This window comes from Cellulomonas sp. JH27-2, from assembly GCF_014837175.1.
Taxonomy (GTDB): domain Bacteria; phylum Actinomycetota; class Actinomycetes; order Actinomycetales; family Cellulomonadaceae; genus Cellulomonas.
In genome coordinates, this window is the sequence record NZ_JACYFR010000001.1 from 228,901 (window position 1) to 342,407 (window position 113,507).

The following is a 113,507-nucleotide window of genomic DNA, read 5'->3' on the forward strand; positions in this document are numbered from 1 at the left end:
CGCCTGTGGGCCACGGTCGCGATCGTCGGGATGGCCGCGATCGGTGTCACGTCGCTGACTACGTCGGCGCTGTTCTCCGACCGCGAGCGGACGGGCGGCACCATCACGACGGGCACGCTCGACCTCGGGGTCGACCAGAGCCTCACGTTCAACATGCCGGTGGGCAACATGCTGCCTGGCGCACGCGTCTACGCTCCCGTGACGATCACGAACGACGGAAGCCTCGCGTTCGAGTACTCCGCGAAGGTGACGGCCGACCCGGTGGCGAGCGGGAACCCCGACCCCGACCTGGGCAACGGGGACACGCCGGGCACGGGTGACCTGACCAGCCAGCTGCACCTGGACCTGTACAAGGTGAGCTCGGCGGCGTGCAACGACACCCGGGTGAGCGCCGGCACGCTCCTCGGCAGCTCGCCGGGTGCGTGGGGCATCGGCACCAACCAGCAGCTGTTCGGCAGCACGACGCCGGGTGACGCCACGAACCTCACCGTCAGCGCCAAGGCGAAGAGCTACCTCTGCGTCCGGGTCGGCTTCAGCGAGGACGCCGGCAACACGTTCCAGAACACCGCCGCGAAGATCACCCTGACGTTCGACGCGGTGCAGCAGACCGGGTTCACGGACGGTTCGAACCCCGCGAACGGCTGACCAGATGCCGAGACCGGATCTCCACCCGGTCGCCGCGACGATCGAACGACGAGCGCCGCGGCCCGCAGCGGCGACCCCGGCAGGGCCGCCGAAGGTGCGACGCGGCAAGCGGCGACGCCTCCTGTCGGCCGCGCTGTGGACCGTGATCGCGACGTGCGCCCTGGCGTACGCGACCTCGCTGGCGGTGCCGCTGTGGTACCAGCTCCACGACCAGAAGCTGCTGATCGTGACCTCCGGCTCGATGGTCCCGACGTTCGACCCCGGTGACGCCGTGGTCACCCGCAACGTGGGTGACAGCTACGAGCTGCTCAAGCCAGGGCTCATGGTGTCGTTCTGGCCGCTCGGATCGACCCAGCTGGTCACGCACCGCATCGTGTCCGTCACGAACATCGCGAGCACGACGGGCGAGGTGGACGGCGAGGGGCGAGCCATCAAGTCGATGCGGGACGGGAAGCCGGTCGAGGTCCCGTACATCATCACCAAGGGCGATGCGAACGAGGAGAACGACGCGAACGCGACGCCCGCCGCCAACGTGCAGGGGATCGTGCTCTCGGTGCATCCGCACTGGGGTTGGGTGCTGCAGTGGGCCGAGTCGCCCGCCGGGCGGGCAGCGATGCTCGTCCCGCCGCTCGTGGCACTGGCGACCCTCGAGGTCCTGGCCGTGGCCGACGGGCGTCGGCGCGGCCCGAGGCCCGAGCGCCGACCCGAGGAGAGGCACATCGATGCCGTTCTCCACGGGTGAGGACGAACGCGGCGCTCGGCTGATCGGCGCCGACCGCGCGACGTGGCTGCGCCTCGGCGCCGCGGTCGCGCTCGGCGTGGCGGCGTTCGGTGCCCCCCGCATCCCGGGGACTGCCGCCGCGTACACCGATTCCGTCCCCAGCACGGGATCGGTCAGCACGTCGGCCGACTTCGAGCGACAGCAGACCCCCGCCCTCGACGCACCCCGGCCGATCTCCACCCCGACGCCCGACACCGAGCCGTCCGTGGCACCGACGACCGGTGCCACGGACGGCTGACCGTCAGCTCCGCACGCCCCGCGCGGCCAGCAGCACGCCGGCAGGGTCGTAGCTCCGCGACAGCTCGCCCAGTCGGGCAGCCACCGGCGCCGTGAAGACGCGCTCGGCCCAGGCAGGGCCCGCGGTGTCGGTGAAGTTGGGCAGACCGCCGGCCCGCGACCAGGGCCGCAGCCCGTCGACGACGCGGTTCGAGTCGGCGACGACCGTCTGGGCGATCTCGGGGATCATCAGGCCGATCGTGAACACCTGGTAGGCCGCGGTGCGGTGCGCGAACGCGCAGTCGGGGCCGCGACGCACGCGCCCACCGAGCTGACGCACCTCGACCATCACCTGAGCGGTCCGAGCCTCCGGCCCGACCAGCTCGACGAGGGCGTCGGCCGTGTCGGGCCCGAACTCGTCCAGGAGCAGCGACTGCTCGTGCAGAGGCATCGGGTCGTCGGGGTCCGAGTGGATCTGCGCCAGCGCCGCGTACGGCATGACCCCCACCGCGTCGATCAGCGGGGTCGCCACCGATCGCATGGCGCGGATCATCTCCTCGCCGACACCGGGGTCACCGGTCCAGGCGAACCGCAGCGCGATCGTCGTGCGGCCGCGCAGCGGCTCGGGGAAGAGCTCCAGGTCGGGCAGCCGCATGACGGCGACCGAGGTGGTGCCCTCGTCGGGCAGCAGGTCCGTCCACACGCTCCACGTCCGCAGGACGGCCGTCGCGTCGACGCCGTCGAACCAGATCGCGCCACCGTAGAGGGTCGGCTGGTCGATCAGGTCGATCTCTACTGCGGTGACGATGCCCAGCGATCCCTTGCCGCCACGCAGCCCCCAGAACAGGTCGGGGTTCTCGGTCGCGGTGGCGCGCCGCTGGACCCCGTCGCCAGTGACCACGTCGAACGCGCGGACGGTGTCCGACGACAGACCGTGCGTCCGGGCAACGGGCCCGAGCCCGCCCCCGGTGAGGAAGCCGACGACGCCGACGTCGGGCGACGAGCCGCACAGGCCCGCGAGACCGTGCGGTGCACAGGCCTCGAGGACCGCGGCCCAGCGGACGCCGGCGCCGATGCGCGCCCAGCGCTCGTCGGCGTGGACCTCGAGCTCGTCGAGGGCAGCGGTGTGCACCAGGACGGCGCCGCTCATGGACTCGGTCGCGCCGTGGCCCGTCCCGGCGACGGCGACGGGGACGCCGAACGCCGCCGCGAGGCGCAGGGTCGTGCTGACGTCGTCCGCGCTCGTGGCCTCGACGACCGCCAGCGGGCGGACCGCGTGCGTGATGTTGCTGGTGACCGTGAGCCGGCGGTAGCCGTCGCTGTCCGGCAGGTGCACGGCGGGGACGGCGTCGACCAGCGCCCGGACGGCCGGGACCGCCGCGGGCTCGAAGCCGGTCGCGGTGGCGCGGTCGGTCGGTGTGTTGATGCTCATGGTTCGCCTCTCGGGCTCGGCGCGGGTGTGCCCGGCCGGGAATCGTCCGGCGCCGTTGTCGACGCACGGACGATCAAGGGCACGGCCGCCGATGCCTGATACGTGCCGGTTCGCCGAGGTGGGTGCTACGACCCAGGCAGCGTGAACGTGAAGGTCGTGCCCTCGCCCACCGTGCTCGTCACCGTGAGCTCCCCGCCGTGGGCCGCGACCACCGCCTTCGCGATGGACAGACCGAGGCCCACCCCGGGGATCGCCTGCCTCGTCGCCGTCGTCGCCCGGAAGAACCGCGTCGCCAGCCGGTCGAGCTCGTCGGGCGGGATGCCGATCCCCGTGTCGGAGACGTCCACACGCGCACCCCCACCCTCTCCCGGCGCGACACGGACCTCGATCCGGCCACCGCGCGGCGTGAACTTCACCGCGTTGGAGATGAGGTTGGTGAACACCTGCTCGAGCCGCTGCGGGTCCCCCACCACCGGGACGGTCGGCCCGTCGACGGTGACGGTGACACCCGCCGCCTCGGCGACGGGGGCGACGTCGACGAGCACCGAGCGGGCCGTCGCGGTCACGTCCATGGGTTGCCGGGCGATGGCGAACGTCCCCGCGTCCACCTGCGCGGTGAGCAGCAGGTCGCTCACGAGCCGCAGCTGGCGGCGCGCGTTGCGCTGCACGACGGCCAGGAACTCGCGCTGCTCGTCGGTCAGCGGGTCGGGGCCGTCCAGGACCAGCTCCAGGTAGCCCAGCACCGACGTCAGCGGTGTGCGCAGCTCGTGACTGACGAGGCTCACGAACTCGTCCTTGAGGCGGGACGCCTCGCGCTCCGCGGTGACGTCGGTGGCGACGAACACGTACCCGATCGTCGAGCCGTGCCCGTCCACCCGCCGCGTGACGCTCAGATTGACCGTGACCCGCGTGCCGTCGCGGCGCACGATCGTCCAGTCGTCGGCCCGCGCCTCCGGCAGGATCGACGGTGCCGCCACGGCGGCGAACAGGTCGGGCTGGTCGGCCTCCGACGCCTCGTCCGCACCCACCCCGAACACCTCGCTGTACCGCCGGCGCAGCTCGCTCGTGTCCAGCAGGTCCGCGACCCGGCTCTCCCCGACGAACTCGTCGCGCCGGTAGCCCAGCAGTCGCTCGGCCCCGGGGTTGAACACCTCGACGCGCCCCTCGGGGTCCGTCGCGATGATGGCCTGCTCCGTGACGGCGTCGATCACCGAGACGAGGTGCGCGTACGCGGCCTCGCGACCCTGCACCAGCTCCGCGAGCATGTCCGCGTCGCGGCGCAGGTGCTCGTTCAGCCGCAGCGCCTCGCGCTCCAGATCGGCCAGCGTCGCGTTACGGACGCGCAGGCGGGAGGTCGCCTCGTGCACGATGACGGCGATCGTGGCGGCGACGAAGGCGACGAACAGGCTGCGGGCCAGCAGCGTGGCCGTCACGGCCATCTGCGGGTCCAGGACCACGGGCGCCAGTACCGCGAACCCGACGGCGACCGGCCCGATGACCATCCCGATCCGTCCGGGGCGCCCGGCCAGCGTGACGACGGGGATGAACACGAGCGCCCCGATGATCGACAGACCGCCGCCGGTCGCGAACCGCAGCAGAGCGACCGCGACCAGCTGGATCAGGGGCAGCACGTCCTCGGCCCACGGCGGCCCGTCCCGCCACGGCACGACGCGCGCGAGCAGAGGAACCGTCAGGGCGACGAGGATGCTCGTGGCCGCCCAGCCCGGGTGGGTGATGCTGCCCGGGATGCACGCGACGACGACCACCGCGACCGCGAACGAGACGACGAACGGAAGCTGCCGCTCGAACACGTCCGCGTCGGGCCCGACCACCCGTGACAGGACGCGCACGGCACCCGTCGCCTCGCCGCCCGGTCCACCCCGCGAGGCCAGCCGGACACGACGGATGAGCCCGGGTCCGCCGATCACGTCGGTGCCGGCCTCGTCCCTGCGCGGGTCGCTCATGCCACCAGGCTCCGCAGCACCAGCACGACGGCGGTGACCGCACCGGCGATGACGGCGGCGACCAGCACGCGCCACTCGTCGCGCCGGTTCGCGCGGATCTCGTCGCGCAGCGCCTCGTCCGAGCAGGGGTCGTCGACCATCAGCCCATCACCTTGCCCGTCTTCTCGGTCTTGTCCCACACCTGGCTGGCTCCGCGCCACTGCTTGACGTACGCGTCCAGCGTGATCGCACAGAGCAGTGGTCCGAAGCCCACGACGTACAGCAGCACGCGCGACAGCCAGCGGCCGCCCGGGAGCAGCTCCGCACGCCGCACCAGCCGCGCGGCGAGCATCGCGATCACCGTCCACGAGTAGAAGACGAGCGTGAGCACCTCGATGCCACCGGCGCTCATCTCCATCCCCAGCGCGTGCGGGACGCGCTCCTCCCACAGGCCCGGGATCCACGCCGCGAGCATCACGACGATGGCCCCGAGGCCGGGGAACAGCAGCCCCTGCAGCCAGGACCGGCGGGCCGTGTCGCGGTCCAGCAGCAGCGTCGTCGCCGTGATGAAGACGTACCCCACCACCGCCACCCACCACGCGGTCTGGAACGTCTGGCGGGCCGCGTCCGGGTCGACGAAGTACAGCCCGACGAGCCCCACCGCGGCGGCCGTCATCGCCACCGGCAGCAGGTAGACCGAGAACCAGATGCCGCCGAAGGACAGCGACGACAGCCGGTGGCCCGCGCCGCGGCTCGTGAACGGCCGCCGGAACCAGACCGTCGAGAACCGGCGCGTGATCTGCACGTTGCCCCGCGCCCACCGCACCCGCTGCTTCCACAGCGCGGTCACCGAGTCGGGCTCCTCGGCCAGCACCACGGCCGCGGGCTCGAAGACGACCCGACGCCTGCCCAGCTGGGTCAGGAACGTGGTGAAGGTGTCCTCGGCGAGCGTCGTCGTGTCGATGCTGCCCCCCACCGCCTCGAGGTTCTCGCGCGAGTGCAGCTGCGCACCGCCGGCCAGGCAGGCCATCGCACCCAGCACGTTCTGCGCGCGGCGCGCCGCGGCCTGGGCCGTCACGTACTCGTACCCGATGAAGCGCGACACCGTGCCCGGGTGCGCCGAACCCTCGCGGATGAACGCGGTCACCGCACCGACCTCCGGGTCCGCCAGGTGACGCGTCATGCGGCGCAGCGAGTCGGGCCGGTAGATGACGTCGGCGTCCATGATGAGCAGCGCCTGCATCCAGTCGTCCGCGAGCGCGCGAGCGATGCCGTGGTTGAGCGTGTGCGCCTTGCCCTGCCCGCCCTGGTCGCGACGCAGGTGGACGATCCGTCCCGGGTGCTCCGCCGCCTTCGCGAGCACCACCTGCGGGGTGTCGTCGGTGCTCGCGTCGTCGACGACGTAGACGCGCAGCCGGTCCGGTGGGTACTCGAGCCGCATGAGCCGCTCGAGCGAGGCGGCGAGCACCGCACCCTCGTTCCACGCGGGGACGACGACCACCACGCGCGGCAGGTACGGGCCGGCCCTCCCCAGGTGGTTGCGGAACGCGTGCACCGGGACCAGGACGTACTGGAAGACCCCGGCCAGCACCGGGACGACGCCGGCGAGGACCAGCACCAGCAGGACGACGACGAGCACGTCGTGCCACGTCATGTGCCGACGACCCCCGCCAGCCACGGGTAGGAGCCGACGTCCGTCGCGACGTGCGCGTCGGAGGCGGCGACGAGCGCGACGCCGGCCGCCGACCACCGCGCCCGCACCCGCGGGCCCGGGCAGCGCCACTTCTCGTTGACCTCGACGAACGTGCCGGTCTCGACCGCCGCCCGGGCGAACGCGTCGAGGAGCTCGTCGCTGACGTCGTCGTCGGACAGGCCGATCTTGGGCAGCAAGGAGAACGGGTGCGCGACCTGCGCGCGGCCGACGGCCCGCATGGCGCGCGCGGTGGCGGTGACCAGCATCTCGACCGCGTCGGCCGACGACAGCCCCGCGGCCAGGTGCTCCTGGGTGACGCGCGGGCTCCACGGGCCGTCCGGGCCGGGGAACTGGTGGTCGGCCAGCAGGACGCGGTCCACGCCGGTGGACGAGCCCACCGCGGCGAGCACCTCGGGCGGCGCGTCGACCGCACCGGAGGCGTCCCAGATCTTGGCCTCCACCCCCGTCACGACGGTCAGCCCGTCGACGCGGGGCAACGCCGCGACGGCGGCCAGGAAGTCCGGCACGTACGTGGTCGAGGCGCGCACGTGGTCGACCATGCGCACGGTCATCAGACCGGCGGCGTGCGCCGCCTCGAGATTCTCCCGCGGTGTGCTGACCGCGTCGTCGGAGAACGTGGAGTGGACGTGATGGTCGCCGCGCAGGTCGGGCCGCGGGGCCGCCGGCTGGTCCGGGCCCGTCATGGCGCCGGCAGCACCTGGTCGACGGGCATGAACACGTCCTCGAGGTAGCGGACGTTGGCGATCTCGACGAAGTCCATGACCTGCGGGACCGGCCGGGACAGGACGGCGTCGAGGGTGATCGACGGCATGTCGACACCCGCCGCGATCGTCAGGGGCATCGCCCCCGGGAAGCGCGGGTTGACCTCCAGCAGGGCGGGGACCCCGTCCTTGTCGCGCTTGAGCTGCACGTTCGCGACGGTCGTCAGGCCGATGGCCTTCGCGACTGCCGTCGCGGTCGCGATCAGCTCGTCGTCGTGCACGGTGACACCGGCCACGGCCACGCCCGAGTCGACGCGCAGCCGCGCCCGCGGCACGGCGGCGATGATCCGACCGTCGAGGCCTGCGAGCACGTCCACCGAGTACTCGTCACCGGGCAGCAGCTCCTGGACCAGCAGGTCCTCGTCCGCGTGCACGGCGTCGAGCTCGGCCTGCGACTCGACCACCCGGACGCCGCGGGACCCGGCACCACGGCGCGGCTTGACGATCACGGGGAAGTCCCAGCCGCTGACGGCCTGCGGCGTGCCGAGCAGCTCGGTGCGCGGGACGCGGCACGTGCGGGCGCACGCCCGGGCCAGGGCAAGCTTGTCGAGGCAGGTCTCGAGCGTCCGCAGGGACGGCGACGCCAGCAGGGTCCCGCCGTCGTGCAGGCGGTCGCGCTCGGCCGCGATCCGCGGCAGCTCGACGTCGACCGTCGGGAACAGGACGTCCACCCGGTCGGCGGCGCACATGGCCAGGACCACGTCGACGAAGTCGTCGGCCAGGCCGGCCGGCACCAGGCGGCGGTGCTCCGCGTCCACCAGGTAGAGCCCGCTGGCCCAACGGTCCATGTCCGCGGCGATCACCTCCACGTCGCCGCGCCGCAGCAGCGAGCGGATGATCGCGATGCCCGCGGGTCCGCCAGCGCCGGTGACGAGCACCCTCATCGATGACCTCCGTGCTGGTCGTCGGCCCGCTCGGCGTCCGCCGCGCGCAGGCCTGCGTTGTTCCCTGACCGGGTGATCATCGCAGCCGCGCGGACCATCTCCAGCGGCTCGACGGCGCCACCTGTCCCGAATCGTCCCCAGTACAGGGCGGTCGCGCGCACCAGCTCGGGAGCCATGTAGTCGCGGTGGGCCTGGGACGCGTACGCCGCGAGCATCTCGAGCTTCTTCTCGACGAAGCCGTCGACGGGCACGAAGCGCGAGGGACGGAAGTCGATGGTCGACGACGGGCTCTGGAACGCGCCGACGAACGGGATCCTGCGGGCCGCCACCTGCACGGCCTCGTGCACCGCCCGGTGGTCCTGGTGCCGGTCGTGCGACGAGTGCGTGTAGACGATCGTGGGCTGGACCAGCGCGATCGTCTCCTCGATCGCGGTGATGACACCGCCCGCGGGATCGATCCGTGTGTCGGGAAAGTCGTGCAGGAACAGCCGCGCGCCGATCACACCCGCCGAGGCGAGGGCCTCGTGCCGACGCACGTCGGCCTCGCCGCCGACGGCCCCGCCTGACAACGTCAGCACGACGACCGTGTCCCCCGAAGCGGCGTGGGCCGCGAGCGTGGCACCGACGCCGATCTCGACGTCGTCGGGATGCGCACCGACGGCCAGCACGGTCTCGCCCTGCGACTGCGCCGCTCGGTTCGCGCGCCCCTGCAGCGCCAGCGCGGTGACGCGCTCGACGAGGGTCGCCGCGGGGACGGGCTTCACCAGGAACTCGTCGGCGTCCCGCCGCAGCGCCTCGACCGCGTAGTCGACGCTGGCGAAGGCGGTGGAGACGATCACGGGGACGCCGGGGGCCCGCGACCGCAGCTCGACGAGCAGGTCGAGCCCGCTCATGCCGGGCATCTGGATGTCGGTGAGGACGGCGTCGAACTGCGTCCGGTCCACCTCCGCGAGCGCGGACATGGCCTCGTGCACGACCGTGACGTCCATGCCGCCGCGGCGCTCGAGAACCGTGCGCACGAACTGCGCGGTGTCCACGTCGTCCTCGACGACGAGGACCGTGATCTGCTCGTCGGTCACTGCCACCTCACTTCCCTCCCCCAACGTATCGGCGCACGCGGGCGCGCGCCCAAGGAGGGGTCGAGGGTGATCGGTCACACAGGAATACCCACCGGCCCCTCCCTGTTGAGCGGGGCAGTACATGCAAACGCATGAACTTCTGAGATGAGGCGCGACATGCAGTTCGGGATCTTCTCCGTCGGTGACGTGACCACCGACCCCACCACCGGTCGCACGCCGGACGACACCGAACGCGTGCGCAGCATGCTGACGATCGCGAAGCACGCCGACGAGGCGGGCCTCGACGTCTTCGCCACCGGCGAGCACCACAACCCGCCGTTCGTCCCCTCCTCGCCCACGACGATGCTCGGCTACCTGGCCGGTGTCACCAAGAACATCACCCTGTCGACGTCCACGACCCTCATCACCACCAACGACCCGGTGCGGCTGGCCGAGGAGTACGCGATGCTCCAGGTGATCGCCGACGGGCGGATGGACCTCATGATGGGCCGCGGCAACACCGGCCCCGTGTACCCGTGGTTCGGGCAGGACATCCGCCAGGGCATCCCGCTGGCGATCGAGAACTACGCCCTCCTGCGCCGCCTGTGGACCGAGGACGTCGTCGACTGGTCCGGCAAGTTCCGCACCCCGCTGCAGGGCTTCACCTCCACGCCACGCCCGCTCGACGGTGTGCCGCCGTTCGTCTGGCACGGCTCGATCCGCTCCCCCGAGATCGCCGAGCAGGCGGCCTACTACGGCGACGGCTTCTTCCACAACGCGATCTTCTGGCCCATGGAGCACACCGCGCAGATGGTGAACTTCTACCGCCAGCGCTTCGAGCACTACGGGCACGGCTCCGCCGACCAGGCGATCGTCGGGCTGGGCGGCCAGGTGTTCATGGATCGCGACAGCCAGCGCGCCGTGGACCGGTTCCGCCCGTACTTCGACGTCGCGCCGGTCTACGGGCACGGCCCGTCGCTCGAGGACTTCGCCGCGCAGACCCCGCTGACCGTCGGCTCGCCGCAGCAGGTCATCGACCGGTACGGGGCGTTCTACCAGCAGGTGGGCCACTACCAGCGCCAGCTGTTCCTCATGGACCACGCGGGCCTGCCGCTCAAGACCGTGCTGGAGCAGATCGACCTGCTGGCCGAGGAGGTCGTGCCCGTCCTTCGTCGGGAGGCCGAGGCCGTCCGCCCGGCCCACGTGCCGGCCGCACCGCCGTCGCACGCCGAGCGCGTGGCCGCAGCGCGCACCGCTGGCGAGGTGCACGAGCAGTCCGTCGCGGCGGCCGACCACTGGACCGGTCGCACGGCCGAGGACGACGTGGAAGCGGCGGACGCCGTCACGCGTTGAGCAGTTCCGTGGTGGGTGCAGACTTCTAGGCATGAAGGAAGAAGGAGCGATGAGCGAACGCTCGATCGTCGTCATCTCGTCGGGGCTGTCCCAGCCCTCGTCGACGCGTCTGCTGGCCGACCGGCTGGCCGACGCGACCGTCGCGGAGCTCGCGGCCCGCGGCATCACCGCGAACGTGCGGACCGTGGAGCTGCGCGACCTGGCGCACGAGGTGGTCAACGCGATGCTGACCGGATTCGCGGCCGGTGACCTGGCCGCGGCCGTCGAGGCCGTCAAGGGGGCCGACGGCGTCATCGCCGTCACCCCGATCTTCTCCGCGTCCTATGCGGGGCTGTTCAAGTCGTTCGTCGACATCCTCGAGCCGGACGCGCTGGCCGGGGTGCCCGTGCTGCTGGGCGCGACCGGCGGCTCCGCCCGCCACTCGCTGGCCATCGACTACGCGCTGCGGCCGCTGTTCGGGTACCTGCGGGCCGACGTCCAGCCCACGGCCGTCTTCGCAGCGACCGACGACTGGGCCACGGCCGGCGGCGACCAGAGCCACCCGCTGCCCGCCCGCATCCGGCGCGCGGGCCGCGAGCTGGCCGAGACGGTCGCCGACCGAGAGCCGGCGGCTCCGACGGGCCTGTACGACGCGGTCCCGAGCTTCACGGACCTCCTCGGCGGCTGAGCCCCCATCCCGACGAATCAGTCGGTCCCACCCGCATCAGCCGGGTGCGACCGACCGATTCACGTCTGAGCCGACTGATTCACGCAGGCCGGACCGTACGATCGGGGCAGCGGCACGACGAGGGGAGCACGGGTGACCGGTGCCGAACGTCTGCGCCGCGCACTGCGCGCCCTGACGCACTCCCCCGACCCCGGCGAGGCGGCCGAGGAGCCCGCGCTGCCCGAGGTGCCGCGGGACCTGCCGCCGCTCATGCGCGAGCTGGGCGCGGCGCTGCTCTCGTCGGGCCAGTCGGTCGTCGACATCGAGGCACAGCTCGCCGCGGTCGCGGGCGCGTACGGCGCACACCAGGTGCGCGTCTTCGTCCTGCCCACGGGTGTGTTCCTGCAGGTGGACAGCACCGAGGGGACCGTCACCGACGTCACCGGGCCGCGCTCGGCGACCGACCTGCCCATGCACCAGGTGGGTGCGGTCGAGTCGCTGGTCCGACGGCTGTCGTCGGGCACCGCGGACCTGGCCCAGGCGCGCGTCGAGCTCCGCCGGGTCCTGGCCTCGCCCCCGCGGTTCGGGCCGATCTTCGTCGTGCTCGGCCACGCCCTGCTGACCCTCGGGTTCGGGCTCATCCTCTACCCGACGGTCGACGCGTTCCCGGTCTACATCGGCCTCGGCGCGCTCGTCGGCGTCCTGCGCCTGCTCGCGTCCCGCTGGCCGACGTTGGACAGCGTGCTGCCCGTCTTCGCGGCGTTCCTGGTCTCGATCGTGACGATCGAGTTCATCGCGCCGCACGTCGGCGGCAACGCGTTGCGTCTGCTCACACCGGCGCTGATCGCGTTCCTGCCGGGCATGATGCTGGCGGTCGCGGCCATCGAGCTGACCAGCAACCAAGTGGTCGCGGGAGCGAGCCGCATGGTCTACGGCATCGCCCAGCTGCTGCTGCTCGCGTTCGGCGTGGTGATCGCCATCAGCGTGACCGGCGCGTTCGAGACGTCCGACAAGACGACGCTCGCGCCGTGGTGGGCCGGGCTCGCCGGGGTGGTGATCGCCGCGATCGGGTACCGGTACTTCGCCTCCACCCCGCCGGGTGCGTTCTGGTGGGTGCTGGGCGCCATGGTGGTCGCGTACTGCGCGCAGGCGGCCGGGAGCGCGCTGCTGACCACCGAGCTCGGCGGCTTCGTCGGTGCACTGTTCGTCGCACCGGTCGCCCAGGCGATCTCGCGCACGCGCAACGGCCCGCCCGCGGTCGTCGTGACCCAGCCCGCCTTCTGGATGCTGGTGCCCGGCGCCCTCGGCTTCCGCAGCGTCTCCGAGCTGGCCACCGGCCAGTCGCTGGGTGTGACCGACATGATCAGCACCGGTATCGCGCTGTTCTCGATCGCGCTCGGCGTGCTGGTGGGCAGCGCGCTCACCGGTGACGCCCGGCGCATGCGGCAACGCATGGTCCGCGGGTCGGTCCGGCGGGGCGTGGCCGGTGATGCGCTCGACGGAGCAGCCGGAGGTGCGGCCGACGGAGTCGACATGGTCGACGACGCGGCCGGCGAGATCGGCGACTCCGAGTCGCAAGCCTGAGGGAGCGTTCTCTCAGTTCAGCCCTTCCCGCTTGACAGCGGGTTTGTCCGGGTTCAGGGTATCCCCTCAGAGAGCGCTCCCTCGCGCCCTCCGGCTCCACCTGATGCACAACCCACCCTGTCAATGACGACCCCTGGGGGAAGCATGGCTCCCGTTCCACATCCCGCACCCGCCTCGTTCCCGGCCGGTGCAACCGGCGCCCCGTCCGGGCGCGCCGCGCGCGCCGCCGTCGCCGCCCTGGCGGCACTCGCGATGGTCCTGACGTTCGTCGCCGTCCGCGCCGACACCGCGCACGCCGCGGCGGCGGTCGTGCTCTCGAAGGGCAAGCCCACCACCGCGTCGTCGGTGGAGAACGGCGGCACCGTCGCCGCCAACGCGACCGACGGCGACGTCGGCACCCGCTGGTCCAGCGCCGCCGCCGACCCGCAGTGGCTGCAGGTGGACCTCGGTTCAACGCAGTCGATCAGCGAGGTCGACCTCACGTGGGAGACGGCGTACGCGTCGAAGTACACGATCCAGGTCTCCGGCGACGGGTCCACCTGGACCACCGTGTACACCGGTGCCCCGACGTCGGCGGCCAAGCAGGCGCTCGCCGTCAGCGCGTCCGGCCGCTACGTCCGCCTGAACGCCACGGCCCGCGCCACGCAGTACGGCGTCTCGCTGTGGGAGTTCGAGGTGCTCGGCACCTCGGCCCCCGCGGGTTCGTCCCTGCTGTCCAAGGGCCGGCCGACGACGGCCTCGTCGGCCGAGTCCGCCGCGACGCCCGCGTCGGCCGCGACCGACGGTGACCTGGGCACCCGCTGGTCCAGCCAGTTCTCCGTGCCGCAGTGGATCGCCGTCGACCTCGGCTCAGCGAAGCCGCTCAGCCGCGTCGACCTGACATGGGAGGCCGCCTACGCGACGAGCTACCAGGTGCAGACGTCGAACGACGGGAGCACGTGGACCACCCAGTCGACGCAGACGGCGTCGTCGGCCACCAAGCAGTCCGTCGCGCTCAACGCCACGGCCCGCTGGGTCCGCATCAACGCGACCGGGCGCGCCACCGGCTACGGCATCTCGCTGTGGGAGCTCGAGGTCTTCGGGACGGACAGCACGACGACGCCGACGCCCACCACGACCCCGACCCCGACCCCGACGTCCACCCCGACCACCCCCGGCGGCGCCGTGCTCCTCAGCTACGGCAAGCCCGGCACGGCGTCGTCGAGCCAGGACGACGGCACCTGCTACCAGTGCACGCCGGACAAGGCGCTCGACGCCGATCCGGCCAGCCGCTGGGCCACCGCCAACCCCGGCGGCTGGACGGACGCCGGCTGGCTCCAGGTGGACCTGGGCGCCACGGCGCACGTGTCGCAGGTGGTGCTGCAGTGGGACCCGGCGTACGCGACCGGCTACCAGGTCCAGGTCTCGGCCAACGGCTCGTCGTGGACCACCATCTACTCGACGACGACGGGCAAGGGCCTCAAGGAGACCTTGAACGTCTCGGGTGACGGCCGTTACGTGCGGCTCAACCTCACCAAGCGGTCCGGGCCGTACGGGTACTCGCTGTACGCGTTCGACGTCTACGGCACGGGCGGCAACCCGGTCCAGCCGCCGAGCACCAACCACCCGGCCCCCAACTTCACGCACCTGGCGTGGAGCGACGAGTTCAACGGCGCCGCCGGCTCCGGCCCGGACACGTCGAAGTGGACGGTCGATGCGGGGACCGGCCAGAACGGCGAGCAGCAGTACTACACGCCGTCGGGCAACCTGAACATGGACGGCCAGGGGCACCTGGTGATCGAGGCCCGCAAGCAGACGGCGGGCGGGCGCGACTACACGTCGGGCCGCATGAACACGTCGAACAAGTACATGTTCACGTACGGCCGCGTCGAGGCCCGGATCAAGGTGCCGACGGGTCAGGGCTACTGGCCGGCGTTCTGGATGATGGGCGCCGACTTCCTGACCGGGCGGCCGTGGCCCTACAACGGCGAGGTCGACATCATGGAGGTGCTCGGCAAGGACACCACCACGTCGTACTCCACGCTGCACGCGCCGGCCTACAACGGTGCGGGCGGCTACGGCGGGTCCTACAAGCTGCCGAACGGTGCGCCGCTGTCCGACGACTTCCACACCTGGGCCGCCGAGTGGGACGCCAGCGGGATCCGGTACTACCTGGACGACCGCCTGGTGTTCACGGCCGACAAGGCGACCGTCGAGTCGACGCGGGGGCCGTGGATCTACGACCACGACTTCTACGTGATCCTGAACCTGGCGGTGGGTGGTGACTGGCCTGGTCCCGTGGACGCGACCACGCCGTTCCCGGCCAAGATGCTGGTGGACTACGTGCGCGTCTACCGCTGACGGACGATCACGCACAGCAACCAGCCGCACCTGCGACGGAAGTCGCCTCGTGGGACCAGAACCGGTCCCACCAGGACGCACCCGTCACAGGTGCGGCTGGTTCGTGCGGTGCTATAAGGGGGACCATGACCAGCACGCCCACCGGACCCGCCGCGACGATCGAGGAGGTCGCCCGGCGCGCCGGCGTGTCCCGGTCGACGGTGTCGCGCGTGCTCAACGGTGTCGCGACCGTGGACCCGAGGATGCGGCGCGCGGTCGACGAGGCCGTCCGGGCCACCGGGTACGTGCCCAACCTGGCCGCGCGATCACTCGTCACCCGCCGCACGAACTCGGTCGCACTCGTCATCTCCGAGCCCGCGTCCGGCGCCGCCGGGGCCGAGTTCCTGCAGCGGATCTTCTCCGACCCGTACTTCGGCCGGGTCACCGCCGGCGCGCAGGCCGTGCTGCGGACGACGGGCGTGCACCTGGTCGTCGTCCCGGCCGACCGCGACGACCACGACTTCGTCCTGACCTACCTGCGCCAGGGCCACGTCGACGGCGTCCTGTTCCTGTCCGGCGGCGACGAGAGCGGGCTGCCGCGCGCGCTGCACGAGATGAACGTGCCGCTCGTCCTGTCCCACCAGCCCACCACGTCGCTCCCGGTGAGCTGGGTGGACGCCGACCAGGCCATCGGCGGGCGGCTGGCGGCCGAGCACCTCGCCGGCTTGGGCCGACGCCACGCCGTCGTGCTCGCCGGACCGCCCGACGTCGCCGCGGCGAGAGACCGCGTCCGCGGGTTCCAGGCCGCGGCCGACGAGCGAGGCATCGCCGTCGTCGTCGCGCACGGCGACTTCAGCGCCCGCTCCGGCACCGCGGGGGCGCGGACGATCCTCGCGGAGCACCCGGGAACGGACGCCGTGTTCGCCGCCAACGACCTGGTCGCGGAGGCCGCGTCGCGCGTGCTGCAGGACGCCGGTCGCCGGGTCCCCCAGGACATCGCCGTCGTCGGCTTCGACGACAGCCTGGCGGCGGCCGACGCGACCCCGGCACTGACCACCGTCCGCCAGCCGGTCGAGGACATGGCCGGTGAGATGGCCCGCCTGCTGCTCGACCGGATCGCCTCGCCCGACCAGCCGCCCCGCGGGGTGATGTTCACCCCGACGCTCGTCACCCGCGCCACGACCTGAGACCACCAAACCCCCGCAACGTCCGAGCAACTGGTCGCTATAGCAACCAGTTGCTCGGACGTTGCGGGGTGGGGCTGTGTCGGGGACGCCCGCGCGCGGTTCGCACCATCGCCGCGCGCGGGCGTCGTTCAGGCGATCACCAGGGCGACGGCGCGGGCGGGCTCACCACGTCCGGGCGGTCGTTGCAGGTGATCGTGTTGGGCACGAACGGCGTGAGCCAGTTGCGGCCGGCCTCCCACGGGTTGCCGTCGGTGCCGTCGTTGCCGCCCAGGTCGACGAGCGAGAACTCCGACCCGGTCGACGCGAAGTGGAACGAGCCGCAGTTGTTCACGCCGGCCCAGCCGATGTTGCGCACGTCGACGTTCTTGAACGACGCCGACCCGAACGCCCGGGCGCTGACCACCGACGTCCCGGCGCCGTCCACCTGCACGTCGGTGAAGTGGACGTCCTTGACGCCCCACGTGTCCTTCACGCCGTAGTCGGACACCGCCATGATCGCGTTGTAGCCGCTGTCGAGGTAGTGGTCGCCGATGACGTCGATGCCGGTGACGTCGCCCTCGAGCGCGTACAGCCAGATGGACCCGAGACCGATCTTCCAGTTCAGGTCCAGCGTGCTGCCGCGGACGGTGGTGTTGTCGCGGAACGTGGTGCGGCCGGAGAACGGCGTCGAGCCGAAGCGAGCGCCGGCGTGCAGCGTGCTGCCCTCGCGGACCGGGTCGGCGACGACGTTGGACGCGACCGTGTTGTCGTGGCCGCCGTAGATCGCGATGTTGTTGGCCAGGGCCGGGGCGATCACGGTGTTGTGGGAGAACACGTTGTCGTGGTCGGCGTCGGCGACCGGGTCGGTGACCTGGTCGGACCACATCGCCAGGCCGTCGTCGCCCGTGCCACGCACGAAGTTGTTCGTCACCGTGGCGTGGGTGATGCCGCGGCGCAGGTTCAGGCCGTCGGCGATCTGGTCGACGATGACGTTGTCCTTGACGGTCAGCCCGTCGAAGGGCCCGTCGAACCACATGCCGACCTTCGTGTGCTGGATGAACAGCCGCTCGACGGTCGAGCCCCCGCCCAGTGCGCCGCCGACACCGTTGACCTGGTCGTCGTCGACGCGGTCGCGGACGTTCCCGACGATCGCGAAGTCGGCCAGGTGCACGTCGGTGGACCCGCCGTCCTCGACGTACTTGCCATAGACGCCGACGCCGTCACCTGTGAGCGTCGTCCACCAGCTCCCCGCGCCGAGCAGCGTCACCTTGTCCACGACCAGGTGACGGTCGACCTTGTACGTGCCCGGTGGGACGTAGACGGGCAGGTGCTTCTTGGCGCCCGCCGCGATCGCCTTGTCGAGCGCGTCGGCGGAGCTGCGACGCCCCGTCGGATCGGCGCCGTAGAGCCACGCGTTGACGAACGCGCCCTTCGGGACCTTGGGCAGGCCCACCTGCTCGAAGTCGGCCACGTCGAGCGCGATCCAGTCGAGCTTGTTGCCCGCCGGGACCGTGAAGCGGACGGTGTCGCCCTTCTTCAGCGGGACGACGAGCGGGATGCGCTTCTCCGCGAACACGTGGAACGGACGGAACGGCTTGTCGAAGACGGGCGCCGGGGTGGTCGCCGACGGGACGCAGCCGCACTCGGTGAGCCACCAGTCCTTGTTGGGCTCGGCCTGCGGGTCGTTGGAGAACGGGTACGTGCCGTACAGCCACGAGTACTGCGACGTCAGCGTCGCGCTGGTGAGCTTGCGGCCGTTGACGGCCACGTCGATCGGTCCGGTCAGACCGCCGCCGGTGGCCGAGTCGGGGATCGAGTAGCGCAGTGTGACCGCGTTGGCGGGCTTGGTGAGCGTGAACTGGACGTACTCGCCTGCCTTGTCGAGCTTGACGACGGACCGGCCCGACGCCTCGCTCGCCACGGTGTAGGCGGTGCGGTCGGGGCCGACGACCTCGCCGGTCGTCGTCGCGTTCTCGGCTTCCTGCTCCACGAACGGGACGGTCGCGCCGCGGTCGGCGGTGAGCGACGGGTCGAGCGCGGCGACGGTCTCGACGCCGGGCGTGGGCTTGCTGGCGGCGAGGCCGGGGGTGGCCGCGGCCAGCGTGGCGACGAGCGCGACGGCCGTCGTCGCCGCGACGCGTGCCGCGCGCCGGCGATGGGTACGAACGGGGTTCCTCACGGAGACGCCTCCTTGCGTGCACCGGGCGACGGCAGCGGGGGTGCCCCGTCGCGGAATGGTCACACCGTACGGAACGTACAAACCATGAGACAAGACTCAAACAGAAACTGGAAGAACTTGCGTATTGCGCCGCAAATGACTGACGTCGCCCTACCCCTGACCTGCCCCATCTCTGACAGCAGGCGCTGCGGTGGTTCCCTTGACGAACGGACCGGCGTCAGCCCAGGACCGACACCACACCCTGGGCGTCCGACCCCACCAGGTGCCGGCCGACCTGCCGCAGCGAGAGCAACCCGACGGGCGTCCCGACCTGGGTCACGCCCTGCCCGGCGGCGGCGTCGATGCCGATGAGCCGGGCGGGGTCGGACGGCGCCCCGAGCACGATCGTGAAGAAGCGGGGCCCGTCGGTCATGGGCGTCATGGCGAGCGCGTCGCGCTGCACGGCGGCGCGGTGGTGGACCTTCCCGGAGCGCGCGTCGATCTCCACGACCAGGTCCTGCGACGACGAGCTGACGATCCGCCCGTCGCGCACCAGGTACCCGCCGGACAAGGCGAGCGGCACGCGCCACAGCAGACGCCCGGTCGCCGCGTCGTAGCCACGGGACTCACGGTCGGCGGTCACGACGACACCCGCCGCAGACCCGTCGTCGACCCGCGGCACCATCACGGTGCCGGCGACCGCGACGGGCGCACGCCCCGCTGCGAAGACCTGGCTCCGGACCTTGCCGCCCACGCTGGTCGACGTCACCAGCAGGTCCCCGACGGCTGTCGTCGCCGTGGTCCCGTCCATCCCTGCGAGCACGCTCCCGTCCGACGCGAGCACCGAGGTCCAGCCGCCGTCGGACGTCCCGGCCGCGACCTGCCCGCCGGCCGCGACCAGCTCGGCGCCCTGGCCGCACCGCGCGGCGGTCGCCCACCGTGTCGTGTTGCCGACGACCGCCCGCACCACGCACGTCCCGTTGGCGGTGCGGGTCGCGAGGTAGGTGGTCCCGCGGTCGGCGGCGAGCACGTCGGCGCGCGGCACGTCGACGGCCGCCAGCACCGACCCGTCGCGTGCGTCGACGGTCACCAGCCGGGATGCTTCCGGGGACGCCGGCACCAGGCAGAGCAGCGCCTCGCCCGCGGCGACGACGTCCGTGGCCGATCGCGTCGCGGACGCCGCCCCGGTCGACGAGCTCGCGCGCGTCCCCACGCAGGTGGGCGATACCGTGGACGCCCGCGCGTCCGACGGCGCCTGCAACGGTGTCGCCCACCGCACCTGTCCGGTGCCCGTGTCGAGCGCCAGGGCGTCGAAGCTCCCGTCGGCCATGCGACGAGCGCCGACGAACGCGCCGCCAACCTCGAAGCCCGCCGCGACCACCGGCTGCTCGGTCGTCGGCACCTCCCAGCGCACGGCCAACCGCTCCGGCAGTGGCGCCAGCGTCCCAGGCAGCCCCGCCAGGTACGCGTCGTGATGGCGGGCCCGGGCGTCGAGCGTCGCCTGCGCACCCAGCGCCAGCCCGACGACGAGCACCGGCACGGGCCACCACCGCCGCCAGCGCCGAGCGCCTCGACGAGGGGCAGCGTCACGCGGCTCGTCAGGCGCGCCCCCGTCGGGCCACTCCTCGACGAGCTCGACCTGCCGCACCGCGCCGTGCACCACCCACCGACCGTATCCCCGCACGCGGACGGGGGCCGGTCCAGGACGGACCGACCCCCGCTCGCGGTGGGGTGAATCAGCGACTCAGCCCAGGCCGCCCTTCATGGCCGAGATGAGCTCACCGTTCGACGTGTCGCCGGACAGCTCCCAGAAGAAGGCGCCGCCGAGGCCCTTGGCGTTGGCCCACGCCATCTTGCTGCCGATGGTGGCCGGCGTGTCGTAGCTCCACCACTCACTGCCGCACTTGGCGTAGGCCGTGCCGCCGACGGTCCCCGTGGCGGGGCACTTGGTCTTGAGGACCTTGTAGTCCTCGATGCCCTGCTCGTAGGTGCCCGGGGCCGGGCCGGTGGCGGTGCCGCCGGGGGCCGACTGCGTGACGCCCGTCCAGCCGCGGCCGTAGAACCCGACGCCCAGCAGGATCTTGTTGGCCGGCACGCCCTTGGCGATGAACTTGTTGATCGCGTCCTCGGCGTTGAAACCCTGCTGCGGGATGCCCGGGTAGGACGTGAGCGGCGCGTTCGGGGCCGTCGGGCCCTGCGGGTTCCACGCACCGAAGTAGTCGTACGTCATGGGCATCAGCCAGCTCAGCTTCTGCGTGGCCGTGGCGTAGTCGGTGGCGTCGATCTTGCCGCCGTTGCTGCCGTCGGCCGTGACGGCGGCGGTGACCAGGAAGCTCGAGCCGAACTTGTTCCGCAGCGCCGTGATGACGTTGTTGAACGCGTTCGGGCCGCTCGAGTCGCACTGCAGGCCGCAGGCGTTCGGGTACTCCCAGTCGATGTCGATCCCGTCCCACAGGCCCGCCCAGCGCGGGTCGTTGAGCAGGTCGTAGCAGGACTGCGCGAAGGCCGTCGGGTTGGCTGCGGCCTGCGTGAAGCCGGCCGACCAGGTCCAGCCGCCGAACGACCAGATCACCTTGAGGTTCGGGTTGGCCTTCTTGAGCTTCTTGAGCTGGTTGAAGTTGCCGCGTAGCGGCTGGTCCCAGGTGTCGGCGACGCCGTCGACGCTCTGGTCGGCGGTGTACGCCTTGTCGTAGTCCGCGTAGGAGTCACCGATCGAGCACTTGCCGCCCGTGGTGTTGCCGAACGCGTACAGGATGTGCGTCAGCTTCGACGCACTGCCGGAGGTCTTGATGTTGTTGACCTGGTAGTTGCGCCCGTAGACGCCCCACTCGGCGAAGTAGCCGACGAGCTTCTTGCCGCCCACGGGCGGGGTGGTCGGGGAGACCGTGGGCGTGGGGGTCGGCGTCGGCGTGGTGGTCGGCGACGAGGTGGGCGTCGGAGTCGTCGTCGGGGTCGGTGTCGTCGGGGACGTCGTCGGCGTGCCGCCCGCGCACGTGGCGCCGTTGATCGTGCAGCCGGTGGGCTGCGCGAACGGCCCCGAGCCCACGTAGCCCCAGCTCTGCGACGAGCCGGGTGCGAACGGGCCGGCCCAGGACTTGGACGTGACCTTGTAGTGGTTGCCGGTCTTCACGACGTCGGCGTCCCAGCTGCTGGTGATCGCGGTGCCGGTCGGGAGGTCGAACTCGAGGGTCCAGCTGGCTGCGGTCGTCGTCGACCCGTTGGTCACCTTGACCGAGGCCTGGTGGCCCGTGCCCCAGTCGCCGGTCGAGGTGAACGTGGCCGTGAAGGAGCCGGCCGCGTTGGCGGTGGCGGGGACGACGGCGGCCAGCACGGCCACCAGTCCCGCGGCGGCGAGCGACGCGACCGCGGCGTTGCGGCGACGTCCTCGCGTCGGGGTGTTCGGGGTGTCTCCAGCCGCTCGTGCGGCTCGTCTCGCGAAGTGCATCCGTGCCTCCGTGGTGACGCTATTTGTGAGGGGTGTTTTGTAAGGATCGATTACTAATCCTTGACTTGTGACACTAGCCAGACCGGGTGAAATCGGTCAACAGTTCGGGTGAAATTCGGGCAGAACGGGTAGCGGCGTCCACCCGCCCGACGACGGCCACGCGGCGACGCTCGCCGCGCGCCGTCGCCGACCGCCGCGTACGCTCGCACCAGGGCGCTCGCGGACCGCGAGAAGAGAGCCGCCAACGCGTTGACCAGTGCAGACATGGCGGCTGGGGGCTTCTGGGAGGACGAGATGACAGGCGACGACGACACCACCAGGGCGGCAACCGACGCGCCGCTCATCACTCCCGACGACGTCCCCGGCACGCCTGAGCCCGCAGTCGAGCCGAGAGCCGACCCCCTCCCCGGCGAGACACCCGCGGACAAGACGCCCGCCGACGACACGACTCCGCCGAAGTCCGGCAAGGGAGAGCCGGCACCGGTCGCGGTCAAGCCCGCCCGCAGCCGGACGGGTGCGGTCTGGGTCGGGATCGTCGTCGGGACGCTCGTGCTGATCGCGCTCATCATCTTCATGCTCCAGAACACCGACGAGGTCGAGGTCCACTTCCTCGGCTGGACGGGCACGGCGCCGCTCGCGATCGCGCTGCTCATCGCGGGTGTGGGCGTCGGGTTGATCGCGCTCGTCGTCGGGACCCTGCGCATCGCCCAGCTCAAGCGGCGCCTGGGCGCGGCCCGCAAGGCCGCGGCACCGCTGGCCTGACCCGGGTGACCAGCGAATACGTCGTCGTCGACGGCGCGCCGGACGCCGACGACTACGCCCGCCTGCGCTGCGAGGCCGGCCTGTCCCCCGTCTCGCCCGAGCAGGCCGCGCGAGCCGTCGTCGGCGGGTGGTTCGCGTGCCACGTCGTGCGTGCAGCGCACGACGACGAGCCCGACGAGGTCGTCGCGATGGGCCGCGTCATCGGCGACGGCGCCTGGTACTTCCACGTCATCGACATGGCCGTGCTGCCCGGGCACCAGCGCCGCGGCCTGGGCGACGCGGTCCTGACCCGGCTGCTCCGCGAGATCCGCACCCAGGCCCCTCCGCACGCGTGGGTCAACCTGCTGGCCGACGCCCCGGGCCGCGGGCTGTACGCACGGCACGGCTTCACGCAGACGGCCCCGGATTCCCTCGGCATGGGCATGCGCCTGCTCTGAACCCTCGCGTGCTGCCTTTCTCCCGCTATGCGGGCGAAAGGCAACACGCCGGCGCCGCCCCGGCGGTCGCACAGGGCGCGCACAGGATTTCACCCGCTCGCCATGCCGTCGCCGGTGCCACGTCACCCTGTCGCCCGACGAGCGCCGTTCGCTCGTCGGCGTGAGAACACGCCGCGCCATCGCGCTCGCAGTCGTCACCGCCACCATCACCGCAGCCCTGGCCACGTCGGCCGGGGCCGCCACCTCGAGCCCCGGCCACGCGGCCGCGGCCGTCTCCACGAAGGGCACGACGAAGACCCCGACGACGGGTCCGCAGCTCCTCGCCCGGGCGTCGCTGTCCGCCGACTACCTGGCGGCAGGCCCGCCGTCCGGCGCGCTGGCCACCCCCGCCAACGGCCGCACCGGCCCGTTCGCCGGCCAGGTCATCCCGGGATTCTCGGCCGCGGTCGACAACCACGACGGGACCTTCTGGGCCATGCCGGACAACGGCTTCGGCACCAAGGCCAACTCCGCGGACTTCCTGCTGCGCATCTACCGCGTCACGCCCTCGTGGAAGACTGCCCAGGGCGGCGCGGGCACGCTCAAGGCGGGCTCGTTCGTCCAGCTCCGCGACCCGAACAAGAAGATCACGTTCCCCCTCACGCGCGCGGACCGCCTGCTCACCGGCGCGGACTTCGACATCGAGTCGCTGGTCCGGCAGCCCGACGGCACGTTCTGGATCGGCGAGGAGTTCGGGCCGTTCCTGCTGCACTTCGACGCGAAGGGCGTGCTGCTGCAGGCACCGGTGCCGTTCGTCGGCGGCAAGTCCCCGGACAACCCGACGCTCGGCAGCGAGACGCCGCGGATCCCGCGCAGCCGCGGGTTCGAGGCTCTGGCCGCGTCGACGAACGGGCGCTGGCTGTACCCGGTCGTCGAGGGCGCGTTCACCGACGACCCGGTGCTGCGCCGCCGCTGGATCTACGAGTTCGACACCAAGAAGAACGAATACACGGGCAAGCGCTGGGCGTACCAGACCGACCAGGACGCGAACGACGTCGGCGACGCCCAGCTGGTTGGCAAGGACCGGCTCTGGCTCATCGAGCGCGACGACTTCGACGGACCCGCGTCGGTGACCAAGCGCGTCTACGAGGTCGACCTGTCCCAGCGCGACGCGGACGGGTTCGTGCCGAAGACGCTGGTGCTCGACGCGCTGCGCATCGCGAACCCGCGGAAGATCGGTGCCGGGACCGGCTACGGCACGGGCGACCCGTTCTCCTTCCCGGTGCAGTCGTTCGAGACGATCGTGCCGCTGGGCGGTGACCGGCTGCTGCTGGCGAACGACAACAACTACCCCGGCAACAGCGCGCGCAACCCGGGCACGCCCGACGACACGGAGATGGCGATCGTGGACCTGCACAAGGCCAGGCTCCTCGCGGCCGGCGACGCGACGGTCATCGGCCACCGCGGCGCGTCGGGCTACCGCCCCGAGCACACGCTCGCGTCCTACGAGACGGCCATCGCGATGTGCGCGGACTACATCGAGCCGGACCTGGTCAGCACCAAGGACCACGTGCTCGTCGCGCGGCACGAGAACGAGATCGGTGGCACGACGAACGTCGCCGAGCACCCGGAGTTCGCGTCCCGCAAGGCGACCAAGACGATCGACGGGCGCGCGGTGACCGGCTGGTTCACCGAGGACTTCACTCTCGCCGAGCTCAAAACGCTGCGCGCCAAGGAGCGCCTGCCGCAGGTGCGTCCCGCCAACACGGCATTCGACGGGAAGTACCAGATCCCGACGTTCGACGAGGTCCTGGACCTGGCCCGCCACTCGCGCACCTGCAGCGGCAAGCCCGTGGGCGTCTACCCGGAGACCAAGCACCCGACGTACTTCGACTCGATCGGGCTGTCGCTCGAGGAACCGCTGCTGGCGCAGCTGAAGGTGAACGGGTTCACCGGCAAGAATGCGCCGGTGTTCATCCAGAGCTTCGAGACGAGCAACCTGCGCGAGCTCGCGACGAGGACGAACCTGCCGCTCGTGCAGCTCGTCGACTGCTCCGGGGCTCCCTACGACCTCGTCGCGGCCGGGGACACCCGGACCTACGCCGACCTGGTGACGAAGGCCGGCCTGAAGGACATCGCGACGTACGCCGACGGGCTCGGTGCCTGCAAGGACGTGCTCATCCCCCGCGACTCGCTCGGCAACCTGCTGTCCCCCACGCCCGTGATCAAGCAGGCCCACAAGGCCGGGCTGATCGTGCACGCGTGGACGTTCCGCCGCGAGAACCAGTTCCTGCCGGCCCAGTTCCGGCTGAGCTCGGACCCCAACGGGATCGGTGACCTGGAGGGCGAGATCCGCACCTTCGTCGCCGCCGGTCTGGACGGGCTGTTCACGGACAACGCCGACATCGGGGTGGCTGCGACGCGCTGACGCCACGACGGGTCCGTGGGTAGCGTTCCCCCGTACAGCGGGCGGAACGCTACCCACGACCGCATCGGGCGCCGGTAGCCCTATGCTGCGCTGGCAGACGCTCGCCCGCGCTGCACCCCCGCTAGCGCCCAGGAGTCGCCGTGCCCGGCCTCTTCGTCTTCTCCCTCGTCCTGCTGGTCGTCGCCGCCGTCGCCGGGGCGGTGTGGTTCGTCGGCCGACGACGCGTCGCGGCGCGAGTCGCCGCGGGTGCGGCCGCGGATGTCGGCGCGCCCGTCGTCGAGCCGTCCGACGAACCCGACGACGAGCCGGCGAGCGGCCGGCGCACCAAGTCCAAGCGCCCCAGCGCTGTCCGGACGCCGGATCCGCAGGCCGGTCCGCGCACCGCGGGCTGGGTGGCCGTGGGCGCCGCGACCTTCGCGGTCGTCTTCGCGTTCTTCAGTGCTGCCACCATCGTGTCGACCAAGAACGTCGGCATCGAGACGTCGTTCGGGCGGCCCGTCGGCAGCCTGTCCAACGGCTTCCACCTCGTGCCACCGTGGAACAAGGTGACCGAGATGGACGCCGCCATCCAGACGGACAACCACGTCAAGGGCGGTTCGCACGTCGGCTGCATCACCGTCCGCATCGCGCACCAGGCCACGGCCTGCGTGGACACGTCGATCCGATGGCGCATCGAGGAGCCGGCCGCCGACGCGCTGTTCCGGGACTACCGCGACTTCGACAACGTCCGCGACAGCCTGGTCACCCGCGACCTCAACGCCGCGCTGAACGCCGCGTTCGAGGACTACGACCCGCTGGCGATCGACAAGGACGGCAATTCCACCTCACCGGGCCTTGAGTCGCAGTCGGAGGCCGTGCTGAACACCATCCGCGGCCAGATCGGCGACGAGATCAACGTGCTGTCGGTGATCATCCCGGTGGTGCACTACGACGACAACACGCAGAGCAAGGTCAACGCGCTGCTGGCGCAGGTGGCGCAGACGCGGATCGCGGAGCAGTCGGTCATCACCGCGCAGCAGCAGGCGTTGGCCAACCAGACCCTCGCGCAGTCGGTGTCCAAGGACCCCAACGTGCTGGTCTCCAAGTGCATCGACCTGCTGGGAGAGATGGTCTCCAAGGGCCAGTCCATCCCGATCGGGTTCAGCTGCTGGCCGGGCGGTGCGTCGTCGGTCGTGGTCCCGGGGGTCTCGACGCCGACGAAGTAGCGTCGCCCCCCGAGGACGGTCCCGTCGGTCCTGCACCTGACGGCCGTCGCGCGTACCGCCTGACCAGGCATAACACGAGCCTAGGAACGTGCGGGTGACGTCTCATCCGATTTTCCGCGCATCGTCGCGCCGATCCCGTACGGTCGTCGCGTGCAGCGCTCGCGCCCGGTCCTGTCCCTCGTCGCGGTGGTCGTCGTGGCCATGGGGCTGTCCGTCGCGCACTGGGGTGCCGCGCCCTGGGCCGACCCGCTCGGCGACGCCCTGTACGCCGTCCTCGTGTACGTGCTGGTGCTCCTCGTCGCGCCCCGCCTCAACCCTGCGTACGCGGGCACGCTCACGGCCGGCATCTGCGCCGCGGTCGAGTTCTTCCAGCTCACCGGCCTGGCCGACGACGCCGTCGACCGCTTCTCCCCGTTGCGGTACGTCCTCGGGACCACGTTCTCGACCCTCGACCTGTTCGTGTACGTCGGCGCCGCCGCGCTCGCCGCGCTGGTCGACCACACGGTGACGCGCGAGCGGACACCGGCTCCGGACCTGCGCCGCTGACGTCTGCCGCCCCGGCTCCAGGCACCTCCGGGTGGCGCGCCTCGGCCGCACACTCGTGGATCCGACGTGCCGGGATCTGGAACAGGGGTCGACACGCCATGGCGAACAGTCGTACACTTGTTCGAGTCCAAATGTCATGGTTTGAGGGGTGTCTCGTGGCGGTGCCAGGGTTCGTGCAGTCCAGTCGTCAGATCGCTTCGGCGTGCCGGGACGAGCACCTGTTCTCGCGGCTCGCATCCGCCGCCGCACCCGCCGCCGCAGCCACGGACGCACCCCCTGCGGACATCGCAACCGCAGGCTCTCCCACAGACACTGCCGCCACAAGCGCATCCGCCCCGGTCGCTCCCACGAACACCGCGGCCACAGGAGCTTCCGCCGCAGACGCAGCCGCCTTGTCGTCGGAGCACCCCGATCGTCTCCTGCCGATGTTCCCCGTGCCCGCGTCGATCCCCGCGATCGTCGCGCGCCTGCAGGAGCTCGATCCGGCATCGCTGTCCCCCATCGACCTGGTCGAGTGGGTGGCGGGCTGGCAGCAGGTCATCGCAGCCGCCCAGGCTGAGCAGGCGCGCGGGTTCCGGCAGGCCGTCGTCAAGCCGGGTCCGATGGGCGACTACGTGGACGACGAGCTCGCCGCGGCGCTGGTCGTCACGCGGCAGTCGATCGAACGATGCACGGCGCGAGGCATGTCGCTGCACGCCTACCCGGTGCTCGCAGACGCGCTGCGGGCGGGCCGCGTCGACCTGCGCAAGGTCGACGTGATCCTCGACGAGTCGTTCGTGCTCTCGTTCGACTCGGTCCGTGCCGAGGTCGTCGCGCAGGCAACCGAGGCTGCCACGGGCCTGACCGCGCCTCAGCTGGCCCGCTTCGTGCGTCGGCTGATCCTGGCGGCGGACCCGGAGATCGGCGAGAAGCGCGCCAAGGAGGCCCGCACCGAGCGTGGGGTCGATCTGCGCTGGGGGCCGGACTCGATGGCATGGGTGTCGGCGTACCTGCCCGCCGCGGCCGCGGTGGGCGCGTTCACGGTGCTGGACGCGTTGGCGGGGACGTGCGACCAGGGTGACGGGCGCACCGTCGACCAGCGCCGTGCGGACGCCTTCTCCGACCTCTTCGACACCATCCTCGACAGCGGCCAGACGCCCGACGGCACAGCGCTGCCGCTCCGTCACGGGCAGCGTGCTGCCGTCCACGTCACGCTCGCCGCCAGCACGCTGCACGGCCTCGACGACCAGCCCGGCGACCTCGGCGGCTACGGTCCCATCCCCGCCTCGATGGCCCGCGAGCTGGCCCATCGCGGCTCGTGGACCACGGTCCTCACCGACGAGCACGGAGCCCTGCGTACGGACGCTGGGGACCGGGCTGACGGTCAGCGTGATCGCTACCGCCCCGGAGCGGAGCTGACTCGCACCGTCCTGGCCAGGGACGTCACGTGCACCTGGCCCGGCTGCCGGCAACCCGCGCAGCGCTGCGACCTCGACCACATCGAGCCGTTCGACCACAGCGACCCCGCCCGCGGCGGCCCGACCACCGCCGAGAATCTCCACGCTCTGTGTCGCCACCACCACCAGGCCAAGACCGCCAAGGTCTGGAACGTGCGGCGCGACAAGGCCACGGGCAACACCATCTGGACGAGCCCGCTCGGGATCACGTACGCGCGGTCACCCATCCCCGTGTACTGCGCACCGTCCGTCTACGACGGCACGCACCGCCCACCCGTCGCGGACGGCCCACCACCGTTCTGACCCGCCTGACCGCTGCCGTCGCGTCGCGCTCGATCGCGGGCGACAAGCGATCTCGCGCGTCCGGTCATTCGTCGGCGGCTCCGTCAGCACGAGGTCTGGGCCGACAGGCGACGGAATATCTCATCCCACCGCGGCGTCCTACGAACATGAACTCAGTTTCCGCAAGCACCCCGTCCGCAGCCGCCTCCGGCACGTTCCGCCTCGGCGGAGACCTCGAGATCAACCGGCTCGGGTACGGCACGATGCAGCTCCCGGGCGAGGGGGTCTGGGGGCCGCCGAAGGATCGTGACGCCGCGCACGCGGTCCTGCGACGGGCCGTCGAGCTGGGCGTGAACTTCTTCGACACCGCCGACAGCTACGGCCCCGAGGTCGCCGAGGACCTGCTCCGGGAGGCGCTGCACCCGTACTCCGACGACGTCGTGATTGCCACGAAGGCCGGCCTGACCCGTCAGGGACCCGGCGTGTGGACGCCCGTCGGCCGGCCCGCATACCTGCGTCAGCAGGCCGAGCTCAGCCTGCGCCGCCTCGGCGTGGAGCGCATCGACCTGTTCCAGCTGCACCGCATCGACCCCGAGGTGCCGCTCGAGGACCAGGTGGGCGAGCTGAAGGCGCTGCAGGACGAGGGCAAGATCCGCCACATCGGGCTGAGCGAGGTCAGCGTCGCGGACGTGGAGGCGGCGCAGCAGGTCGCGACGATCGTCTCGGTGCAGAACCTGTTCAACCTCACCGACCGTTCCGCGGAGGAGCTGCTCGACTGGGCCACCGAGCGCGAGATCGCGTTCATCCCCTGGTTCCCGCTGGCCACGGGCAAGCTCTCGGGCGAGGGCAGCCCGCTGGCGGAGCTTGCGAAGCAGCACGACGCGTCGCCGTCCCAGCTGGCGCTGGCGTGGCTGCTGCGCCGCTCCCCCGCGATGCTGCCCATCCCCGGCACGTCGAGCATCGCGCACCTCGAGGACAACGTCGCCGGTGCGGGGATCACGCTGAGCGACGACGAGTTCGCGGCGCTCTCGGCGGTCAGCTAGCCCGTACCGCCGCACGGGGTGACGTCGCCCGTTCGACGGAACCCGTGCGTGTCGGCGGCGGTTGCTGGCGGGCGGGTGCACCCTGGGAGAGGACACCGGCCCATCGGCGAAGGAGCCTCTCGGATGACCGTCAGCGACCACGACGTGGACCCGGCCCTGGCGGCCCGCGTGCGGCAGGAGTTCGCCCACGCCACCTGGTTCACCCTCGCCGCCGCGACCGCCCGTGCCCATCACGCCGTCGACGCGCTGCCGTCGCCGTACTCGCCGAGGTGCGACGCGGCGGAGCGCCGCGCGGCCGAGGACAGGCAGGTCGTGCTGGAGGAGCTGCTCGCCGAGGAGACCGCACGCTCCCGCCACGGCACGGCGTGACGCGCCCGACGCCCCGCGGTCGAATCCCTCTCCCACCGATCGGCCTGCCCCCAGCAAGGGGCCCGAGGCGGCACCGTCGACACCGGTGTGAAACGTTTTACACCCTGGCAGCCGCGTGGTGGTGAGACAAATGTGAGCGCTCACACAGGAGTGAGGGTTCGACCCCCGGTACCTGCGATGTGCCGCTCCCACGATGCCGTCGGAGCCACACCCGCAGCGGCCTGGCGGCTCGCGAGCAGATGCGAGGGATGCATCGGCGCTGCCGTCCCGGACGACGGATCGCGCCTTCGGACAGCCCTGTGCGACCCATCAGGTTCTCCGGAGAGAGGCGCACGATGACCATCAGACCACCACGGGGGCGCCACGCCCTCGTCGCCGCGACGGTCGCGGCAGCGACGACCCTCGCCGGCGTCGCCGCTGCGATTCCCGCCCAGGCGGCAGCGAGCACTCTGGGCGCAGCGGCCGCGCAGACCGGCCGGTACTTCGGCACCGCTCTGGCCGCGGGCCGGCTCAGCGACTCGGCGTACACGACGATCGCCAACCGCGAGTTCTCGATGATCACCCCCGAGAACGAGATGAAGTGGGACGCGACGGAGCCGTCGCAGAACCAGTTCAACTACTCGGGCGGCGATCGCATCCTGAACTGGGCGGTCAGCAACGGCAAGCGGGTGCGTGGTCATGCGTTGCTGTGGCACGCCCAGCAGCCGGGGTGGGCGCAGAACCTGTCCGGCTCGGCCCTGCGCAACGCAGCGATCAATCACGTCACGCAGGTCGCCACGCACTACAAGGGCAAGATCTACGCCTGGGACGTGGTCAACGAGGCGTTCGCCGACGGCGGCTCGGGCGGGCGGCGGGACTCGAACCTGCAGCGCACGGGCAACGACTGGATCGAGGCGGCGTTCCGTGCCGCTCGGGCCGCGGACCCCGGCGCCAAGCTCTGCTACAACGACTACAACACCGACGGCGTCAACGCGAAGTCCACCGGCGTCTACAACATGGTCAAGGACTTCAAGTCCCGCGGTGTGCCGATCGACTGCGTCGGGTTCCAGTCACACCTGGGCGGCTCGGTGCCCGGCGACTACCAGGCCAACCTGCAGCGGTTCGCCGACCTGGGCGTCGACGTGCAGATCACCGAGCTCGACGTCGCGCAGGGCTCCAACCAGGCCACCATCTACGCCACCGTCACCAAGGCCTGCCTGGCCGTCACGCGCTGCACCGGCATCACCGTGTGGGGCGTACGCGACTCCGACTCCTGGCGCACCGGCGAGAACCCCCTGCTCTTCGACAACAGCGGCAACAAGAAGGCCGCCTACACCTCAGTCCTCAACGCCCTCAACGCGGGCGGCACGACGACGCCGACACCCAGCTCGTCACCCACCAACCCGACGACACCCGGGAGCGGCTGCTCGGTCACCTACTCGGCACCGAGCCAGTGGCCGGGCGGCTTCACGGCCAACGTGAAGCTCACCAACCTGGGCTCGGTGGTCAACGGCTGGACGCTGACCTGGTCCTTCCCCGGCAACCAGACCGTCACCCAGGCCTGGAGCGCCGACGCGTCACAGAGCGGCAACCGCGTGACGGCCAGGAACGTCAGCTACAACGGCTCGATCCCGGCCGGCGGCTCGGTCGAGTTCGGCTTCAACGGGGCGTTCAGCGGTTCCAACCCGAGCCCGACGAGCTTCAGCCTCAACGACACGGTGTGCAACGGGTCCGTCAGCCCCACCACGAGCCCGAGCCCGACGAGCAGCCCCACCAGCAGCCCGACCGCCAGCCCGACACAGTCACCGACCTGCTCGCTGCCCTCGTCGTACAGCTGGACCTCCACGGGTCCGCTCGCGACACCGAAGTCCGGTTGGGCAGCCCTGAAGGACTTCACGACGGTCGAGATCAACGGCAAGCACCTCGTCTACGCGAGCACGCACGACAACGGCACGTCGTACGGGTCGATGGCCTTCAGCCCGTTCTCGAGCTGGTCGGACATGGGCAGCGCGACCCAGACCGCCATGTCGCAGGGCACGGTCGCACCCACGCTGTTCTACTTCGCGCCCAAGAACATCTGGATCCTGGCGTACCAGTGGGGCTCGGCCGCGTTCATGTACCGGACGTCCAGCGACCCGACCGACCCGAACGGCTGGTCCTCGCCGAGCGCCCTGTTCTCGGGCTCGATCTCGGGCTCGAACACCGGTCCCATCGACCAGACGCTCATCGGCGACGGCACGAACATGTACCTGTTCTTCGCCGGCGACAACGGCAAGATCTACCGGACGTCGATGCCGTACGGCAGCTTCCCCGGGAACTTCGGCACGTCGTCGACGGTCGTCATGAGCGACTCGCAGTACAGCCTGTTCGAGGCTCCGCAGGTGTACAAGGTCGCGGGTCAGAACCAGTACCTGATGATCGTCGAGGCGATCGGCGCGAACGGCCGCTACTTCCGGTCGTTCACCGCGACGAGCCTGTCGGGCTCCTGGACGCCGCAGGCCGCGAGCGAGGCCAACCCGTTCGCGGGCAAGGCCAACAGCGGGGCGACGTGGACGAACGACATCAGCCACGGCGACCTGGTCCGGTCCACCAACGACCAGACCATGACGATCGACCCCTGCAACCTGCAGCTGCTCTACCAGGGCATGGCCGCAGGCTCGGGCGGCAGCTACGACCTGCTGCCGTGGCGGCCGGCCCTGCTCACGCTGCGCCGGTGACGCACAGCTGAACCGGTCCATCTGCTGGGCGGGCGTGGTGCGCAGCGACACCACGCCCGCCCGGTGCAGCTCCTCCCGGGCCCAGCACGACGGCCCGCCACCGGCCGTTCCCGCGCGGCGGTACACGCCCCCGGATGCCAGATCACTCCGGCGGGGTGAGACTCGGTCAGGCCCGCTCGCCCGGGCTGTGCCAAGTCAAGGAGCAGTCTGTGAAGCGTGCCGGTCAGGTGGCCGCGGGAGTGGCTGCGAGCGTCGCAGCCCTCGCCGCGAGGGACCTCATCCAGAAGAAGCACTCCGTCCTGCGGACGTACCCGGTGATCGGGCACCTGCGCTACCTCATGGAGGACCTGCGGCCCGAGCTGCAGCAGTACTTCGTCGAGCGGAACTGGGACGGGCGGCCGTTCGACCGTGACATCCGGACGCTGATCTACGAGCGCGCCAAGGGCACCAACGAGGAGCAACCGTTCGGCACGGAGCGGGACGTCAACGAGATCGGGTACGAGTACCTGGTCCACTCGACGCTGCCGGTCGAGGCGCCGGCGCAGCCGCACCGGGTGGTCGTCGGCGGCCCGGACTGCAGCAAGCCGTATTCGATGGCGCTGGTCAACGTGTCGGCGATGAGCTTCGGCGCCCTGTCGTCGAACTCGATCATGGCCCTGAACAAGGGCGCCGCGATGGGCGGCTTCGCGCACGACACCGGGGAGGGCGGCCTGTCCCCGTATCACCTGGAGCACGGCGGTGACCTGGTCTGGGAGCTCGGTTCGGGCTACTTCGGGGCCCGCACCAAGGAAGGCGACTTCGACCCGGACCTCTTCGCGGACAAGGCCGCCCACGAGAGCGTGAAGTGCGTGTCGCTCAAGCTGAGCCAGGGTGCCAAGCCCGGGATCGGTGGGGTGCTGCCAGCGGCCAAGGTGACGAAGGAGATCGCCGAGATCCGCGGGGTGCCGCAGGGCGAGAAGTGCGTCAGCCCGCCCACGCACAAAGTGTTCAGCACGCCCGTGGAGCTGATCGAGTTCCTGGCCCGGATGCGTGAGCTGGCCGGCGGCAAGCCGGTCGGGTTCAAGCTGTGCGTCGGCTCGCGGATGGACGTGCTCGCCATCTGCAAGGCGATCCTCGCCGTCGGCACGGCGCCGGACTTCATCATCGTCGACGGTTCCGAGGGTGGGACCGGCGCGGCGCCGCTGGAGTTCGAGGACCACGTCGGCATGCCGCTGACGCACGGGCTCATGACGGTGCACAACGCCCTGGTCGGCACGGGTCTGCGCGACCGCATCCGTGTGGGCGCGTCCGGCAAGGTCGCGGCCGGCAACGACGTGGTCAAGCGCATCATCCAGGGCGCGGACTACACCAACTCGGCGCGCGCCATGATGATGGCGGCCGGCTGCATCCAGGCGCAGAAGTGCCACACGGACAAGTGCCCGACGGGTGTCGCGACGCAGAGCCACGTCCGGGGCCGGGTGCTCGACGTGGGTGACAAGAGCCAACGCGTGCAGCGGTACCAGAAGGCGACGGTCGACGAGGCCGTGAAGATCATGGCCGCGATGGGCGCCCGCACCCCGCGCGACCTGTCGCCGCACCAGCTCCGCATCAACGTCTCGGCCACCCGGGCCGAGTCGTACGCGTCGCTGTTCGACTGGCTGCGCCCGGGCGAGCTGCTGGATCAGGCCCCGGAGTCGTGGGCCTTCGACTGGGCCACGGCCAGCGCCGACACCTTCCACCCCCGCATCCAGGACGACCACAGCCGGAGGACCACCGCATGACGACCGTCGCCGAGTCCATCATCGAGTCGCTGATCGCGGGCGGCGTCCGGCAGGTGTGGGGCGTCGTCGGCGACGCCCTCAACCCGCTGACGGACGCGATCCGCCGCGACGAACGCATCGAGTGGATCGGCGTGCGCCACGAGGAGGCGGCCGCCTTCGCGGTCAGTGCGCAGGCGCAGCTCACCGGCACGATCGGCGTCTGCATGGGCACGGTCGGCCCGGGCTCGATCCACCTGCTCAACGGCCTGTACGACGCGAAGAAGTCGCACGCGCCCGTGCTCGCGATCTGCGGCCAGGTGCCCAGCGAGGAGATCGGCACCGACTTCTTCCAGGAGGTCGACAACGACGTCCTGTTCTCGGACGTGTCCGTCTTCGCGCGCACCCTCACAGCCCCCGCGCAGCTCCCGCACCTGCTGGAGCAGGCCGTGAACGCCGCCTACGCGCAGCAGGGCGTGGCCGTCCTGACCATCCCCGGCGACATCGGCGAGCTCGACGTCCCGAAGGGCACCGTGGCTCGGTTCGCACCGCGCGGGACGGCGGGTGCGGCGCCCGACGAGCAGGTGGCGGCGGCCGTCGCCGCGCTGGCCGAGGGCAGCGTCACGCTGCTCGTCGGCTGCGGGGCGCGGGAGGCGCGCGACGAGGTGCTCGCGCTGGCGGAGACCCTGCAGGCGCCCATGGTGCTGACCCTCAAGGCCAAGGAGGGTCTCGAGCGAGACAACAGGTTCCAGGTGGGCCAGTCGGGCCTGATCGGCAACCCTGCCGCCGCGAAGGCCATGGACGCCTGCGACGTGCTTTTCCTGGTCGGCACCGACTTCCCGTACCGGGACTGGTACCCGACCGGCAAGACGGTCATCCAGCTCGACGCGCGCGGCGAGCACATCGGCCGCCGCACGTCGGTCGACCACGCGCTCGTCGGCGACGCGGGGGCGACGCTGCGCGCCCTGCTCCCCCGGCTGGCCGCCCGCGACGACAGCAAGCACCTCGACGACGCGGTCGCGGCCTTCCGCAGCTGGCACGAGCGCCAGGACTCGCTCCTCGATCCCGGGCACGACGACTCGCTCGTCGGCCGCGTGCGTGCCGTGTTCGACAACCCTGACGACCGCATCCGCCCCGAGGCCGTCGCGGCGGCCGTGGACCGGATCGCGCGCGACGACGCGATCTTCACCAGCGACACCGGCATGTCGACGGCCTGGCTGGCGCGCTTCGTCACCATGCGGGGCACGCGTCGCCTGATCGGCTCCTACAACCTGGGCTCGATGGCCAACGCGATGCCGCAGGCCCTGGGCGCGCAGGCGCTGGACCGCACTCGGCCCGTGGTCGCGTTCAGCGGCGACGGCGGCCTGATGATGCTGCTCGGTGACCTGCGCACCGCGGTCACGTACCGCCTGCCGGTCCGCGTGGTCGTCTTCAACAACGGTCGTCTGGGCATGGTCAAGCTCGAGCAGGAGCAGGGCGGCCTGCCCGAGTTCGGCACCGAGCTCGACAACCCCGACATCGCCGCGGTCGCTGCAGCGATGGGCCTGGCGTCGCGCCGCGTCACCGATCCCGATGAGCTCGACGACGCCGTCGCCTGGGCGTGCGGTGTCGACGGGCCGGTGCTGCTCGACGTCGTGACGAACCCCGACGAGATCGCCCTGCCGCCGAAGGCCAAGCTCAGCCAGGGCTGGGGCTTCGCCATCGCCAAGTCGAAGGAGATCCTGGAGAGCCGCTGACCCGCCGGTCAGTCGGCCGGTCAGTCGCGCTCGTAGTAGTCGTGCATGAGCAGGGTGCTCCACCCCGGCTCCTCGACGCGGTCGGGCAGGAGCCGGGGCATGACGGGCTTGAGGTCGAGCACGGGGGTGCCGTCGACGGCATCGAGCCCGCGCACCGTGATCCACGTGTCGCCGACGTCCTCGATCCGGCAGATGCTGACGCCGACCGGGTTGGGTCGGTTCGGGCCCCGCGCGGCGAAGACGCCGATGAGCGGCATGTCGGCGCGGCCCCGAGCCCGGCTCGTCCCCGTGTGGTCGGACCGGCGCACCACGCGGTCGAACCAGAACAGCACCTCGACGTGGGAGAAGTCGGCGAGCCCGACGAGGCTCTCCGTGCCCAGCGCGGCGACCAGGTCGATCCGGGCCACGACGTCCCCCCAACCCGTCGTGTCGTCGGGATCGGTGCGCGGCGACGACACGGAGCCGACGGCGAGCAGCTGCATGCTCACGGAGGTTGTGTCCATCGCCCGAGGCTATCGATGTCTTCGCCCCTCAGGCTCCGCGTGCACCCGGCTGCGCCGCGACGGCCGGGTGGGCGCACTCCAGGCGCAGCAGCGCACCCGCCCAGCCGCCGGCCAGCACGTCGACGGGCTCGTCGGGCGATGGGACGCCCATCCGGTCCGCGACGGCACGCGCACGCCGCAGCGCGGCCGGCCCGCCTGTGCTCGCGTGGGTGGCCAGGGCGTGGTGGGCGCGAGCGACCGGGGTGCCCGGTCGCGGGGCCGGCGGTGACGCGTGGCTGCAGCGGGCCGACCAGAGGAGCGCGAGGTCGTGGGCCAGTGCGTCGCCGGTGAGGGTCGCGACGCGTTCGAGGAGCCAAGCGACGTGCGCGGCGCGGTCGCCGTCCGCCGTGGCCCAGGTGTCGCCGTCGGTGTCGAGGCAGCCGAGCACCGCGGTCAGGTCGGGCGTGGGCGGGATCGGCACGGGCGGCGCGTGGAACGCGCGGGTCAGCGCGTCGCGGAACGTGCGCACCGACCGGTAGCGGCGGCTCGGGTCGACGGCCAGGGCGCGGCGCAGCGCGCGTTCGACGGCCGGACGTGGCGGGGCTCCGACGCCGACGAACGGTCGCGGGCGACCGGTCGCGATGCGGCGCAGCGCCTCGGTCCGCTCGCACTCGAGGTCGAGCGGCGGGGCACCGGCCAGCAGCGTGAAGACGAGGACCGCGACCGAGTACTGCTCGGCCGTGGCGTCGAGCGGCGGCGACGGCTCGTCGCGGAGCAGGGCGTCGGCGGCCTGCGGGTCCAGGTACTCACCGCCGGCCGTGCGGGGTGCGGCGGACCCGTCGACGCGGGCCAGCCCGAAGTCGATGAGCGCCACGTGCCCGTCGGCCTCGACCAGCACGTTGCCCGGGTGGACGTCGCCGTGCAGCACGCCGAGGGCGTGCGCGTCGGCGTAGGCGTCGAGGACGCGCGCCGCGAGCAGGTCCCGGCCCGCGTCGTCAGCCGCGAGCGCGGCCAGGTCGGCCGGGTCACCGTCGACCTCCTCGAGCACGAGCGTCCCGCCCGCAGGGGTCCGCTCGGTCCACACCAGTCGCGGCGCGACCAGGCCCGACAGCCGCTCGAGGGCAGCCAGCTCACGCGTGACGAGACCGGCCCCGTGCCCTTCGTCGGCTACGACCTTGACCACAGCCCGACCCCCGCCGGGCAGCGCCGCCCGCCACACCTCGCTGTCCGTCAGGACGCGCACGGGTTCCGTCAGGCGCGCGGGCCCGACGAGGTCGCCGACCTGGTGCCGCGCGTGCAGCGCGTTGCTCGACGCGGCGTCGGCGACCACCAGGACGTCGGAGCGGGTGAGCGCGACGAGCACGCCGAACGCCTCGTCGAGGGTGGCCAGGGGGTCGACGCCGGCGCTGCGGCTGTAGGCGAGGACCGCCTCGACGAGGGTCGCCGGCTCGCGGAAGCACGCGAGCAGCGCCATCGCGTCGCCGGAGAGCAGCTGCGGGGGCACGCGGCTCCCGCGCCGGGCGACGAGCACCTCGCCCGGTGAGTCCATCGGCACCTGCTCCACGTCGGGGTGCAGGACGTAGCGGAGCTGGTCGACGCTCATGCCGCCACCCGCGCCCCGGGGTACCAGGTGACGACGTCGAGGTCGGCGGCCAGCGACGCCAGCGCGTCGGTCGCGACCTGCTGCGACGTCGCCGTCGGGTCCGCCGCACGGGCGTCCGCCAGGGCCAGCGCGACCGCCCGGCAGACCACGGCCCGCCAGCTCTGGCCACCGACGTCCTCGCCTCGCGAGACGATGCCGCTCGCTCCCACCTGCCCGCTGAACAGGACCCCCTGCGCAGGCAGGTCGGCGAGCTCGTCGGCCAGGGCCTGCGCGACCACGTCCGCGCGCTGCGCCGCGGGCAGGTAGAGCACCATCTTGTCGGCGCGGTGCAGGCCGGCGGCGTCGGCCCCGACCTTCCACGACGGGACGCCGAGGCGGGCGGCGACGGCGACGACGCGCTCCAGCGCGACCGGGACCGCGGGCGTCGTCGGGCTGACGTAGACCTTGTGGACGAGGACCGCGGGGTCGGCGTCGTCGGCCGTCCACCCGTCCCAGTGCTCGGTACGAGACCGTCGGTACGCGGCGAGCGCGGTGCGGTGGGGCCTCGCGGCACGGTCGACGAGCACGCGCGCCCAGCGGGGGTCGGTCCGCGGGTGCGCGGCGGTGGCGCCCGCTCGGTAGCAGAACGCCGCGAGCGCGTCGGGCCCGGCGTACGCGGTCAGGGCTGCGGCCCGGCCGACCGCGCGCGCGGTCAGCCGGGCCAGTCGTCCGTCGGTCTCGACGGGCACGGCTCAGCCCTTGACGGCCGACGCCACGTATGCGACGTCCTCGGCCGAGGCCTGCAGACCCTCGATCTCCCGCTCGACGACCTTCAGCGTCACGGCGAGCGACTCCCGCACCTGCTGCAGGTCGGCCTCGTCGAGCCTGCCGACGGGGAACACGATCGGCGTGATCGGCGTCGGGATGGTGTACAGCGTGGTGTCGTCGGCGGGCAGGAAGACCCCGCCACCGCCGCCGCCGGCCGCCCGCGTCTGCAGGCGTGCGATCTGCGGCGACAGTGCCGCCACGCGGATGATCGGCGACGTCTCGGGGACCGTCGGCGGGTTGGTCAGCGGGTCGTGCCAGGTGAACTTCGGCAGCCTGCGGACGTACAGATCCTTGATGTAGAAGCCCATGTCTCCCCCTGGAGTGGTGCTCACCCGGTCGCTCCGGGCCGCGACCCGACGGGCCGCTCGATGGTCAGGGGCGCGCGCGCAGGCACCGAGATACCGCGGCCCGAGAACTCCACCCTGGGTGGCACGTGAGCAGACGTGAATGCCGCGGTCGAGAACAGAGAGAAGCAGACCCGCGCGGGCGTGCGCGGCGATACGGTTGCGCGATCGCGTGCGGAACGGCCCGCACGCCGCCGACCAGGGGGAACACCATGAGATCACGTCCGGTCGTGCTGACCATGCTCGTCGCTGGGCTCGTGGCGGTCCCCCTGGGCGCGTCGTCCGCGTCGGCCGTCGGTTCGACCGAATCCATCTCCGGCCACGTCACGTTCGCGGGACAGCCCGTGGCCGGCGCGATCGTCGAGGTCAACGAGTGGAACAACGAGGACGACGTGTGGGAGCCCGTCTTCCACGGCACGACCGACGCCTCGGGCGCCTACTCGATCGAGGTGCAGGCCGGCTACTACGAGGTCTCGGCCGAGACCGCGTCCCCGAGCCCGTACCTGCGTACCGACGCCGGTGGCACGGTCCGCGACCCGATCGCGACGGTCTTCGCGGTCAAGGCCAGCTCGCAGCTCACCGCCGACATCTCGATGCGCGCCGGTGCGCTCGCCACCGGGAAGGTCGTCGACAGCGCCGGCAAGCCGGCCACGGGGATGACCGTGCTGGTGGCGAGCACCAACCGGTTCGGCCAGGCGTATGCGACGACGGATGCCGCAGGCGCGTACACGATCGAAGGCCTGGCAACCGGGCCTGCGACACTCGAGCTCGCCGGCACCCGCGGCGTCGCCGCGCGGCGCACGATCTCGCTCACGGCGGGGACGACGACGAAGGTCCCGACGATCCACCTCGCCAACGCCGCGACCATCACCGGCCACATCAAGGCCAAGAGCCCCCGCAACCAGGACCTCACCCTCCTGGACGCGCACCACGACGTCGTCTGGAACGCCAATTCCGACTCGCACGGGAACGTGAAGATCACCGGCCTGCCGGCAGGCGCGTACCGGCTGGTCCTGGACGGCACCAACCTCAGCAAGCGGGTGGTCGTCAAGACAGGCAAGACGGCGTCCTTCGGCACGATCACGCGCGCCAACCGCACGTACCTCAGTGGCACGGTCACCACGCCGTCCGGGAAGGCCGCGGCCCACGCGTACGTCCAGCTCACGGACACGTGGGGGACCTACGCCGGATCCGCGACCACAGACGCGCAGGGCCAGTTCAAGGCGTTCGGAGTCCTGTCCGGCGCCTACCGCGTCCACGCCTCGAACAGGGCGAAGGGCTACGCGGACACCAGCGTCAGGACCACGGTCACGAAGGGCAAGGACAAGACCGGCGTCCGCATCAAGCTCACGCCGGGCGGGACCCTCACGGGCGTCGTGAAGAACTCCGCCGGCGCGGTGGTCCCTGGCGTCGTCGTCGTCGACCCCGGCGCGGCCCTGGCCGGTGAGGTCGTGACGGACAGCCACGGGCGGTGGACGCTGCGCGGGGTCACCCCGGGCAAGCGCACGGTCGACGTCTACGACCCGTACCCGGGCGGCTATCGCGACGTCACGCGGACGACGACGGCCGTGGCGGGCAAGATCACAACGGTGTCCAGCACGCTCCGCTGAAGCGCTGGTCGGGGACCGGCGCGTCGCCGATCCGCACGGTGAACCCCGCGCCTCCCTCGGGCGCCACGCCCACCTCGATCGAGCCACCCAGGCGCGCGACCAGGCCGTGCACCAGCGACAGGCCGATGCCCGGGTGATGCTGACGGGACGACGATGCGGCCCGCAGGTCCGACGCACGTCAGGCACGTGTTCGAGATGTGCAAAGGTCAGCGGGCGGCTGCCAGGAGGGTGCGCTCGAGCTCCTCGGGAAGACCGTGCACCGGCCGGTCGTCCCGAGGAGGTACGGGGCCCTGCTCCCGCAGCCAGGCCCACGTGTCGGCCACCGTCTGCTCCACCGGCCGGCAGACGAGCCCCGCGGCCTGCACCTTCGTCGTGCCCGACTCGAGGAAGCCCGCGAACTCGCCGCCCTCTGGCACCCACGCCGGGAGCTGGGTCCACGGCTCGGCACCGGCCTCGAGGAGCTGGTCCTGGCCGACCCACACGAGCCGCGCGTCGGACCCGGTCGCAGCGATGCACGCGGTCAGCAGCCCCTCGGTGGTGGTCGCACCCGACGGTCCGACGACGTCGTAGGGGCCGGACCGGCCGGCTGCGAGCGCGTCGAGCAGCCAGGACGCCAGGTCGCGGACGTCGATGTACTGCAGCGGACGCCCCGGCCGTCCGGGGGCGACGACGTCCCCTCCGCGCGCGATGCGGGACAGCCACCAGGGCAGACGCCCGATGTCCTCGTGCGGTCCCAGGATCAGACCGGGCCGCGCGATCAGCGCGCCCGGGAAGCTGCGCAGGACGCCCAGCTCGGCGCCGCGCTTCACGGCGTCGTACGGCCCGTCCTCCGCGTCCGGCCCGCCTTCGACGAGCGGCGACCCCTCGTCGACGTGGGCGCCCCAGGCGTACACCGACACCGACGACACGTACGCGAAGCGGTCGACGTGCCCGACGAGCGCGGCCGCCGTCTGCGTGGCGACCCGTGGCGCACCCGACCACGTGTCGACGACGAGGTCCCACGTGTCGTCGCCGATCGCGGCCCGGACCGCGGCCGCATCCGTCCGGTCCGCGGCCAGGGTGCGCACCCCGTCCGAGGCCGCGCGACCGCCCCTGTTCAGCGTCGTGACCTCCCAGCCCCGGCCGAGCGCGTCGGCGACGACGGCCCTCCCGACGAATCGGGTCCCACCCAGCACGAGCAGCCTCATACCCCCATGCTGACGGCCCGCCGCCGGCACTGACCAGGTGATCTGCCGTCAGCAGAACGTCGGCTGGTCACGGGTGCCCGGGGCCGAAGATCTGCTTCAGCCAGTCGATGAGGTCACCGACGACGCCGCGGAGCCAGTCGCCGAGCGTCCGTGCGGTGACGGGTGCCGACGTCGCGACCACCGGGTCGGAGCCGGTGGCGCTCGCCGTGACCGCGACGGACAGTCGGTGCCCGGCGTCGGCGGTCCTGACGACATACGTCCTGCCCACCGCCTTCGCGATCGGCTTGCCGTCGCGCAGCCACTGGTAGGTGCAGTGGACGGCGGCGGACCACGTCCCCGAGTTCGCGGCCAGGGTCGCGCCGACGACGGGCGCACCCCTGATCGTCGGCGCCGTGACGTTGGCCAGCGGCGCGGTGACGGGAGGCAGCACCTCGATCGTCGTCCGGGTGCCGTCGCCCGTCAGGCGCGCACCGGTGTCGCCCGGCGCGACGTCCGTCAGCTCGAACAGGCCGTGCAGGTCGACCGACCCGTCGGCGGCGATCGTCGGCGCGACGCCCGTGTCCGTCGAGACGAACCAGGCGTCGCTGACGGTCGCCGGGCGGCCGTCGGAGGCGTCCTTCGTGGCGCCGTCGAAGTAGTTCGACGGATCCGTCAGCAGCGACGTGTCGGGCTGCTTGAGGCTCAGCAGGTCGGCGTTCGGGGACCGGTACGACAGCATCCCCGCCACACGGAAGTCCGTGGTGGCTGCGTTGGTCTCGAGCCGGATGCCGCGGTCGTTGCCCACCGACGTCACCTGCTGCACCCGCACGTTCGGGCCCGAGTTCGACGTGACGCCCGTACCGAGGTTGCCGAAGGTGACGGAGTTGCGCAGCAGGTGGTCGCCGGGGATCGACTCGCCGCCCAGCTTGAACCCGTTGCCCTCGCCGGTCCGGGCGTCGGCGGCGTCGGACAGGCGGCCGTTGTCGTAGGCGACGCTGTCCTCGATGACGACGGTACCGATGGGCCCGGTGGTCGACTTGGCGTACAGGTCCCAGCCGTCGTCGATGTTGTGGTGGGAGATGTCGTGGCGGAACACGTTGCCCGCGCCGACGGTCAGCTTGGCGGCGAAGCCGTCGGCGTCGTTGCCGCCCGGGTCGGCGTTGTCGTGCGAGACCGACGACACCACCAGGTTGTCCGACGGCCACATCGACGGCGGCTCGGTGGAGGAGCCCGAGATCTGGATGCCCGTGTCCTGGTTGTGGTGGGACTCGACGCGCTCGACGACGTTGTGGTTGCCCCCGATCAGCATCGGCTTCTCCTTGTCGCCGGAGCCGGTGATCTCGAGGTCGTACACGTGCCACCAGTCGGCGCGCAGGTCGATGCCGCCGCTGGAGGACTGCGTCAGGTCGAGCACCGCCCGCTTGCCGGGCTCCGACATCAGCGTGATGGGTGCGTCCTTCGTCCCGTCGTGGCCGCGGTCGGCGACGACCGCCGTCGTCGGGCGGTACGTCCCGCCGGCCAGGACGATCTGCTGCCCGGCCTGGGCGTACGCGACCGCGGTGTGCAGGTCGAGCGGCTTCGCGGCGGTGCCGTCACCGTCGGCGCGACCGTCCGGCGTCACCCGGATCGACTGCCCGGGCTTGCCGTAGCGGTGGACCGTGAACGTCAGCGGCACGTCGACCGGGTCGGTGGACTCGACGGCCTCGTGGTCGCCGAGCTGCGGCTGCTCCGCGTCGGGCAGGAGCCTCGCGGTGAACGTGTTCTTCCCGTCCTCGAGCGTCAGCGGCACCAGCACCCGCTCGCCCGGCGCGAGCGCGACGTCGTCGACCACCACGGTCCCGTCCGCGGCCAGGATCTGACCCGTGCCGTGCATGTTCGCGACGAGCGGGACCTCGATCTCGTTCCGCGGGGTCGTCGCCGTGACGTCCACGTCGAGGGTCGCCGGCACGTACGTCGTCGGCTGCTCCTGCGCGGGGTCGTCGTCGCCCGGCGCGACGGTCGTGAAGTCCCAGTCGGTGACGGTCACGACGATCTTGCGGGCCACCGCGAGCCCGACGTAGAAGGTGTCGGGGTCCTGCTTCAGGAGCAGGTCCGGGTCGTAGTCGATGACCTCGACGTCGCCGCCGTCGGCCGCGTCGCGGTGCCAGATCGCGTGGAACCCCGTGTTCGAGCGCCGCAGCGACAGCTTGTACACGTCACCCGTGGCGAACTTCAGCGGCGCGGCGTCCGGCCGGTAGTTCGGGTCGAAGACCCGCGAGCCGCTCGCGTCGCGCGCCCCGGCCGTCGCGTCGTTCGGTGCGCCCGTGTAGCCGCTGACGAACCGCGCGCCCGGCGTGCCGTTGGTGATCGTCGCCGTGCCCTCGCCGTACCGCGTGACGAGTGCGCCGGCCGAGTTGAGGTACCGACTCGTGCCGTCGCCGGGCACCATGTCGTCGACCGCGAGGACGCCGAAGCCGGACTGGTTGTCGGCCGTCGAGGCGTCGTCGACCCGGAAGGTCGCGTCGAGCGTGAAGTTCTCCGTGGCCGGGTCCACCTGCGTGTAGAAGTACTGGAACCCGTCCTCGGACGTCGCGAGCTTGGTCGAGCTCGCCTTGGCGTCGAACGTGATCGTGCCGTCGTCGTTGACCTTCACCGAGCCGCCGCTGTTGGCGTTGGACCCGACCTCGGTGGTCTTCCAACGCTCGACCGCGGCGGCGACGGCAACCTCGTACGGCGGGCTCGTCGCCGCGTCGTCCCCGCGGTGCGCGACGACGCGGACCTGGTACGTCGCACCCGGCGTCAGGCCGGTGACCTGGGCAGACGTGGCCGTCACACCGTCGACGGCCGTCGTGTAGTCGCCGCCCGTGCCCGTCTGAACCTCGTACGTCTGCGCCTCGGCGACGGCGGTCCAGTCGACCGTGACCGTCGCCTTGCCGCCCGTGACCGCGGTGGTCAGCGCGCCCGTGACCTGGGGTGCGCCCAGGGGGAGGTCGAAGCGGCCGGCCTCCGCACGGCCCGACGAGAGCGCGTCCGTCTCCCCGGACCGCGTGAGCTGCACCTCGACCTGGTAGGTCCCGGACGCCGGCGGCGTCAGCGCGATGCTCCCGCTGGTGCCGTCGGTGGCGGTGAAGGCGCGGTCGACGACCGTGCCGTCGGCGTCGTAGAGCAGGGCGTGCGCGATGTCGGCACCGTCGGCGCCCAGAAGGCCGGTGTAGCGCACGACGAGCTTCGTCGGGTCGTCCTCGTCGACCCCGACCCCGTCCACGACGGGTGCCGCGACGTCCGCCCACGGCGCGCGCTCGGGCGCGCTGCCATCGGTGATCTCGGCGTAGTAGACGTTGACGCCGGAGGCCGGCGACGCGATCCGGTACGCGCCGGCCGACGGGACGTCGAGGACCTGCGTCGCGACGGGCTGGTCCGGGTCGTCGGCAGCCGCGGGGACGGTGTCCACGACGGCGCCCGTCGCGTCGTACAGCGCCAACGACCGGTCGGCCGTCGCGCTGCCGCTGCGGGCGTGGATCAGCACGTGCGCGGCGTCGTCAACGGTGAAGGCCAACGACCGCGCCGTCGCATCACCCGTGCCGTTGAGCTTGATCCGCTGCGAGTAGACGTCGCCGCGGTCGGAGGTGAGCGCGCTCGCGTCGACGCTCACGTTCTTGGTGCTCGACGCCGTGATCGTGAAGTCGCCGACGACGGTGCTCGTCGTGATGCTGCCGACCGCGAGACCGTCGGCCGCCAGCGCCGTGCCGGGTCCCACGGCCTGGGCGGCGACCGCCCCGGACACGGTGAGTGCCGCCGCCGTCAGGACGGCCAGGGGCGTGCGGAATCGAGCACTGAGCGGTGCCATGGGTCTCCCCGTCGAGATGGGTCGCGTGCGTCGTCGCACGTGCCGGAAACCGGTTTCCCGCACAGTACGGTCGTCCGGTTCGTCCGTCAAGACCTCGGGAATCCGATTTCCGTGCCCGATGCCGCTTCGTGCCTCGCGGCAGACGGGTGATTCAGGTGACCCGGGGTTGCCCACCTGCGGGCGCGCCCTGCGACCATCGGGCCATGCTCGACGCCCCGCTCCCGACCGCCGGCTGGTACGCCGACGGCGTGACCCCGGGCGTCCTGCGCTGGTTCGACGGCACCGCCTGGACCGAGCAGACGATGCCGGCACCCGCCCGTGTCGCCGCACGCCTGGGCGACACGACCGACCCCGCCCGCGACGCGGCGCTCGAGTGGAGCCGACTCGCCGAGGCCCGCCGCGTCCGGCGCGGAGCGATCGGCTGGTTCTGCACGGGCGCCACGGCGCTTGCCCTCGCCGGCCTCGGCAGCCTGGCGATGGGCGGGCCCGGCGATCTGTGGATCCTGGGCGCGATCGGCGGCGTCTTCTGCGTCGGCCGCGCGATCCGCGACTACCACCGCGCGGTCTACCGCGGCGCGCCGACGTTCTCCGTTCCGGGATTCGCGCTCGCGGTGGCGGCTCTGGTGCTGGCCGTCGGCGTGTTCGTCGCTGCCCCCGTCGAGGCGGCCCACCAGGTCTCGCACCTGAGCCACGAGGTGAGCGGCGTGACCGACGAGGACGTCCAGCAGCTGCTCCACCAGGTCGGGGTCTCCCCCTGAGAACGGCGGTGCGGCCGGCACACCCCCGGCCGGCCGCACCGCTCTGGCTACTTCTTGACCGTGAAGCTCTTCGACGCCGCCGACCCCGTGCCGATCGACGTCACGGCCTTGACGTAGACCGTGTCGGTCCCCGCCCGCAGCTTGCTGCGCGGCACGCTCACCTTGTGGGTGCTCGCCTTCACGGTCTTGCTCCACAGGGTCTTGGAGCCCTTCTTGACGGTCACGACGTACTTCGTCACCGGCTTGCCCCCGGTGCTCGTCGGCGTCTTCCACGTCACCGAACGCGACGTCGCCTTGCTGCTGCCGTGCACCGCGAGCGACCGCACCTTGCCCGGCTTGGAGAACGTGGCCTTGAAGGCCTTCGACGCGCTCGACCCGGACCCCACGGCGTTCACAGCCCGCACGGTCACAGTGTTGGTGCCCGGCGAGAGCGTTGCGCGGGCGACCTTCACCGACCGCGTGCTCGCCGAGACGTGCTTGGACAGCAGCGTCTTGGAGCCGTGCTTCACGACGACCGTGTAGCCGGTGACCGCCTTTCCGCCGCTCGTCGCGGGTGCCTGCCACGACACCGTCCGCGTCGCGGCCTTCGTCGAGCCGCTGACCCCCAGCGCGCGGACCGCCGACGGCGCCCGGAACGGGACCAGCGGGGCGTAGGTGTTGACCGCGAGCGAGCCTGCCTGCACCGCGACCAGGGCACGATCACCACGCAGGTACACGCCGAGCGGCGCGCTGAGCTGCGTCGACGCACCCGTCAGACGACGCAGAGGCGTCGCGTCCCCGTTGGCGCCGGGGCCGAAGACGACGACCATGTTCTCGTAGTACGACGCCGCGTAGACGTCCTTCGAGCTGTCCACGGCGACGCCCGTGACGAATCCGAGCCCAGACGTCAGGCCACCGATCTCACGCACCGGTGCGACGTTGCCGTCTACCATCGCGGCGAACACGAGAACTCCTCCGTGGGTGGCCACGTACAGCGCCCCGTCCGACCCCAGGGCGAGGTCGTACGCCCAGTCGATCTGGGTGGCCGGCCCCGCCAGTCGCTTGCGTGGCGCGACATTGCCCGACGCCGTGGGCGCGAACTCGACGACCGCATCGGCCGACACGTCGGACACGAGGACTCCGCCCTGGCTCGTGAGCCGCAGCCCACCCGGCTGCGCCAGCGTCGTCGCGGGACCGGCGATCCGGCGCACGGGTGCCACGTTCCCGTCGGCACCCGGCGCGTACACGGAGACGGACGCCGACCCCGAGCTGGCGACGAAGACGTAGCCGGCCGGGTTCACCGCCACCCCTTGCGGTGAGCTCAACAGGGTCGCAGCGCCCGAGATGACGCGCACCGGGGCCGCGTTGCCCGTGGCACCCGGCGCGTACACGCGCACGGCGTTCCCGTCCGTGACGTAGGTGTACCCGTGCGAGTCCACCGTGGTCCCCCACGCTCCGCTGAGGCCCGTCGCCGCGCCCGCCAGGACCGACTTCGGGGACGTCCCGACATCGTCCGCGCTCGCGGACACCGCCGTGAGCGGGACGGCCAAGGCCGCGGCGACCACCGCGGCCAGCACTGCACGACGAGCACCCATCGCCGACTCCTTCGTTCGCGGCGCCGGGTTGCGCCACCCGTCAGGAGACGATCGGCGACGGCCGAGATACGTCTCGGCACGGGATCACCCGCGGTCGTAGTCTGCGAAGGTGCTGACCAACCGCTCCGCCCCGCACGCGCGCATCGCACCGGTGCTCACGGTCGCCGACGTCCGCGCGGCCGTCGCCTGGTACTGCGACGTCCTCGGGTTCGTCGAGCACGTCCGCATCGGTGACCACCACCGTGCACAGCTCGGTCTGCCCGACGGCCCGGCCGCGGAGATGGTCGTCGCGGAGGTACGCCCCGGTCGCCGGTTGCCCCAGGACGAGCGCTCGCACCAGCTGATGCTCAAGGTCGACGACGTCACCGCCGTCGTCACCGCGATCGTCGCGCGCGGCGGCGAGATGGTGGAGCCCCCGCACGACTGGGAGTACGGCGAACGGCAGTCCACGGTGAACGACCCCTTCGGCCACCAGTGGGTCCTGAACCAGACCCTCGCCGACGTCGCCCCGGAGGACTGGGGCGGCGAGTCCGTCACCCCACGTCCGCCGACCGGCTGACCCCGGCTTCGCGACGCCGTCAGCCGACGAGCGCCGCGTACCGCGCGTACACGTCGAGCGGCAGTCCGTCCTCCGTCTCGTCGTCGACCGGCTCCCCCGGTGCCGCCACCAGCATCACCGGCGGGATGGCCCGGGCCACCGGTTCGTCGTCCAGGTAGTCCTCGGTCCAGTCGTCACCGTCGTCGTCGGTCGGGTCGAAGCCGATGCCGTGGTCGGCGTACTCGCCGGCCAGGAACCGGTCCTCGATGCGGCGCAGCAGCTCCCAGCGCGGGCGCTCGTAGTCGGCGGCGTCGTCGACCGACGCGTACTGCGCGTAGTACCCGGCCCCCAGCAGCCAGTACGCGGCGAGCGCCGTGGCGCGGTCCGTCGTCGGGTCGTCGAGCACCACCTCGACCAGCGCCGTGCCATCGTCCAGGTTGGTCCCGCACACGTAGGCGTGCCGCTGCTGCGGCGTCGCCGTCCGCAGGAAGTCGCGGACGAGCAGGTCAGCAGCGTCGAAGTCGGATTCTTCAGTCACGGAAGAAACCGTAGCAAACCACCACGACCCGGACGGCGCATGCGTGCCCCGGGACACCGCCTGCAACAGCTCGCCTGCGCACCGCCCCGGCCTCGCGGTGCCGTAACCTCGACCCGTGGCCGGGCGTCCGATGCCACCACCGGGGCCTCTAGCTCAATTGGCAGAGCAGCGGACTTTTAATCCGCGGGTTGTGGGTTCGAACCCCACGGGGCCCACCGGTCGGCAGCTCTGACAACGACGCGCTCACCTGGGCGTGCGGAGACAGGGCCGTCCTGCTCGACGTCGTGACCCGGCTCGTCGCCCCACGGCCGAGCCCCGAGCCCTCACTGGTCGCGACGACGCCGCTCCCGTCGGGCCGGCCACCACTTGGTCAACCACAGCACCACCGTGATGCCGTTCGCGACGGCGAGACCGATGAGGGCACCCACAAGCTTGGGATGGAAGGTCCCCGTGGTCGTCGCCAGCACGATGAGACCGACGAAGGCCAGCGGGCAGACGACGTAGAAGACGACCGCGAGGCAACCGCGCGGGGGTGTCTCTCCGTGCCATCGTCCATATCTGTCCACAGTCGGGCGGGCGGCAGGACCTCGCTCGTTGCTCACGGGTCGAGCATGCTGCCCCCCGTGACATCCCGCGATGCGACTCGGGCGCGAGTCGAGGGGGCCGCCCCATGTCAGCACGGCGCCGGCGCGGGGACGTCGGGCAGGCAGACCGGTCGACGGTCGACGGTCGACGTGACCAACAGGAGTCCAGCAGCGATCACTCCTCCGGGTGCGCTCGACCGGCCGGGGCGACGAGGTCGTGGGCCATGTCGATGCTGTCGCCGACGGCGGCGTCGAGGTTCGCCTCGTTCGCGTTGGTGCTGATGCCCTGGTGGCTGACGCCGCCGTCGCTGGCGGCACCGCGCTCATGCCTCCTGCCACAGCTCGACGCGGTTGCCGTCGGGGTCGGTGACCCACCCGAACCGGCCGACGCCGTCCATGTCCTGGACCTCGTCGGACACCTGCGCGCCGGTGGCGCGGACCTGGGCGAGCATCGCGTCCAGGTCGCGGACACGGAAGTTGAGCATCACCTGCTGGGACGGCGACCCGAAGTAGTCGGTGTCCGCGTCGAACGGCGCGAACACGGTCGGCCCCGGTTCGGGGGCCCACTGGCCGTGCTCGTCGGCGCCCAGCCCCAGGACGTCGCGGTACCAGGCGCCCAGCGCGGCCGGGTCCGACGAGCGCACGAAGTAGCCACCGATGCCGAGGACGCGTTCCATGCGGCGATCCTGGCAGGCGGGGGTTGCCCTGCGGAACCCTCGAGCGGGTGCTTGCCGAAGCAGCGGCGCGGATGGGACATTCGGCGCACGCGCCGCACGGGCGCCCGACGACAGGGGTCGACGATGACGGGCACCACGAGCACGACGACGAGCACCGTGACGACCGGGAGCACGACGAGCGCGCGACGCCGACCCGGCATCCGGTCGCTGGTCGGCGCCGCCACCGTCGTCGCGGGGGTCGGCTGGTTGGTGTGGCTGGGCGCGGCCGACCACCCGGGCGGCCCGCTCGCGGACGCGTGGGAGCAGAGCGCGAGCGGCGGCAGCCTGTGCCTGCCTGCACCGCAGCCGGGCGACGCGACGGTCGCGCTGCCGATCAACCCGTCGACGCGGCTCACGCTCTCCGACGTGCAGCTGGTCGGGGCCGACGGCGTGCGCCTGGGCGGTGCTTCGGTGGTCGCGGGCGAGGCGGCCGCCCCCGCCGCCGGTTGGACGGACGCGGGGACCCCGGCGAGCGGTGCGACGGTCGGCGACCACGTCGGGCGGACGCTCCTGCTCCACCTCGTCGTCGACGCACAGGCGACCCCGCGCTACGACGACGTGCGCATCTCCTACCGCTCGTCGGGCTTCCACTACACGACCGACGTCGGCACCGGGCTGCGTGCGGGGGCCGCCTGCCCCTGAGGCGCGCGCTAGCCTCACGGCGATGGACTCGCACCTGCTCGTCATCGGCGGCCGCTCCGGCGTCGGCAAGTCGTCGGTCGCGTCAGCGCTGCACGACCTGCTCGCCGCCGCACGCGTCCGGCACGCGGTCGTCGAGGGCGATGCCCTGGACCTGGCCTGGCCGCCGCCGTGGGAGCACCGGCTCGCCGAGCGCAACCTGCGCGCGGTGTGGACGGGCTATCGCGACCTCGGCCACCGGCGCCTCGTCTACACCAACACGGTGAGCGTGCTGCAGGCCGACGACCTCGCGGCGGCGATGGGCGACGACCCGCACGTGACGGCGGTGCTGCTGACGGCCGACGACGCGACGACCGACGAGCGCCTCGCGGGACGCGAGCACGGCACGTCGCTCGCCGCGCACCAGGCTCGGTCGCGCGCTGCCGCCGCGGCGCTGGACTCCGGTGCCCCCGAGGTCACGCACCGCGTCACCACCGAGGGTCGGACCGTGGGCGAGGTCGCGGCGCTGGTGGCAGAGTTGTGGCTCGGCGATCGCTCGTCCTGGCCGACCGACGGCGCCTGAGGCGCACAGCCGTCCGAGGAGAGCCGCGTGACCAGCACCGACCTGGCGACCACGCAGGAGACGCCCACGCCCCACGCGGTCTCGCGCTGGACGCTCGCGGCGCTGGTCGTCGGGTCGATGGTCGGGGCGGGCGTGTTCTCGCTGCCCGCGTCGTTCGCCGCGGACACCGGGGTCACGGGCGCGCTGATCGCGTGGGCGATCGCCGGCACCGGCATGCTCATGCTCGCGCTCACGTTTCAGCGGCTGGCAGCCGAGCGGCCCGACCTGGACGCGGGCGTCTACGCCTACGCGCGGGCGGGTTTCGGCCGGTACGCGGGGTTCCTGTCCGCTCTCGGCTACTGGGCCAGTGCCGCGGTGGGCAACGTCGCCTACTGGGTGCTCATCATGTCGACGCTGGGCACCTGGGTCCCTGCCCTGAAGGGCGGCGCGACGCCGACGGCCATCGCGTGCGCCTCCGTCGGCCTGTGGCTGTTCCACCTGCTACTGGTGCGCGGCGTGACGTCCGCGACGGCGGTGAACCGCATCGTCACGGTCGCGAAGCTGGTGCCGCTGGCCGTGTTCCTCGTCGTCGTCGCCCTGGCGTTCGACCCGACCGTCTTCGTCGACAACCTGTCCGGCGGCAGCGACGGCTTGTTCGACCAGGTCCGCGCGACGATGCTGCTGACGGTGTTCGTCTTCATCGGTGTGGAGGGCGCGAGCGTCTACTCGCGGTACGCGCGCCGACGAGCGGACGTGGGCTGGGCCACGGTCTCCGGCTTCCTCACGGTGCTAGCCGTGTTCGTGCTCGTCACGATGGTGTCCTACGGGGTCCTGCCCCGGGCCGAGCTGGCCGCGCTGGACCAGCCGTCGGTCGCCGGGGTGCTCGAGCACGTCGTCGGGCGGTGGGGCTCGGCGTTCGTCGGCGGCGGGCTGCTGGTCTCCGTGCTGGGTGCGTACCTGGCGTGGACGCTCATGGCCTGCGAGGTGGTGCGGGAGGCGGCGCGCGACGGCGACATGCCGGCGGCCCTGGCGCGCGAGAACCGCCGCGACGCGCCTGTCGGCGCGATCGTCGCGACGAACGTCGTCGTCCAGGTGTTCCTGGTGGTGGTCCTGTTCTCCGCGGACGCGTTCGACGCGGCCGTCTCCCTGTGCTCGTCGCTCGTGCTGGTCCCGTACCTGCTCTCGGCGGGCTTCGCGACGCGCCTGGTGACCGCCCGCCCCCGCCGCGCCGGCGCGGTCGTGGTGTCCGTCGTCGCCGTCGTCTACACGGTGTTCCTGGTGTGGGCCGGCGGCCCGTCGTACCTGCTGCTCACCGCGCTCGTCTATGGTCCGGGCACGCTGCTCTACGTGTGGGCGCGGCGGTCCGACGAGCGCGCGTTCACCGCGGCTGAACGCGTCGTGCTCACCGTCGTGCTGGGGGCGGCAGTCGTGGCGATCGTCTTCCTGGTGACCGGTCGCATCGCCCTGTGAGCCTGGGTACGCTCCCCAGAACAGCCGTCGACGTGGAGGTTCTTCGTGACCGACAAGCGCAAGACGATGAGTGACCGGATCCGCGCCTTCGACATCGGCACCAGCACGGCCGACGTCCTGGCCAAAGGCATCGACAAGCTGCCCGTGAGCGCGGACACGCAGACCACGCTCAAGACGAAGGCGTCGCCCGTCGTCGCCGGCGCTGCCGCCGGGGCCGCGACGTTCGCGGCGGCCGCGGTCGACGCGGGGACGCGCGCCTACGACGCGACGAAGGTGGGCGCCCGGGCGGCCAAGCCCGGGCCCAAGGCTGTCCTGGAGCCCGTGCCCGACGACGAGTCCGACGAGCCGCTGGTCGAACCGCCCGTCGACGGCACCGTCCCCGACGCGCTCGAGCGCCTGGTCAAGCTGCACGAGGCCGGGATCCTGGACGACGAGGAGTTCGCCGCCGCCAAGCGGCAGACGCTGGGTCTGTAGCGACCGCCGGACCGTCGCCGGGTCGTGACCGGCCCGAGACCGCGATGTTACCCACCGGTAAGATGGCGGTGACCTGTGACACATCTGTGTGCTAGACATCCGTCCACAAGGGATCGAGCCGGACACTCCCGGCCCCGACGGAAGAGGACACGGATGACCCACGCACGCACGCGTCGTCGCCTGCTGATGACGACTGCCGGCCTCGCGGTCGGCGCACTGGCGCTGACCGCCTGCTCGTCGAACAAGGAGGGGTCCGACGACGCCACCGGCGGCAGCAGCGGCGCACCGCTGACCATCGGCACCACCGACAAGGTGACGGTGCTCGACCCGGCCGGCTCGTACGACAACGGCTCCTTCGCCGTCATGAACCAGGTGTTCCCGTTCCTGCTGAACACCCCGTACGGCAGCCCGGACGTGAAGCCGGACATCGCCACCTCGGCCGAGTTCACGAGCCCGACCGAGTACACGGTCAAGCTCAAGCCGGGTCTGAAGTGGGCCAACGGCCACGACCTGACGTCGTCGGACGTGAAGTTCACGTTCGACCGCCAGCTCAAGATCGCCGACGAGAACGGCCCGTCCTCCCTGCTGTTCAACCTGGACAGCACCGAGGCGCCCGACCCGACGACGGTCGTGTTCCACCTCAAGTCCGCGAACGACCAGACGTTCCCGCAGGTGCTGTCGAGCCCGGCCGGCCCGATCGTCGACGAGGAGGTCTTCTCCCCCGACGCGCTCACGTCCGACCAGGACATCGTCAAGGGCAAGGCGTTCGCCGGCCAGTACGAGATCACCAGCTACGACTTCAACAACCTCATCTCGTACAAGGCGTACGCCGGCTACCAGGGCATCCTGGGCAAGGCGAAGACCGACGAGATCAACGTCAAGTACTACGCCGACGCGCCCAACCTGAAGCTCGACATCCAGCAGGGCAACATCGACGTGGCGTTCCGCTCCCTCGCACCGTCGGACATCGCGGACCTGCGCAAGAACGACAAGGTCAAGGTCGTCGACGGCCCCGGCGGCGAGATCCGCTACATCGTCTTCAACTTCGACACGCAGCCGTACGGCGCCAAGACGGCCGACGCGGACCCGGCCAAGGCGCTCGCCGTCCGCCAGGCCGTCGCCGACCTCATCGACCGTGACGCGCTGGCCGACCAGGTCTACAAGGGCACCTACACGCCGCTGTACTCCTTCGTGCCCGACGGCCTGACGGGTGCGACCCAATCGCTCAAGGGTCTGTACGGCGACGGCAACGGCAAGCCCGACGCCGCCAAGGCCAAGAAGACCCTCGAGGACGCCGGCGTCAGCATCCCGGTCGACCTCAAGCTCCAGTACACGACCGAGCACTACGGCCCGTCGTCCACGGACGAGTACAACCTGCTCGCCGACCAGCTGAACTCGGGCGGCCTCTTCAAGGTCGACCCGAAGTCGACCGAGTGGGTCCAGTACTCCAAGGACCGCGTCGCCGACGTCTACCCCGCCTACCAGCTGGGCTGGTTCCCGGACTACTCGGACGCCGACAACTACCTGACGCCGTTCTTCCTGACGAAGAACTTCCTGTCGAACCACTACGACAACAAGCAGGTCAACGACCTGATCCTGAAGCAGGCCTCGACGCCCGACGCCGACGCCCGCACCAAGCTCATCGAGCAGATCCAGGACCTCGAGGCGAAGGACCTCTCGACCGTCCCGTTCCTGCAGGGCTCGCAGGTCGCCGTGGTCGGCAAGGACGTGAAGGGCGCCGAGGACACGCTCGACGCGTCGTTCAAGTTCCGCTACGCGGCACTGTCGAAGTAAGGCCCTCCGGTCCGCCCCGCACCTCCGGGTGCGGGGCGGACCCGTGGCACCCCCACGCACGTCAGGACACCCATGACCTCCATCACCACGGCCGAGCCCACGGACCTCGTCCCGGGCGCGGCCACCCCGACCCCCGGACGACGACGTGCCGGCGGCGGCCTCGGCCGGTACCTGCTGGTCAGGTTCCTGCTGATCTTCCCGACGATCCTCATCCTCGTGACGACGGTGTTCGTCATGATGCGCGCCACCGGTGACCCGATCACCGCCGCGCAGGGCGGGCGCCTGACCCCCGAGCAGCTGGCCGAGCGCATCCACGCCGCCGGCTACGACCGCCCCATCCTGGTGCAGTACCTCGACTACCTCGGCAGCATCCTGCGCGGGGACTTCGGGACGACGATCTCCGACAACCGGCCGGTCACCGAGGTGCTGACCACCTACGGCGCCGCGACCCTCGAGCTCGCGTTCTACGCGCTGGTCGTCGCGTTCCTGGTCGGCATCCCGCTGGGTCGGATCGCCGCCGCCCGTCGCGACCGCGGCATCGACGCCACGTTCCGCGTCTCGGCGGTGCTGGTCTACGCGACACCCGTGTTCTTCGCCGGCATGCTGCTCAAGCTCGTCTTCTCGGTGTGGCTCGACTGGCTGCCCGTCGCGGGCCGCGCCACCACGGGCACCGAGATCGAGCTCCAGCGCAACGGCGCCGGGACGGGGATCTACCTGATCGACGCCATCAGCACCGGCGACCCGGCGGCGATCCAGGACGTCCTCGAGCACGCGATCCTGCCGGCCATCGCCCTGGGCCTGCTCACGGCCGGCGTCTTCCTGCGCCTCGTGCGCACCAACGTCATCGGCACGCTCGCCACCGGCTACGTCGAGGCGGCGCGGTCGCGCGGCGTCAGCGAGCGGCGGCTGCTGCGCAAGCACGCCTGGCGGCCCGCGCTCGTCCCGATCATCACGGTCATCGGCCTGCAGATCGCCCTGCTCCTCGCCGGGGCGGTGCTCACCGAGACCACGTTCGAGTGGAAGGGCCTCGGCTTCCAGCTGGTCCAGTACCTGCAGGCGCGCGACTACGTCGCCGTGCAGGGGATGGTCGCGCTGCTCGCCGTCATCGTCGCGCTGACGAACTTCGTCGTCGACGTCATCGCCGCCCTCGTCGACCCCCGGATCAGGTACTGACATGACCACGACCGTCATCCCGGAGCGGGCCCCGCTCTACAAGCGCCTGCCCGTCGTCCACCAGCTGCGCAGCAGCGTCGGCCTGCAGCGCGGCATGCTCGTGGCGGGCCTCGTGCTCGTCGCGATCTTCCTGCTCACGGCCGCGTTCGCGCCGCTGCTCGCGCCCTACGGCTTCGGCCAGCTCCGCGCCGACGGCGAGCTGTTCGGCTCGCAGCAGCGCCCGTCCAGCGACCACCTGCTCGGCACCACGGTCGGCGGTTTCGACGTGCTGTCGCGCGTCATCTGGGGTTCCCGGACGGCGCTGACGACGATCGTCCTGGCCGTCGCGCTGTCGATCGTCGTCGGCATCGTCCTGGGCCTGCTGTCCGGCTACTTCGGCGGCTGGCTCGACCGCGTGCTCGTCGTGATCGCCGACGCCATCTACGCGTTCCCGTCCCTGCTGCTCGCCATCCTGGCCGCAATCGTCATCAGCAACGGTCAGGCCAGCAAGTGGGGCGGCATCTGGGCGACGGCCATCTCGATCACCGTGGTGTTCGTGCCGCAGTACTTCCGCGTCATCCGCGCGGAGGCGGTCCGGATCAAGGCGGAGGCGTTCGTGGAGTCCGCGCGCGTCGTCGGCGCCGGTCACGTGCGGATCATGACGCGCCACGTCCTGCGCAACTCGACCCGCACGCTGCCGCTGATCGTCACGCTCAACGCGGGCGAGGCGATCCTGACGCTCGCGGGGCTCGGCTTCCTGGGCTTCGGCATCTCCCCCACGCAGGCCGGCGACTGGGGCTATGACCTCAACAAGGCGCTCGGCGACGTGACCAGCGGCATCTGGTGGACGTCGATCCCCCCGGGCCTCGCCATCGTGCTGACCGTGCTGGGCGTGAGCCTGGTGGGCGAGTCGCTCAACGACCTCGCCGACCCGCGCCTGCGGACCCGCCGACGCGCGGCCGCGCTCGCCGGGACCGTGGGCACCACCACGGCCGTCCCGGGCGGCGTCCTGGCCGCCGGCGCCGAGGGCGTCGCGGGCGTGGACCTGCTCGAAGGAGCCGACGCCACCCCGCTGGCCGGCCCGACCCCCGAGGACGACGCCGGCTCCCGGGCCGCGAACGGAGACGACGCATGAGCACCCCCGTGGTCCAGATCAACAACCTGGCCGTCACCTTCGACACCGACGCCGGCCCCGTCCGCGCCGTCCGCGGCGTGAGCCTGCAGGTCGAGTCGGGGCAGGTCCTGGCGGTCGTCGGCGAGTCCGGCTCGGGCAAGACCGTCACCGCGCGGAGCATCCTGGGGCTGCTGCCCCAGACCGCGCGCACGACGGGCGCCGTGCTGCTCTCGCGCCCCGACGGCACCGGGACCCACGACGTCACGATGCTGCGCGGCAGCGCCCTGCGCGAGGTCCGGGGACGCGACGCCGCGATGGTGTTCCAGGAGCCCACGAGCGTCCTGAACCCGGTGTACCCGGTCGGTTGGCAGATCGCCGAGGGCCTGCGCGCCCACGGGGGCCTGAGCCGGGCACAGGCCCGCGAACGCGCGATCGACGTGCTGCAGCGCGTCGGCATCCCGGACCCGGAGCACCGCGTCGACCACTACCCGCACCAGTTCTCCGGCGGGCAGAAGCAGCGCATCGTCATCGCGCAGGCGCTCGCGCTCAACCCGGGCCTGATCATCGCCGACGAGCCGACGACCGCCCTCGACGTCACCGTGCAGGCCGAGATCCTCGACCTGCTGCGCCGCCTGCCGGCCGAGTTCGGGACCGCCGTCGTGCTGATCACGCACAACATGGGCGTCGTCGCGGACCTCGCCGACCGGGTGGCGGTGATGCTCGACGGCGAGATCGTCGAGCAGGCCGACGCCCGCACGCTGTTCGCGTCGCCGCAGCACGAGTACACGCGGGCGCTGCTGGCCGCCGTGCCGCGCGTCGGGGGCGCGCGGCTGCGCACGGCGGCCGCCACCGAAGAGACGCCCGAGGCCGACGAGCCGGCCGTGGCCGCCGACACCGCTCCCGTCGTCGTCGCCCGCGACCTGCGCATCGTCTACCCGGGCCGGCTCCGCTCTCCCGGGTTCACGGCCGTCGACGGCGTCGACCTGCAGATCCGGCCCGGCGAGGTCGTCGGGCTCGTCGGCGAGTCGGGGTCCGGCAAGACGACCATCGGACGCGCCATCGCGGGCCTCACCGCCGTCAGCGAGGGCTCGCTCGAGGTGCTGGGCATGGAGATGAACGGCGTCCGCGAGCGCCGGTTCCGGCCGCTGCGCAAACGGATCGGGTTCGTGTTCCAGGACCCGGCCACGAGCTTCAACCCGCTGCTGACCATCGCGCAGTGCGTCGCCGAGCCGCTGGTGGTGCACGGGGTCGCGTCGTCGCCCCAGGCCGCGCGGGCCAAGGTCGACGAGCTGCTCGAGGCCGTCCAGCTGCCGCGTGCGTTCGGCGACCGGTTCCCGCACGAGCTCTCGGGCGGGCAGCGTCAGCGGGCGTCGTTGGCCCGGGCGCTGGCGCTCGACCCGGAGCTGCTGATCGCCGACGAGCCGACCTCCGCCCTCGACGTCTCCGTGCAGGCGCGCGTGCTGGACCTGTTCGCCCGGCTGCAGGCCGAGCTCGGCTTCGCGTGCCTGTTCATCAGCCACGACCTGGCCGTCGTCGACCTGCTCGCGGACCGGATCGTGGTCCTGCACCGCGGCAAGGTCGTCGAGGAGGGCACGGGTGACCAGGTGCTGGGTGCGCCCGAGCACCCGTACACCCAGCGGCTGCTCGCGTCCCTGCCCGTGCCGGACCCGGTGGAGCAGGCGGAGCGTCGCCGGCAGTGGGAGGAGCTGCGCGAGGCGTGATCCGCCCGGACGTGCGGGCCGTCAGGCCTGCACGTCGGGGCGCTCGCCCGTGGCCAGCGGCAGGACCAGGTGCTCGATGACGCGCTCGGTGTACTCGGCACTGACCTTCTTGCCGGCGACGACCTTCCGGTAGGCGATCATCGCCGGGGCGATGGTGGCGACCATCTCCAGGTCGATGCCGGGCAGGAGCTCCCCGCGCTCCTGGGCGCGCTCCAGGAGCGCGTACATGAGCGCCATGCGGGCGGTGACGAACTGCTCGTGGAAGAGCTTGCCGACCTGCGGGTCGCTCTGGGCCGCAGCGTGCAGGCCGGACATGAGCGCGTCGTTGCGACCTGAGTCCTGGATGCCCCGCAGCGACATGAGGTCACCGCGCAGCGAGCCGGTGTCGGGAACGTCGTCGATGGTCAGGATCATGCCGCGGCCGCAGACGACCGCGTCGACCGTGAGCTCGACCTTCGAGGGCCAGCGCCGGTAGACGGTCGCCTTGCCCGTCCCGGCGCGCTCCGCGACGGCGTCCATCGTCATGCCCTCGTAGCCGCGCTCCGCGATGAGCTGCCGCGTCGCGGTCATGATCACGTCGTCCTTGGACTCGTCGCGCCGACGCCCGGGGCGACGGGGAATCTCGACGACGTCCTCGTCGTTGCCAAGCATCAGGTGCCTCCGTCCGTGTCTCGTGCTGATGATCTCACGATACGCCAATCGAGACTGGGGGGTTTCGGAACTCGCTAGTTCTGTATTAGGCTCTCGGTCATGCCCACCTCCCCCACACCCGACAGCCGCCGGCGCTGGTACGTCCTCGCGACGGTCGCGCTCGCGCAGCTGATGGTGGTGCTCGACGGCACCATCGTGAACATCGCCCTCCCCTCGGCCCAGGCCGACCTCGGGTTCTCCGACAACGACCGCCAGTGGGTCGTCACCGCCTACGCCCTCGCCTTCGGCTCGCTGCTCCTGCTCGGCGGCCGCCTGTCCGACATGTTCGGCCGCCGCCGCATGTTCCTCATCGGCCTCGTCGGCTTCGCCGCAGCCTCCGCGCTGGGCGGCGCCGCGCAGTCGTTCGGCATGCTCGTCGGCGCCCGCGCCCTGCAGGGTGCGTTCGGCGCCGCGCTCGCCCCCGCCGCACTGTCGGTGCTCGCGACGACGTTCACCATCCCCAAGGAGCGCGCCCGCGCGTTCGGCGTCTTCGGCGCCATCGCCGGCATGGGCGGTGCCATCGGCCTGCTGCTCGGCGGCTACCTCACCGAGCACCTCGACTGGCGCTGGAACCTCTACGTCAACGTCGTGATCGCCGTCTTCGCGTTCATCGCAGCCTCCGCCCTGCTGCCGCGCGTGCACGAGCGCGGGCACCACACCCTGCAGGTCGGCGACGTGCTCCTCGGCTCCGCCGGTCTGTTCGCCCTCGTCTACGGTTTCTCGCAGGCCGAGCCCAAGGGCTGGGACTCCCCCTGGGTCTGGGGCTCGCTCGTCGCGAGCGTGGCCCTGCTCGCCGCCTTCGTCGTCCGCCAGAAGCGCGCCGAGTACCCGGTCCTGCCGCTGGCCGTGATCCTCGACCGCGACCGCGGCGCGTCCTACCTGTCCATCCTGGTCGCAGGTTCGGGCATGTTCGGCGCGTTCCTGTTCGTCACCTACTACCTGCAGCAGACGCTCCAGTTCACGCCCATGCAGACCGGCACCGCCTTCCTGCCGATGGTCCTGTCGATCATCATCACCGCGCAGATCCAGACCAACCTGCTTGTCCCGCGCTTCGGGCCCAAGGTCCTCGTGCCGATCGGCATGACCCTGGCCGGGCTCGGCATGGTCTGGTTCACCACGCTCGAGCTGGACAGCAGCTACCTGCACGTCCTGCCCGGGCTGATCGCCATGGGTGTCGGGATGGGCTCGATCATGCCCGCCTCCTTCCAGCTCGCCACGCTCGGCATCCCGCCGCGCCAGGCCGGGGCCGCGTCCGCGATGGTCTCGACGAGCCAGCAGGTGGGCGGCGCCATCGGCACCGCGGTGCTCAACACGCTGGCCGCCACGGCTGCGACCACCTACGTCACGGTCCACCAGCCGACGACGCAGAAGGTCCTGGCCGACGCGTCCATGCACGCCTACTCGACCGCCTACACGTGGTCGGCCGGCATCTTCGCCGTCGGCGTGGTGCTCAGCGCGACGCTGTTCCGCACCCGCGCCGACCGCATCGCCCGCCTGGAGGCGGCGAAGATCCCGGACGACGTGGACTCGCTGGACACCGCCCCGGCCGTGGCCCACTGACCCCAGCCCGCCGGTCACGCGACGACTCGCGGGTTCCTCGTCGGCTCGCGGCTTTCAACCCGCGCTTCGACGAGGAACCCGCGAGTCGTGCAGATCAGGTGGGGCGCGGGGTGGGCTCCAGCGCCTGCAGAGCAGGCAGTCGGCCGGCCAGGGCCTCCAGCGTGGCCCGCTCGCCCGCGTAGATGCCCTCGGTGCGTGGCCAGTGGACGACGACGTCGGTGAAGCCCAAGCCCGCCGCGCGCTCGATCCCCTCGACCGCCAGGTCGAGCGACGTCAGAGAGTAGATCGGCGCGCCGTCCAGGCTGAGGTACCGACGCAGGGGCACGTCGCTGCCAGCACTCGCCTCGACGGCGTCCATCCTGGCGGCCTCGTCGGCGAGGTCCGTCCACCACTTCTCCTGGGCCGCCACGGGGTCGTCGGTCTGCACCTCGGGGCCGAACTGCGGACCGAACGTGATCCACCCGTCGCCGAACCGGGCCGCGAGGGCCATCGCCCGCGGTCCCGACGCAGCCACCGCGAACGGCGGCCGACGATCCGGCACCGGGATCATCCGCGCGCCGTACGCGTCGTAGTAGTCGCCGACGTGCTCGGTCACGGGCTGGGTCAGGAGCCGGTCCAGCAGCGCGACGAACTCCTCGAACCGGCGGGTCCGCTGCGCTCGCGTGGGCGGCGCCGCCAGCACACCCGCGTCGAACCCCTCCCCGCCGGAGCCGAGGCCCAGGATGAAGCGCCCGCCCGAGATGTCGTCGAGGCCCAGCACGTCCTTGCCGAACGGCACCGGGTGGCGGAAGTTGGGCGACGCGACGAACGTGCCGAGCCCGATCCGCTCGGTGACCGCGGCCGCCGCCGCGAGCAGCGGGACGGTCGCGAACCACGGCTGGTCCACGAGCGTGCGCCAGGCCAGGTGGTCGTAGGTCCACGCGTGGTCGAAGCCCCAGTCCTCGGCCTGGCGCCAGCTGTCGCGCGCCACGGCCCACCGGTCCTGCGGCAGCAGCACGATCCCGATCTTCACCATGTGCGTCTCCTCACGCGTGCGTGTGCGCCTCGGCCCCCGTGGACGGGGGCTCGAGCTGGAACGTGCAGTGGTCCACGTCGAAGTGCCCGGCCAGGCAGCCGCGCAGGTCGTCGAGCACGCGTCCCGCCTCGCCCCGCTCGAGCACCTCGTCGGGCACCTCCACGTGGGCGGACAGGACGGGGACGCCCGACGTGATGGTCCAGGCGTGCAGGTCGTGCACGCCGACGACGCCGCGCACCCCGCAGATGTGGGCGCGGACCGCGGCCAGGTCGACACCGGCAGGTGTCGCCTCGAGGAGGACCGCCGCGACCTGGCGCAGCAGCCCGACGGCGCGCGGCAGGATCATGACGCCGATGGCGACGGATGCGAGCCCGTCGGCGCGCTCCCAGCCGGTGGTGAGCACGACGACGGCCGCGACGATCACCGCCGCCGAGCCGAGCAGGTCGCCCAGCACCTCCAGGTACGCGCCGCGGACGTTGAGCGAGTCGCGCTGGCCCGGCATCAGCAGCACCAGCCCGACGCCGTTCGCGACCAGCCCGACGCACGCGACCGCGAGCATGAGCCCGCCCTCGACCTCGCCCGGGTGGACGAGCCGGCGGATGCCGCCCGACAGCACCAGGACACCGACGACGGCGATGAGCAGCCCGTTGACCAGTGCGGCGAGCATCTCGGCGCGCTGCCAGCCGAAGGTCCTCGTCTCGGTCGCCGGCTTGGCCGCGAGCGCCGTCGCCCCCAGCGCCAGGGCCACGCCCGCCGCGTCGGTCAGCATGTGCCCGGCGTCGGCCACCAGGGCGAAGGACCCGGACACCACGCCGCCGACGACCTCGACGACCAGCACGCTCAGCGTCAGCGTCAGCACCGCGACGAGCCGCCCGCGGTGCGCGTGCGCCGCGGTGACGTGGTCGTGGGAGTGGCCGTGGCCGCCGTGGGAGTGGCCCATCAGCCCCACCCCAGCTCGTGCAGGCGGTCGTCGTCGATCCCGAAGTGGTGCGCGATCTCGTGCACCACGGTGATCGCGACCTCCTCGACGACGTCGTCGCGTTCGTCACAGATGGCCAGCGTGGGCAGCCGGTAGATCGTGATGCGGTCCGGCAGCGACCCGGCGGCGTAGAACGAGGTCCGCTCCGTCAGAGGGATGCCCTCGTACAGGCCCAGCAGCTCGGGGTCGTCGGGCGGCGCCTGGTCCTCGACGAGCACGACGACGTTGTCCATGACGCGCGCCAGCTCCGGGGGGATCTGGTCGAGCGCGTCACGGACGGCCTCCTCGAACTCGTCGCGAGCCATCTCGAACACGCCTCCATCCTGCCTGCTCACGGCCTCGACCGAGCGCCCGACGAGGCCGACTTTGGAGATCCGGCGATAGACCCGTATGCTCATCTCCGGTCTTCCGGCGCCTCGACGTCAGGGGCGGGACACCCGCCCTCATCGTCTAGCGGCCTAGGACCCCGCCCTTTCACGGCGGTAGCACGGGTTCGAATCCCGTTGGGGGTACGAGCAGGAAACGCAGTAACGGCAACACAGCAAGATGCAGTACGGTCTCGCATGCAACACACGAGGCCCCGTAGCGCAGTTGGTTAGCGCGCCGCCCTGTCACGGCGGAGGTCGCGGGTTCAAGTCCCGTCGGGGTCGCTCGAAAGGGCCGGTCTTCGGACCGGCCTTCTCGTTCGAGGGCCTGTCCCCTCACGGCTCTGTAGCTCAGTTGGTAGAGCGTTCGACTGAAAATCGAAAGGTCACCGGATCGACGCCGGTCGGAGCCACCACCACGCAAGCCCCGCACACCACACGGTGTCGCGGGGCTTCGTCGTTCGTCGGCGCCGTGGTCTACCTTTTCACCCGGGCCCCGCACCGGGCGGGCCAGGAGAGCGTGAGGCGTGCGATGGCGCAGGACGACGACGGTGGGCTGCTCGCCCCGGGTGAGCCCGTCGACCTCGACAACTGCGCCCGGGAGCCGATCCACATCCCCGGCAGCATCCAGCCCTGGGGCGTCCTGCTCGCGGTGACCGAGCCGGACCTGGTGGTCCGGCACGTCTCGGCCAACGTCGACGAGCTCCTGGGCTCGTCGGTCGAGCAGACGCTGGGCGCCACGCTCGACGACGTCGTCGGCAAGGAGGCGACCGAGCAGCTGCGCGTCCACCTGCGCGCCTGGGGAGACCTGCGGGCGCGCAACCCGCTGGTGATCGCCGCCCGCACGCGCACCGGCCCGGTCGAGATGGACGCCGTCCTGCACCGCATCAGGAGCGGTGAGGGCACCCTGCTCGTCGTCGAGCTCGAGGCCTCGCTGGGGCCCCGCCCGTTCTCCTTCCCCAACACGTACCAGGCCGTCCGCGGAGCCGTGGAGCGGCTCAACCAGGCGCACAGGCTCGAGGACCTGTACGACATCGCGGCTCAGGAGGTCCGGGCGCTGACCGGGTTCGACCGCGTGATGGTCTACCGGTTCGACGAGGCCTACAACGGCGAGGTCGTGGCCGAGGCCAAGCGCGCCGACCTCAACTCGTTCTTCGGCCTGCACTACCCGGCCAGCGACATCCCGCCCCAGGCCCGCGCGCTGTACGAGAAGAACTGGATCCGGCTCATCGCCGACGTCCGGTACACCCCGGCGCCCCTGGTGCCGGGCCTCGACGAGCACACGGGCCTGCCGCTCGACCTGACGCACTCGGTGCTCCGCAGCGTCTCCCCCATCCACTGCGAGTACCTGGGCAACATGGGCGTCGCCGCGTCGATGTCGATCTCTCTGCTGCGCGACGGCAAGCTGTGGGGCCTGATCGCGTGCCACCACTACTCCGGTCCGCACAACCCGCCGTACGGCGTGCGCGCCGCCGCCGAGTTCCTCGGTTCCTCGCTGTCGCTGCGCTTCGTCGCCCGCTCCGAGGAGCGCGCGCTCGAGGACGAGATCGCGACCGCCGCGACCAAGGTGCGGATCCTCATCGCGTCGCGGGACAGCGACCACGCGCTGGCGGACACCCTGGCGGGCAACGCGGCGCCGGGCGGCGTGAACGTGCTGGACGTGATCGAGGCCCAGGGCGTCGTCGTGCGTGCGGACGGCCGGATCTCGACGTCCGGCGACGTCCCCGCCGACGTGCGCCCCCTGCTGGCGTGGGTCGAGCAGGCCGCCGACGACGTCGTCGCGCGCACCTCCCTGACGACGCAGGAGCCCGAGCTCGCGGCGACGCTCCCGGGAGTCGCGGGTCTGCTCGTCGTCCGCCTCGCCCCCGAGCAGTGCATCGTCTGGCTGCGGCACGAGGTCGTCCGGTCCGTCGACTGGGGCGGAGACCCGCACAACAAGGCGATCGCCCTGCGTGAGGGCGACTCGGTCCGGCTGAGCCCGCGCAAGTCGTTCGACCGCTGGAGCGAGGTGGTCAGCGGCACGAGCGCCCCCTGGACCAGGCTCGAGCTGAACGACGGCGACGACCTGCGCAGCCGGCTGCTCGAGACCCTCCTGCTCCGCACGCGGTGGCAGCTGCGCACCGCGGAGGCCGTGCAGCGCAGCCTCCTCCCGCAGGAGATGCCGGAGGTCGACGGCTGGACCGTGCGTGCCCGGTACGAGCCCGCGGCCGGCGGTCAGGTGGGTGGCGACTGGTACGACGCGCTCGAGGTCGGCGACGGGCGGCTCGCCGTGGTCGTCGGCGACGTCGCGGGCCACGGCCTGGGCGCGGCGGCCGCGATGGGGCAGCTGCGCAACACGCTGCGCGGGTTCCTGCTGCGCGGCGACGGGCCCGACGAGGCGCTGCGCTGGCTCGACCACGTCACGCGGCAGACGATGCCGTTCGAGATGGCGACGGTCGTCGTCTGCGTGGTCGACACCGCCACGGGGGTCGTGCAGATCTCCGCCGCCGGCCACCCGCGACCCATGCTCCTGGCCGCCGACGGCGGTGCGCGTCTGCTCGACATGCGCGTCGACCGCCCGCTGGGCGTCGGCTCGGGCGAGCCGCCACTGACCCGGCTCACGATCGAGCCCGGCGGCGGCCTGGTCCTGTTCAGCGACGGCCTCGTGGACTCGCGCCAGACCGACCTGCGCGCGGGCCTGCACCGGATCGTCGAGCTGTTCGAGCGCGACGACGTGACCGTCCCGGTCGACATCGACGACGTCATGGCCGCGTGCCGCGACGACGCCTCCGTCGACGACCTCACGCTGCTGGTGCTCTGCCGCGAGCGGTAGGAGCCCGCCTCCGGCGCGCCGTCCCGCGGTGCCACGGGGGCGCGGGAAGATGGCGCGAGTCGTGAGCGTCCGGACGGAGTCGTGGTGGAGTTCGAGAAGCTGTTCCCCGTGGTGCTGGTCTCTGCGCTGGCGCTGCTGGTCGTCGCGGCCATGCCGGCGCGGTTCCGGCTGCCGCAGGTCGTCGTGCTGCTGGCCGGCGGTGTGATCATCGGCCCCGAGGTGCTGCACCTGTCCTCCCCCGCCGACGTCGGCCTGCTGTCCGACCTGGGCATGGGGTTCCTGTTCCTGTTGGCCGGCTACGAGCTCGACCCCGGGATCGCACGGCAACCTGCCGGGCGGCTGGGCATGCGGGCGTGGCTCTCGTCCTTCGTGCTCGCCGGTGTGCTCATGCTGGCCCTGAACATCGACCACGACGTCCCCGCGGCCATGGCCATCACCATCGCCCTGTCGACGACCGCGCTCGGCGTGCTCATCCCGATCCTCAAGGACGAGCACCTCGCCGAGCTCCCGATCGGGAAGTACGTGATGGCCGGCGGTGCCATCGGCGAGCTCGGACCTATCGTCGCGATGGCGCTGTTCCTGGGAGCGCGCGGGACGATCGCCGCCCTCGTCTCCCTCGTCCTGCTCGCGGCCGCCGTCATCGCGCTCTCGATCGCCCCCAAGCGTCTCTCGATGGACCGCACCCGACGTGTGCTCGCCACCATGAGCGACGGAAACACTCAGGGCCCCATGCGGTTCACGCTCGTGCTGCTGGTCGCGCTGCTGGCCAACGCGACGTTCATGGGGTTCGACGCCGTCCTCGGGGCGTTCCTGGCGGGCATGGTGCTGCGCGCGTGGTCGCCGGTCGAGAACGAGGCGTTCGAGAAGAAGCTCGACACCGTGGGCTGGGGTGTCTTCATCCCCATCTTCTTCGTGTCGTCCGGGATGGGCCTGCAGATCAGCGCGGTGGCAGAAAGGCCATGGCTGCCGTTCGCGTTCACGGGCGTGCTGCTGGCCGTCCGGGGCGGCCCGGCCCTGCTCTGGTACCGCAAGGTGCTGGGCAAGCGCGACCGCCTCCGCCTGAGCTTCTACACCGCGACGACCCTCCCCCTGCTCGTCGCCCTGACCGAGCTGGCCGTGACGGACGGGACCCTCGACGAGGGGACCGCCGCCTGCCTGGTCTTCGCCGGCGCGCTGACCGTCCTCTTCTTCCCGCTGATCGCGCGCATGATCGGCACGCCCGACAGGACCGAGTACCCATCGACGGTCTCCACCACTGTCTAGGCTGGTCGCACCGCGAACGAACAGGAGACCCCCGTGACCAGCCCGAACGGCCCCGAGCCGCGCAGCTTCTTCGACCGTCTCACCGAGCCGCTGGCCGAGCGAGCACGCGAACGCCTCAACCAGGCGGAGGACAAGGTGCGGGCGGCCGTCCAGGCCGAGATCGACGCCGTCGGCGCCAGCGTGCGGGCCAAGGCCGTGCAGGTCAGGCCGTCCGCGATCGCCTTCGGCAGCGCGGCGCTCGTCACGTTCTTCGGCCTCGCCCTGCTGGTCACCGCCGCCGTGCTCGGCCTGGTCGAGGCGGACCTGCAGCCGTGGTTCGCCGCCCTGCTCGTGGGCGTCGCGCTCATCCTGATCGGCGGCGGCGTCGCGGCGTGGGGCAAGAGCCACCTGCCCAAGCCCGTCGCCCGCACGACAGAGCCCGTGCACCCCGCCGGCGACCAGGTCCACCCGTGGGACAACTGACGGGTCCAGCGACCGCCTGACGTGCGGCTGCACTGCTCGACGGCAAGACTGGGCCCCAGGACGGACGCCGACGGGAGGGCCAGACGATGAAGACCACGGACGACCGCAGCATCGGTGAGCTGATCGGGGACCTGAGCGACCAGCTCTCGCGCCTGATCCGCACCGAGATCGCGCTGGCGAAGGCCGAGGTCACCGGCCGCCTGAGCAAGATCGGCGCCGGTGCCGGGCTGCTCATCGGGGCCGGCGTGCTGGCGCTCTACCTGCTCGCCGCGATCATCGCGACGGCGATCATCGCGCTGTCCGTGCCGTTCGAGCCGTGGCTCGCGGCCACGATCGTCACGGTGTTCCTCCTGCTCGTCGTCGCCGTGCTGGCGTGGCTCGGCGTCCGGCGGCTCAAGCAGGGTGCGCCGCCCAAGCCGGTCAAGGCGATCGAGAACGTCCAGCAGGACCTCAACGCCGTGAAGGAAGCGATCTGATGACCGACGAGAAGGACACGTCCGACAAGAAGGCGCCGATCCCGTTCACGACGCCCGAGATGGTCGAGCTGGAGGCGCAGGCCGCGCTGACCCGGCTCGAGCTCGCGAGCACGGTCGACGCTCTGGCTCAGCGCCTGGACCCGCGTGCCGGCCTGCACCAGGCGACGGACCAGGCCAAGGCGCAGGCCGACAAGGCTCGTGACGCGGCGCAGCAGCTGTGGCACGACGCGACGAGCGCGGACGCCGACCCGGAGGCCAGCACCCGCGCGCGCGTCGTCCTGGCGAGCGCGGCGGCTGTCGCCGTGCTCGCGGTGGCAGCCGCGGCGCTCAAGCGCCGCGGCTGAGGCTCAGCTCCGGCTGTCCCGCTGGTTGGGGACGCCCAGGAGCTCGAGGACCTCGGACTCGCGGTAGCGGCGGTGGCCGCCGAGCGTGCGGATCGAGGAGAGCTTGCCGGCCTTGGCCCAGCGGGTCACGGTCTTGGGGTCGACGCGGAAGAGCGTGGCCACCTCGGACGGCGTGAGCAGGACCTCGGACGATGCGGGCTGCGTAGTCATTGCTGCCTCCTGGCGAGCGTGCGGCCGAAGGACGAGCCTCCGACCAGGACGTGAGCGATCAGACCGACCAGAAGTGCGTCGATCCACTACCACAAACGAGCGGGACATACGACGCGTTCCCGGCAACGGAACGATCACAAAATGGTACACACCACCCGTCCGAGCGAACGACCCGCGAGCATGTGTGACCGCTCACGTCGGACGTTCTCACCCTAACCCGGACATATCACCCCGGCACCTTCACGACGCGCCGTTGACGGACGAGCACGTCAGCAGGCTCTCAGGAACCGGCGGGCCGACACCATCGGCACCTCCGGGCATGTCGGGCACCCGCAGAGATGCGAGACTGGTGCCGTTCACGACGTGACACGCGTCGCTCGTCCGCAAGTGGCCGGAATAGCGAATGACCATGTACCGTTGCGGCACGAAGAGACGATTCAGCACCCCGGGGCCGCACGTGTCAGCACGGAGCCGCCCCGCTTCCACGTAAGAGGGGGTCGATGCCATGGGGCGCGGCCGTCAGAAGGCTAAGCAGACGAAGGTTGCCCGGGAGCTGAAGTACTTCAGCCCGGAGACCAACTACCGAGCTCTCGAGCAGGAGCTCACGTCGCACAGCCACAATGACCTAGGCGACCGTCGGGGCGGTGCCGCAGTGGACACTGCGGACGACGACGAGGACGACTACGGACGCTGGTCCGACGACGACCGCTGATCCCAGCGGCGTCGGTCGCTGATCGCGCGCGTCCGCCCTGCCCCAGCCACGACGGCTCGAGACAGGGCGGGCGGCCGATCAGACTCGGTACGACCCCGTGAGCTGGACGGCGCCGCCGTGCACACCTTTGGTGCCCGCGACGAAGCCGGGGGCACCGACGGCGTCCGTGGCCGGGTCGATGTCACGGACCGTGCCGAGCTCCCAGGCTGGGAGGCCGAGCTCTGCGGCGTGCGCCAGCACCCCGGCGAGCGCATCGGGCGCGACGATCGCGACCATGCCCACGCCCAGGTTGAGCGTGCCCTCGAGGTCGGTCCACGGGACCTGACCGAGCGACTGCACGAGCGAGAACACGGGCGGCAGCTGCCAGCCGCCGCGGTCGATGTCGGCGACCAGGCCGACGGGCAGCACGCGCGCGACGTTGGACGCGAGCCCGCCGCCGGTGACGTGGCTGAAGGCGTGCAGGCCTTCCACGCCGGCCCGACGAGCGAGCGCGAGGCAGTCCGAGGCATACACGCGCGTGGGCTCCAGCAGCTCCTCGCCCAGCGTGCGGCCCAGCTCGTCGACGTGCCGGTCCAGGGCCCAGCCCGACTGGCGCACGACCGCACGCACCAGCGAGTAGCCGTTGGAGTGCAGGCCGCTGGAGCCGAGCGCCACGAGCACGTCGCCCGCGCGCACGCGCTCGGGGCCCAGCAGCTCGTCCGCCTCGACGACACCCGTCGCGGCACCGGCCACGTCGTACTCGTCGGGGGCCAGCAGACCCGGGTGCTCCGCCGTCTCGCCGCCCACGAGCGCGGTCCCCGCCACGGAGCAGGCCGCGGCGATGCCGCGCACCACGTCGGCGATGCGCTCCGGCACCACCCGGCCCGTGGCGATGTAGTCCGTCATGAACAGCGGCTGCGCACCCACCACCACGATGTCGTCGACGACCATGCCCACCAGGTCGAACCCGATGGTGTCGTGGACGTCGAGCTGCTGGGCGATCGCGACCTTGGTGCCCACGCCGTCCGTGGACGTGGCCAGCAGCGGACGGCGGAACCGCGTGAGCGCGCTCGCGTCGAACAGGCCGGCGAACCCGCCGACCCCGCCCAGCACCTGCGGTCCGTGCGTCGCCTGGACCGCGGCCTTCATGAGCTCGACGGCCTTGTCCCCAGCCTCCGTGTCGACGCCGGCACCGGCGTACGTGACGGGGCTGTTGGCGCCGCCGCTCACGGCTGCTCGAGCGCGGTCGCGCCACCGGTTCCGGGCAGGATCGACATCAGACCGTCCTCAGGTGCCCCCAGGGGGAGCTCGTTCTGCTCGAGCAGGTTCTTGCCCAGCCGGTCGGCGGGCGGCAGCTCGATGGGGTAGACGCCGGAGAAGCAGGCGGTGCACAGCTGCGAGCGAGGCTGCTCGGTGGCCGCGACCATCCCCTCCTCCGAGATGTAGCCGAGCGAGTCGGCGCCCAGCGAGGACCCGATCTCGTCGATGGCGAGGCCGTTGGCGATGAGCTCGGCGCGGCTGGCGAAGTCGATGCCGTAGAAGCACGGCCACTTCACGGGCGGCGACGAGATGCGCACGTGCACCTCCGCCGCACCGGCCTCGCGCAGCATCCGGACCAGCGCGCGCTGGGTGTTGCCGCGCACGATCGAGTCGTCGACGACCACCAGGCGCTTGCCGCGGATCACGTCACGCAGCGGGTTGAGCTTGAGCCGGATGCCCAGCTGGCGCAGCGTCTGCGAAGGCTGGATGAACGTGCGACCCACGTACGCGTTCTTCGTCAGGCCCTGCCCGAACGGGATGCCCGACTGCTGCGCGTACCCGACCGCGGCAGGCGTGCCGGACTCCGGCACCGGGATCACGAGGTCCGCCTCGACCGGGTGCTCGACGGCCAGGCGCCGGCCCATCTCCACCCGCGAGGCGTGCACGGAACGGCCCGCGATCGTCGTGTCGGGCCGCGCCAGGTAGACGTACTCGAAGACGCACCCGGCGCGCGGCTCGCTCTTGGGCGCGAAGCGGGTGGAGCGCAGGCCGTCGGCGTCGATCGCGATGAACTCACCCGGCTCGACCTCACGGACGAACGACGCGCCGACGATGTCGAGCGCGGGCATCTCGCTCGCCACGACCCACCCGCGCTCCAGGCGCCCGAGCACCAACGGGCGCACGCCCTGCGGGTCGCGCGCGGCGTACAGGGTGTGCTCGTCCATGAACACGAGGCAGAAGGCCCCGCGCAGGCGCGGAAGCACCTCGAGCGCGGTGGCCTCGAGCGTGTGGTCGGGATCGCCGGCCAGGAGCGCCGTGATGAGCGCGGTGTCGGTGGTGTTCCCGCGCGCGAGCTCGCCCCGACGCTGGCTGCCGTAGCGCTCCGCCACCAGGTCGACGAGCTCGGCGGAGTTGGTCAGGTTGCCGTTGTGCCCCAGGGCCACCGTCCCGGCCGCGGTCGCGCCGAGCGTCGGCTGCGCGTTCTCCCAGGTGGATCCGCCCGTGGTCGAGTACCGGGTGTGCCCGATGGCGATATGTCCCTGCAGGGCGTTGAGCGCGGTCTCGTCGAACACCTGCGAGACCAGGCCCATGTCCTTGTAGACCAGGAGCTGGTTGCCGTTGCTGGTCGCGATGCCGGCGGACTCCTGCCCCCGGTGCTGCAGCGCGTACAGGCCGAAGTAGGTCAGCTTGGCGACCTCTTCGCCAGGCGCCCACAGACCGAAGACACCACAGGCGTCCTGGGGGCCTTTTTCGTTGGGGAGGAGATCGTGGTTCAGACGTCCGTCTGCGCGAGGGGCCACTCCCCTATGGTCGCACAGGTCTCCGCGCGGCCGACGACCGGTTCAGCGGTCCAGACGAGGAGGCCGCGAGCGCCGGTCCGCCCTCACGGCCAGGGCGCCGCCGACGAACGTGCCGACCACCCCGCCCGTCACGATCCCGAGGAGGCGCACCGAGCCCTCGCCGTCCAGGAAGCCGATGAGGCCCGCTCCCCCGCCGACCTCGTCCGGGCCGGGCTGCACGATCGCGACGAACAGCAGCCCCAGCACCATCCCGACCAGCGCGCCCACGATCATGAACGCGCTGAACTTCGGCGCGCGGCGCACCGTGGCCGGCGTCGCCGTCCGCTCGAGCTCGTCCTCCGACGGGATGCGCGCCTCGTCGGTCGCCGCTACCTCGTCGGGCACGGCCCGCTCCTCGGGCGCCGTCGCGTCGGCGGGCTCGGTGGGGTCGACGGGCGTCTCGTCGGGCTGGCTGGGCACGTGCAGATCGTAGGTCAGAACGACGTCAGGACCGGACGCGCGTGGCCTGCAGCGGGAGCAGGTGGGCCAGGTCCGCGCGCTCGCCGGACGCGTGGACGCGCCCGGCGTCGAGCGCGTCCGCCCAGGTCAGGGCGCCCGTGGCGAGCTCGAGCCAGGTCTGCGGGTCGGTCTCGACGACGTTCGGCGGCGTGCCTCGGGTGTGACGAGGTCCCTGCACCGCCTGGACCGCGCCGTCCGGCGGCACGCGCACCTCGACCGAGTTGCCGGGCGCGACGTCCGCGAGCTCCTCGAGCGTGAACCGCACGGCGGTCCGCCGCGCGCGCGCGTCCGCGGGATCGGTCCGCCAGAGCGTCAGCGCCGCCCGGCCGTCGACGGGTTCGGTGCGACGACGAGGGGGCATGGTCCGATTCTCCACCCGTGGCGTACCGCTCGGCGGACGACGTGACGACGCCGGCCCCGGTGCTCGAGGGCACCGGGGCCGGCGTCACGTCAGCGGACCGTCGCGGTCCCGATCACCAGTGGGCGTTGCGGGCCAGCTCCAGGGCGATGTCCTGGAACCACGCCCCGGCGGCCGGGCCGCCGTTGCAGGTGCCGTCGGACTCACCGGGCAGCTTCACCCAGAGCAGGGCGTCCAGCCCGGAGCCGTCGTTGACCGTCGTCGGCTTGTCACCGAGCGCGCGGCCGCGGGGGTTGCACCACTCGCCGTTGGAGCCGTTGCCGTTGCGCGACGTGTCGATGACGAACTTCTTGCCGCCGAGCTGCTGCGAGATCTGCTGGCCGTAGGCCTTCGACGCGGCCGTCGTCTGGTAGTTCGACGTGTTGAGCGCGAACCCGACGGCGTACTCGAAGCCCACCTGGTTGAGGCGGCTGACGGCCGTGCTCACGGGGAGCCACGACGAGTGGCCGGCGTCGATGTAGACGCGGGCACCCTTGAGCGTCAGCGACTTCGCGGCGTACTTGAGGTAGCCGACGCGGTCACCCTGGCCGGCACAGTCGCCGAGCTGGGCGAGGGCGTCGGGCTCGAGCACCACGTACGGGTTGCCCTGGATCCCGGAGGCCACCGTGTCGATCCACGACGCGTACTCGCTGGTGCTGACACCGCCCGAGGAGTAGTTGCCGCAGTCACGGCCCGGGATGGCGTAGACGACGAGCATGGGGGTCTTGCCCGCCGCCACGGCCCGGCCCGTGTAGTCCGCGACCTCGGCCTTGGCGTGCAACGGGTCGGCCCAGTTGCCCACCCAGTACGCCTGCGGGGTCAGCGCGATCTTGGCCAGCAGGTCCTTGTTGGTGCCCGTCGCCTGCTGCCATGCCTTGTAGCCCTGCGTGGTCGGGTCGACGTAGAGGCCGCTCGTCGTCGGCGGGGTGGTGGGTGTGGGCGTGGGCGTCGGGGTCACGGTGGGGGTGGGGGTCGGCGTGGGCGTGGGGGTGGGAGTCGGGGTGGCAGTCGGGGTGGGGGACGCGGTCGGCGTCGGGGTGGTCGTCGGCGTCGGTGTCGTCGTCGGGACGCTGCCCGTGCACGTGGTGCCGTTCATGGTGAACGACGTGGGCACGGGGTTGGACGCCGTCCACGAGCCGTTGAAGCCGAAGCTCGTCGTGCCGCCCGTCGCCAGGGCGCCGTTGTAGCTCATGCTGGCGACCGAGACGGCCGAGCCGGACACGGTGGGGGTGCCGTTCCAGAGCTGCTGGATCTTCTGCCCTGCGCCGAAGGTCCAACCGACGTTCCAGGACGTGACGGGGCTGCCCAGGTTGGTGAGGGTCACGTTGGCCCCGAAGCCGCCACCCCACTGGTTGGTGATCTGGTAGTCGACCTTGCAGGCGGTCGCCGCCTGGGCCGACGTCGCGGTGAGGGCCGTCAGGCCCGATACGGCGAGGGCCGCGGCCGACAGCAGCGCCGCGGCGCTTCTACGTGTGTGCATACGGATGGATCTCCTTGGTCACGACCGACCGGGGTCGTCCGGGGCGGGGCGCCTGGTGGCGTACCGCCTGCTGGCGGCCCGGCGTCGCCACGCCGACGAGGACGGGTCCGCGCTGACACGGCCTCGCCGGCGAGCGAGCCGGGCGCTTCCGAGGAAACCCCGACGACACCCGTCCTGGCGAGGGATGGCGCGACACCTAAACGTTTAGAGGTGGTGAACGTGCACGTCGAAGCGCTTACGTCGGCCCATCCGGGCGCCGACCTGCGCGCCGGCCGCGAGCAGGACTCGCTCGACGGAGGGCTCCGGACCCGGCATCTGGGTGAATCTGGACAAACGATCGGGTAACCGGCAGAAATCATCCCATCATGTCCGATTCATCCTTTACGCTCTGACCCGGTCGGCGTCCGCGCCGGCCCCGATCGGTGCTGCCCCTCGCACGCCGTCATACCCCTGCCTGCGTTCGATACCCCCTGCCTGGAGGCCATCTCATGCTGCGCCGCGCCGCTGTCGTCGCTGCCCTCTCGTCCGTCGTGATCCTCGCCGTCCCCGTGGGGGCGCAGGCCGCCGGCGGCCGGCACGGCGGTGGGCCGGGCGGTGGGTCGCATGGTTCCCACGGAGCGCGCACGACGTCGTCGTCCGCCCCGTCGACCGGGCAGGGCGAGTACGTCGAGGTGCGCTGGGCGACGCCCGTGTCGTCGGGGGCCGCCAAGCCGAAGGACGGCGAGGACGCCGCGCTGTGGCCGCAGCACCTGGCCACCGCCGCCACCTGCGGTGTGTGGCTGCAGTACGACCGCTACGTGCCGGGCTCGATCACCGACCGTCTGGTGACCGGTGGTGTGCTGTACGGCCCGAACAACCCGACCGAGGTGCTCGCGACCCGGTACCCGTACTCGGACACGAAGCAGCCGTGGACGTTCGTGAAGGCTCCGGACTGCGGCACGACGACGCCGACGCCCGCGCCGAGCCAGACCCCCTGCCCGAGCGGCTCGCCGACGCCCCGGGTCTCGCCGACCCCACGCGCCACCCCCAGCACGACGCCGACCACGACGGCCCCGCCGGTCGTCCCGCCCGTCGTGCCGCCGGCGACGGCGCCCACCCCGAGCCAGCCGCCCACCCCGAGCGACTCGCCCACGCCGAGCACCACTCCCAGCACGACCCCGACGACGCCGGCGGCATCACCGTCGTCGTCGGTGCCGGTCTCCGAGACTCCGTCGGCCACCCCGACGCCGACGACCCCGGACACCGAGGTCCTGGCCTCCGAGCCGACGCCCACCGCTGACGGCGGCATCGTGCGGTCCACCCCGCCGCCGGCCTACCGGACGCAGACGCCCGAGGTTCCCGACTCCGAGGTGCTCGCGAGCACCGGCTCGTCGGGTGCGGGTGCCGTCGGCATCGTCGCCGCCGTGCTGGCCGGCGCGGGAGCCCTGCTCGTCGCCGCCCGTCGCCGCTCGGCACGCTGACCTGCCTGCGGGGACCCGCTAGCCGAGCGTGACGTGCAGCAGCTTCTCGTTGCTGTTGTTCGCGATGCTGTCCTTGTCACCCGTGGTGCTCGTCGTGAGCCAGAGGCCGCCGTCCGGCGCGGGCTCGACGGTCCGCAGGCGTCCGTACGTCCCGTTGAAGTAGGTCTGGACGTCGGTCAGCGAGGATCCCGCGATGACCTCGCGGTACAGGCGCGTCCCCCGCTCGCAGGCTACGTACAGGACGTCCCGGACGATCGCGATGCCCGAGCACGAGCCGTCGGCGGTCGGGTAGGTCCGCTTCGGTGCGACGTAGCCCGCCGTGCCGCAGGTTCCCGTGGTCCCCTCGCAGGCCGGCCAGCCGTAGTTGCCGCCCTTGACGACCAGGTTGGTCTCGTCCATGACGGAGTTGCCGAACTCCTGCTCCCACAGGCGACCTTGGGAGTCGAAGGCGAGGCCCTGCGGGTTGCGGTGCCCGTAGCTCCACACGTAGTTGCCGAACGGGTTGTCTGACGGGACGGTGCCGTCGGGGTTCAGGCGCAGCACCTTCCCGTTCAGGCTCGCGATGTTCTGGGCGTTGTCGCCGTTCTGCGCGTCGCCGGTGCTCGCGTACAGCTTGCCGTCGGGGCCGAACCGTAGCCGGCCGCCGTTGTGGAACTTGTTGCGCAGGATCCCTGTGAGCAGCACCTGCTCGCTGCCCGTGACCAGCAGGTTGTTCTCCACCTTGAACCGGACGATCCGGTTGTCGGTGGGCGACGTGTGCATGACGTAGAGCCAGTGGTCGCTCCCGAATGTCGGTGCGATCGCGAGCCCCATGAGCCCGCCCTCGCCGTCCGTCCCGGCGACGCCGGGCACGGTGCCCACGGTGGACTTGACGCCCGTCGTCGGATCGAGCCGGACGATGTCCTGCGCGTCCCGACGGCTGTACAGGATCGTCCCGTCGGGCAGCGTGACCAGACCCCACGGCACATCGGTGTCCGTACCGATCTGCGTGACCCCGCACATCGCGCTGCCGCACGCCGCGCCGGTGGTGACCGTCGCCGCGACGCTGCGCGCCGACACGTTGCCCTGTGCGTCCCGCGCCTGCACCGCGTAGGAGTACGACGTCGAGGCGGTCAGGCCGCTGTCGACGAACGTCGTGACCGGCGGGACCGCCGCGGTACCGCTGACCGTGCCGACCTTGCTGCCTTCGCGGTAGACGTCGTACGCCCGGACACCGACATCGTCGGTGGAGCCCTGCCACGTCAGGGTCACGGTCGTGCCGGACGCCGTCGCGGCCAGACCGGTGGGCGTCGTCGGGGCCCGGGTGTCGGTCTGGCACTCGGGCGGGGTGATCGACACGGTGCTGCTGGCCTGCGAGACGTTGCCCGCGGCGTCGCGGGCGTTCACGTACAGCCCCCAGGTGACCCCCGCGACGACCGTCAGGCTCGTCGACAGCGTCGATCCGCCCACCGACCTCATGAGCTGGCCGTCGTGGTAGACGTCGTAGAAGGCGACGCCGACGTCGTCGCTCGACGCGTTCCACGCGAACGTCACCGAGCTGCAGGTGAGATCGCTGACGCGGGGGCCGCCGGGGACGCTCGGCGGCTGGCTGTCGGCGCGCAGGGCGGTGGTCCACTGCTGGTTCGTCTGCCCGTTGCAGGTCCACACGGCCACCGCACTGCCGTTGGCGGACGCCCGTCCGGAGACGTCGAGACACAGTCCGCTCTGCGCGCTCCTGATCGACCCGTCGGCGCTCAGCGTCCACCGCTGGTTCGCCCCGCCGTGGCACGGGTAGATCTGCAGCCGGGCCCCTGGTGTGGTCGAGGCGCCCTTCACGTCCAGGCAGGTCGCCGCGTCGTACACCGTGAGCTGGCCTGTCGACGACAGCGTCCACGACTGGTTCGCCCCGCCGTGGCAGTCGTAGATCTCCACGGCCGTCCCGGCGGTGCGGGCGGCGCCGTGCACGTCGAGGCAACGACCGGAGCCGACCCCGACGATCGTGCCGGTCGTCGCGGCCGACGCCGGGACCACGCCGAGCATCGATGCGATCAGTGAGGCGAGGAGCGCGAGCAGGATGGGACGTCGGGCAGCGGACATCACAGTCTCCCTCGACTGTGCGTCGCGCGGGCGGCGACGCGTCGCGACCACTCTGCCCGCCGATCCGCGCGTTGTCGCGCGGGACGGCACGATCAGGGCCGCACGCGACCGGCCCGGTTGTCCTTCGTGAGGCGCTTCCAGCGAGCCTTCTCCTGGGCGCGCAGGTGCGCGTCGGAGCGCCGTGCCTGGTAGGCCGCCTCCCGCGCCAGCTTCAGGTACGAGTCGTAGCGTCGCTGGGTGAGCCGGCCGTCCGCGAGCGCGTCGGCGACCGCACAACCGGGCTCGCCGGTGTGGTGGCAGTCCGCGAAGCGGCACCGCCCCACCAGCTCGGCAACATCGGCGAAGGTCGCGTCCAGTGCCTCTTCGTCGGCGACGACACCGACACCACGGATGCCGGGCGTGTCGATGAGCACGGCACCGCCGGGCATCGCGACGAGCTCGCGGTGGGTCGTCGTGTGCCGACCGCGGCCGTCGACCTCGCGGCGCTCACCCGTCGACATCACCTCGGCACCGGCCAGCGCGTTCACGAGGGTCGACTTGCCCGCGCCGGACGGGCCGACGACGACGAGAGTCGTGCCCGGGGTCAGCAGCGCGCGCAGGGGCTCGAGCCCGCCGCCCGTGGTGGCGCTCACAGCGTGGACGTCGACGGCGATCGCCGCCTGAGCGACGTCGCGTGCGGTGCCCTCGGGGTCCGGGACCAGGTCGGCCTTGGTGAGGACGACCACTGGCCGCGCACCGGACCGCCACGCGAGCGTGAGCATGCGCTCGACCCGACCGAGATCGGGGTCCGGGTCGAGGTGCTCGACCACCAGGACGACGTCGACGTTGGCAGCGAGCACCTGCTCGCGCGACGTCTCCCCCGCGGAGTCGCGCACGAGCGCGGAGGTCCGCGGCCGGATCGCGCGCACCTGACCGTCGTCAACCTCGACCCAGTCCCCCACGGTCGGCACCGCGCGGGTGCCGTCCAGCTCGGCGAGACCGTCGCGGTCCAGCGTGACCCGCGTCGGCTCGCCGGCGTCAGCGGGCGCTACGAGGAGCGAGCCCTTGTCGGCCCGGACCACGCGCACGGCCTCGTCGGCCCTTGATGTCGTCACCCGCGGGACGCTAGCCCCGCACGCCCGTCCGTCACGACGCTTTATCCGCCGCCCGCGCTCGGCGAGGCGGGGTCAGCCGAAGTAGTGCGGGAGCGTCGCCTCGTGGACCTCGCGGGCCTCGGCGAGCGGGAGGGTGAACAGGCCCGCGACCTCGACCGCAGGGCCGTGGTCGTGGTCGGCCTTGTCGACCGGGGCACCGGCGCCCGGCGTGCAGTGCTCGGCGGTCTCGCCCAGCCGCAGGGCGGGGACGCCGCGCGCCGTGCACAGGTCCGCGAGGCGGACCTCCTCCGAGCGCGGGACCGCGACGAGCACGCGACCGGTCGACTCGGAGAACAGCGCCTCGAACGGGGTCACGCCGTCGCGCGCGCACAGCTCGTCGAGCGAGACCTGCACGCCGACACCGAACCGCAGCGACGACTCGACCAGCGCGATCGCCAGCCCGCCCTCGGACAGGTCGTGCGCGGAGTCGACCAGGTCGTCACGCGCGGCGTTCTGCAGCACGGACGCCAGGCGGCGCTCGGCGGCGAGGTCGACGACGGGCGGCAGGCCGCCCAGGTGGCCGTGCACGACGTCGGCCCAGGCGGAGCCGTCGAGCTCGGCACGCGTGCTGCCGAGCAGGTAGACGGCCTGGCCAGGCGCGGTCCAGCCGGAGGCCACGGCGTCGGCGACGTCGTCGAGCACGCCCAGCACGCCGACGACGGGGGTCGGGTGGATGGCGGAGTCGATGAGCCCGGGCTCACCCGTGCCGTTGTAGAGCGAGACGTTGCCGCCGGTGACCGGGACCTCGAGGGTCTGGCACGCATCGGCCAGGCCGCGGATGGCCTCGACCAGCTGCCACATGGAATCGGGGTGCTCGGGGCTGCCGAAGTTGAGGCAGTCGGTCACCGCGAGCGGGCGCGCGCCCGTCGTCGCGACGTTCCGGTACGCCTCCGCGAGCGCGAGCTGCGCGCCCGTGTACGGGTCGAGCTTGGCGTAGCGGCCGTTCGCGTCCGTGGCGAGCGCGACGCCGAGGCCCGTGGCCTCGTCGACGCGGACCACGCCGGAGTCGTCGGGCTGCGCGAGGGCCGTGTTGCCCTGCACGAACCGGTCGTACTGGTTGGTGACCCAGGCCTTGGAGGCCAGGTTGGGCGACGCGAGGAGCTCCAGGACGGTGCCGCGGAGCTCGGCGGCGCTCGTCGGGCGCGCCAGCTCTGCCGCCGTGTCCGCGTTGAGGCCGTCCTGCCAGGCCGGGCGGGCGTACGGGCGGTCGTAGACCGGGCCCTCGTGGGCGACGGTCTTCGGGTCGACGTCGACGATGCGCTCGCCGTGGTGGTCGATCGTCAGGCGGCCCGTGCCGGTCACCCCGCCGATCACGGCCGTCTCGACGTCCCACTTGCCCGTGATGGCCAGGAACGCGTCGAGCTGGTCCGGCCGCACGACGGCCATCATGCGCTCCTGCGACTCCGACATGAGGATCTCGCCGGCGGTCAGCGTGGGGTCGCGCAGCAGCACGTGCTCGAGGTCCACGTGCATGCCGCCGTCGCCGTTGGACGCGAGCTCGCTGGTCGCGCAGCTGATGCCGGCCGCGCCCAGGTCCTGGATGCCCTCGACGACGCGCGCCGCGTACAGCTCGAGGCAGCACTCGATGAGGACCTTCTCCATGAACGGGTCGCCGACCTGCACCGACGGGCGCTTGGACGGCTTCTCGTCGTCGAACGTCTCGCTGGCCAGGATCGAGGCACCGCCGATGCCGTCGCCACCCGTGCGCGCCCCGAACAGGACCACCTTGTTGCCGGCGCCCGACGCGTTGGCCAGGTGGATGTCCTCGTGGCGCAGCACGCCCAGGCACAGCGCGTTGACCAGCGGGTTGCCCTGGTAGCTGGCGTCGAAGACGAGCTCGCCGCCGATGTTGGGCAGGCCCAGGCTGTTGCCGTAGCCGCCGACGCCGGACACGACGCCGTGCACCACGCGCGCGGTGTCCGGGTGGTCGACGGCGCCGAAGCGCAGCTGGTCCATGACGGCGACCGGGCGCGCGCCCATCGAGATGATGTCGCGCACGATGCCGCCGACTCCCGTCGCGGCGCCCTGGTAGGGCTCGACGTACGACGGGTGGTTGTGCGACTCGACCTTGAACGTCACCGCCCAGCCGTCGCCGATGTCGACGACGCCCGCGTTCTCGCCGATGCCGACGAGCAGGTGCTCCTTCATCGCGTCGGTCGTCTTGTCGCCGAACTGGCGCAGGTGGTTCTTGCTCGACTTGTACGAGCAGTGCTCCGACCACATGACCGAGTACATGGCGAGCTCGGCGGCGGTGGGGCGGCGGCCCAGGATGTCGCGGATGCGCTGGTACTCGTCGACCTTCAGGCCCAGCTCGGCGTACGGCTGCTCCTGGTCGGGCGTCGCCGCGGCGTTCTCGACGGTGTCAGAGGGGTGGGCAGGACGCGCAGGTGCGGTGGTCATCGGTTCCCTTGGGCGAGTTCGCACGCGGGCCTCGCTGGGGGCGGGACGCGCGGCCGTCGTCGGCGGACGACGTCAGGATACCGACACCCGGGCGCGAGCCTCGCCCGCGCCCACGTCCGCTAGCGTCGCCTCCGTGCCCGACTCGACCGCTCCCCGACTGCGGGTGCTCCTGGGCGCGACCCTTCTCTGCACGGCACTGGCCGGGTGCACGGGCGGCTCACCGCCGCCCGGCCCGACGACCACCGCGGCCGCTCCCACGGCCACGCGAGCGACCTCGCCGGGGACGAGCACGCCGACCGCGCCGGTGAGGCCGGAGGTGCCGTCGGCCGACGACGTCCGCGCCGGGACGCGCGTGCGCTCCCACGGCGCGACGATCTGGGTCGCACCGCAGGCCGACGTGTCGATGTCGTCGAAGAAGCTGGCCGACGGCTCGGTCCGTCTGACGTTCCACGACCGGCGGGGCCTCCCCGGCGACGAACCGCTGGCGTACGCGACGGGGTCGGACCTCAGCGCGTTCGCCGACGGCTCGGCGCTCGCGGGCGGTGGCGGGCTCGCGCCGACGAACGCGTCGTTGGCGGCGTCCGGCGACGACCTGTTGGCGCTGACCGACGGCCCGACCGACGGCACCGCGAAGGTCTGGTTCACCGGGGAGGCGGTGGCCAAGACGTCGTGGGGTACCCGCGAGGGTGGCCGGTCCCTGGCGGTGACACCCACGGACTGGGCCCGGGTGGGGAGCCTGGCGGCCTCCGAGCTCACCTGGTCCCAGCTGATCGCCGACGAGCCCGAGGCCGACTCCCCCACGATGCGCGAGCAGCTCAGCTGCCACGAGCTCGGGGCGCCGGACAAGGCCACCTGGAACCTCGAGCCGTGGCGACCCGACGTCGGCGCGCTCGCGATGATCTCCGCCCGCTGCAACCCGACCTGATCTCCCACCGTTCGGCCCTGACGAGGGCCAGGATGGGATCCGGGACAGCCGCGGCGACGTGCCCGCGTGCGACCGCGTGAGCAGGGAGGCCACGATGTCGAGCTCGAGCCCTCAGCCCCGACCCGCCGGAGGCGGTGCCAAGAAGCCGATCCCGTGGCGGCTGTACCTCGGCATCGTCGCCGTGGTGATCGCCGTGGTCGTGATCCTGCAGAACCAGGACGACGCCCCGTTCCACATCCTGTTCTGGACCGTGACGCTGCCGACGTGGGTGATGCTGCTGATCGCGCTCGCGCTCGGCGTCGTCGTCGGCTGGCTGCTGCACTACCGCCGGTCCAGCAAGAAGTGAGCGCCGTGGCCGTTCCCGCGCGTCGGGAACGGCCACGGCCCACGCTCAGCGCGAGTGCTTCTCCGGCACCGGCGCGTCGCCCGACGCACGCTGCGCCCGGTAGTACGCGCGCGCCTCGTCCTGCCGCTCGGCCTCGGCGCCCGACGCGATCGGCGCCCGCAGGTGCTCAGGCCCGTAGCCGAAGGCGTCGACCAGGTCCTGCGCGTGCGGGCGCAGGCGGGTCAGCAGCCGGTCGATGTAGGACGTCACGGTGCGCGCGCGACCCGCCGACAGCCGGCCGTTGATGAGGTACCACGCCAGGTGGCGCTCGACGAGCTGCAGCCCGAACAGGTCCCGCACCCAGGTCAGCACCTGCTTGGTGCCGGGCTCGGTGACCTGCGCGAGCCCGCGCGTGAACGCCTCCCACTGGACCCGCTCGGCGTGCGCCCGGGCCGCCTCGATCAGCTCGTGCTGGTGGGCGTTGAAGAGCGCCGCCGCCTCGGCCGGCGCCATCTTCTGCGCGGGGCGCAGCGACATGGCCAGGTCGGCGACCATCGCCTCGACGCGGTCGGTGAGCAGCTCGCGCTGCGACGCCTCGTCGCGCAGCTGACCCACCGAGCGGCGCGCGTCGCCCGCGTCGGCGAGGGTCTGGACCGCCCGGATCAGCGGGGTGCGGTGCTTGGCCGCGTCGGCCGCGCGGCCCGCGACCAGGCGCGCGACGTCCCCGGCACCGGCGCCCTTGAGCGCTCGGCCGTACTCCGTCAGCAGCCGCTTCGCGACGAGCTGGTAGAGCACGGTGTTGTCACCCTCGAACGTCACGTACACGTCCATGTCCTGGTGCAGGCCGACGAGCCGGTTCTCGGCCAGGAACCCGGCGCCACCGCACGCCTCGCGCGCGGTCTGGATCGTGTTCATGGCGTGCCACGTCGAGGTCGGCTTGAGGGTCGCGGCCAGCGTCTCGAGGTCCTCGCGGCCCTGCGGGGTGTCGCCCCGGCCGGAGAAGACGTCGTCGAACGCGGCGAGGAGCTCCTCGTGCGCGAACGTCGTCGCGTAGGTCTCCGCCAGCAGCGGCAGGAGCCGGCGCTGGTGCTGGCCGTAGTCCATGAGCACGACCTCGTCGGAGCCGGCCCCCGCGAACTGGCGGCGCTGGTTCGCGTACGTCACCGCGATGGCCAACGCGATCTTGCTGGCGTTCGCGGCGGCGCCGTCGAGCGAGACGCGCCCCTGGACCAGCGTGCCGAGCATGGTGAAGAACCGCCGGCCCGGGCTGGCGATCGACGACGAGTAGGTGCCGTCGGCGTCGACGTCGCCGTACCGGTTGAGCAGGCTCGTGCGCGGGACGCGGACGTGGTCGAAGTGCAGACGGCCGTTGTCGATGCCGTTGAGCCCGCCCTTGAGGCCGTCGTCCTCACCGCCGACGCCGGGCAGCCAGGCGCCGGACGCGTCGCGGATCGGCACGTAGAACGCGTGCACGCCGTGGTTGACCGGCCCCGCCCCGGGCGCGGCCGTCACGAGCTGGGCGAACACGACCGCCGCCGTGCCGTGCTGCGCCGCGTTGCCGAGGTAGTCCTTCCACGCCGCGCGGAACGGCGTGTGGATGACGAACTCCTGCGTGGCCGGGTCGTACGTGGCCGTCGTCCCGATCGCGGCGACGTCCGAGCCGTGGCCCGTCTCCGTCATCGCGAACGCGCCCGGGACCGCCACCGACATGGCGTCGGGCAGGAACCGCTCGTGGTGGTCGGCCGTGCCCAGGTGCAGGATCGCCGAGGCGAACAGCCCCCACTGCACGCCCGCCTTGATCTGCAGCGACGGGTCGCCGGCCACGAGCTCCTCGAACCGCGAGAGCGAGCCGCCGTGGTCGTCGGCGCCACCCAGGTGGGTGGGGAACGCGCGCAGGACGTCGTGGTGGGCCGCGAGCTCACGGAGCTGGTGGAGCACGCGCTCGCGGTGCTCGGCCAGCGGCTGGCCCTCGATCTTCTGGAAGTCGGGATCCCCCGCCACGACGCGAGCCTGACGACGCAGCTCCGCGTACGGGCCGAGCAGCTGGTCCGCGAGCGCGGCGACGTCGACGCGGACGTCCGACTCGCCGGGCAGGAGGGGCTCGAGCGAGGCCGGGCGGTCGGTGGTGGCGGTCATCGGTTCTCCTCGGTGGTGCTGGTGCTGGGGGTGGTGCTGGTGTTGCGCTCGCGGGCGAGCAGCCCGACGGGGCCGGCCCAGAGCCAGGCGGCGACCTGGGCGGTGATGTCCTCGCGGTCCGGGCTGCCGGGCTGGTCGCGGTGGGCCAGCCACCACTCGCCCGCCCCGCGGACGAAGCCGACGGCGCCGGCGGCCCACGACTCCGCGAGCGCGATGCGTGCGGACGCCACGTCGTCGGGCTCCGCCTCGGGGCGGCGGGCCAGGCGACGGCCGTCGGCCGCCTCCTCCGTCAGGCCGCGCGCGAACGGTGCGGCGACCAGCGCGGTGACCGAGTCGAGGAAGTGCCCCAGGGGGCCGCCCGACTCGACCGAGCCGTTCCGCGTCACGAACGCGTAGACGTTCGGGGACGACTCGATCATCTCGAGGTACACGGCGACCATCGCGCGCAGACCGTCGCGCGGGGTGGGCGCGACCCGGAGCACGCCCTCGAGTGCGCCCTGGATCTGCAGGACGACCGCCTCGGCGACCGCGATCTGCAGGCCCGTCTTGTCGGCGAAGTAGCGGTAGACGATCGACTTCGAGGTGCCCGCCGCGGTGGCGATCTCCTCCATCGACACGTCGGGGCCCTTGTGGTGGACGGTGCGGCGCGCGATGCGCACCAGCTCCGCGCGGCGTGCCTCGCGGTGGTCGGCCCAGCGGGTCGACCGCCCGTCGGCCGCGTAGACGTCCGGCGGCGCGGTCGGCGTCGGCCGCACACGGGTCAGGCCGCGTCCCCCGGGGGGCGCGGCGTCGGTGCTCAGCAGGGTCAGTCCGCTCGCCTTCGAGGGACCCGGTGTGACTGGACTCACGAGACCGAAGGTATCAGGTACTGTGGGTTCCGGGAACACCGGTGGGACGAAGGTCCGTCGCGGATCGACCGGACCGGTGCTCGAGACTCATCACCGACGATGTTCATCGATGCGAGAGGGACACGCTCCATGGCTGCCTCCAGGTCCACCGCGAAGTCCACCGAGACGTCTGCAGCGACGTCCGCGATCCCGCCGACGAGCCCCCGCGCGCTCGTCCTCGGCGGCAACCGGATCCCGTTCGCGCGCGCCGGCGGGAAGTACGCCCACGCCAGCAACCAGGACATGCTCACGGCCGCGCTCGACGGACTGGTCGCGCGCTACGGCCTCCAGGGCGAGCGCATCGGCGAGGTGGCGGCGGGCGCCGTCCTCAAGCACAGCCGCGACTTCAACCTGACGCGGGAGGTCGTGCTCGGGTCGGCCCTGTCGCCCGAGACACCGGCGTACGACCTGCAGCAGGCCTGCGCGACGGGCCTCGAGACGGTCGTGTCGCTGTCGAACAAGATCCGGCTCGGGCAGATCGAGTCCGCCGTCGCCGGCGGTGTCGACACCACGTCGGACGCACCCATCGCGGTCAGCGAGGGCCTGCGCCGCGCGCTGCTGGACCTGTCCCGCGCGAAGACGGTGGGCCAGAAGCTCGCGGCCGCCGCCAAGATCCGCCCCAAGGACCTCGCGCCCGCGACGCCGCGGACGTCCGAGCCGCGCACCGGCCTGTCGATGGGCGAGCACCAGGCGCTGACCACCGCGCAGTGGGGCATCACGCGGGAGGCGCAGGACGAGGTCGCGTTCGCCTCCCACCAGCGGCTGGCCGCGGCCTGGGACGCCGGGTTCTTCGACGACCTCGTCACGCCCTACCGCGGTCAGTCGGTCGACGGGAACCTGCGCGCGGACACGTCGCTCGAGAAGCTCGCCAAGCTCAAGCCGACGTTCGGGCTGACCCTGGACACGCCGCCGACGATGACCGCGGGGAACTCGACGCCGCTGACCGACGGCGCCTCGACGGTCCTGCTCGGCAACGACGCGTGGGCCGACGAGCACGGGCTGACGCCGCTGGCGGTCGTCGTGGACGCCGAGGCGGGCGCGGTCGACTTCGTGCACGGCGTCGACGGCCTGCTCATGGCGCCGGCCTTCGCGGTCCCCCGGCTGCTGGCCCGCAACGGCCTGACGCTGGCGGACTTCGACTACGTCGAGATCCACGAGGCGTTCGCCGCGACGGTGCTGACCACGCTCGCCGCGTGGGAGTCCGAGGAGTTCGGCAAGGAACGCCTGGGCCTGGCCGGGGCGTTCGGCACGGTCGACCGAAACCGGCTCAACGTGCACGGCTCGTCGCTCGCCGCGGGGCACCCGTTCGCCGCGACGGGAGGACGCATCGTGGCCACCATCAGCAAGGAGCTGCACGCCCGCAAGGCCGCCGAGGGCCGGCCCGTGCGCGCGCTCGTGTCCGTGTGCGCAGCCGGTGGGCTGGGCCTGACCGCGATCCTCGAGGCGGCCTGAGATGGGCGACACCTACCTGAACCTGGTCAACAGCGGCGTCACCGCCAAGATCGCCAAGCAGCTCGGGCTCCCCCAGCCCGCACCGCTGCGGCGCTACCGGCCCGGCGCTCCCCTGCTCGGCGGCCCCGCGCTCGTCGTCGGGACCGGCGCGGACGCCGACGGCGTCGCGGCGCTGCTGTCGAGGACGTGGGACGTCGAGGTGCACCGGCACGCGACGCCCGAGCTGCGGTACGCGGCCGTCGTCCTGGTCCTGACGCAGGTCAGCCACCCCGACGAGCTGTCCGCGCCGGTGCTCGCCGCGGCCGGCGTGCTGCGCTCGCTGAGCCGCGGTGGGCGTGTCGTCACGCTGTCGCGGGAGGCCACGGCCGACGACGCCCCCGCGGTCGCCGCCGCGCGGCAGGGAGTCGACGGGCTCCTGCGCTCGCTCGCCAAGGAGCTGCGCGGCGGGTCGACCGGCAACGGGATCGTGATGGCCGGCGATGTCGCGGCCGACGCCCCGTCGGTCGTCGGCGCGCTGCGGTTCTTCCTGTCGACACGCTCCGCGTTCGTCGACGGTCAGCTCCTGACGGTCTCGTCGGGAGCCGGGACGCTGCCCGAGACCTGGGAGCGCCCGCTCGAGGGTCGCGTCGCCGTCGTCACGGGCGCCGCCCGCGGCATCGGCGAGTCGATCGCCGACACCCTCGCGCGCGACGGCGCGACGGTCGTGGCCGTGGACATGCCCTCCGCGGGCGAGCAGCTCACGCGCGTCGCCAACCGCGTGCGCGGCACCGCACTCCAGCTCGACGTGACGGCCGACGACGCCGGCACCCGCATCCTGGAGCACGCGCTGGCCCGGCACGGCCGTCTCGACATCGTCGTGCACAACGCCGGCATCACGCGCGACAAGCTGCTGGCCAACATGAGCCCCGACAAGTGGGACTCCGTGCTGGCCGTCAACATCGCGGCCCAGCTGCGCATCAACGAGGCCCTGCTGACCTCGGGCGACTTCACCGACGCGCCGCGCATCGTCTCGCTCGCGTCCACGTCGGGCATCGCCGGCAACCGCGGCCAGACCAACTACGCCGCGTCCAAGGGCGGCGTCATCGGCATGGTGCGGGCGACCGCACCGCTGCTCGAGGCCTTCGGCGGCACCGCCAACGCGGTGGCACCCGGGTTCATCGAGACCGAGATGACCGCCCGCATCCCCGCCGTCACCCGGCAGGTCGCGCGGCGGCTGAACTCGCTGCAGCAGGGCGGCCAGCCGGTCGACGTCGCGGAGGCGGTCGCGTTCCTCGCGTCCCCGGCCGCCGGTGGCGTCGTCGGGCGCGTGCTGCGCGTGTGCGGGCAGAACATGGTGGGCCAGTGACGGACGGTCGCCCGACCGCCGGCACGTACCGGACCGTCGAGCTCCCGGCCGTACCGGGGCTCGGCGGGCTGTACGCGCGCGGTGCCGCGGCCAGCGGTCGGCTGGCGGTCACACGTCGCTTCGGCGCGTCCGACGACGTGGTCGGCGCCCTGCCCGAGGTGGCGTACGTGGTCCGCGACGTCCGCACCGACGCCGCGCGCCTCACGGCCTACCAGCACCTGCTGGGCGAGGCCGCGACGGACGCGCTCCCCGCCGGCTTCGTGCACGTCCTGGCGTTCCCGGTCGCGACCGCACTCATGACGCGATCCGACTTCCCGCTCCCGCTGCTCGGCATGGTCCACCTCGCCAACACGGTCACGCAGCACCGCGCGATCCGCCTGGGCGAGCCGCTCGACGTCCGCGCCTGGGCCCAGGACCTGCGCCCGCACCGCGCGGGCACGCAGGTGGACCTGGTCACCGAGGTCTCGGCGGCCGACGAGGTCGTCTGGCGCGGCACGTCGACGTACCTGGCGAAGGGCACGAGTGCGACGGGCACCGCGTCGACAAGCACGGACGACGAGCGCGAGGCCTTCGTCGCCCCCGTCCCCACCGGGCAGTGGCGTCTGCCCGCGGACACCGGCCGCCGCTACGCCGCCGTGTCCGGCGACCGCAACCCGATCCACCTGTCGGCGCTGTCCGCCAAAGCGCTCGGCTTCCCGCGCGCCATCGCGCACGGCATGTACACGGCGTCGCGCGCGCTGGCGGACGTCGGCGCCGCCCGCGGCGAGGCCTTCGTCTGGACCGCCGACTTCAGCAAGCCGGTTCTGCTGCCGTCGACGCCGAACGTCAGGATCGGCCACGACGCCGACGGCTTCGCCTACACCGTCTGGCGCCCCGGCGCCCAGGCACCCCACCTGACGGGAACGGTGACACCGGCCTGACGCGCGTGCCGAGGAATCCGAGCTTCCTGCTCGTCTCACGCACAGAATGTTCGGATTCCTTGCAGGTACGAATCAGCTCACCTCGACGGTCAGCCGTGCCTCGAGGTTCGTGCGGACCGTCGGCCACTCGTCGGACAGGATCGAGAAGTACGCCGTGTCGCCGCGGGACCCGTCCGGCCGGACGCGATGGCTGCGGAGCACGCCCTCGGGCACGCCACCCAGGCGGCGGATCGCGGCGATCGACCGGGAGTTCTCGGCGTCGGCCCGCAGCGCGACCCGCGCCAGGCCCCAGTCGTCGAACGCGTGCTGGAGCAGGAGCAGCTTGCACGCGGGGTTCGTCGTCCCGCCCCACCACGCACGCCCGTAGTAGGTGTTGCCGATCTCGACCCGGCCCATGGCGCGCGACAGGTCGTAGTACGACGTGCTGCCGCGCACCTCGCCGTCGTCCCCGAGCACCGCGAGGCTGACGCGATCGGGCACGGCGACCGCGGCCTCGATGTGGGCGACCATCTCGGCGGGCGTCGTCGGGACCGGCGTCGTCATCCCCCGCCACAAGGCGTCGTCGATCAGCGCGACGAGCTCCGACGCGTGCTCGACACCCAGCGGGACGAGGCGGACGCCGTGACCGGACAGGACCAGATCGTGCTGCATGCGGGCGACGATGGCACGGGCCGCGCGCGCCCGCCGAGCCGTTTCGGCTCCTGGACCGTGGCAGGCTGACGCGGTGACCGAACTCGAGGACTTCGCCGGCCCGCTCGAGCCGGAGGGTGACTACGACGGTCTCGCCATGACCGGCGCGCGGCTCGACGGTCAGGACGCGTCGTCGGCGCGGATCCTGGAGTGCGTGCTCGAGCAGTGCTCGCTCGACGGCGTGCGACTCGAGCACGCGCGCGTCATCGACACGACCGTGCGCGACTCCCGGGCGGGTGAGCTGCTCGCGGCCTCGTCGACCTGGCAGGACTGCACGTGGCGCGACCTGCGCATCGGCGCCGCCCAGGCGTACGCCTCGTCGTGGACACGCGTCGAGGTGCGCGGCGGCAAGATCGACTACCTCAACCTGCGCGACGCGCGCCTGACGGAGGTCGCGTTCGTCGGCGTGGTGGTCGACGAGCTGGACCTCGCCCGTGTCACGGCCAAGGCGCTGCGGTTCGAGGGGTGCCAGGTGCGGCGGCTCGACGTGAGCGGCGCGCGGCTGACCGACGTCGACGTCCGCGGGATCGACGGGCTGCGAGAGCTCGTCGGCATCGAAGGGCTCGCCGGCGCGACGATCAGCGCCGACCAGCTCGTCGAGCTGGCCCCCGCCCTGGCGGACCACCTGGGGCTGCGCGTCGAATGACGCAGCCCCAGGCGAGCGACGTCAGAGGTCCGCGGGCCGCAGGACGAACGCGATCGCGTGCGCGATCTGCTTGTTGCCCTTGTTGATGTCCAGCTTGCCGGGCACCAGGAACGGGTTGACGTCGTTGCGGTCCTGGTCGATGAGCTGCACGATGCCGAACCGCTTCGAGATGACGTCGACGGTGAACGTCCCGCCCTGGGCGGTCGTCAGCTTCGCGCCGTCGGACGCGAGGGCGGTCGTCGAGTCGATCGTCGCGCCCGGCACCACGTGGTAGAGCAGCACCTGCTCGATCGCGTCGACGCCCACCGCCTTGACCAGCGCGTTCAGCACGCCGGACTCGGTGAGGTACCAGCGGTGGGTGAGGTCCAGGGCCAGCAGCTGGAACGCACGGTCGTTCGGGATGAAGGCCGTGAGCGGCACGTTCCCGTCGGCCAGGACGGCCACGGGGCTGTTCGGCTTGGCCTTCAGGACGGCGCCGACGGCCTGGTCGAGGATGTCGAAGTCGTACCAGTTGTGGTCGAAGGTGTCGCCGTCGGACGCGAGCACGGCGGCCAGGCTCGTCGTGCCCGACGGCGGGGCGGCGGATGCGGCGGGGGCAACGGCGACCACCACGCCCGCGGTCAGCGCGGCGGCGGCAGTGGCGGAGACGAGGCGTCGGATCGACATGGGATCTCCCAGCGGACGTTCGGGCGCGGGCAGCGCTCGGCGCCGCGTCGCGCGGGCACCGGTCGATGCCCTCGTCCCTCCTTCCGGACGCAGCGCGCGTCCGGATGCACCAGGTTCGTCCGGATCAGTCGTCGAGCGCCGGCCCGCAGGCTGCGGCGGCCGTCGCCGCCAGGTGGTCCAGTCCGTGCACCGCGATGAGCGGGCGCGTGTCCGCGACCACGGCCCAGCACCCGTCCACGACCTCGTACGACGAGCGCGCGCCGTCGGCCAGGTAGGAGGCCAGCGCCTCGACGAGGCGGTCGACGAACTCGCTCGTCGTCCCGACGCCCACCGACGCGCGGATCGCACCGCCCGACGCCCCCAGGTGCGCGAGCAGCGGGTGCGCGCAGAAGCGGCCGTCGCGCACGCCGATGCCGTGCTCGGCCGCGAGGTACGCCGCCACGAGACCGGCGTCGTGGCCGGCGACCGTGAAGGTCACCACGCCCACGGGGTCGGTCGAGTCGGACCAGATCCGGGCCACCTCGACGCCGTCGATCGCCGAGAGCCCGTCGACGAGCCGGTCCCGCAGCACCTGCTCGTGCTCGTGCAGCGCACCGGACGGCAGCGCGGCGAGCTGCTCGCACGCCTCGGCGAGCGCGATGGCGCCGATGACGTTCGGCGAACCCGCCTCGTGGCGGGCCGGCGCCGGCTGCCAGACCGTCCGGTCGGTCCGCACGTCGCGTACCGCACCTCCCCCTGCGAGGTACGGCGTGCCGGCGTCGAGCCAGTCGCGTCGCCCCACCAGGGCGCCGGCCCCGAACGGGGCGTAGGTCTTGTGGCCGGAGAACGCGACGTAGTCGGCCCCCGACTCGGTGAGCGAGAACCCGCGGTGCGGGACCAGCTGGGCACCGTCCACGGCCACGCGTGCGCCGGCGGCGTGGGCGATCGCCACGACGTCGTCGAGCGGCAGCGCCTCGCCGGTCACGTTGGACGCACCGGTCACGGTCACGAGCGCGTAGGGCTGACGCGCCAGCTCGTCGGCCAGCGCGCGCAGCGTCTGCGCGACCGTCCGCGCGATCGGCACGATCGTCGCGGAGTGACCCTGGCCCGGGCGCGAGTGCACCCACGGCAGGAGGTTGGCGTGGTGCTCGACGTCCAGCACCAGCACGCGGCCACCCGCCGGGATCACGCCCGCCAGCAGGTTGAGCGAGTCCGTGGTGTTGCGCGTGATGATCGCGACGTCGTCCTCGCGGGCTCCGACGAAGCGCGCGATGCTCTGCCGCGAGGACTCGTAGAGCGCGGTCGAGACCTGCGAGAGGTACCCGGCGCCGCGGTGCACGGACGCGTACAGCGGCAGCACCTCGGTGACGCGTGCGGCGACCGCCTCGAGCGCGGGCGCGCTGGCCGCGTAGTCCAGGTTGGCGTAGACGCGCTGCGTGCCGTCGACGAGCGGCACGGTGGTCGCGCCCCCGACGACGGGGACGAGCGCGGCGACGTCCGTCGAACAGTCGGTCCGCTCAGCGATCGCGGTCATGGTGCACCTCCGGTTCCGGGGGCCCACCGCCCATGGGGTGCCCCGCGCTTGCCGGGCACCGATCGGTGCCTGGCCTGGTCGTCACCCGGGGCACCCCACCGCGGAGGAGGGTTGCCGGCCAGCGAGCCGGGGCTTGACGCTGACACTCATGACCTGACCACGAGGGTTCCTTCCGCCCGCCCCTTCTGTCAACGAGGCCTCCGTCGCGTCTCGCATGGCGGGATGCGGTGTTCACTCCGTGGAAGGCGCGTCGGAACGCACGCTACGATCGGGTCCACCATCCAGAGCGGCCGAGAGATCTGGCTCGACGACGCCGCAGCAACCCGCGGGGGTTCACCCCCACCGCACGGTGCTACCGCCAGGACCGATGGAGGAGATCGATGCCGTACGCAGGCGACCTGACCCCGCAGCAGGCGTGGGACCTGCTGACGTCCGACGAGCGCGCGCTGCTCGTCGACGTCCGCACCGACGGTGAGTGGCGGACCATCGGCGTCCCCGACGCCGACGACCTGGGCGGCCGCGCGGCGTTCGTCGAGTGGGTCACCCCCGCAGGTCCTAACGTGAACTTCCTGAGCGAGCTCGCCGCGGCCGGCGTGACGCCGGGCGACGAGCGCCCGATCGTGTTCCTGTGCCGCAGCGGCGTCCGCTCGGTCGCCGCCGCTCAGGCCGCGACGGCAGCCGGCTTCGGCCCGTCGTACAACGTGCTGCAGGGCTTCGAGGGCGACGTCGGGTTCGACGGGCAGCGTGGCCACTCCGGCTGGCGCGCCGACGGCCTGCCCTGGCGCGAGCTGTGAGCCGCGTGCCAGGTCCGGGCGACTGGGACGCTCGCCGCGTCGCCCGCGAGGATCTGCGCCCCGACACCCTGGCCGTGCGCGGGGGGCTGGTGCGCTCGGAGTTCGACGAGATGTCCGAGGCGCTGTTCCTCACGCAGGGCTACGTCTACGGGTCCGCCGGCCAGGCCGAGTCCGCCTTCGCGGGCGACGTCGACCGGTTCCTGTACTCGCGCTACAACAACCCGACGGTCCAGACGTTCGAGGAGCGGCTGCGGCTGCTCGACGGCGCCCAGGCCGCGGTCTCGACGAGCACGGGCATGTCGGCGGTGTTCACGTCGCTCGCGTCGATCGTCAAGCAGGGCTCGCGCATCGTCGCCGCCCGCGCGCTGTTCGGGTCGAGCGTCGTGATCTTCGACCAGCTCCTCGCGGGCTGGGGCGTGCGGGTCGACTACGTCGACGGGCACGTCCCCGCGCAGTGGGAGGAGGCCCTGGCGACCCCGGCGGATGTCGTGTTCTTCGAGACGCCGTCCAACCCGATGCAGGACCTCGTCGACATCGCCGCGGTGAGCGCGCTCGCGCACGCGGCCGGCGCGCTGGTCATCGTCGACAACGTCTTCGCGACGCCCGTGCTGTCCCGCCCGCTCGAGCTGGGCGCCGACATCGTCGTCTACTCGGCCACCAAGCACATCGACGGCCAGGGCCGCGTGCTCGGCGGCGCGATCCTGGGCCCCACCGACTACATCCGCGGCCCGGTGCAGACCTTCGTCCGCAACACCGGCCCGTCGCTCGCGCCGTTCAACGCGTGGGTGCTGCTCAAGGGCCTGGAGACGCTGTCGCTGCGGGTCCGCCACCAGACGTCGTCGGCCCTCGCGCTCGCGCAGTGGCTCGAGGCGCGCGACGAGGTGGCCCGCGTCCGCTACGCGTACCTCCCCTCGCACCCGCAGCACGAGCTGGCCCTGCGCCAGCAGTCGGGCGGCGGCACGGTCGTGACGTTCGACCTCGCGGTACCGGCCGACGCGACGCCCGAGGTGGCGAAGAAGACGACGTTCGCCTTCCTCGACGCCCTGCGGATCATCGACATCTCCAACAACCTGGGCGACTCGAAGTCCATCGTCACGCACCCCGCGACGACGACGCACGCCAAACTCGGCGCCGAGGGACGCGCCGCGGTCGGCATCGCCGAGTCGACGGTCCGCTTCTCGGTGGGGCTGGAGGACGTCGAAGACCTGAAGGACGACCTCACCCAGGCGTTCGCCGTCCTGGGCTGAGTCACCTAGAGCGAGACCGTCTCGTTCTCGCCGCCGTCGTAGCGCTCGCCCTTCACCTTGGCCTTGACCAGGCTGAGGACGGTCGCGATGCGGCCGCCGGGCGAGTCCCAGTACTCGGCGGTCTCGCCGTGGACGACGACGAGGACGAGGCCGGGGGTCTCCGGGCCGTCGGGGTACCAGGCCTCAGCGACCGGTCCCCACAGTTCGCGCTGCTTCGCGACGTCCCGCACCACCTCGGCCGAGCCTGACACGGACACCCACGACGACGAGTCGGCGAACGCCGCGTTCGCCGGGCTGCCGTGCTCGATCTCGGACACCTTGTGGCTGTCCGCGTCGGCGAAGAACCAGAGGTCGCCGTCGAAGTCGACGTCCTGCACGCCCATCGGGCGGCTGACCAGGCTGCCGTCGGCGGCGACCGTCGTGAGCATGGCGGTGCGGGCGTCCTTGATGAGCTCGGCGACCTTGGCGATCTGCTCGGTGGGCATGCGGTGACCTCCTCGTCGGGCGCGGCCCCGACGGACGCGCGAGCGCCACGGTAGGCAGCGCCCTCGCGGCCCGCACGCGGGGGCCGACCGCTCTCAGCCGCGTCTCAGATCATCGAGCGCAGCGTGCGGGCGTTGCGGACCGCGTTGCCGCCGCCGTCGTTGTTGAAGTAGGCGAGCACGTCGCGGCCGTCGCGGTCCCACTCCCGCATCCGGTCGGCCCACCACCGCAGGTCGTCGTCGGAGTAGGAGCCGCCGTAGAGGTGATCGTGGTCGGGTCCGTGCAGGCGGACGTAGACGATGTCCGACGTCGCGCGCAGGATGCAGGGCAGGTGCGCGCCGCTCATGACGACGTACGACGCCCGGTGCCGTTCGAGGAGCGCGAAGACGTCGTCGTGCTGCCACGACTCGTGCCGCAGCTCGACGGCGACGCGCACCCAGTCCGGCAGCGAGCTCAGGAACCAGTCCAGGCGGGCGTCGTCGCGCTCCTGGTCCGGGCGCAGCTGCGCGAGCAGCACGCCACGCCGGTCCCCCAGCTCGTGCCACGCGCCGCTGATCCGACCCGCCCAGCGCTCGGGGTCGTACAGCCGCTTCGCGTGCGTGAGACCCCGCGGCGCCTTGACCGACATCGTGAACCCGTCGGGCAGCCGCGAGCGCCAGCCGGCGAACGTCGCATCGCGGGGCCAGCGGTAGAAGCTCGCGTTCAGCTCGACGGTGTCGAACTCGGCGACGTAGTGCTCCAGGCGCCGGGCCGTGGGCGTGCCGGGCGGGTAGAGGACGCCGTCCCAGTGGTCGTAGGACCACCCGGAGGTCCCGACACGAATGCCCATGCGGGCCATCGTCCGGGTCCCCGCCCGCGAGCGCACCCGTTGCACGTCGAGCGCACCCGCTACGGCGAGCGCGCTCGGCGGGTTTCGGGCGCGCTGGGGTCGTGCGGTGCGGCGTCAGGCGAGCGGGGCCGCCGCGCCCGTGACGCGGATGCGACCTGACGTGGGGATGTCGACCCGTAGGCGGCTCGGGTGGCCGGTCTCCTTGCCCTGGTCCACCCTGATCGTCGTCGGCGCGTCGATGTGGCCGCCCGCGCGGAGGTACTCGCCCAGCCCCGCCGCCGCAGAGCCCGTCGCCGGGTCCTCGCGGATGCCACCGCGCGGGAACGGGTTGCGGGACGCGAACCGCGTCGTGTCCAGGCGTTCGACGACCGGGACCGTGCCGTCCCAGCCGTGCGCGTCCTGCAGGGCCAGCATCGCGTCGCCGTCGTGGTCGAGCCTCGCCAGCACGCCCGGGCGGACGACGACGAGCGGGTGCAGGTTGCCGCCGTGCACCAGCGCCGCAGGGTGGGCCGGGTCCAGGTCGGTGCGGTCGAGGCGCAGGACGCGCAGCACGTCGTCGAGCAGCGCGCCCGTGAGGTCCTCGACGGTCGTCCTCGGCGCGACGAGCGTCGCCTGCTCGGTCGTCACCTCGACAGGGACCGGCCCCACGTTCGTCGTGAGCGTGACCACCGGTCCAGCGTCCCGCACCCGGGCGAGCGCCACGCCCGACGCGATCGTCGCGTGCCCGCAGAACGCGATCTCCGCCCGCGGCGTGAAGTACCGGACGCGCGCCGCGTCCGGCGAGATCGCGGTCAGGAACGCCGTCTCGCTGAACCCGAGGTCCGCGGCGATCGCCAGCATCGCGGGCTCGTCGAGAGCCTCGGCGTCGATCACCACGCCGGCCGGGTTGCCCGACGTCTCGTCGTCGGTCGTGAAGGCGCGGTAGCGCAGGATCTCCATGCACCCATCGTCGGGCGTCGCCCGACGCGAAAGCCATGGCCAATCGGCCGGAGGTGGCCTCAGAGCACCTTGCCGAAGCAGAGCGAGTGCAGGTCGTTCGTGTACGCGCCGAACGGCGCGACGGGGCGCCAGCCCGTCGCCAGGTACAGCCCGATCGCCTCGGGCTGGCGGATCCCCGTCTGCAGCAGGATCCGCGAGTAACCGAGCGCTCGTGCCTCGTCGTCGGCCACCGCCAGCAGCAGGCGCGATACGCCCGCACCCCGCGCGTCCGCCTCGACGAACAGCTTCTTCAGCTCGGCGGATCCTTCCGGATAGCCGTCGCGCGGCGCACGCAGCGAGACGCAGCCGACGGGCCGACCGTCGATCCGCGCGACCCACGTCGCGTGGTCCCCCACGCCCTGCGCCGCGTCGTCGACCTCGAAGCCGCCCATGGCCTCGACGGCCTCGCGCAGCCCGGGGTACGTGGGCGCGTTGAACTCCGTGAACATGCGCCGACGCAGGTGCGCCGCGGTCTCGTCGTCCCAGGTCACGCGCTCGACGACGACGTCGACGTGCGCCCGGTCCCGCGCGCGGCGCCGCGGCGCCTCCACGGGGTGCAGGTCCTTGGCGAAGCAGCGCGAGTCGACGACGCCCACGTACTCGCCGTAGTTGTCCGTCGGCGTGTACCCGGCCGACAGGTACAGGCCGATCGCCTCGGGCTGCAGCGGACCCGTCTCCAGGACCAGTCGGCCGAAGCCGCGCTCGTGCGCGACCCGCTCGAGCTCCATGAGCACGCGCCGCGAGTAGCCGCGGCCGCGGTGCGCCGGCAGGACGAACATGCGCTTGAGCTCGCCGGTGCCGACGCCCAGGTCGAGGGCGTCGCGCAGCGCTCCGCAGGCAACCGGCTCACCGTCGACGTGCAGCAGCACCATCGCGACGATCTGCTCGCCCGTCATGGCGTGGCCGATGTCGTCGTCGCCGTACCGCTCGCGGAGCTCGACCTGCTGCGCGGTGCGCAGCGCGGCCGCGTCCGGGTGGTCCCAGGCGACGAGGGTCAGGTCGCCGCTCAACCGACGAGCGAGTGGAGCACGGACGTGAAGAAGCCGAGCCCGTCGGTGCCGGTGCGGGGGCCGTTCGCGCCGTCGGGGCCAAAGCCGGCCTCGACGGCGTGCTCGGGGTGCGGCATGAGGCCCACGACGTTGCCCGCCGCGTTGCTGATGCCCGCGATGTCGCGGCGCGACCCGTTCGGGTTCCAGCCCACGTAGCGGAACACCACGCGGCCCTCGCCCTCGAGCTCGTCGAGCGTCGCCTCGTCGGCCACGTACTGGCCGTCCTGGTTCTTCAGCGGCACCGTGATGTGCTGGCCTGCCGAGTAGTCGCGCGTCCAGGCCGTGTCCGCGTTCTCGACCGACAGCACCTGCTCGCGGCAGACGAAGTGCAGGTGGTCGTTCTTGATCATCGAGCCGGGCAGCAGGTGCGCCTCGGTGAGGACCTGGAACCCGTTGCAGATGCCCAGCACCGGCAGCCCCTTGCCCGCGGCCTCGACGATCTCGCCCATGACGGGCGCGAACCGGCTGATGGCGCCCGCCCGCAGGTAGTCGCCGTAGGAGAACCCGCCGGGCAGGACCACGGCGTCGACGTTCTTCAGGTCGGCCTCGCCGTGCCACAGCGCAACGGGCTCGGCGCCGGCCAGGCGGACCGCTCGAGCGGCGTCGCGGTCGTCGAGCGTGCCCGGGAAGGTGACGACGCCGACGCGCGTCATGCCTTGTCCTCGTACACCGCCACGACGTCCTCGATCACGGGGTTGGAGAGCACCTGCTCACCGGCAGCGCGGGCGGCCGCGAGGAGCTCCTCGGTCACCGGCCCGTCCACCTCGAGCTCGAACCGCTTGCCCTGGCGGACCGACGCGAACTGGCCGAAGCCCAGTCGCGGCAGCGCACCGGCGACGGCCTTGCCCTGCGGGTCGAGGATCTCGGGCTTCGGCATCACGTCGACGACGACTCGTCCCACGGGTGTGCTCCCTGGTGTGGCGTGGCGATGGGGGTCGGCGGCGAGTCTACCGACCACGCCGGGCTGCCAGGGACCGCGGCCGCGGGATGGGACCGGCCAGCGGCCGCGAGGTCATGTGCGGTCTCGGGCGCCGGCTGCGTGAGCAGCACGCGGCGGTACATCTGCGGACCGTCGACGACGGGCGATCGCCACGTCATCGCGTGCCAGACGTCGGTCGCAGCCCAGGGGTCCTCTCCGGCCGCCTGGCGGTACGAGTGCCACCAGCCGAGCACCAGCGCCGGTGCGAGCGCGCAGCCGGTCGGTGCGGCGATCACCGCGTAGTCGTCGGCCCAGCCGTGGACGGCGCAGAAGGACGCGAGAGCGACGACTGCCAAGCACCAGACGACCACGGCCGCGAGCCACCGGCGCGGGGCGACCTCGATCAGGCGGTCCGGCTGCTGCACCTGCAGGCGTCGCAGCCCGACGAAGGCCCCAGCCGCGAAGCCCGCTCCGAGCACCGCCGCAACGGCCACGGCCCACCATCGCGTACCCGCCACCGCGCCCGCGACGACGCCAGTCGCCGCGAGGGTCACGCCGACCGCTGCCGCGTGGCCGACCGCGGCTGTGGCCCGTGGTCGGGCGCGCGGGCCGAGCATCTGCACGACCTGCGGTACGCCGCGGTCCCACGCCCCGGGCTCGAGCTGGCGGCGGAGCGCCTGCTCCCGGCCCCGCGCGGTCCCGACGACGAGCTGGACCATGACCAGCCCCACGAGGAAGACGACGAGGAACCACGGATCGACCACCAGCCATGCGACGAGCGACATCGCGGCGACCTGCTGCGTGCGCACCGGGTAGAGCGGGCCCAGGATGTCGTCCTGGACCCAGGCGCGGTATCGCTCCGGGACGCGGAACTCGAGGAACCGGTACGCGAGCCACGTGTGCAGCGGCGGGTGCCCGCGCCACCGTGTCGCCCAGCCGCCGCGCAGCAGGCCGAGTGCCGTCCGGCGGTCCACGCGGGTCGCGTCGGGCCCGGCGAGGTCGGCGAGCACGGCCGTCAACTCCTCGGCCCGGACGGCGCGCCACCGCCGCGGGTACGCGCGCAACCAGAATGCGACGGACGCCGCGAACGAGGCCTTCAACGTTGCGGCTCGGTGTCGAGCCCTCGGTAGGGCTGGAAGTGCCCGAGCTCTTCGGACGGCGTGTCGAAGTAATGCCTGCGCAGGCGGCGGCGCGTCAGTTCGTCGCTCACCAGGCCCAATGCGACGGCGGCAGCGAGGCCCACGAACCACGGAGGGCTCTGCCAGATCTGGAGGATCGCGACGAGCACGGCGAGGAAGGGAGACCGCCAGATCAGCTCGCGAACGTTGTAGAAGATGCCATCGAGGTCATCGCGGAGCCACGGGTCGTAGGCAGCCGGCGGGCGCAGGCCCAGCAGCCTGCACCGCGCCACTACACGCGTCGGCGGTCGCATCCGCCAGCGCGCCGCAACCCCGGCTGCGACCAGCCCGACCGCCGTCCGGGCGCCGCCTCGCCGCACGTCCGGCCCGGCCAGGTCCGTCAGCACCTCGACGACCTCGTCGGCCCGCACCGCGCGCCACCGCCGCGGGTACGCGCGCAACCAGAACCGCACGGACCTGTCGAACGATGCACCCTCGCCGCTCGAGGCGTCGGCGCCTCCCCCGGTCGCGGGATCGCTCGCGGCGCCGCGGGCCGCCCCCTCGTCGCGCGTCGTCACGCGGTCCCCAGCGCGGGTCGGGACCCGAGCACGCGCTGGGCCCGTCGCGTCAGCGCGCGCAGGCGGTCGGTCTCGGCGGTCAGCACCCCCAGACCTTCGTCGGTCAGCCGGTAGTAGCGGCGCAGCCGCCCGTCGACGACCACCTCCCCCGACGCCTCGGCGAAGCCGGCCTCGACCAGCCGGTCGAGGATCCCGTAGAGCGTGCCCGCGCCCAGGCGGACGCGGTCGTCGGACAGGTCCTTGACCGCCTGCACGACGCCGTAGCCGTGCCGCGGCTCCTCAGCCAGCGCGAGCATGACGAAGTACGCCTGCTCGCTCATCCGGAACGCCATGCACGATATATATCGCGCGACGACCTATTGCGCCAAGGGTCAGAGCGGCAGGGGCTCACCCGTCAGCCGCTCGTACGCCTCCAGGTAGCGGGCGCGGGTGCGCTCGACGACGTCCGCGGGCAGCTCGGGCGGCGGCACGTCCGACGCCCGGTCCCAGCCCGACGCCGCCGACGTGAGCCAGTCGCGCACGAACTGCTTGTCGAAGCTGGCCTGCGCGCGGCCGGGCTGCCACTCGTCGGCCGGCCAGAAGCGCGACGAGTCCGGCGTCAGGACCTCGTCACCCAGGGTGACCTCGCCCGTCACGGGGTCCGTGCCGAACTCGAGCTTGGTGTCGGCCAGGATCACGCCGCGCTCACGCGCGATCGCCTCGGCCCGCGCGTAGACGCGCAGGGTCAGGTCGCGCAGGGTGGCCGCCGGCTCGTCGCCGATGGTCGCCGCGACGGTCGAGAACGGCACGTTCTCGTCGTGGTCGCCCAGCTCGGCCTTGGTGGCGGGCGTGAAGATGGGCTCCGGCAGGCGGGAGCCGTCGACGAGCCCGGCAGGCAGCTCGATACCGGTCACCGTCCCGTCCACGCGGTACTCGGCCAGGCCGGAGCCGGTCAGGTAGCCACGGGCGACGCACTCCACCGGGAACATCGCCAGGCGCCGGCAGATCATCGCGCGCCCGGCCACGGGCTCCGGGACGTCCGTCGAGACGACGTGGTTGGGGACGATGTCGGCGAGCTGCGAGAACCACCACAGGCTGAGCTGCGTCAGCACCACGCCCTTGTCGGGGACGCCGGGGCTGAGCACGTTGTCGTAGGCCGAGACGCGGTCGCTGGCGACGACGAGCACCACGTCGCCGTGCTCCGCGACGATCGCGCGGCCCGCGTCGCTGTCGTCGGGCGCGTACAGGTCGCGGACCTTGCCCGAGTACGTGTGGGTCCAGCCGGTCAGGTCCGTGGTCGTGGAGGTCACGGGCCTAGTGTGCCCGCTCGACGGCGATCACAGGAGGTCGTTCCCGCCTTCGAGACCCTCCGGGATCGGCAGGCCGACCAGCCGCACCAGCCGCAGAGCCGTCTCCTCGACGAACGTGTCCTCGGGCTCGTCGACGTGCTCGGCCGCCATCAGCCGCCGCACGTGCTTGGCCTCCACGTCCACGGCGCCCACCAGCAGCGCCCACTCCGCGAACGCCTCCGCCTCGGCGGCCAGGTCCACCGGCTCGCTCTCGGCCGGGTCGTCGAAGAAGTCGCGCGGCTGGAAGCCCAGGTAGAACCGGCCCAGCCCCTCGGGCGCCGGGCGGTAGTCGATCGTCGCGATGTCGCCGTCCTGGACCTCCACGGTCAGGCTCGGCTCCGCACCGGCGTCACCGCCCCACGCGCCGCCGCCGTACACGAACGTCTTGCTGCTCATGGCAGTGATCCTGCCGCATCCCCGCCGGGCGCGGCAGGCGTGGTGCTGCCAGAGTCGAGACCGTGAGCGCTCCCCTTCTGATCGTGCTCGGCGGCCTGCCCGGCTCCGGCAAGACGACGCTCGCGCGCGGGCTGGCGATCGCGCTCGGCGCCTCGCACGTGCGGATCGACACCATCGAGCAGGCGCTGCTGCGCTCGTCGTTGCGACCCGCGCGGGCCGCGGAAGCGGGTTACGGCATCGGGATGGCGGTGGCGACCGACGATCTCCGCGTCGGGCGGGTCGTGGTGGCGGACGCTGTGAACGCGGTCTACGAGGCCCGTGCGGGCTGGCTCACGGCCGCGGAGGGCGCGGCCTGCGTCGAGGTCTGGCTGACGTGCTCGGACGCCGACGAGCACCGCGCGCGCGTCGAGTCCCGCGAGGCGGACATCCCGGGCCATCGGCAGCCGACGTGGGCCGACACGACCGGCATCGAGGTCGACCCGTGGCCGGGCGCGCACCTGGTCGACACCGCGGGGCGTGCACCGTCCGACGTCCTCGCCGAGGTGCTGGCGATCGTCGGGCAGCACCGCCCGTGACATCCACCGGGGCGCGTGCTGCGCGGCGAGGCGGGCCGGTCAGCCCTGCGCAGCCGCCAGCGCGATGTCGGAACGGTGGTGCGAGCCGGGCAGCGTGATGCGCTCGACGCCGGCATACGCGGCGGCGCGGGCGGCAGCCAGGTCGGCGCCCGTCCCGACGACGGACAGCACGCGACCGCCGGCCGACGTCAGCACCCCGTCGACGCTCGACGTGCCGGCGTGCAGGACGTGGACGTCCGCCAGCTCGTCGGCCTCCGCGACCCCCGTGATCGGGTCGCCGGACCGCGGCGCCTCCGGGTAGCCGTGCGAGGCGACGACCACCGTGACGGCCGCGTCGTCGCTCCACTCCAGGGGCGGCAGCGCGCCGAGGCCGCCGGTCGCGGCCGCGAGCAGCACGCCTGCCAGGGGCGTCTGCAGCCGGGCCAGGACCACCTGCGTCTCAGGGTCGCCGAAGCGCGCGTTGAACTCGACGACCTTCACACCCTTGCTCGTCAGCGCGAGGCCGACGTAGAGGACGCCGACGAACGGCGTGCCGCGGCGGGCCATCTCGGCGATCGTCGGGCGGGCGACGCGGTCCAGCACCTCGTCGACCAAGCCGTCGGGCGCCCACGGCAGCGGCGAGTACGCCCCCATGCCGCCGGTGTTGGGGCCCTCGTCGCCGTCGCGCACGCGCTTGAAGTCCTGCGCCGGCACCAGGGGCAACACGTCGACGCCGTCGGACAGCACGAACAGCGAGACCTCGGGGCCGTCCAGGAACTCCTCGACCACCACCCGCCCGCCGGTCACCTTCTCCAGGCAGGAGTGCGCGTGCTCGAGAGCGGCCGCCCGGTCGTCGGTCACCACGACGCCCTTGCCCGCGGCGAGGCCGTCGTCCTTCACCACGTAGGTGGGGCCGAACTCGTCGAGCGCGGCGGCGACCTCGTCGAGCGTCGTCGCGACGCGCGGCGCCGCCGTCGGGACACCGGCAGCCGCCATGACCTCCTTGGCGAACGCCTTGGAGCCCTCGAGCCGGGCGGCCTGCCCGGACGGGCCGAACACCGCGATGCCCGCCTCGGCGACGTGGTCCGCGACGCCCGCGACCAGCGGCGCCTCCGGGCCGACCACGACGAGGTCGACGCCGAGCGTGCGCGCGAGGTCCGCGACCGCGGGCCCGTCGAGAGGGTTCACCTGGTGCAGCGTGGCGAGGGCCCCGATCCCGGGGTTTCCCGGCGCCGCGTGCAACTCGGTCACCGCGGGGTCCAGCGACAGCGATCGGACGAGGGCGTGCTCGCGGGCGCCGGTCCCGACGACGAGGATCTTCACGCCCCGACCCTACCGACCGCCACCGGCGCCGGCGCAGCCCGTCTCACCACCCGCCCGGCCCACGGGAGGAGGTCAGCCCAGCAGGTCGTGGCGGACGATCGTCGCCTCGCGGCCCGGGCCGACGCCGATGGCGCTGATCCGCGTGCCGCTGATCTCCTCCAGGCGCAGCAGGTAGCGCTGGGCCGCGTCGGGCAGGTCGTCGAACTCCCGCGCGCCGGTGATGTCCTCGCTCCACCCGTCCAGGTACTCGTAGACAGGCTTGGCGTGGTGGAAATCGGTCTGGTCCAAGGGCATCTCGTCGAACCGCTGCCCGTCCACGTCGTAGGCGACGCACACGGGGATGCGGTCTCGGCCGGTCAGCACGTCCAGCTTGGTCAGGACGATGTCCGTCATGCCGTTGACGCGCGACGCGTACCGCGAGACCACCGAGTCGTACCAGCCGGTGCGGCGCGGGCGGCCCGTGGTGGTGCCGAACTCGCCGCCGGTCTGACGCAGCCACTCGCCGTCGTCGTCGAGCAGCTCGGTGGGGAACGGTCCCTCGCCCACGCGCGTCGTGTAGGCCTTCGCGACGCCGACGACCCGGTCGATCCTCGTCGGCCCGACGCCCGAACCCGTGCACGCGCCGCCCGCGGTGGCGGACGACGACGTCACGAACGGGTAGGTGCCGTGGTCGACGTCGAGCATCGTGGCCTGGCCGGCCTCGAAGACGAGCGTCTTGCCCTCGTCGAGCGCGGTGTTGAGCACCAGCGGCGTGTCCGCGACGAACGGCTTGAGCCGGTCCGCGTGCCGCAGCAGGTCCTCGACGGTCTCCTCGACCGTGATCGCGCGGCGGTTGTAGACCTTCACCAGCAGGTGGTTCTTCTGGTCGAGGGCGCCCTCGACCTTCTCGCGCAGGATCTTCTCGTCGAACAGGTCCTGGATGCGGATGCCGACGCGGTTGATCTTGTCGCTGTACGCGGGGCCGATGCCGCGGCCCGTGGTGCCGATGCGGCGCTTGCCGAGGAACCGCTCGGTGACCTTGTCGAGCGTGCGGTTGTAGGGCGCGATGACGTGCGCGGCCGACGAGACGAGCAGGCGCGAGGTGTCCACGCCGCGGGCCTCGAGCGCGTCGATCTCCTCGAACAGCACCTCGATGTCGATGACGACGCCGTTGCCGATCACGGGCACGACGCCCGGCGACAGGATGCCGGACGGCAGCAGGTGCAGCGCGTACTTCTCGCCGCCGACGACCACGGTGTGGCCGGCGTTGTTGCCGCCGTTGAACTTCACGACGTACTCGATGCGCGACCCGAGCTGGTCGGTCGCCTTGCCCTTGCCCTCGTCGCCCCACTGGACGCCGAGCACCACGACGGCGGGCATCTGATCACCACTCCCACGGCTGCCTGCGGTTCGGTTCCCGGTCTCGAGACCTCAGCACGGGCGGCAGTGACCCGGTACCAGCAGAGGCTACCCGATGGTCAAAGAACGGTCATGTCCCGTTCCACCGCTGCGGTGTCCGCCCGCACCGGCGTCCACCCGCGCTCAGCGCAGCGCGGCGACCTCGGTGACCGACGTCCCGGAGTCGGCGAGGAACTTCTCGCACCGGTCCGCCTCGTCCTGCTCGCCGATCGCCTCGGCTGCCTCCGCGAGCGCGAGCAGCGCGCGCAGGAACCCCTGGTTGGGCTCGTGCTGCGCCGGGATCGGACCCTGCCCGCGCCAGCCCGCGCGGCGCAGCGCGTCCAGTCCGCGGTGGTAGCCGGTGCGGGCGTAGGCGTAGGCGGCGACCGGGTCGCCGACGTCCGCGAGCGACTTCTCCGCGAGCAGCGCCCAGACGATCGAGGCCGCCGGGGCGGCGGCGACGGAGTCGGCGAGCGACGCCCCGCCTGCCAGCGCCGCGCGGGCGTCGGCGTCGGGTCCGTCGGCGGGCAGGAGCGTGGGCGCGGGGCCGTCCAGGAGGTTCTCGTGGCTCATGTCCCCAGTCTGGCCCACGCGCGGCGAGTTGCCTCGGTCATATGATCACCCGCGCGTGCAGATGCGCGCGGCTGCTCGTCGGCCTACAGTCATCCCGCCCGACCCCACGGACAACAGGTACCCCATGATCGAGATCTCCGCCTCGCCCACGACGACCACCATCGTCATCTCGGGCGACCTGGACCTCGCCGAGCGCGACCAGTTCCCCGAGGTCGCCGCCCGGGTCGTCGGCCTGCGCCGGCAGCTCGTCGTCGTCGACATGTGCCGCGTGACCTTCATGGACTCCACCGGCGCGGCGTTCCTCATCTCGCTCGCCGACGCCGGCCGCAAGCGCGGCGGTGCGACGGTCCTGCGTGGCGCGAATCCTCGCGAGCTGTTCGTCATCGAGGTCTGCGGGGCCATGGACCTGTTCCGCGTCGACCCCGACCACCGGTGCGAGAGCGTCGAGTCGAGCTGACTCCCGGCCTCGAGCTGCGTCGAGCGCTGTCGCTCAGCGCTTCCCCGCCGGCGGCAGGTCACCCGGCCGCACCTTCGCCCACACCAGCTTGCCTCGTGACGACGGCCGCCAGCCCCAGTCGGACAGCCGCTCGACGATCTTGATCCCGAAGCCGCCCACGCGACCCGGGTGCCCGTCGGTCGCGATGGGCGGCGCCGGGTTGCCGTCCTCGACCTCGATGCGCAGGCCGTCGCCCGTGTCGTAGAGCTGCAGCGACACGTGCCCGTAGCCGTGCAGCACGGCGTTCGCGACGAGCTCGGAGACCACCAGCTCGGCGTTCGCGGCGTTGGGCATGTCCCACGCGTGGCACGTGCGCACGACGGCGTGCCGCGCGCGGCCGATCGACGCCGGCTCGCTGGGCAGCGACCAGCGCCGCCGCCGCGGGCTGCGGCCGCGTTCCACCTGGTCACGCGGGTCGGGCACGCGCACGACGACCACCGCGACGTCGTCCTCCGGGTGGTCCGCGAGCTTGGACAGGATCTCCTCGCCGATGCCCGCGGAGTCGCGGGCGGTGACGGCGCCGACGACGGCCGTGAGTGCGTCGATCCCTTCGCGCAGCCCCCGGTCGCGGCGCTCGATCAGGCCGTCGGTGTAGTAGACGAGCACGTCGCCAGGACGCAGGTCGACGCTCTCCGTCGTCCGCCCGCCGCCGCCGAACCCGATGAGGGGGCCGCCGCCGTCGAGCAGCGCCGAGACCGCCCCGTCGCGGACGTGCAGCACGGGCAGGTGCCCGGCGCGCGAGTACTCCAGCCGCCAGCGGCTCTCCGAACGGCTCAGCGTCGACAGGACCAGCCCTGCGCTGCGCGGGATCCGCATGCCCGCCACCAGCTGGTCCACGCGTTCGAGCACCGGCCCGGGCACGGTGATGTCGTACGCGTAGGACCGCACGACGGACCGCAGCTGCCCCATCGCCGCGGCGGCCTCCACGTCGTGCCCGACGACGTCGCCGATCACCACGCCCACCACGTCGGGCGAGATCTGCAGGACGTCGTACCAGTCGCCGCCCACCTGCACGTTCTCGGCGTTCGGCGCGTAGTAGGTCCACACGTCGAGCCCGTCGACGTCCGCCTGCTGCGGCAGCATCGCGCGCTGCAGCGTCTCCGCCAGCCGGTGCTCGCGGTCGTAGAGCCGTGCGTTGTCGATCACCAGGCCGACGCGCCTGGCCGTGAGCTCCAGCACCGTGCGGTCGCTCTGCTCGAGTGCGTCCAGGCCGTGGCCCGCGCGCGGGATGACGACCAGCAGCCCCAGGACGCGCCGCCGTCCCGAGACCGGGAAGACGAGCGCCGGCCCGTCGATGGTCGCGTGCGTCAGGACGTGGCCCGCCAGCCAGCGCGACGCCGACGCGGGCGGGTAGTCACCGTGCAGGGCCAGCTCGACCGGCCGGTCCTTGATGCCGTCGAGCAGCAGCTGGACCGCGTCGGGGCCGGGCGACCGGTCGGTGAGGCCGTCGTCGGGCGGCCCGACGGTCAGCCCTGTCGTCCCGTGCCGCTGGCCCTTGCCCGACGGTGGCCGGCTGGCGTCCATCCCCTCGGCCGCACGCAGCCCGCCGTCGTTGACGTAGAACGACGCCCAGCCGACGATCGCGTGCCGCAGCAACGCCGCGATCTCGTGCAGCGGCGTCACTCGGTCGTCGACGTCCATGAGCATGTCCGAGACCTGCGCGACGATCCCCAGGCTCCGCCGCTCGCGCCGCTCGGCCTCGACCAGGGCCGCCTGCGCGGCCTCGTGCGTCAGCCGCTCGGTCAGGTCCTGCAGCGCGGCCACCCAGTGCGTGGCCGTCCCGTCCGGCGCGACGACGGGCGAGAACTGGACGCGGCACGGGTAGACCGAGCCGTCGGCCCGACGCAGGGACAGCGTCTGCGCGACGGTGCGCTGCTCGCGGACCGCCTCCCGCACCGCCCGCATCGCCGCCGGTCGGCGCGCCCCGGGCGGGAGCGCATCGCGCTGGTGCTGACGCGCCGCCGCGGCGTCGTACCCTGTGCTTGCCTGGAATGCACGGTTCACCCACACCACGGGGAGGTGGGGGTCGGTACCATCCAGGAGTGCGATCGGCACGGCGAGCTCGCGAAGCGCCTGGTCGAGCACGTCCGGTCCCACCTCGGGAAGTTCAGGCACGTCGAAGGGGGCGTCGATGTTGACCATCACCACCTCCGATCGTCTACCGTGCCGCACAGGCGCAACGTCGAGCAGTCGGCGTCGTCTCCAGCGGAAGGAACGCCGTGCGCGACGGTAACAGCACCACCCCCGACGAGTCTGCCGACGTGGCTGGCAACGGCAGTGCGGGCGAACCCGGCGCCGTCCAGGTCATCGTCGGTGCGGAGAGCACGCGCATCGTGCTGTCGGGAGAGGTCGACGCCGACCTCGCTGCCGAGCTGCAGGAAGCCACCGCGGAGGCCGAGCACCTCGGTCTGCCGATCGAGGTCGACGCGCACCACGTGACGTTCATGGACTCGTCGGGTGTGGCCTTCCTGGCTCGCCTGTCCATCCGTTCCCAGCACCGTGTCCGCCTACTCCGTGTCCCGCCCACCGTGCGGTTCCTGCTCGAGGTCACGCGCATCGGTGAGCTGCTCGACGTCGTCGACGGCGACGACGGGCGGGAGTTCCAGCCCGTCGGCGACAGCACCGACGCGTCCTGACCTTCTTCGTCGACCTTCGACGAAGGCCCCGGCGATCGCTCGCCGGGGCCTTCGTCGTCAGGCGTCAGAGCTTATGGCCGGCCGACCGCAGCTGCTGGCACGCCTCGACGATGCGCTGGGCCATGCCCGCCTCGGCGAGCTTCCCCCAGGCGCGCGGGTCGTACGCCTTCTTGTTGCCGACCTCGCCGTCGATCTTCAGGACGCCGTCGTAGTTGCCGAACATGTGGCCGACGACCGGACGCGTGAACGCGTACTGCGTGTCGGTGTCGATGTTCATCTTGATGACGCCGTTGTCGACCGCCTCGGAGATCTCCTCGGCCGTCGAGCCCGAGCCGCCGTGGAAGACCAGATCGAACGGGTTCGCCTTGCCGATCTCGTCGCCGACCTTCTTCTGGATGTCCGCGAGGATCGACGGGCGCAGCTTGACCGCACCCGGCTTGTAGACGCCGTGCACGTTGCCGAACGTCAGGGCGGTCAGGTAGCGCCCCTTCTCGCCGGCACCCAGCGCCTTGACCGTGGCCAGGCCGTCCTCGGGCGTCGTGTACAGCTTGTCGTTGATCTCGGCCGTGTGGCCGTCCTCCTCGCCACCGACCACGCCGACCTCGATCTCGAGGATCGTGCGCGCGGCCTGCGAGAGCTCGAGCAGCTCGGCCGCGATGACGAGGTTCTCGTCGAGCGGGATGTTGGAGCCGTCGAACATGTGCGACTGGAACGTCGGGTTCTTGCCGGCCTTGACCTGCTCGGCCTCGATCGCCAGTAGCGGGCGGACCCAGCTGTCCAGGTTCTGCTTGGTGCAGTGGTCGGTGTGGATCGCGACCGTGATGCCGTAGCCCTTGGCGACCTCGGCGGCGTAGGCGGCGAGCGCGAGGCTGCCGGCGACGCGGTCCTTGATCGTCGAGCCGGCGGCGTACTCCGCGCCACCGACCGAGACCTGGATGATGCCGTCCGACTCCGCCTCGGCGAAGCCCTGCAGCGCGGCGGTGACGGTCTGCGACGACGTGATGTTCACGGCCGGGTAGGCGAACTTGCCCGCCTTCGCGCGGTCGATCATCTCGGCGTACACCTCGGGGGTGGCGATGGCCATCTGCTCACATCTCCTGCGGCTAGTGGGGTGGTTTCCGATCAGAGTTTGCCACTACCAAGCGATACCCCGCCCAGGACGTCCTTCCCATGGACGCCTCGCGTCAGGGCGCCGCGTGCTGCGCGATCCAGGCGTGCATCGCGATCGCCGCGGCCGCGCTCGCGTTGATGGAGCGGGTCGAGCCGAACTGGGCGATGTGCAGGGTGTCGGTCGCCGCGGCGCGCACCTCGTCGGACAGACCCACCGACTCCTGGCCGAACACCAGCACGCACGCCCGCGGCAGCGGGTAACCCTCGAGCGGGACCGAGCCCGGCAGGTTGTCGATGCCCAGGACGGGCAGGTCGTTGTCGCCGGCCCACGCCACCAGCTCCGCCACCGTCGGATGATGGCGAACGTGCTGGTAGCGGTCGGTGACCATGGCGCCGCGCCGGTTCCACCGCTTGCGGCCGACGATGTGCACCTCCGCCGCCAGGAACGCGTTGGCCGTGCGGACCACCGAGCCGATGTTGAGGTCGTGCTGCCAGTTCTCGATCGCGACGTGGAACGGGTGCCGGCGCGTGTCGAGGTCCGCGACGATCGCCTCCAGCGTCCAGTACCGGTACCGGTCGACCACGTTGCGGCGGTCGCCGGCCGCCAGCAGCTCGGGGTCGTACCGCTCGTCGGCCTCGCCGTCCGCACGCCTGGGCCACGCCTCCGGCCCACCGGGCCACGGCCCGACCCCGACGTCCTCCGCGTGCGACGCGTTGTGGTCGGCGGCCGCTGGCTCATCCTTCGTCACGCGGTGCACGGTAACCGTCGACCGCATCAGCAACCAGCCGCACCTGTGACAGGTGGGGCCACTGCGACACTTGCCGACCCCGCGGGTTCACTTCCGTCACAAGCGCGGCTGGGTCCTGTGCGCACCGAGTCCTCACAGGCGGTCCGGGGCCGGTTCACATCCG

At 72.3% G+C, this 113,507-nt stretch carries 104 protein-coding genes, 4 tRNA genes and 2 riboswitches (1 of these 110 running past the window's edge); of the genes, 53 read left to right on the forward strand and 55 right to left on the reverse strand.

Annotation, left to right across the window (positions count from 1 at the left end; genetic code table 11):
* The 3 genes in view from IC607_RS01090 to IC607_RS01100 are tightly spaced (at most 4 nt apart) and all read left to right on the forward strand, a layout consistent with a single transcriptional unit that may run on beyond the window.
* Window positions 1–645, forward strand: the 3' portion of a protein-coding gene (locus tag IC607_RS01090) for a TasA family protein (RefSeq protein ID WP_225224384.1). The gene continues 66 nt to the left of window position 1, outside the view; the window shows 645 of its 711 coding nt (coding positions 67–711); the start codon falls outside the window, past its left edge; it ends in the stop codon at window positions 643–645.
* A gap of 4 nt (window positions 646–649) precedes the next feature.
* Window positions 650–1,387 (forward strand): signal peptidase I, encoded by a 738-nt coding sequence (locus tag IC607_RS01095; RefSeq protein WP_225224280.1) that lies wholly within the window; start codon window positions 650–652, stop codon window positions 1,385–1,387.
* Window positions 1,368–1,664, forward strand: coding sequence for a hypothetical protein (locus tag IC607_RS01100; protein WP_191785152.1), 297 nt, complete (start codon window positions 1,368–1,370; stop codon window positions 1,662–1,664). Before IC607_RS01095 ends, IC607_RS01100 begins: the two co-directional genes overlap by 20 nt.
* 3 nt (window positions 1,665–1,667) lie before the next feature.
* Here the strand turns inward: IC607_RS01100 and IC607_RS01105 are convergent, their stop codons facing one another.
* The 7 genes from IC607_RS01105 to IC607_RS01135 form a co-directional block, all read right to left on the reverse strand.
* Window positions 1,668–3,074 (reverse strand): FAD-binding oxidoreductase, encoded by a 1,407-nt coding sequence (locus IC607_RS01105; protein WP_191785153.1) that lies wholly within the window; start codon window positions 3,072–3,074, stop codon window positions 1,668–1,670.
* A 125-nt stretch (window positions 3,075–3,199) separates the two neighbouring features.
* Window positions 3,200–5,038: a cell wall metabolism sensor histidine kinase WalK gene (locus IC607_RS01110; protein ID WP_191785154.1), complete on the reverse strand. Its 1,839-nt coding sequence runs from the start codon at window positions 5,036–5,038 to the stop codon at window positions 3,200–3,202.
* On the reverse strand, window positions 5,035–5,178 hold the full coding sequence (locus IC607_RS01115; RefSeq protein WP_191785155.1) for a hypothetical protein: 144 nt from the start codon (window positions 5,176–5,178) through the stop codon (window positions 5,035–5,037). Before IC607_RS01115 ends, IC607_RS01110 begins: the two co-directional genes overlap by 4 nt.
* On the reverse strand, window positions 5,178–6,671 hold the full coding sequence (locus IC607_RS01120; protein WP_191785156.1) for a glycosyltransferase family 2 protein: 1,494 nt from the start codon (window positions 6,669–6,671) through the stop codon (window positions 5,178–5,180). Before IC607_RS01120 ends, IC607_RS01115 begins: the two co-directional genes overlap by 1 nt.
* Window positions 6,668–7,414, reverse strand: a complete 747-nt coding sequence (locus IC607_RS01125) for a PHP domain-containing protein (RefSeq protein WP_191785157.1) — start codon at window positions 7,412–7,414, stop codon at window positions 6,668–6,670. The genes IC607_RS01120 and IC607_RS01125 overlap by 4 nt, the downstream gene beginning before the upstream one ends.
* On the reverse strand, window positions 7,411–8,376 hold the full coding sequence (locus IC607_RS01130) for an ATP-grasp domain-containing protein (RefSeq protein WP_191785158.1): 966 nt from the start codon (window positions 8,374–8,376) through the stop codon (window positions 7,411–7,413). Before IC607_RS01130 ends, IC607_RS01125 begins: the two co-directional genes overlap by 4 nt.
* Entirely contained in the window at window positions 8,373–9,455 is a 1,083-nt protein-coding gene (locus IC607_RS01135; protein ID WP_191785851.1) for a response regulator, read from the reverse strand. Before IC607_RS01135 ends, IC607_RS01130 begins: the two co-directional genes overlap by 4 nt.
* A gap of 156 nt (window positions 9,456–9,611) precedes the next feature.
* Between IC607_RS01135 and IC607_RS01140 the strand changes: the two genes are divergently transcribed.
* The 5 genes from IC607_RS01140 to IC607_RS01160 all read left to right on the forward strand — a co-directional run bounded on the left by IC607_RS01140 (window position 9,612) and on the right by IC607_RS01160 (window position 16,523).
* On the forward strand, window positions 9,612–10,787 hold the full coding sequence (locus IC607_RS01140; protein WP_191785159.1) for an LLM class flavin-dependent oxidoreductase: 1,176 nt from the start codon (window positions 9,612–9,614) through the stop codon (window positions 10,785–10,787).
* Window positions 10,788–10,836: 49 nt separating this feature from the next.
* Entirely contained in the window at window positions 10,837–11,454 is a 618-nt protein-coding gene (locus IC607_RS01145; protein WP_191785160.1) for an FMN reductase, read from the forward strand.
* A 132-nt stretch (window positions 11,455–11,586) separates the two neighbouring features.
* Window positions 11,587–13,017, forward strand: coding sequence for a threonine/serine exporter family protein (locus IC607_RS01150; RefSeq protein ID WP_191785161.1), 1,431 nt, complete (start codon window positions 11,587–11,589; stop codon window positions 13,015–13,017).
* A gap of 144 nt (window positions 13,018–13,161) precedes the next feature.
* Window positions 13,162–15,357: a discoidin domain-containing protein gene (locus IC607_RS01155; RefSeq protein ID WP_225224281.1), complete on the forward strand. Its 2,196-nt coding sequence runs from the start codon at window positions 13,162–13,164 to the stop codon at window positions 15,355–15,357.
* A 125-nt stretch (window positions 15,358–15,482) separates the two neighbouring features.
* On the forward strand, window positions 15,483–16,523 hold the full coding sequence (locus tag IC607_RS01160) for a LacI family DNA-binding transcriptional regulator (RefSeq protein ID WP_191785162.1): 1,041 nt from the start codon (window positions 15,483–15,485) through the stop codon (window positions 16,521–16,523).
* Window positions 16,524–16,659: 136 nt separating this feature from the next.
* On the opposite strand, the gene IC607_RS01165 is transcribed toward IC607_RS01160, so the two are convergent.
* The 3 genes from IC607_RS01165 to IC607_RS01175 form a co-directional block, all read right to left on the reverse strand.
* A complete protein-coding gene (locus tag IC607_RS01165; RefSeq protein WP_191785163.1) occupies window positions 16,660–18,681 on the reverse strand; it encodes a glycosyl hydrolase family 28-related protein in 2,022 nt (673 codons plus the stop codon).
* A 217-nt stretch (window positions 18,682–18,898) separates the two neighbouring features.
* Window positions 18,899–20,323 (reverse strand): PQQ-binding-like beta-propeller repeat protein, encoded by a 1,425-nt coding sequence (locus IC607_RS17745; protein ID WP_191785164.1) that lies wholly within the window; start codon window positions 20,321–20,323, stop codon window positions 18,899–18,901.
* A gap of 81 nt (window positions 20,324–20,404) precedes the next feature.
* On the reverse strand, window positions 20,405–22,105 hold the full coding sequence (locus IC607_RS01175; RefSeq protein ID WP_191785165.1) for a glycosyl hydrolase family 18 protein: 1,701 nt from the start codon (window positions 22,103–22,105) through the stop codon (window positions 20,405–20,407).
* Window positions 22,106–22,399: 294 nt separating this feature from the next.
* On the opposite strand from IC607_RS01175, the gene IC607_RS01180 reads away from it, so the two are divergent.
* From IC607_RS01180 to IC607_RS01230, 11 genes are all read left to right on the forward strand, one after another.
* A complete protein-coding gene (locus tag IC607_RS01180) occupies window positions 22,400–22,867 on the forward strand; it encodes a lipopolysaccharide assembly protein LapA domain-containing protein (RefSeq protein ID WP_191785166.1) in 468 nt (155 codons plus the stop codon).
* 5 nt (window positions 22,868–22,872) lie between these two features.
* The gene (locus tag IC607_RS01185; protein WP_191785167.1) at window positions 22,873–23,304 is read left to right on the forward strand and encodes a GNAT family N-acetyltransferase; all 432 of its coding nucleotides are present in this window, start codon (window positions 22,873–22,875) and stop codon (window positions 23,302–23,304) included.
* A 160-nt stretch (window positions 23,305–23,464) separates the two neighbouring features.
* Window positions 23,465–25,711: an esterase-like activity of phytase family protein gene (locus IC607_RS01190; protein WP_191785168.1), complete on the forward strand. Its 2,247-nt coding sequence runs from the start codon at window positions 23,465–23,467 to the stop codon at window positions 25,709–25,711.
* A gap of 140 nt (window positions 25,712–25,851) precedes the next feature.
* Window positions 25,852–26,916, forward strand: a complete 1,065-nt coding sequence (locus IC607_RS01195; RefSeq protein WP_191785169.1) for an SPFH domain-containing protein — start codon at window positions 25,852–25,854, stop codon at window positions 26,914–26,916.
* A 150-nt stretch (window positions 26,917–27,066) separates the two neighbouring features.
* On the forward strand, window positions 27,067–27,462 hold the full coding sequence (locus IC607_RS01200; RefSeq protein ID WP_191785170.1) for a DUF2809 domain-containing protein: 396 nt from the start codon (window positions 27,067–27,069) through the stop codon (window positions 27,460–27,462).
* A gap of 425 nt (window positions 27,463–27,887) precedes the next feature.
* Complete coding sequence (locus IC607_RS01205) at window positions 27,888–29,201, forward strand: HNH endonuclease signature motif containing protein (RefSeq protein ID WP_191785171.1); 1,314 nt, start codon at window positions 27,888–27,890, stop codon at window positions 29,199–29,201.
* A gap of 146 nt (window positions 29,202–29,347) precedes the next feature.
* Window positions 29,348–30,223 (forward strand): aldo/keto reductase, encoded by an 876-nt coding sequence (locus tag IC607_RS01210; RefSeq protein WP_191785172.1) that lies wholly within the window; start codon window positions 29,348–29,350, stop codon window positions 30,221–30,223.
* A 123-nt stretch (window positions 30,224–30,346) separates the two neighbouring features.
* Window positions 30,347–30,592, forward strand: coding sequence for a hypothetical protein (locus tag IC607_RS01215; RefSeq protein WP_191785173.1), 246 nt, complete (start codon window positions 30,347–30,349; stop codon window positions 30,590–30,592).
* 335 nt (window positions 30,593–30,927) lie between these two features.
* The gene (locus tag IC607_RS01220; protein WP_191785174.1) at window positions 30,928–33,288 is read left to right on the forward strand and encodes a non-reducing end alpha-L-arabinofuranosidase family hydrolase; all 2,361 of its coding nucleotides are present in this window, start codon (window positions 30,928–30,930) and stop codon (window positions 33,286–33,288) included.
* A gap of 209 nt (window positions 33,289–33,497) precedes the next feature.
* Window positions 33,498–35,048, forward strand: a complete 1,551-nt coding sequence (locus tag IC607_RS01225; RefSeq protein ID WP_370525939.1) for an FMN-binding glutamate synthase family protein — start codon at window positions 33,498–33,500, stop codon at window positions 35,046–35,048.
* Complete coding sequence (locus IC607_RS01230; RefSeq protein WP_191785176.1) at window positions 35,045–36,760, forward strand: thiamine pyrophosphate-dependent enzyme; 1,716 nt, start codon at window positions 35,045–35,047, stop codon at window positions 36,758–36,760. Before IC607_RS01225 ends, IC607_RS01230 begins: the two co-directional genes overlap by 4 nt.
* A 20-nt stretch (window positions 36,761–36,780) precedes the next feature.
* Here the strand turns inward: IC607_RS01230 and IC607_RS01235 are convergent, their stop codons facing one another.
* Genes IC607_RS01235 through IC607_RS01250 form a run of 4 tightly spaced genes read right to left on the reverse strand, consistent with a single transcriptional unit; the run spans window position 36,781 to window position 39,984 of the window.
* Window positions 36,781–37,263, reverse strand: a complete 483-nt coding sequence (locus IC607_RS01235) for an SAM-dependent methyltransferase (protein ID WP_191785177.1) — start codon at window positions 37,261–37,263, stop codon at window positions 36,781–36,783.
* Between the two features lie 28 nt (window positions 37,264–37,291).
* Entirely contained in the window at window positions 37,292–38,845 is a 1,554-nt protein-coding gene (locus IC607_RS01240; RefSeq protein WP_191785178.1) for an AarF/UbiB family protein, read from the reverse strand.
* Window positions 38,842–39,573, reverse strand: coding sequence for a hypothetical protein (locus IC607_RS01245; protein WP_191785179.1), 732 nt, complete (start codon window positions 39,571–39,573; stop codon window positions 38,842–38,844). Before IC607_RS01245 ends, IC607_RS01240 begins: the two co-directional genes overlap by 4 nt.
* 3 nt (window positions 39,574–39,576) lie before the next feature.
* Window positions 39,577–39,984 carry a hypothetical protein gene (locus IC607_RS01250; RefSeq protein WP_191785180.1) on the reverse strand — a complete coding sequence of 136 codons (408 nt, stop codon included), beginning with the start codon at window positions 39,982–39,984 and terminating at the stop codon, window positions 39,577–39,579.
* 224 nt (window positions 39,985–40,208) lie between these two features.
* Here IC607_RS01250 and IC607_RS01255 point away from each other — a divergent pair, with 224 nt between their 5' ends.
* A complete protein-coding gene (locus IC607_RS01255) occupies window positions 40,209–41,606 on the forward strand; it encodes a carboxypeptidase regulatory-like domain-containing protein (protein ID WP_191785181.1) in 1,398 nt (465 codons plus the stop codon).
* A 206-nt stretch (window positions 41,607–41,812) separates the two neighbouring features.
* On the opposite strand, the gene IC607_RS01260 is transcribed toward IC607_RS01255, so the two are convergent.
* Window positions 41,813–42,793 carry an NAD-dependent epimerase/dehydratase family protein gene (locus tag IC607_RS01260; protein ID WP_191785182.1) on the reverse strand — a complete coding sequence of 327 codons (981 nt, stop codon included), beginning with the start codon at window positions 42,791–42,793 and terminating at the stop codon, window positions 41,813–41,815.
* Between the two features lie 67 nt (window positions 42,794–42,860).
* Window positions 42,861–46,598 (reverse strand): fibronectin type III domain-containing protein, encoded by a 3,738-nt coding sequence (locus tag IC607_RS01265; RefSeq protein WP_191785183.1) that lies wholly within the window; start codon window positions 46,596–46,598, stop codon window positions 42,861–42,863.
* 203 nt (window positions 46,599–46,801) lie between these two features.
* Here IC607_RS01265 and IC607_RS01270 point away from each other — a divergent pair, with 203 nt between their 5' ends.
* Window positions 46,802–47,356: a DUF2510 domain-containing protein gene (locus IC607_RS01270; RefSeq protein WP_191785184.1), complete on the forward strand. Its 555-nt coding sequence runs from the start codon at window positions 46,802–46,804 to the stop codon at window positions 47,354–47,356.
* Window positions 47,357–47,403: 47 nt separating this feature from the next.
* Here IC607_RS01270 and IC607_RS01275 read toward each other — a convergent pair whose 3' ends face one another.
* Window positions 47,404–48,930, reverse strand: a complete 1,527-nt coding sequence (locus tag IC607_RS01275; RefSeq protein ID WP_191785185.1) for a fibronectin type III domain-containing protein — start codon at window positions 48,928–48,930, stop codon at window positions 47,404–47,406.
* A 109-nt stretch (window positions 48,931–49,039) separates the two neighbouring features.
* On the opposite strand from IC607_RS01275, the gene IC607_RS01280 reads away from it, so the two are divergent.
* Entirely contained in the window at window positions 49,040–49,489 is a 450-nt protein-coding gene (locus IC607_RS01280; protein ID WP_191785186.1) for a VOC family protein, read from the forward strand.
* A 19-nt stretch (window positions 49,490–49,508) separates the two neighbouring features.
* On the opposite strand, the gene IC607_RS01285 is transcribed toward IC607_RS01280, so the two are convergent.
* Window positions 49,509–50,006 (reverse strand): DUF4274 domain-containing protein, encoded by a 498-nt coding sequence (locus tag IC607_RS01285; protein ID WP_191785187.1) that lies wholly within the window; start codon window positions 50,004–50,006, stop codon window positions 49,509–49,511.
* A 142-nt stretch (window positions 50,007–50,148) separates the two neighbouring features.
* On the opposite strand from IC607_RS01285, the gene IC607_RS01290 reads away from it, so the two are divergent.
* Window positions 50,149–50,221: transfer RNA gene (locus IC607_RS01290), tRNA-Lys, on the forward strand.
* Window positions 50,222–50,329: 108 nt separating this feature from the next.
* Here IC607_RS01290 and IC607_RS01295 read toward each other — a convergent pair.
* Window positions 50,330–50,608, reverse strand: coding sequence for a hypothetical protein (locus IC607_RS01295; protein WP_191785188.1), 279 nt, complete (start codon window positions 50,606–50,608; stop codon window positions 50,330–50,332).
* A gap of 305 nt (window positions 50,609–50,913) precedes the next feature.
* Complete coding sequence (locus IC607_RS01300) at window positions 50,914–51,267, reverse strand: VOC family protein (RefSeq protein ID WP_191785189.1); 354 nt, start codon at window positions 51,265–51,267, stop codon at window positions 50,914–50,916.
* Between the two features lie 123 nt (window positions 51,268–51,390).
* On the opposite strand from IC607_RS01300, the gene IC607_RS01305 reads away from it, so the two are divergent.
* The 8 genes from IC607_RS01305 to IC607_RS01340 all read left to right on the forward strand — a co-directional run bounded on the left by IC607_RS01305 (window position 51,391) and on the right by IC607_RS01340 (window position 60,211).
* Window positions 51,391–51,948 (forward strand): hypothetical protein, encoded by a 558-nt coding sequence (locus IC607_RS01305; protein ID WP_191785190.1) that lies wholly within the window; start codon window positions 51,391–51,393, stop codon window positions 51,946–51,948.
* 22 nt (window positions 51,949–51,970) lie between these two features.
* Window positions 51,971–52,507: an ATPase gene (locus IC607_RS01310; RefSeq protein ID WP_191785191.1), complete on the forward strand. Its 537-nt coding sequence runs from the start codon at window positions 51,971–51,973 to the stop codon at window positions 52,505–52,507.
* A 27-nt stretch (window positions 52,508–52,534) separates the two neighbouring features.
* On the forward strand, window positions 52,535–53,956 hold the full coding sequence (locus IC607_RS01315; RefSeq protein WP_370525940.1) for a basic amino acid/polyamine antiporter: 1,422 nt from the start codon (window positions 52,535–52,537) through the stop codon (window positions 53,954–53,956).
* A 45-nt stretch (window positions 53,957–54,001) separates the two neighbouring features.
* Window positions 54,002–54,430 carry an SHOCT domain-containing protein gene (locus IC607_RS01320; RefSeq protein WP_191785192.1) on the forward strand — a complete coding sequence of 143 codons (429 nt, stop codon included), beginning with the start codon at window positions 54,002–54,004 and terminating at the stop codon, window positions 54,428–54,430.
* Between the two features lie 153 nt (window positions 54,431–54,583).
* Entirely contained in the window at window positions 54,584–56,224 is a 1,641-nt protein-coding gene (locus IC607_RS01325) for an ABC transporter substrate-binding protein (protein ID WP_191785193.1), read from the forward strand.
* Window positions 56,225–56,296: 72 nt separating this feature from the next.
* Entirely contained in the window at window positions 56,297–57,397 is a 1,101-nt protein-coding gene (locus IC607_RS01330; RefSeq protein ID WP_191785194.1) for an ABC transporter permease, read from the forward strand.
* A gap of 1 nt (window position 57,398) precedes the next feature.
* Entirely contained in the window at window positions 57,399–58,511 is a 1,113-nt protein-coding gene (locus IC607_RS01335; RefSeq protein WP_191785195.1) for an ABC transporter permease, read from the forward strand.
* Window positions 58,508–60,211 (forward strand): ABC transporter ATP-binding protein, encoded by a 1,704-nt coding sequence (locus IC607_RS01340; protein WP_191785196.1) that lies wholly within the window; start codon window positions 58,508–58,510, stop codon window positions 60,209–60,211. The genes IC607_RS01335 and IC607_RS01340 overlap by 4 nt, the downstream gene beginning before the upstream one ends.
* A 21-nt stretch (window positions 60,212–60,232) precedes the next feature.
* Here the strand turns inward: IC607_RS01340 and IC607_RS01345 are convergent, their stop codons facing one another.
* The gene (locus IC607_RS01345) at window positions 60,233–60,862 is read right to left on the reverse strand and encodes a TetR/AcrR family transcriptional regulator (protein ID WP_191785197.1); all 630 of its coding nucleotides are present in this window, start codon (window positions 60,860–60,862) and stop codon (window positions 60,233–60,235) included.
* Window positions 60,863–60,961: 99 nt separating this feature from the next.
* Here IC607_RS01345 and IC607_RS01350 point away from each other — a divergent pair, with 99 nt between their 5' ends.
* On the forward strand, window positions 60,962–62,461 hold the full coding sequence (locus IC607_RS01350) for an MFS transporter (RefSeq protein WP_191785198.1): 1,500 nt from the start codon (window positions 60,962–60,964) through the stop codon (window positions 62,459–62,461).
* Window positions 62,462–62,555: 94 nt separating this feature from the next.
* On the opposite strand, the gene IC607_RS01355 is transcribed toward IC607_RS01350, so the two are convergent.
* Genes IC607_RS01355 through IC607_RS01365 form a run of 3 tightly spaced genes read right to left on the reverse strand, consistent with a single transcriptional unit; the run spans window position 62,556 to window position 64,760 of the window.
* Window positions 62,556–63,476 carry an LLM class flavin-dependent oxidoreductase gene (locus IC607_RS01355; protein WP_191785199.1) on the reverse strand — a complete coding sequence of 307 codons (921 nt, stop codon included), beginning with the start codon at window positions 63,474–63,476 and terminating at the stop codon, window positions 62,556–62,558.
* A gap of 10 nt (window positions 63,477–63,486) precedes the next feature.
* On the reverse strand, window positions 63,487–64,416 hold the full coding sequence (locus tag IC607_RS01360) for a cation diffusion facilitator family transporter (RefSeq protein ID WP_191785200.1): 930 nt from the start codon (window positions 64,414–64,416) through the stop codon (window positions 63,487–63,489).
* The gene (locus tag IC607_RS01365; RefSeq protein WP_191785854.1) at window positions 64,416–64,760 is read right to left on the reverse strand and encodes a metallopeptidase family protein; all 345 of its coding nucleotides are present in this window, start codon (window positions 64,758–64,760) and stop codon (window positions 64,416–64,418) included. The genes IC607_RS01360 and IC607_RS01365 overlap by 1 nt, the downstream gene beginning before the upstream one ends.
* 134 nt (window positions 64,761–64,894) lie before the next feature.
* On the opposite strand from IC607_RS01365, the gene IC607_RS01370 reads away from it, so the two are divergent.
* The 8 genes from IC607_RS01370 to IC607_RS01405 all read left to right on the forward strand — a co-directional run bounded on the left by IC607_RS01370 (window position 64,895) and on the right by IC607_RS01405 (window position 70,177).
* Window positions 64,895–64,967: transfer RNA gene (locus IC607_RS01370), tRNA-Glu, on the forward strand.
* 64 nt (window positions 64,968–65,031) lie between these two features.
* Window positions 65,032–65,105: transfer RNA gene (locus tag IC607_RS01375), tRNA-Asp, on the forward strand.
* Window positions 65,106–65,160: 55 nt separating this feature from the next.
* Window positions 65,161–65,236 (forward strand) — tRNA-Phe (locus tag IC607_RS01380).
* A gap of 116 nt (window positions 65,237–65,352) precedes the next feature.
* The gene (locus IC607_RS01385) at window positions 65,353–67,632 is read left to right on the forward strand and encodes a SpoIIE family protein phosphatase (protein ID WP_191785201.1); all 2,280 of its coding nucleotides are present in this window, start codon (window positions 65,353–65,355) and stop codon (window positions 67,630–67,632) included.
* Window positions 67,633–67,716: 84 nt separating this feature from the next.
* Complete coding sequence (locus IC607_RS01390; RefSeq protein WP_191785202.1) at window positions 67,717–68,895, forward strand: cation:proton antiporter; 1,179 nt, start codon at window positions 67,717–67,719, stop codon at window positions 68,893–68,895.
* Between the two features lie 33 nt (window positions 68,896–68,928).
* Entirely contained in the window at window positions 68,929–69,357 is a 429-nt protein-coding gene (locus tag IC607_RS01395; protein ID WP_191785203.1) for a phage holin family protein, read from the forward strand.
* Between the two features lie 86 nt (window positions 69,358–69,443).
* The gene (locus IC607_RS01400; protein WP_191785204.1) at window positions 69,444–69,833 is read left to right on the forward strand and encodes a phage holin family protein; all 390 of its coding nucleotides are present in this window, start codon (window positions 69,444–69,446) and stop codon (window positions 69,831–69,833) included.
* Window positions 69,833–70,177, forward strand: coding sequence for a DUF3618 domain-containing protein (locus IC607_RS01405; RefSeq protein WP_191785205.1), 345 nt, complete (start codon window positions 69,833–69,835; stop codon window positions 70,175–70,177). Before IC607_RS01400 ends, IC607_RS01405 begins: the two co-directional genes overlap by 1 nt.
* A gap of 3 nt (window positions 70,178–70,180) precedes the next feature.
* Here the strand turns inward: IC607_RS01405 and IC607_RS01410 are convergent, their stop codons facing one another.
* Window positions 70,181–70,387 (reverse strand): BldC family transcriptional regulator, encoded by a 207-nt coding sequence (locus IC607_RS01410; protein WP_191785206.1) that lies wholly within the window; start codon window positions 70,385–70,387, stop codon window positions 70,181–70,183.
* Window positions 70,388–70,892: 505 nt separating this feature from the next.
* Here IC607_RS01410 and IC607_RS01415 point away from each other — a divergent pair.
* Window positions 70,893–71,099, forward strand: a complete 207-nt coding sequence (locus IC607_RS01415; protein ID WP_191785207.1) for a DUF3073 domain-containing protein — start codon at window positions 70,893–70,895, stop codon at window positions 71,097–71,099.
* A 78-nt stretch (window positions 71,100–71,177) separates the two neighbouring features.
* On the opposite strand, the gene purM is transcribed toward IC607_RS01415, so the two are convergent.
* From purM to IC607_RS01440, 5 genes are all read right to left on the reverse strand, one after another.
* Window positions 71,178–72,308: a phosphoribosylformylglycinamidine cyclo-ligase gene (purM, locus tag IC607_RS01420; RefSeq protein ID WP_191785208.1), complete on the reverse strand. Its 1,131-nt coding sequence runs from the start codon at window positions 72,306–72,308 to the stop codon at window positions 71,178–71,180.
* Window positions 72,305–73,858, reverse strand: coding sequence for an amidophosphoribosyltransferase (gene purF, locus IC607_RS01425; RefSeq protein ID WP_191785209.1), 1,554 nt, complete (start codon window positions 73,856–73,858; stop codon window positions 72,305–72,307). The genes purM and purF overlap by 4 nt, the downstream gene beginning before the upstream one ends.
* A 42-nt stretch (window positions 73,859–73,900) precedes the next feature.
* Window positions 73,901–74,317 (reverse strand): histidine kinase, encoded by a 417-nt coding sequence (locus IC607_RS01430; protein WP_225224284.1) that lies wholly within the window; start codon window positions 74,315–74,317, stop codon window positions 73,901–73,903.
* Between the two features lie 25 nt (window positions 74,318–74,342).
* Complete coding sequence (locus IC607_RS01435) at window positions 74,343–74,717, reverse strand: sterol carrier family protein (protein ID WP_191785210.1); 375 nt, start codon at window positions 74,715–74,717, stop codon at window positions 74,343–74,345.
* Between the two features lie 112 nt (window positions 74,718–74,829).
* On the reverse strand, window positions 74,830–76,233 hold the full coding sequence (locus tag IC607_RS01440) for a glycoside hydrolase family 6 protein (RefSeq protein ID WP_191785211.1): 1,404 nt from the start codon (window positions 76,231–76,233) through the stop codon (window positions 74,830–74,832).
* A 488-nt stretch (window positions 76,234–76,721) separates the two neighbouring features.
* Here IC607_RS01440 and IC607_RS01445 point away from each other — a divergent pair, with 488 nt between their 5' ends.
* Window positions 76,722–77,693, forward strand: a complete 972-nt coding sequence (locus IC607_RS01445) for a hypothetical protein (protein WP_191785212.1) — start codon at window positions 76,722–76,724, stop codon at window positions 77,691–77,693.
* A gap of 18 nt (window positions 77,694–77,711) precedes the next feature.
* Here IC607_RS01445 and IC607_RS01450 read toward each other — a convergent pair whose 3' ends face one another.
* From IC607_RS01450 to purL, 3 genes are all read right to left on the reverse strand, one after another.
* Window positions 77,712–79,769: a lectin gene (locus IC607_RS01450; protein ID WP_191785213.1), complete on the reverse strand. Its 2,058-nt coding sequence runs from the start codon at window positions 79,767–79,769 to the stop codon at window positions 77,712–77,714.
* 92 nt (window positions 79,770–79,861) lie between these two features.
* Window positions 79,862–80,863 (reverse strand): ribosome small subunit-dependent GTPase A, encoded by a 1,002-nt coding sequence (gene rsgA, locus IC607_RS01455; RefSeq protein ID WP_191785214.1) that lies wholly within the window; start codon window positions 80,861–80,863, stop codon window positions 79,862–79,864.
* A 72-nt stretch (window positions 80,864–80,935) separates the two neighbouring features.
* Entirely contained in the window at window positions 80,936–83,302 is a 2,367-nt protein-coding gene (gene purL / locus IC607_RS01460) for a phosphoribosylformylglycinamidine synthase subunit PurL (protein WP_191785215.1), read from the reverse strand.
* A 133-nt stretch (window positions 83,303–83,435) separates the two neighbouring features.
* Here purL and IC607_RS01465 point away from each other — a divergent pair, with 133 nt between their 5' ends.
* Both IC607_RS01465 and IC607_RS01470 read left to right on the forward strand, forming a co-directional pair.
* Complete coding sequence (locus tag IC607_RS01465) at window positions 83,436–84,227, forward strand: DUF2599 domain-containing protein (RefSeq protein ID WP_370525941.1); 792 nt, start codon at window positions 83,436–83,438, stop codon at window positions 84,225–84,227.
* A 94-nt stretch (window positions 84,228–84,321) separates the two neighbouring features.
* On the forward strand, window positions 84,322–84,573 hold the full coding sequence (locus IC607_RS01470; protein WP_191785216.1) for a LapA family protein: 252 nt from the start codon (window positions 84,322–84,324) through the stop codon (window positions 84,571–84,573).
* A 45-nt stretch (window positions 84,574–84,618) separates the two neighbouring features.
* On the opposite strand, the gene IC607_RS01475 is transcribed toward IC607_RS01470, so the two are convergent.
* The gene (locus tag IC607_RS01475) at window positions 84,619–86,688 is read right to left on the reverse strand and encodes an acyl-CoA dehydrogenase (RefSeq protein ID WP_191785217.1); all 2,070 of its coding nucleotides are present in this window, start codon (window positions 86,686–86,688) and stop codon (window positions 84,619–84,621) included.
* Window positions 86,685–87,536: a TetR/AcrR family transcriptional regulator gene (locus IC607_RS01480; protein WP_191785218.1), complete on the reverse strand. Its 852-nt coding sequence runs from the start codon at window positions 87,534–87,536 to the stop codon at window positions 86,685–86,687. The genes IC607_RS01475 and IC607_RS01480 overlap by 4 nt, the downstream gene beginning before the upstream one ends.
* A gap of 129 nt (window positions 87,537–87,665) precedes the next feature.
* Between IC607_RS01480 and IC607_RS01485 the strand changes: the two genes are divergently transcribed.
* Genes IC607_RS01485 through IC607_RS01495 form a run of 3 tightly spaced genes read left to right on the forward strand, consistent with a single transcriptional unit; the run spans window position 87,666 to window position 91,292 of the window.
* On the forward strand, window positions 87,666–89,027 hold the full coding sequence (locus tag IC607_RS01485; RefSeq protein WP_191785219.1) for an acetyl-CoA C-acetyltransferase: 1,362 nt from the start codon (window positions 87,666–87,668) through the stop codon (window positions 89,025–89,027).
* A gap of 1 nt (window position 89,028) precedes the next feature.
* A complete protein-coding gene (locus IC607_RS01490) occupies window positions 89,029–90,372 on the forward strand; it encodes a 3-oxoacyl-ACP reductase (protein WP_191785220.1) in 1,344 nt (447 codons plus the stop codon).
* Window positions 90,369–91,292 carry a MaoC/PaaZ C-terminal domain-containing protein gene (locus IC607_RS01495; protein ID WP_191785221.1) on the forward strand — a complete coding sequence of 308 codons (924 nt, stop codon included), beginning with the start codon at window positions 90,369–90,371 and terminating at the stop codon, window positions 91,290–91,292. The genes IC607_RS01490 and IC607_RS01495 overlap by 4 nt, the downstream gene beginning before the upstream one ends.
* 72 nt (window positions 91,293–91,364) lie before the next feature.
* Here the strand turns inward: IC607_RS01495 and IC607_RS01500 are convergent, their stop codons facing one another.
* Window positions 91,365–91,943: a GNAT family N-acetyltransferase gene (locus IC607_RS01500; protein ID WP_191785222.1), complete on the reverse strand. Its 579-nt coding sequence runs from the start codon at window positions 91,941–91,943 to the stop codon at window positions 91,365–91,367.
* Window positions 91,944–92,016: 73 nt separating this feature from the next.
* On the opposite strand from IC607_RS01500, the gene IC607_RS01505 reads away from it, so the two are divergent.
* On the forward strand, window positions 92,017–92,628 hold the full coding sequence (locus IC607_RS01505) for a pentapeptide repeat-containing protein (protein ID WP_370525942.1): 612 nt from the start codon (window positions 92,017–92,019) through the stop codon (window positions 92,626–92,628).
* Between the two features lie 21 nt (window positions 92,629–92,649).
* Here IC607_RS01505 and IC607_RS01510 read toward each other — a convergent pair whose 3' ends face one another.
* Window positions 92,650–93,294: a fasciclin domain-containing protein gene (locus tag IC607_RS01510; protein ID WP_191785223.1), complete on the reverse strand. Its 645-nt coding sequence runs from the start codon at window positions 93,292–93,294 to the stop codon at window positions 92,650–92,652.
* Between the two features lie 124 nt (window positions 93,295–93,418).
* Entirely contained in the window at window positions 93,419–94,807 is a 1,389-nt protein-coding gene (locus IC607_RS01515) for an aminotransferase class V-fold PLP-dependent enzyme (protein ID WP_191785224.1), read from the reverse strand.
* A gap of 39 nt (window positions 94,808–94,846) precedes the next feature.
* A riboswitch (SAM riboswitch) is annotated at window positions 94,847–94,961 on the reverse strand.
* A gap of 120 nt (window positions 94,962–95,081) precedes the next feature.
* A riboswitch (SAM riboswitch) is annotated at window positions 95,082–95,181 on the forward strand.
* A 6-nt stretch (window positions 95,182–95,187) separates the two neighbouring features.
* Between IC607_RS01515 and IC607_RS01520 the strand changes: the two genes are divergently transcribed.
* Complete coding sequence (locus IC607_RS01520; RefSeq protein WP_191785225.1) at window positions 95,188–95,601, forward strand: rhodanese-like domain-containing protein; 414 nt, start codon at window positions 95,188–95,190, stop codon at window positions 95,599–95,601.
* A complete protein-coding gene (locus tag IC607_RS01525; protein WP_191785226.1) occupies window positions 95,598–96,848 on the forward strand; it encodes an O-succinylhomoserine sulfhydrylase in 1,251 nt (416 codons plus the stop codon). The genes IC607_RS01520 and IC607_RS01525 overlap by 4 nt, the downstream gene beginning before the upstream one ends.
* A 5-nt stretch (window positions 96,849–96,853) precedes the next feature.
* On the opposite strand, the gene IC607_RS01530 is transcribed toward IC607_RS01525, so the two are convergent.
* The 11 genes from IC607_RS01530 to IC607_RS01580 form a co-directional block, all read right to left on the reverse strand.
* Window positions 96,854–97,333, reverse strand: coding sequence for a pyridoxamine 5'-phosphate oxidase family protein (locus IC607_RS01530; protein ID WP_191785227.1), 480 nt, complete (start codon window positions 97,331–97,333; stop codon window positions 96,854–96,856).
* Window positions 97,334–97,437: 104 nt separating this feature from the next.
* A complete protein-coding gene (locus IC607_RS01535; RefSeq protein WP_191785228.1) occupies window positions 97,438–98,160 on the reverse strand; it encodes a DUF72 domain-containing protein in 723 nt (240 codons plus the stop codon).
* 114 nt (window positions 98,161–98,274) lie between these two features.
* Complete coding sequence (locus tag IC607_RS01540) at window positions 98,275–99,099, reverse strand: PhzF family phenazine biosynthesis protein (RefSeq protein WP_191785229.1); 825 nt, start codon at window positions 99,097–99,099, stop codon at window positions 98,275–98,277.
* A 59-nt stretch (window positions 99,100–99,158) separates the two neighbouring features.
* Window positions 99,159–100,148 (reverse strand): GNAT family N-acetyltransferase, encoded by a 990-nt coding sequence (locus IC607_RS01545; RefSeq protein WP_191785230.1) that lies wholly within the window; start codon window positions 100,146–100,148, stop codon window positions 99,159–99,161.
* Window positions 100,145–100,840: a phosphoribosylformylglycinamidine synthase subunit PurQ gene (purQ, locus tag IC607_RS01550; RefSeq protein WP_191785231.1), complete on the reverse strand. Its 696-nt coding sequence runs from the start codon at window positions 100,838–100,840 to the stop codon at window positions 100,145–100,147. Before purQ ends, IC607_RS01545 begins: the two co-directional genes overlap by 4 nt.
* Window positions 100,837–101,088 (reverse strand): phosphoribosylformylglycinamidine synthase subunit PurS, encoded by a 252-nt coding sequence (purS, locus tag IC607_RS01555; protein WP_191785232.1) that lies wholly within the window; start codon window positions 101,086–101,088, stop codon window positions 100,837–100,839. The genes purQ and purS overlap by 4 nt, the downstream gene beginning before the upstream one ends.
* Complete coding sequence (locus IC607_RS01560; RefSeq protein WP_191785233.1) at window positions 101,064–102,206, reverse strand: hypothetical protein; 1,143 nt, start codon at window positions 102,204–102,206, stop codon at window positions 101,064–101,066. The genes purS and IC607_RS01560 overlap by 25 nt, the downstream gene beginning before the upstream one ends.
* The gene (locus IC607_RS01565; protein WP_191785234.1) at window positions 102,203–102,802 is read right to left on the reverse strand and encodes a hypothetical protein; all 600 of its coding nucleotides are present in this window, start codon (window positions 102,800–102,802) and stop codon (window positions 102,203–102,205) included. The genes IC607_RS01560 and IC607_RS01565 overlap by 4 nt, the downstream gene beginning before the upstream one ends.
* Window positions 102,799–103,122 (reverse strand): PadR family transcriptional regulator, encoded by a 324-nt coding sequence (locus tag IC607_RS01570; RefSeq protein ID WP_225224285.1) that lies wholly within the window; start codon window positions 103,120–103,122, stop codon window positions 102,799–102,801. The genes IC607_RS01565 and IC607_RS01570 overlap by 4 nt, the downstream gene beginning before the upstream one ends.
* 51 nt (window positions 103,123–103,173) lie before the next feature.
* Entirely contained in the window at window positions 103,174–104,091 is a 918-nt protein-coding gene (locus IC607_RS01575) for a phosphoribosylaminoimidazolesuccinocarboxamide synthase (RefSeq protein ID WP_191785236.1), read from the reverse strand.
* 27 nt (window positions 104,092–104,118) lie between these two features.
* On the reverse strand, window positions 104,119–104,526 hold the full coding sequence (locus IC607_RS01580) for a hypothetical protein (protein WP_191785237.1): 408 nt from the start codon (window positions 104,524–104,526) through the stop codon (window positions 104,119–104,121).
* A 62-nt stretch (window positions 104,527–104,588) separates the two neighbouring features.
* Between IC607_RS01580 and IC607_RS01585 the strand changes: the two genes are divergently transcribed.
* On the forward strand, window positions 104,589–105,101 hold the full coding sequence (locus IC607_RS01585) for an AAA family ATPase (RefSeq protein WP_191785238.1): 513 nt from the start codon (window positions 104,589–104,591) through the stop codon (window positions 105,099–105,101).
* Between the two features lie 39 nt (window positions 105,102–105,140).
* Here IC607_RS01585 and purD read toward each other — a convergent pair whose 3' ends face one another.
* The 3 genes from purD to IC607_RS01600 all read right to left on the reverse strand — a co-directional run bounded on the left by purD (window position 105,141) and on the right by IC607_RS01600 (window position 108,353).
* On the reverse strand, window positions 105,141–106,403 hold the full coding sequence (gene purD / locus IC607_RS01590; protein WP_191785239.1) for a phosphoribosylamine--glycine ligase: 1,263 nt from the start codon (window positions 106,401–106,403) through the stop codon (window positions 105,141–105,143).
* A gap of 72 nt (window positions 106,404–106,475) precedes the next feature.
* On the reverse strand, window positions 106,476–107,762 hold the full coding sequence (locus IC607_RS01595) for an adenylosuccinate synthase (RefSeq protein ID WP_191785240.1): 1,287 nt from the start codon (window positions 107,760–107,762) through the stop codon (window positions 106,476–106,478).
* Window positions 107,763–107,924: 162 nt separating this feature from the next.
* Complete coding sequence (locus IC607_RS01600; protein ID WP_191785241.1) at window positions 107,925–108,353, reverse strand: DUF3151 domain-containing protein; 429 nt, start codon at window positions 108,351–108,353, stop codon at window positions 107,925–107,927.
* Window positions 108,354–108,477: 124 nt separating this feature from the next.
* Here IC607_RS01600 and IC607_RS01605 point away from each other — a divergent pair, with 124 nt between their 5' ends.
* A complete protein-coding gene (locus IC607_RS01605; RefSeq protein ID WP_191785242.1) occupies window positions 108,478–108,810 on the forward strand; it encodes an STAS domain-containing protein in 333 nt (110 codons plus the stop codon).
* A gap of 33 nt (window positions 108,811–108,843) precedes the next feature.
* On the opposite strand, the gene IC607_RS01610 is transcribed toward IC607_RS01605, so the two are convergent.
* Complete coding sequence (locus IC607_RS01610) at window positions 108,844–110,991, reverse strand: SpoIIE family protein phosphatase (RefSeq protein WP_191785243.1); 2,148 nt, start codon at window positions 110,989–110,991, stop codon at window positions 108,844–108,846.
* 77 nt (window positions 110,992–111,068) lie between these two features.
* On the opposite strand from IC607_RS01610, the gene IC607_RS01615 reads away from it, so the two are divergent.
* Window positions 111,069–111,485: an STAS domain-containing protein gene (locus IC607_RS01615; protein ID WP_370525944.1), complete on the forward strand. Its 417-nt coding sequence runs from the start codon at window positions 111,069–111,071 to the stop codon at window positions 111,483–111,485.
* A 64-nt stretch (window positions 111,486–111,549) separates the two neighbouring features.
* Here IC607_RS01615 and fbaA read toward each other — a convergent pair whose 3' ends face one another.
* Both fbaA and IC607_RS01625 read right to left on the reverse strand, forming a co-directional pair.
* Entirely contained in the window at window positions 111,550–112,569 is a 1,020-nt protein-coding gene (fbaA, locus tag IC607_RS01620; RefSeq protein WP_191785244.1) for a class II fructose-bisphosphate aldolase, read from the reverse strand.
* A gap of 100 nt (window positions 112,570–112,669) precedes the next feature.
* Window positions 112,670–113,344 carry a TrmH family RNA methyltransferase gene (locus tag IC607_RS01625; protein ID WP_370525945.1) on the reverse strand — a complete coding sequence of 225 codons (675 nt, stop codon included), beginning with the start codon at window positions 113,342–113,344 and terminating at the stop codon, window positions 112,670–112,672.
* Between the last annotated feature and the right edge of the window lie 163 nt (window positions 113,345–113,507).

Excerpts from the sequence above, each read along its gene's own strand:
- IC607_RS01215 (WP_191785173.1), top strand. The coding sequence starts at position 30,347 with ATGACCGTCAGCGACCACGACGTGGACCCGGCCCTGGCGGCCCGCGTG.
- IC607_RS01155 (WP_225224281.1), top strand. The coding sequence starts at position 13,162 with ATGGCTCCCGTTCCACATCCCGCACCCGCCTCGTTCCCGGCCGGTGCA.
- IC607_RS01435 (WP_191785210.1), bottom strand. The coding sequence starts at position 74,717 with ATGCCCCCTCGTCGTCGCACCGAACCCGTCGACGGCCGGGCGGCGCTG.
- IC607_RS01440 (WP_191785211.1), bottom strand. The coding sequence starts at position 76,233 with ATGCACACACGTAGAAGCGCCGCGGCGCTGCTGTCGGCCGCGGCCCTC.
- IC607_RS01515 (WP_191785224.1), bottom strand. The coding sequence starts at position 94,807 with ATGACCGCGATCGCTGAGCGGACCGACTGTTCGACGGACGTCGCCGCG.
- purL (WP_191785215.1), bottom strand. The coding sequence starts at position 83,302 with ATGACCACCGCACCTGCGCGTCCTGCCCACCCCTCTGACACCGTCGAG.
- IC607_RS01265 (WP_191785183.1), bottom strand. The coding sequence starts at position 46,598 with ATGGCACCGCTCAGTGCTCGATTCCGCACGCCCCTGGCCGTCCTGACG.
- IC607_RS01485 (WP_191785219.1), top strand. The coding sequence starts at position 87,666 with ATGGCTGCCTCCAGGTCCACCGCGAAGTCCACCGAGACGTCTGCAGCG.
- IC607_RS01275 (WP_191785185.1), bottom strand. The coding sequence starts at position 48,930 with ATGGGTGCTCGTCGTGCAGTGCTGGCCGCGGTGGTCGCCGCGGCCTTG.
- IC607_RS01500 (WP_191785222.1), bottom strand. The coding sequence starts at position 91,943 with ATGCAGCACGATCTGGTCCTGTCCGGTCACGGCGTCCGCCTCGTCCCG.
- IC607_RS01335 (WP_191785195.1), top strand. The coding sequence starts at position 57,399 with ATGACCACGACCGTCATCCCGGAGCGGGCCCCGCTCTACAAGCGCCTG.
- IC607_RS01605 (WP_191785242.1), top strand. The coding sequence starts at position 108,478 with ATGATCGAGATCTCCGCCTCGCCCACGACGACCACCATCGTCATCTCG.
- IC607_RS01385 (WP_191785201.1), top strand. The coding sequence starts at position 65,353 with ATGGCGCAGGACGACGACGGTGGGCTGCTCGCCCCGGGTGAGCCCGTC.
- IC607_RS01600 (WP_191785241.1), bottom strand. The coding sequence starts at position 108,353 with ATGAGCCACGAGAACCTCCTGGACGGCCCCGCGCCCACGCTCCTGCCC.
- IC607_RS01400 (WP_191785204.1), top strand. The coding sequence starts at position 69,444 with ATGAAGACCACGGACGACCGCAGCATCGGTGAGCTGATCGGGGACCTG.
- IC607_RS01570 (WP_225224285.1), bottom strand. The coding sequence starts at position 103,122 with ATGAGCGAGCAGGCGTACTTCGTCATGCTCGCGCTGGCTGAGGAGCCG.
- IC607_RS01260 (WP_191785182.1), bottom strand. The coding sequence starts at position 42,793 with ATGAGGCTGCTCGTGCTGGGTGGGACCCGATTCGTCGGGAGGGCCGTC.
- IC607_RS01130 (WP_191785158.1), bottom strand. The coding sequence starts at position 8,376 with ATGAGGGTGCTCGTCACCGGCGCTGGCGGACCCGCGGGCATCGCGATC.
- IC607_RS01235 (WP_191785177.1), bottom strand. The coding sequence starts at position 37,263 with ATGGACACAACCTCCGTGAGCATGCAGCTGCTCGCCGTCGGCTCCGTG.
- IC607_RS01310 (WP_191785191.1), top strand. The coding sequence starts at position 51,971 with ATGGACTCGCACCTGCTCGTCATCGGCGGCCGCTCCGGCGTCGGCAAG.
- IC607_RS01595 (WP_191785240.1), bottom strand. The coding sequence starts at position 107,762 with ATGCCCGCCGTCGTGGTGCTCGGCGTCCAGTGGGGCGACGAGGGCAAG.
- IC607_RS01140 (WP_191785159.1), top strand. The coding sequence starts at position 9,612 with ATGCAGTTCGGGATCTTCTCCGTCGGTGACGTGACCACCGACCCCACC.
- IC607_RS01210 (WP_191785172.1), top strand. The coding sequence starts at position 29,348 with ATGAACTCAGTTTCCGCAAGCACCCCGTCCGCAGCCGCCTCCGGCACG.
- IC607_RS01125 (WP_191785157.1), bottom strand. The coding sequence starts at position 7,414 with ATGACGGGCCCGGACCAGCCGGCGGCCCCGCGGCCCGACCTGCGCGGC.
- IC607_RS01110 (WP_191785154.1), bottom strand. The coding sequence starts at position 5,038 with ATGAGCGACCCGCGCAGGGACGAGGCCGGCACCGACGTGATCGGCGGA.
- IC607_RS01540 (WP_191785229.1), bottom strand. The coding sequence starts at position 99,099 with ATGGAGATCCTGCGCTACCGCGCCTTCACGACCGACGACGAGACGTCG.
- IC607_RS01345 (WP_191785197.1), bottom strand. The coding sequence starts at position 60,862 with ATGCTTGGCAACGACGAGGACGTCGTCGAGATTCCCCGTCGCCCCGGG.
- IC607_RS01240 (WP_191785178.1), bottom strand. The coding sequence starts at position 38,845 with ATGAGCGTCGACCAGCTCCGCTACGTCCTGCACCCCGACGTGGAGCAG.
- IC607_RS01405 (WP_191785205.1), top strand. The coding sequence starts at position 69,833 with ATGACCGACGAGAAGGACACGTCCGACAAGAAGGCGCCGATCCCGTTC.
- IC607_RS01255 (WP_191785181.1), top strand. The coding sequence starts at position 40,209 with ATGAGATCACGTCCGGTCGTGCTGACCATGCTCGTCGCTGGGCTCGTG.
- IC607_RS01300 (WP_191785189.1), bottom strand. The coding sequence starts at position 51,267 with ATGGAACGCGTCCTCGGCATCGGTGGCTACTTCGTGCGCTCGTCGGAC.
- IC607_RS01330 (WP_191785194.1), top strand. The coding sequence starts at position 56,297 with ATGACCTCCATCACCACGGCCGAGCCCACGGACCTCGTCCCGGGCGCG.
- IC607_RS01205 (WP_191785171.1), top strand. The coding sequence starts at position 27,888 with ATGTTCCCCGTGCCCGCGTCGATCCCCGCGATCGTCGCGCGCCTGCAG.
- IC607_RS01270 (WP_191785184.1), top strand. The coding sequence starts at position 46,802 with ATGCTCGACGCCCCGCTCCCGACCGCCGGCTGGTACGCCGACGGCGTG.
- IC607_RS01105 (WP_191785153.1), bottom strand. The coding sequence starts at position 3,074 with ATGAGCATCAACACACCGACCGACCGCGCCACCGCGACCGGCTTCGAG.
- IC607_RS01160 (WP_191785162.1), top strand. The coding sequence starts at position 15,483 with ATGACCAGCACGCCCACCGGACCCGCCGCGACGATCGAGGAGGTCGCC.
- IC607_RS01535 (WP_191785228.1), bottom strand. The coding sequence starts at position 98,160 with ATGGGCATTCGTGTCGGGACCTCCGGGTGGTCCTACGACCACTGGGAC.
- IC607_RS01120 (WP_191785156.1), bottom strand. The coding sequence starts at position 6,671 with ATGACGTGGCACGACGTGCTCGTCGTCGTCCTGCTGGTGCTGGTCCTC.
- IC607_RS01340 (WP_191785196.1), top strand. The coding sequence starts at position 58,508 with ATGAGCACCCCCGTGGTCCAGATCAACAACCTGGCCGTCACCTTCGAC.
- IC607_RS01180 (WP_191785166.1), top strand. The coding sequence starts at position 22,400 with ATGACAGGCGACGACGACACCACCAGGGCGGCAACCGACGCGCCGCTC.
- IC607_RS01580 (WP_191785237.1), bottom strand. The coding sequence starts at position 104,526 with ATGAGCAGCAAGACGTTCGTGTACGGCGGCGGCGCGTGGGGCGGTGAC.
- IC607_RS01450 (WP_191785213.1), bottom strand. The coding sequence starts at position 79,769 with ATGTCCGCTGCCCGACGTCCCATCCTGCTCGCGCTCCTCGCCTCACTG.
- IC607_RS01355 (WP_191785199.1), bottom strand. The coding sequence starts at position 63,476 with ATGGTGAAGATCGGGATCGTGCTGCTGCCGCAGGACCGGTGGGCCGTG.
- IC607_RS01145 (WP_191785160.1), top strand. The coding sequence starts at position 10,837 with ATGAGCGAACGCTCGATCGTCGTCATCTCGTCGGGGCTGTCCCAGCCC.
- IC607_RS01490 (WP_191785220.1), top strand. The coding sequence starts at position 89,029 with ATGGGCGACACCTACCTGAACCTGGTCAACAGCGGCGTCACCGCCAAG.
- IC607_RS01475 (WP_191785217.1), bottom strand. The coding sequence starts at position 86,688 with ATGACCGCCACCACCGACCGCCCGGCCTCGCTCGAGCCCCTCCTGCCC.
- IC607_RS01095 (WP_225224280.1), top strand. The coding sequence starts at position 650 with ATGCCGAGACCGGATCTCCACCCGGTCGCCGCGACGATCGAACGACGA.
- IC607_RS01445 (WP_191785212.1), top strand. The coding sequence starts at position 76,722 with ATGCTGCGCCGCGCCGCTGTCGTCGCTGCCCTCTCGTCCGTCGTGATC.
- IC607_RS01470 (WP_191785216.1), top strand. The coding sequence starts at position 84,322 with ATGTCGAGCTCGAGCCCTCAGCCCCGACCCGCCGGAGGCGGTGCCAAG.
- IC607_RS01100 (WP_191785152.1), top strand. The coding sequence starts at position 1,368 with ATGCCGTTCTCCACGGGTGAGGACGAACGCGGCGCTCGGCTGATCGGC.
- IC607_RS01220 (WP_191785174.1), top strand. The coding sequence starts at position 30,928 with ATGACCATCAGACCACCACGGGGGCGCCACGCCCTCGTCGCCGCGACG.
- IC607_RS01415 (WP_191785207.1), top strand. The coding sequence starts at position 70,893 with ATGGGGCGCGGCCGTCAGAAGGCTAAGCAGACGAAGGTTGCCCGGGAG.
- IC607_RS01410 (WP_191785206.1), bottom strand. The coding sequence starts at position 70,387 with ATGACTACGCAGCCCGCATCGTCCGAGGTCCTGCTCACGCCGTCCGAG.
- IC607_RS01530 (WP_191785227.1), bottom strand. The coding sequence starts at position 97,333 with ATGCCCACCGAGCAGATCGCCAAGGTCGCCGAGCTCATCAAGGACGCC.
- IC607_RS01115 (WP_191785155.1), bottom strand. The coding sequence starts at position 5,178 with ATGGTCGACGACCCCTGCTCGGACGAGGCGCTGCGCGACGAGATCCGC.
- IC607_RS01520 (WP_191785225.1), top strand. The coding sequence starts at position 95,188 with ATGCCGTACGCAGGCGACCTGACCCCGCAGCAGGCGTGGGACCTGCTG.
- IC607_RS01305 (WP_191785190.1), top strand. The coding sequence starts at position 51,391 with ATGACGGGCACCACGAGCACGACGACGAGCACCGTGACGACCGGGAGC.
- fbaA (WP_191785244.1), bottom strand. The coding sequence starts at position 112,569 with ATGGCCATCGCCACCCCCGAGGTGTACGCCGAGATGATCGACCGCGCG.
- IC607_RS01350 (WP_191785198.1), top strand. The coding sequence starts at position 60,962 with ATGCCCACCTCCCCCACACCCGACAGCCGCCGGCGCTGGTACGTCCTC.
- IC607_RS01610 (WP_191785243.1), bottom strand. The coding sequence starts at position 110,991 with ATGGTCAACATCGACGCCCCCTTCGACGTGCCTGAACTTCCCGAGGTG.
- purQ (WP_191785231.1), bottom strand. The coding sequence starts at position 100,840 with ATGACGCGCGTCGGCGTCGTCACCTTCCCGGGCACGCTCGACGACCGC.
- IC607_RS01175 (WP_191785165.1), bottom strand. The coding sequence starts at position 22,105 with ATGCACTTCGCGAGACGAGCCGCACGAGCGGCTGGAGACACCCCGAAC.
- IC607_RS01360 (WP_191785200.1), bottom strand. The coding sequence starts at position 64,416 with ATGGGCCACTCCCACGGCGGCCACGGCCACTCCCACGACCACGTCACC.
- IC607_RS01230 (WP_191785176.1), top strand. The coding sequence starts at position 35,045 with ATGACGACCGTCGCCGAGTCCATCATCGAGTCGCTGATCGCGGGCGGC.
- IC607_RS01510 (WP_191785223.1), bottom strand. The coding sequence starts at position 93,294 with ATGTCGATCCGACGCCTCGTCTCCGCCACTGCCGCCGCCGCGCTGACC.
- IC607_RS01365 (WP_191785854.1), bottom strand. The coding sequence starts at position 64,760 with ATGGCTCGCGACGAGTTCGAGGAGGCCGTCCGTGACGCGCTCGACCAG.
- IC607_RS01325 (WP_191785193.1), top strand. The coding sequence starts at position 54,584 with ATGACCCACGCACGCACGCGTCGTCGCCTGCTGATGACGACTGCCGGC.